102 protein-coding genes (2 of these 102 cut by a window edge) are annotated in these 115,343 nt (G+C 67.3%); 45 read left to right on the top strand and 57 right to left on the bottom strand.

Going from position 1 to position 115,343, the window contains the following annotated elements; all coding sequences use genetic code 11:
- Positions 1–93 carry the final stretch of a DHA2 family efflux MFS transporter permease subunit gene (locus ACGFNJ_RS08915; protein WP_393445092.1) on the top strand. Its footprint begins 1,389 nt before the window's first position, so the window shows 93 of its 1,482 coding nt (coding positions 1,390–1,482); its start codon lies off the left edge, out of view; its stop codon occupies positions 91–93.
- Positions 94–168: 75 nt separating this feature from the next.
- Here the strand turns inward: ACGFNJ_RS08915 and ACGFNJ_RS08910 are convergent, their stop codons facing one another.
- From ACGFNJ_RS08910 to ACGFNJ_RS08880, 7 genes are all read right to left on the bottom strand, one after another.
- A complete protein-coding gene (locus ACGFNJ_RS08910; RefSeq protein WP_393445090.1) occupies positions 169–795 on the bottom strand; it encodes a Uma2 family endonuclease in 627 nt (208 codons plus the stop codon).
- A gap of 84 nt (positions 796–879) precedes the next feature.
- Positions 880–2,622, bottom strand: coding sequence for a molybdopterin-dependent oxidoreductase (locus tag ACGFNJ_RS08905; protein ID WP_393445087.1), 1,743 nt, complete (start codon positions 2,620–2,622; stop codon positions 880–882).
- A 65-nt stretch (positions 2,623–2,687) separates the two neighbouring features.
- Positions 2,688–3,338 (bottom strand): hypothetical protein, encoded by a 651-nt coding sequence (locus tag ACGFNJ_RS08900; protein WP_393445085.1) that lies wholly within the window; start codon positions 3,336–3,338, stop codon positions 2,688–2,690.
- Positions 3,339–3,460: 122 nt separating this feature from the next.
- Positions 3,461–5,254 (bottom strand): AMP-dependent synthetase/ligase, encoded by a 1,794-nt coding sequence (locus ACGFNJ_RS08895; RefSeq protein WP_393445083.1) that lies wholly within the window; start codon positions 5,252–5,254, stop codon positions 3,461–3,463.
- 117 nt (positions 5,255–5,371) lie between these two features.
- Entirely contained in the window at positions 5,372–6,286 is a 915-nt protein-coding gene (locus ACGFNJ_RS08890) for an alpha/beta hydrolase (protein ID WP_393445081.1), read from the bottom strand.
- A gap of 14 nt (positions 6,287–6,300) precedes the next feature.
- On the bottom strand, positions 6,301–7,131 hold the full coding sequence (locus tag ACGFNJ_RS08885) for an SDR family NAD(P)-dependent oxidoreductase (RefSeq protein ID WP_393445079.1): 831 nt from the start codon (positions 7,129–7,131) through the stop codon (positions 6,301–6,303).
- Entirely contained in the window at positions 7,128–8,672 is a 1,545-nt protein-coding gene (locus ACGFNJ_RS08880; protein ID WP_393445077.1) for a flavin-containing monooxygenase, read from the bottom strand. The genes ACGFNJ_RS08885 and ACGFNJ_RS08880 overlap by 4 nt, the downstream gene beginning before the upstream one ends.
- 74 nt (positions 8,673–8,746) lie before the next feature.
- Here ACGFNJ_RS08880 and ACGFNJ_RS08875 point away from each other — a divergent pair, with 74 nt between their 5' ends.
- Complete coding sequence (locus tag ACGFNJ_RS08875; RefSeq protein WP_393445911.1) at positions 8,747–9,391, top strand: TetR/AcrR family transcriptional regulator; 645 nt, start codon at positions 8,747–8,749, stop codon at positions 9,389–9,391.
- Between the two features lie 527 nt (positions 9,392–9,918).
- Here ACGFNJ_RS08875 and ACGFNJ_RS08870 read toward each other — a convergent pair.
- From ACGFNJ_RS08870 to ACGFNJ_RS08820, 11 genes are all read right to left on the bottom strand, one after another.
- Positions 9,919–10,269 carry a pentapeptide repeat-containing protein gene (locus ACGFNJ_RS08870; RefSeq protein WP_393445074.1) on the bottom strand — a complete coding sequence of 117 codons (351 nt, stop codon included), beginning with the start codon at positions 10,267–10,269 and terminating at the stop codon, positions 9,919–9,921.
- Between the two features lie 228 nt (positions 10,270–10,497).
- Complete coding sequence (locus ACGFNJ_RS08865) at positions 10,498–10,809, bottom strand: hypothetical protein (RefSeq protein ID WP_393445072.1); 312 nt, start codon at positions 10,807–10,809, stop codon at positions 10,498–10,500.
- Positions 10,809–12,179 (bottom strand): hypothetical protein, encoded by a 1,371-nt coding sequence (locus ACGFNJ_RS08860; protein WP_393445070.1) that lies wholly within the window; start codon positions 12,177–12,179, stop codon positions 10,809–10,811. Before ACGFNJ_RS08860 ends, ACGFNJ_RS08865 begins: the two co-directional genes overlap by 1 nt.
- A gap of 2 nt (positions 12,180–12,181) precedes the next feature.
- Positions 12,182–12,481, bottom strand: coding sequence for a WXG100 family type VII secretion target (locus ACGFNJ_RS08855; protein ID WP_393445068.1), 300 nt, complete (start codon positions 12,479–12,481; stop codon positions 12,182–12,184).
- On the bottom strand, positions 12,478–12,795 hold the full coding sequence (locus tag ACGFNJ_RS08850; protein ID WP_393445066.1) for a WXG100 family type VII secretion target: 318 nt from the start codon (positions 12,793–12,795) through the stop codon (positions 12,478–12,480). The genes ACGFNJ_RS08855 and ACGFNJ_RS08850 overlap by 4 nt, the downstream gene beginning before the upstream one ends.
- Before the next feature lie 63 nt (positions 12,796–12,858).
- Positions 12,859–16,626, bottom strand: coding sequence for a multifunctional oxoglutarate decarboxylase/oxoglutarate dehydrogenase thiamine pyrophosphate-binding subunit/dihydrolipoyllysine-residue succinyltransferase subunit (locus ACGFNJ_RS08845; protein ID WP_393445063.1), 3,768 nt, complete (start codon positions 16,624–16,626; stop codon positions 12,859–12,861).
- Positions 16,627–16,785: 159 nt separating this feature from the next.
- The gene (locus tag ACGFNJ_RS08840) at positions 16,786–20,550 is read right to left on the bottom strand and encodes an ABC transporter ATP-binding protein (RefSeq protein ID WP_393445061.1); all 3,765 of its coding nucleotides are present in this window, start codon (positions 20,548–20,550) and stop codon (positions 16,786–16,788) included.
- A gap of 56 nt (positions 20,551–20,606) precedes the next feature.
- On the bottom strand, positions 20,607–21,377 hold the full coding sequence (locus tag ACGFNJ_RS08835; protein WP_393445058.1) for an ABC transporter permease: 771 nt from the start codon (positions 21,375–21,377) through the stop codon (positions 20,607–20,609).
- 5 nt (positions 21,378–21,382) lie between these two features.
- On the bottom strand, positions 21,383–22,375 hold the full coding sequence (locus ACGFNJ_RS08830) for an ABC transporter ATP-binding protein (RefSeq protein ID WP_393445055.1): 993 nt from the start codon (positions 22,373–22,375) through the stop codon (positions 21,383–21,385).
- Positions 22,372–23,103, bottom strand: coding sequence for a hypothetical protein (locus tag ACGFNJ_RS08825; RefSeq protein ID WP_393445052.1), 732 nt, complete (start codon positions 23,101–23,103; stop codon positions 22,372–22,374). Before ACGFNJ_RS08825 ends, ACGFNJ_RS08830 begins: the two co-directional genes overlap by 4 nt.
- Before the next feature lie 106 nt (positions 23,104–23,209).
- Positions 23,210–24,232 (bottom strand): glutathione S-transferase family protein, encoded by a 1,023-nt coding sequence (locus ACGFNJ_RS08820; protein ID WP_393445049.1) that lies wholly within the window; start codon positions 24,230–24,232, stop codon positions 23,210–23,212.
- A 38-nt stretch (positions 24,233–24,270) separates the two neighbouring features.
- Here ACGFNJ_RS08820 and ACGFNJ_RS08815 point away from each other — a divergent pair, with 38 nt between their 5' ends.
- Together ACGFNJ_RS08815 and ACGFNJ_RS08810 are read left to right on the top strand one after the other, a co-directional pair.
- Entirely contained in the window at positions 24,271–25,065 is a 795-nt protein-coding gene (locus ACGFNJ_RS08815) for an enoyl-CoA hydratase/isomerase family protein (RefSeq protein WP_393445046.1), read from the top strand.
- 181 nt (positions 25,066–25,246) lie between these two features.
- Positions 25,247–26,515 (top strand): class I adenylate-forming enzyme family protein, encoded by a 1,269-nt coding sequence (locus ACGFNJ_RS08810; protein WP_393445044.1) that lies wholly within the window; start codon positions 25,247–25,249, stop codon positions 26,513–26,515.
- A gap of 19 nt (positions 26,516–26,534) precedes the next feature.
- Here the strand turns inward: ACGFNJ_RS08810 and ACGFNJ_RS08805 are convergent, their stop codons facing one another.
- Positions 26,535–27,281 (bottom strand): tyrosine-protein phosphatase, encoded by a 747-nt coding sequence (locus tag ACGFNJ_RS08805; RefSeq protein ID WP_393445041.1) that lies wholly within the window; start codon positions 27,279–27,281, stop codon positions 26,535–26,537.
- 416 nt (positions 27,282–27,697) lie between these two features.
- Between ACGFNJ_RS08805 and ACGFNJ_RS08800 the strand changes: the two genes are divergently transcribed.
- The 4 genes from ACGFNJ_RS08800 to ACGFNJ_RS08785 all read left to right on the top strand — a co-directional run bounded on the left by ACGFNJ_RS08800 (position 27,698) and on the right by ACGFNJ_RS08785 (position 35,206).
- Positions 27,698–28,177 carry a TetR family transcriptional regulator gene (locus tag ACGFNJ_RS08800; RefSeq protein WP_393445038.1) on the top strand — a complete coding sequence of 160 codons (480 nt, stop codon included), beginning with the start codon at positions 27,698–27,700 and terminating at the stop codon, positions 28,175–28,177.
- A 96-nt stretch (positions 28,178–28,273) separates the two neighbouring features.
- Positions 28,274–29,443 (top strand): amino acid deaminase/aldolase, encoded by a 1,170-nt coding sequence (locus tag ACGFNJ_RS08795; RefSeq protein WP_393445909.1) that lies wholly within the window; start codon positions 28,274–28,276, stop codon positions 29,441–29,443.
- Between the two features lie 467 nt (positions 29,444–29,910).
- On the top strand, positions 29,911–31,701 hold the full coding sequence (locus tag ACGFNJ_RS08790) for a DEAD/DEAH box helicase (protein WP_393445035.1): 1,791 nt from the start codon (positions 29,911–29,913) through the stop codon (positions 31,699–31,701).
- Positions 31,702–31,816: 115 nt separating this feature from the next.
- Entirely contained in the window at positions 31,817–35,206 is a 3,390-nt protein-coding gene (locus ACGFNJ_RS08785; protein WP_393445032.1) for an AAA domain-containing protein, read from the top strand.
- A 9-nt stretch (positions 35,207–35,215) separates the two neighbouring features.
- Here ACGFNJ_RS08785 and ACGFNJ_RS08780 read toward each other — a convergent pair whose 3' ends face one another.
- A complete protein-coding gene (locus ACGFNJ_RS08780; RefSeq protein WP_393445029.1) occupies positions 35,216–36,394 on the bottom strand; it encodes an aminotransferase class V-fold PLP-dependent enzyme in 1,179 nt (392 codons plus the stop codon).
- A gap of 187 nt (positions 36,395–36,581) precedes the next feature.
- On the opposite strand from ACGFNJ_RS08780, the gene ACGFNJ_RS08775 reads away from it, so the two are divergent.
- Together ACGFNJ_RS08775 and ACGFNJ_RS08770 are read left to right on the top strand one after the other, a co-directional pair.
- The gene (locus ACGFNJ_RS08775) at positions 36,582–37,430 is read left to right on the top strand and encodes a carbon-nitrogen hydrolase family protein (RefSeq protein WP_393445027.1); all 849 of its coding nucleotides are present in this window, start codon (positions 36,582–36,584) and stop codon (positions 37,428–37,430) included.
- A 179-nt stretch (positions 37,431–37,609) separates the two neighbouring features.
- Positions 37,610–38,233 (top strand): phosphoribosyltransferase, encoded by a 624-nt coding sequence (locus tag ACGFNJ_RS08770; RefSeq protein WP_393445024.1) that lies wholly within the window; start codon positions 37,610–37,612, stop codon positions 38,231–38,233.
- Positions 38,234–38,247: 14 nt separating this feature from the next.
- Here ACGFNJ_RS08770 and ACGFNJ_RS08765 read toward each other — a convergent pair whose 3' ends face one another.
- Genes ACGFNJ_RS08765 through ACGFNJ_RS08745 form a run of 5 tightly spaced genes read right to left on the bottom strand, consistent with a single transcriptional unit; the run spans position 38,248 to position 42,163 of the window.
- A complete protein-coding gene (locus ACGFNJ_RS08765; protein WP_393445022.1) occupies positions 38,248–38,772 on the bottom strand; it encodes a gamma carbonic anhydrase family protein in 525 nt (174 codons plus the stop codon).
- Positions 38,773–38,819: 47 nt separating this feature from the next.
- Positions 38,820–39,590, bottom strand: coding sequence for an ESX secretion-associated protein EspG (locus ACGFNJ_RS08760; protein WP_393445020.1), 771 nt, complete (start codon positions 39,588–39,590; stop codon positions 38,820–38,822).
- Complete coding sequence (locus ACGFNJ_RS08755) at positions 39,587–40,909, bottom strand: hypothetical protein (RefSeq protein ID WP_393445018.1); 1,323 nt, start codon at positions 40,907–40,909, stop codon at positions 39,587–39,589. Before ACGFNJ_RS08755 ends, ACGFNJ_RS08760 begins: the two co-directional genes overlap by 4 nt.
- Positions 40,902–41,342, bottom strand: a complete 441-nt coding sequence (locus ACGFNJ_RS08750; protein WP_393445016.1) for a hypothetical protein — start codon at positions 41,340–41,342, stop codon at positions 40,902–40,904. The genes ACGFNJ_RS08755 and ACGFNJ_RS08750 overlap by 8 nt, the downstream gene beginning before the upstream one ends.
- A 56-nt stretch (positions 41,343–41,398) precedes the next feature.
- A complete protein-coding gene (locus tag ACGFNJ_RS08745) occupies positions 41,399–42,163 on the bottom strand; it encodes an alpha/beta hydrolase (RefSeq protein WP_393445014.1) in 765 nt (254 codons plus the stop codon).
- Positions 42,164–42,233: 70 nt separating this feature from the next.
- Here ACGFNJ_RS08745 and ACGFNJ_RS08740 point away from each other — a divergent pair, with 70 nt between their 5' ends.
- Positions 42,234–43,157: an SMP-30/gluconolactonase/LRE family protein gene (locus ACGFNJ_RS08740; protein ID WP_393445012.1), complete on the top strand. Its 924-nt coding sequence runs from the start codon at positions 42,234–42,236 to the stop codon at positions 43,155–43,157.
- Positions 43,158–43,180: 23 nt separating this feature from the next.
- Here the strand turns inward: ACGFNJ_RS08740 and ACGFNJ_RS08735 are convergent, their stop codons facing one another.
- Positions 43,181–44,149: a helix-turn-helix transcriptional regulator gene (locus tag ACGFNJ_RS08735; protein ID WP_393445010.1), complete on the bottom strand. Its 969-nt coding sequence runs from the start codon at positions 44,147–44,149 to the stop codon at positions 43,181–43,183.
- Positions 44,150–44,246: 97 nt separating this feature from the next.
- On the opposite strand from ACGFNJ_RS08735, the gene ACGFNJ_RS08730 reads away from it, so the two are divergent.
- Positions 44,247–45,395: an epoxide hydrolase family protein gene (locus ACGFNJ_RS08730; RefSeq protein WP_393445007.1), complete on the top strand. Its 1,149-nt coding sequence runs from the start codon at positions 44,247–44,249 to the stop codon at positions 45,393–45,395.
- A gap of 48 nt (positions 45,396–45,443) precedes the next feature.
- Here ACGFNJ_RS08730 and ACGFNJ_RS08725 read toward each other — a convergent pair whose 3' ends face one another.
- Positions 45,444–46,328 carry a hypothetical protein gene (locus ACGFNJ_RS08725; protein ID WP_393445005.1) on the bottom strand — a complete coding sequence of 295 codons (885 nt, stop codon included), beginning with the start codon at positions 46,326–46,328 and terminating at the stop codon, positions 45,444–45,446.
- A gap of 216 nt (positions 46,329–46,544) precedes the next feature.
- Between ACGFNJ_RS08725 and ACGFNJ_RS08720 the strand changes: the two genes are divergently transcribed.
- Positions 46,545–47,717, top strand: coding sequence for an acyl-CoA dehydrogenase family protein (locus ACGFNJ_RS08720; protein WP_393445003.1), 1,173 nt, complete (start codon positions 46,545–46,547; stop codon positions 47,715–47,717).
- Positions 47,718–47,726: 9 nt separating this feature from the next.
- The gene (locus ACGFNJ_RS08715; protein ID WP_393445000.1) at positions 47,727–48,851 is read left to right on the top strand and encodes an acyl-CoA dehydrogenase family protein; all 1,125 of its coding nucleotides are present in this window, start codon (positions 47,727–47,729) and stop codon (positions 48,849–48,851) included.
- Positions 48,852–48,895: 44 nt separating this feature from the next.
- Here ACGFNJ_RS08715 and ACGFNJ_RS08710 read toward each other — a convergent pair whose 3' ends face one another.
- On the bottom strand, positions 48,896–49,372 hold the full coding sequence (locus ACGFNJ_RS08710) for a hypothetical protein (protein ID WP_393444998.1): 477 nt from the start codon (positions 49,370–49,372) through the stop codon (positions 48,896–48,898).
- Between the two features lie 236 nt (positions 49,373–49,608).
- Here ACGFNJ_RS08710 and ACGFNJ_RS08705 point away from each other — a divergent pair, with 236 nt between their 5' ends.
- Positions 49,609–49,953, top strand: coding sequence for a hypothetical protein (locus ACGFNJ_RS08705; RefSeq protein WP_393444996.1), 345 nt, complete (start codon positions 49,609–49,611; stop codon positions 49,951–49,953).
- Positions 49,954–49,989: 36 nt separating this feature from the next.
- On the top strand, positions 49,990–50,823 hold the full coding sequence (locus tag ACGFNJ_RS08700; protein ID WP_393444994.1) for a GNAT family N-acetyltransferase: 834 nt from the start codon (positions 49,990–49,992) through the stop codon (positions 50,821–50,823).
- Positions 50,824–50,831: 8 nt separating this feature from the next.
- Here ACGFNJ_RS08700 and ACGFNJ_RS08695 read toward each other — a convergent pair whose 3' ends face one another.
- From ACGFNJ_RS08695 to ACGFNJ_RS08670, 6 genes are all read right to left on the bottom strand, one after another.
- A complete protein-coding gene (locus ACGFNJ_RS08695) occupies positions 50,832–52,565 on the bottom strand; it encodes a protein kinase (protein ID WP_393444992.1) in 1,734 nt (577 codons plus the stop codon).
- A gap of 62 nt (positions 52,566–52,627) precedes the next feature.
- Complete coding sequence (locus ACGFNJ_RS08690) at positions 52,628–54,406, bottom strand: protein kinase (protein WP_393444990.1); 1,779 nt, start codon at positions 54,404–54,406, stop codon at positions 52,628–52,630.
- Between the two features lie 207 nt (positions 54,407–54,613).
- Positions 54,614–55,669 carry a serine/threonine-protein kinase gene (locus tag ACGFNJ_RS08685; RefSeq protein WP_393444988.1) on the bottom strand — a complete coding sequence of 352 codons (1,056 nt, stop codon included), beginning with the start codon at positions 55,667–55,669 and terminating at the stop codon, positions 54,614–54,616.
- Positions 55,670–56,164: 495 nt separating this feature from the next.
- Positions 56,165–56,443 (bottom strand): hypothetical protein, encoded by a 279-nt coding sequence (locus ACGFNJ_RS08680; RefSeq protein WP_393444986.1) that lies wholly within the window; start codon positions 56,441–56,443, stop codon positions 56,165–56,167.
- Positions 56,444–56,485: 42 nt separating this feature from the next.
- Positions 56,486–57,289 (bottom strand): PP2C family serine/threonine-protein phosphatase, encoded by an 804-nt coding sequence (locus tag ACGFNJ_RS08675; protein WP_393444984.1) that lies wholly within the window; start codon positions 57,287–57,289, stop codon positions 56,486–56,488.
- Positions 57,286–58,119 carry a sigma-70 family RNA polymerase sigma factor gene (locus tag ACGFNJ_RS08670; RefSeq protein ID WP_393444982.1) on the bottom strand — a complete coding sequence of 278 codons (834 nt, stop codon included), beginning with the start codon at positions 58,117–58,119 and terminating at the stop codon, positions 57,286–57,288. Before ACGFNJ_RS08670 ends, ACGFNJ_RS08675 begins: the two co-directional genes overlap by 4 nt.
- Positions 58,120–58,191: 72 nt before the next feature.
- On the opposite strand from ACGFNJ_RS08670, the gene ACGFNJ_RS08665 reads away from it, so the two are divergent.
- From ACGFNJ_RS08665 to ACGFNJ_RS08645, 5 genes are all read left to right on the top strand, one after another.
- Positions 58,192–58,767: a DNA-directed RNA polymerase subunit beta gene (locus ACGFNJ_RS08665; protein ID WP_393444980.1), complete on the top strand. Its 576-nt coding sequence runs from the start codon at positions 58,192–58,194 to the stop codon at positions 58,765–58,767.
- A gap of 33 nt (positions 58,768–58,800) precedes the next feature.
- Positions 58,801–58,986, top strand: coding sequence for a hypothetical protein (locus tag ACGFNJ_RS08660; protein ID WP_393444978.1), 186 nt, complete (start codon positions 58,801–58,803; stop codon positions 58,984–58,986).
- Between the two features lie 368 nt (positions 58,987–59,354).
- Complete coding sequence (locus ACGFNJ_RS08655; protein WP_393444976.1) at positions 59,355–59,942, top strand: hypothetical protein; 588 nt, start codon at positions 59,355–59,357, stop codon at positions 59,940–59,942.
- 14 nt (positions 59,943–59,956) lie between these two features.
- Positions 59,957–61,219: a hypothetical protein gene (locus ACGFNJ_RS08650; RefSeq protein ID WP_393444974.1), complete on the top strand. Its 1,263-nt coding sequence runs from the start codon at positions 59,957–59,959 to the stop codon at positions 61,217–61,219.
- A 558-nt stretch (positions 61,220–61,777) separates the two neighbouring features.
- Entirely contained in the window at positions 61,778–62,035 is a 258-nt protein-coding gene (locus ACGFNJ_RS08645) for a hypothetical protein (RefSeq protein ID WP_393444972.1), read from the top strand.
- Between the two features lie 248 nt (positions 62,036–62,283).
- Here the strand turns inward: ACGFNJ_RS08645 and ACGFNJ_RS08640 are convergent, their stop codons facing one another.
- Positions 62,284–63,126 carry a hypothetical protein gene (locus tag ACGFNJ_RS08640; RefSeq protein WP_393444970.1) on the bottom strand — a complete coding sequence of 281 codons (843 nt, stop codon included), beginning with the start codon at positions 63,124–63,126 and terminating at the stop codon, positions 62,284–62,286.
- A gap of 432 nt (positions 63,127–63,558) precedes the next feature.
- Positions 63,559–63,765 carry a hypothetical protein gene (locus ACGFNJ_RS08635; RefSeq protein ID WP_393444968.1) on the bottom strand — a complete coding sequence of 69 codons (207 nt, stop codon included), beginning with the start codon at positions 63,763–63,765 and terminating at the stop codon, positions 63,559–63,561.
- 75 nt (positions 63,766–63,840) lie between these two features.
- Here ACGFNJ_RS08635 and ACGFNJ_RS08630 point away from each other — a divergent pair, with 75 nt between their 5' ends.
- Together ACGFNJ_RS08630 and ACGFNJ_RS08625 are read left to right on the top strand one after the other, a co-directional pair.
- The gene (locus ACGFNJ_RS08630; RefSeq protein WP_393444966.1) at positions 63,841–64,665 is read left to right on the top strand and encodes a hypothetical protein; all 825 of its coding nucleotides are present in this window, start codon (positions 63,841–63,843) and stop codon (positions 64,663–64,665) included.
- Between the two features lie 42 nt (positions 64,666–64,707).
- Positions 64,708–65,478 carry a deoxyribonuclease IV gene (locus ACGFNJ_RS08625; protein ID WP_393444964.1) on the top strand — a complete coding sequence of 257 codons (771 nt, stop codon included), beginning with the start codon at positions 64,708–64,710 and terminating at the stop codon, positions 65,476–65,478.
- Positions 65,479–65,547: 69 nt separating this feature from the next.
- Here ACGFNJ_RS08625 and ACGFNJ_RS08620 read toward each other — a convergent pair whose 3' ends face one another.
- Complete coding sequence (locus ACGFNJ_RS08620; protein WP_393444962.1) at positions 65,548–65,889, bottom strand: hypothetical protein; 342 nt, start codon at positions 65,887–65,889, stop codon at positions 65,548–65,550.
- Between the two features lie 520 nt (positions 65,890–66,409).
- On the opposite strand from ACGFNJ_RS08620, the gene ACGFNJ_RS08615 reads away from it, so the two are divergent.
- The 6 genes from ACGFNJ_RS08615 to tuf all read left to right on the top strand — a co-directional run bounded on the left by ACGFNJ_RS08615 (position 66,410) and on the right by tuf (position 72,085).
- Positions 66,410–67,339, top strand: coding sequence for a TauD/TfdA dioxygenase family protein (locus ACGFNJ_RS08615; RefSeq protein WP_393444960.1), 930 nt, complete (start codon positions 66,410–66,412; stop codon positions 67,337–67,339).
- 123 nt (positions 67,340–67,462) lie between these two features.
- Positions 67,463–68,686: a CaiB/BaiF CoA transferase family protein gene (locus ACGFNJ_RS08610; protein WP_393444958.1), complete on the top strand. Its 1,224-nt coding sequence runs from the start codon at positions 67,463–67,465 to the stop codon at positions 68,684–68,686.
- 34 nt (positions 68,687–68,720) lie between these two features.
- On the top strand, positions 68,721–68,888 hold the full coding sequence (locus ACGFNJ_RS08605) for a hypothetical protein (protein WP_393444956.1): 168 nt from the start codon (positions 68,721–68,723) through the stop codon (positions 68,886–68,888).
- Positions 68,885–69,811, top strand: a complete 927-nt coding sequence (locus ACGFNJ_RS08600) for a hydroxymethylglutaryl-CoA lyase (protein ID WP_393444954.1) — start codon at positions 68,885–68,887, stop codon at positions 69,809–69,811. Before ACGFNJ_RS08605 ends, ACGFNJ_RS08600 begins: the two co-directional genes overlap by 4 nt.
- A gap of 476 nt (positions 69,812–70,287) precedes the next feature.
- Entirely contained in the window at positions 70,288–70,491 is a 204-nt protein-coding gene (locus ACGFNJ_RS08595; RefSeq protein WP_393444952.1) for a hypothetical protein, read from the top strand.
- A 415-nt stretch (positions 70,492–70,906) separates the two neighbouring features.
- A complete protein-coding gene (gene tuf, locus ACGFNJ_RS08590; protein WP_393444950.1) occupies positions 70,907–72,085 on the top strand; it encodes an elongation factor Tu in 1,179 nt (392 codons plus the stop codon).
- Positions 72,086–72,130: 45 nt separating this feature from the next.
- Here the strand turns inward: tuf and cqsA are convergent, their stop codons facing one another.
- From cqsA to ACGFNJ_RS08570, 4 genes are all read right to left on the bottom strand, one after another.
- Positions 72,131–73,357, bottom strand: coding sequence for an alpha-hydroxyketone-type quorum-sensing autoinducer synthase (cqsA, locus tag ACGFNJ_RS08585; RefSeq protein WP_393444947.1), 1,227 nt, complete (start codon positions 73,355–73,357; stop codon positions 72,131–72,133).
- 248 nt (positions 73,358–73,605) lie between these two features.
- Positions 73,606–74,859 (bottom strand): formamidase, encoded by a 1,254-nt coding sequence (gene fmdA / locus ACGFNJ_RS08580; RefSeq protein ID WP_393444945.1) that lies wholly within the window; start codon positions 74,857–74,859, stop codon positions 73,606–73,608.
- A 20-nt stretch (positions 74,860–74,879) separates the two neighbouring features.
- Positions 74,880–75,158, bottom strand: coding sequence for an FmdB family zinc ribbon protein (locus tag ACGFNJ_RS08575; RefSeq protein ID WP_393444943.1), 279 nt, complete (start codon positions 75,156–75,158; stop codon positions 74,880–74,882).
- 94 nt (positions 75,159–75,252) lie between these two features.
- A complete protein-coding gene (locus ACGFNJ_RS08570; protein ID WP_393444941.1) occupies positions 75,253–76,359 on the bottom strand; it encodes a substrate-binding domain-containing protein in 1,107 nt (368 codons plus the stop codon).
- Positions 76,360–76,397: 38 nt separating this feature from the next.
- On the opposite strand from ACGFNJ_RS08570, the gene ACGFNJ_RS08565 reads away from it, so the two are divergent.
- The 3 genes from ACGFNJ_RS08565 to ACGFNJ_RS08555 all read left to right on the top strand — a co-directional run bounded on the left by ACGFNJ_RS08565 (position 76,398) and on the right by ACGFNJ_RS08555 (position 80,227).
- A complete protein-coding gene (locus ACGFNJ_RS08565) occupies positions 76,398–76,835 on the top strand; it encodes a MarR family winged helix-turn-helix transcriptional regulator (protein ID WP_393444939.1) in 438 nt (145 codons plus the stop codon).
- An 81-nt stretch (positions 76,836–76,916) separates the two neighbouring features.
- The gene (locus ACGFNJ_RS08560) at positions 76,917–77,693 is read left to right on the top strand and encodes an ABC transporter ATP-binding protein (RefSeq protein WP_069164006.1); all 777 of its coding nucleotides are present in this window, start codon (positions 76,917–76,919) and stop codon (positions 77,691–77,693) included.
- Positions 77,693–80,227, top strand: coding sequence for an ABC transporter permease (locus tag ACGFNJ_RS08555; RefSeq protein WP_393444936.1), 2,535 nt, complete (start codon positions 77,693–77,695; stop codon positions 80,225–80,227). Before ACGFNJ_RS08560 ends, ACGFNJ_RS08555 begins: the two co-directional genes overlap by 1 nt.
- 1,674 nt (positions 80,228–81,901) lie before the next feature.
- Here the strand turns inward: ACGFNJ_RS08555 and ACGFNJ_RS08550 are convergent.
- From ACGFNJ_RS08550 to ACGFNJ_RS08535, 4 genes are all read right to left on the bottom strand, one after another.
- Positions 81,902–83,062: a VWA domain-containing protein gene (locus ACGFNJ_RS08550; RefSeq protein ID WP_393444934.1), complete on the bottom strand. Its 1,161-nt coding sequence runs from the start codon at positions 83,060–83,062 to the stop codon at positions 81,902–81,904.
- Entirely contained in the window at positions 83,059–85,782 is a 2,724-nt protein-coding gene (locus ACGFNJ_RS08545; protein WP_393444932.1) for a DUF5682 family protein, read from the bottom strand. The genes ACGFNJ_RS08550 and ACGFNJ_RS08545 overlap by 4 nt, the downstream gene beginning before the upstream one ends.
- A 105-nt stretch (positions 85,783–85,887) precedes the next feature.
- Positions 85,888–86,988 carry an AAA family ATPase gene (locus tag ACGFNJ_RS08540; protein WP_393444930.1) on the bottom strand — a complete coding sequence of 367 codons (1,101 nt, stop codon included), beginning with the start codon at positions 86,986–86,988 and terminating at the stop codon, positions 85,888–85,890.
- Complete coding sequence (locus ACGFNJ_RS08535) at positions 86,985–89,858, bottom strand: DUF5691 domain-containing protein (protein ID WP_393444928.1); 2,874 nt, start codon at positions 89,856–89,858, stop codon at positions 86,985–86,987. Before ACGFNJ_RS08535 ends, ACGFNJ_RS08540 begins: the two co-directional genes overlap by 4 nt.
- 325 nt (positions 89,859–90,183) lie before the next feature.
- On the opposite strand from ACGFNJ_RS08535, the gene ACGFNJ_RS08530 reads away from it, so the two are divergent.
- From ACGFNJ_RS08530 to ACGFNJ_RS08515, 4 genes are all read left to right on the top strand, one after another.
- A complete protein-coding gene (locus ACGFNJ_RS08530; protein ID WP_393444925.1) occupies positions 90,184–92,697 on the top strand; it encodes an AAA family ATPase in 2,514 nt (837 codons plus the stop codon).
- Positions 92,698–92,710: 13 nt separating this feature from the next.
- Entirely contained in the window at positions 92,711–93,190 is a 480-nt protein-coding gene (locus ACGFNJ_RS08525) for a hypothetical protein (RefSeq protein WP_393444923.1), read from the top strand.
- A gap of 84 nt (positions 93,191–93,274) precedes the next feature.
- Entirely contained in the window at positions 93,275–93,664 is a 390-nt protein-coding gene (locus ACGFNJ_RS08520; RefSeq protein ID WP_069163990.1) for a YchJ family protein, read from the top strand.
- Positions 93,665–93,682: 18 nt separating this feature from the next.
- Positions 93,683–93,976 (top strand): SelT/SelW/SelH family protein, encoded by a 294-nt coding sequence (locus tag ACGFNJ_RS08515; protein ID WP_393444921.1) that lies wholly within the window; start codon positions 93,683–93,685, stop codon positions 93,974–93,976.
- Between the two features lie 9 nt (positions 93,977–93,985).
- Here the strand turns inward: ACGFNJ_RS08515 and ACGFNJ_RS08510 are convergent, their stop codons facing one another.
- Positions 93,986–94,210, bottom strand: a complete 225-nt coding sequence (locus ACGFNJ_RS08510; RefSeq protein WP_393444918.1) for a zinc ribbon domain-containing protein — start codon at positions 94,208–94,210, stop codon at positions 93,986–93,988.
- Positions 94,211–94,284: 74 nt separating this feature from the next.
- On the opposite strand from ACGFNJ_RS08510, the gene ACGFNJ_RS08505 reads away from it, so the two are divergent.
- Positions 94,285–94,461, top strand: a complete 177-nt coding sequence (locus tag ACGFNJ_RS08505; RefSeq protein ID WP_393444915.1) for a hypothetical protein — start codon at positions 94,285–94,287, stop codon at positions 94,459–94,461.
- Positions 94,458–96,050, top strand: a complete 1,593-nt coding sequence (locus ACGFNJ_RS08500; protein WP_393444913.1) for a carboxylesterase/lipase family protein — start codon at positions 94,458–94,460, stop codon at positions 96,048–96,050. Before ACGFNJ_RS08505 ends, ACGFNJ_RS08500 begins: the two co-directional genes overlap by 4 nt.
- A gap of 12 nt (positions 96,051–96,062) precedes the next feature.
- Here the strand turns inward: ACGFNJ_RS08500 and ACGFNJ_RS08495 are convergent, their stop codons facing one another.
- From ACGFNJ_RS08495 to ACGFNJ_RS08485, 3 genes are all read right to left on the bottom strand, one after another.
- Positions 96,063–97,370, bottom strand: coding sequence for a cytochrome P450 (locus ACGFNJ_RS08495; RefSeq protein WP_393445907.1), 1,308 nt, complete (start codon positions 97,368–97,370; stop codon positions 96,063–96,065).
- A 183-nt stretch (positions 97,371–97,553) separates the two neighbouring features.
- Positions 97,554–98,276, bottom strand: a complete 723-nt coding sequence (locus tag ACGFNJ_RS08490; RefSeq protein ID WP_393444911.1) for a TIGR03089 family protein — start codon at positions 98,274–98,276, stop codon at positions 97,554–97,556.
- Positions 98,277–98,294: 18 nt separating this feature from the next.
- On the bottom strand, positions 98,295–99,770 hold the full coding sequence (locus tag ACGFNJ_RS08485; protein ID WP_393444909.1) for an LCP family protein: 1,476 nt from the start codon (positions 99,768–99,770) through the stop codon (positions 98,295–98,297).
- A gap of 281 nt (positions 99,771–100,051) precedes the next feature.
- On the opposite strand from ACGFNJ_RS08485, the gene rfbD reads away from it, so the two are divergent.
- From rfbD to ACGFNJ_RS08470, 3 genes are all read left to right on the top strand, one after another.
- Positions 100,052–100,921 (top strand): dTDP-4-dehydrorhamnose reductase, encoded by an 870-nt coding sequence (gene rfbD, locus ACGFNJ_RS08480; RefSeq protein ID WP_393444907.1) that lies wholly within the window; start codon positions 100,052–100,054, stop codon positions 100,919–100,921.
- Between the two features lie 11 nt (positions 100,922–100,932).
- On the top strand, positions 100,933–101,829 hold the full coding sequence (locus tag ACGFNJ_RS08475; protein WP_393444905.1) for a glycosyltransferase family 2 protein: 897 nt from the start codon (positions 100,933–100,935) through the stop codon (positions 101,827–101,829).
- A 136-nt stretch (positions 101,830–101,965) separates the two neighbouring features.
- On the top strand, positions 101,966–103,045 hold the full coding sequence (locus ACGFNJ_RS08470; protein WP_393444903.1) for a sugar phosphate nucleotidyltransferase: 1,080 nt from the start codon (positions 101,966–101,968) through the stop codon (positions 103,043–103,045).
- Between the two features lie 119 nt (positions 103,046–103,164).
- On the opposite strand, the gene ACGFNJ_RS08465 is transcribed toward ACGFNJ_RS08470, so the two are convergent.
- On the bottom strand, positions 103,165–104,550 hold the full coding sequence (locus ACGFNJ_RS08465; protein ID WP_393444901.1) for a cation:dicarboxylate symporter family transporter: 1,386 nt from the start codon (positions 104,548–104,550) through the stop codon (positions 103,165–103,167).
- A 121-nt stretch (positions 104,551–104,671) separates the two neighbouring features.
- Between ACGFNJ_RS08465 and ACGFNJ_RS08460 the strand changes: the two genes are divergently transcribed.
- Both ACGFNJ_RS08460 and ACGFNJ_RS08455 read left to right on the top strand, forming a co-directional pair.
- The gene (locus ACGFNJ_RS08460) at positions 104,672–106,258 is read left to right on the top strand and encodes an ATP-binding protein (RefSeq protein ID WP_393444899.1); all 1,587 of its coding nucleotides are present in this window, start codon (positions 104,672–104,674) and stop codon (positions 106,256–106,258) included.
- Positions 106,255–106,953, top strand: a complete 699-nt coding sequence (locus tag ACGFNJ_RS08455; RefSeq protein WP_069163985.1) for a response regulator — start codon at positions 106,255–106,257, stop codon at positions 106,951–106,953. Before ACGFNJ_RS08460 ends, ACGFNJ_RS08455 begins: the two co-directional genes overlap by 4 nt.
- Positions 106,954–106,974: 21 nt before the next feature.
- Here ACGFNJ_RS08455 and ACGFNJ_RS08450 read toward each other — a convergent pair whose 3' ends face one another.
- Both ACGFNJ_RS08450 and ACGFNJ_RS08445 read right to left on the bottom strand, forming a co-directional pair.
- Positions 106,975–107,190 (bottom strand): DUF4287 domain-containing protein, encoded by a 216-nt coding sequence (locus tag ACGFNJ_RS08450; RefSeq protein ID WP_393444897.1) that lies wholly within the window; start codon positions 107,188–107,190, stop codon positions 106,975–106,977.
- A gap of 141 nt (positions 107,191–107,331) precedes the next feature.
- Positions 107,332–107,739 (bottom strand): DUF4267 domain-containing protein, encoded by a 408-nt coding sequence (locus ACGFNJ_RS08445; protein ID WP_393444895.1) that lies wholly within the window; start codon positions 107,737–107,739, stop codon positions 107,332–107,334.
- A 121-nt stretch (positions 107,740–107,860) separates the two neighbouring features.
- Between ACGFNJ_RS08445 and ACGFNJ_RS08440 the strand changes: the two genes are divergently transcribed.
- Positions 107,861–108,451 carry a TetR/AcrR family transcriptional regulator gene (locus tag ACGFNJ_RS08440; RefSeq protein ID WP_393444893.1) on the top strand — a complete coding sequence of 197 codons (591 nt, stop codon included), beginning with the start codon at positions 107,861–107,863 and terminating at the stop codon, positions 108,449–108,451.
- A 167-nt stretch (positions 108,452–108,618) separates the two neighbouring features.
- On the top strand, positions 108,619–110,073 hold the full coding sequence (locus ACGFNJ_RS08435; protein WP_393444891.1) for a phytoene desaturase family protein: 1,455 nt from the start codon (positions 108,619–108,621) through the stop codon (positions 110,071–110,073).
- Positions 110,074–110,076: 3 nt separating this feature from the next.
- On the opposite strand, the gene ACGFNJ_RS08430 is transcribed toward ACGFNJ_RS08435, so the two are convergent.
- The 5 genes from ACGFNJ_RS08430 to ACGFNJ_RS08410 all read right to left on the bottom strand — a co-directional run.
- The gene (locus tag ACGFNJ_RS08430) at positions 110,077–110,997 is read right to left on the bottom strand and encodes a cation diffusion facilitator family transporter (protein ID WP_393444889.1); all 921 of its coding nucleotides are present in this window, start codon (positions 110,995–110,997) and stop codon (positions 110,077–110,079) included.
- An 87-nt stretch (positions 110,998–111,084) separates the two neighbouring features.
- Positions 111,085–112,302 carry a mannose-6-phosphate isomerase, class I gene (manA, locus tag ACGFNJ_RS08425; protein WP_393444887.1) on the bottom strand — a complete coding sequence of 406 codons (1,218 nt, stop codon included), beginning with the start codon at positions 112,300–112,302 and terminating at the stop codon, positions 111,085–111,087.
- Positions 112,302–113,504 (bottom strand): tobH protein, encoded by a 1,203-nt coding sequence (locus ACGFNJ_RS08420; RefSeq protein WP_393444885.1) that lies wholly within the window; start codon positions 113,502–113,504, stop codon positions 112,302–112,304. The genes manA and ACGFNJ_RS08420 overlap by 1 nt, the downstream gene beginning before the upstream one ends.
- Positions 113,505–113,733: 229 nt before the next feature.
- Positions 113,734–115,110: a phosphomannomutase/phosphoglucomutase gene (locus tag ACGFNJ_RS08415; protein ID WP_393444883.1), complete on the bottom strand. Its 1,377-nt coding sequence runs from the start codon at positions 115,108–115,110 to the stop codon at positions 113,734–113,736.
- Positions 115,111–115,207: 97 nt separating this feature from the next.
- Positions 115,208–115,343: the end of a DUF3499 domain-containing protein gene (locus ACGFNJ_RS08410; RefSeq protein WP_069163976.1), read on the bottom strand. It continues 245 nt past the right edge of the window; only the last 136 of its 381 coding nucleotides appear in the window; its start codon lies off the right edge, out of view; it ends in the stop codon at positions 115,208–115,210.

Raw genomic sequence — 115,343 nt, 5'->3', positions numbered from 1 at the left:
CTCGTAGCCTCGGCCCTCTTCATCCGCCACGGCCAAGCCCCCAAACCCGGCCCGCAGGACGAACCCGCCAAGGCCGACTCGATAGCCGCCTGAACCCCGACACCACGGTGCCCCGCAAGCGAACCAGCTTGCGGGGCACCAGGTGTCAGCGGGTTTACGAGATACTGGTCAACGAACAAGCTCAGAAAGCAACGTCCAGTCGATCCGTATCCGAATCGGCATGTCGACCACGGTCTCGGTGCTAGTCGGCTCCAGCACCTCATGGAGCCGGTATTGACCCTGTGCATGATCGAGAACATGGATTGCGATGGATGCGACCTGGTTGTCCTCTGTCCAGACAATCCAGTACCAAGGGATACCCGCGAGCGCATATTCGGCGCGTTTCTCAGCGACGTCGATTTTCTCAGACGTTGGCGACACAACCTCGACAGCGAGCTTCACACCCGCGGCGGGTAGGGGGCGAAGATCCTCGGGCGCACGGTCGAAAAGGGCGACATCAGGCCGTCTGATCGTGGCGTTGGGAAATTCCCAGAGCAGGACATCGAAGTCGGTGTCGACGTCCAAGCAGCCGTCTTGGTGGCGGTTCATGTGTGCCTCAGCTGCGGTTTCGATCAGGTCCGCGATCCGGCGTGCCGCCTTTTGGTGCCGACGTGTCGGCGATTCGGCTCGGACAGCTTCCCCGTTCACGACTTCAACGAGGCGGCAGAACGCTTCTGGAAGTTTTTTCCAGATCTCCACTGTGATCGGTTCCGGCTGCAGATTCTCTTCTCTGGCCCAATCGAATACAGCAGACATGCGGCGCTCCTCTGGGCGGGCAATGGATTCAAACCGACCCTATCCCGGTGACCAGCACAGACGTTGTCGGATGTCGGTAGGTCGTCAGGCGACCTGGAAGGTGACGGTGGGGTGGCCGGTGGCGCCGTCGGGGACGACATCGCGGCGTTCGGCGGTTTGGACTTCGCCGGTGGCGTCGGTGCTGCGGGCGCGGATGGTGTGGGGGCCGGGGGTGGCATCCCAGTCGAAGACCCATTGGCGCCAGGTGTCGATGGAGAGTTCGTCGGCGAGGCGGGCGGGTTGCCAGTTGCCGTTGTCGATTTGGACTTCGACGGCGCGGATGCCGCGGTGCTGGGCCCAGGCGACACCGGCGATGGTGGTGCGGCCCTGTTTGATTCGGCCGCGCGGGCGTGGAGTGTCGATGCGGGTGCCGGTCTTGATCGGGCCGAGCGCGGACCAGCCTCGGCGTGTCCAGTAGGCGGTAGCCCGATCGAAGCGGGTGACCTCCAATTCGGTGACCCACTTGGTTGCGGAGACATAACCGTAGAGGCCGGGCACCACCAGCCTGGCCGGATAGCCGTGCGTGACGGGCAGCGGTTCGCCGTTCATACCGACCGCGAGCAGTGCGTCCCTGCCGTCGGTGAGCGCGGCCAGCGGGGTGCCCGCGGTCCAGCCGTCGGTGCTGTGCGACAGCACCATGTCGGCGTCGGGATGCGGGCCTGCCTCGGCGAGCAGCGCATCGAGCCGATAGCCGAGCCAGCGGGCGTTGCCGATCAGGTCGCCGCCGACCGGATTGGATACGCACGCCAACGTCACCAGATGCTCTTCGACCGCACGATGCGCCAAATCCGCCCAGGTGAGCCGGATTTCCCGATCCACCATGCCGTGGATGCGCAGCGACCAGCTGTCCTTGGACACCTGCGGCACGATCAGCGCGGTGTCGATGCGATAGAAATCCGAACTCGACGTCAGGTACGGCGTCAGTCCCGGCACCTGCAGATCGGCCCCCGGCGCGATCGGCGTCTCGGGCGCGACCGGTTGCGGCAATTCCACCGCGGCGCGCTCGCCGGACACGTCCCGCCGCGATACTCCGAGCAGCCGCCCCGCCGTCCCGGTGACGATGGCCAAGCCGCCCGCAATCGCCAACCCCTGCAAGACCCGTCGCCGCTGTGGTGTTGCGGCGGGGTCTGCGGTGACGCCGGATGTCGTCGCTGGCTGCTGCGGTGCTGGTCTGGTGGTCGCCGCTGGATCCGCTGTCCCCTCGGTCAATGCACCCACTCCGTCGGCAGATTTCGTTCCAGCGCTGTCTATTTCACCGGCGGACCGGTCGGCCGCGATACCGCTGAGACCGGTCGACGACTGCGGCGCCGGACTGTCCGCGGACCCTGAGCTTTCGGCATCAGCCTGTTGCGCCTCCTCGATCCGTCGCGTCAACACCCGCAGCGTATAGATCCCCGCGACAACCCCGACGATCGTCGGCAGCGCCCCCGCCACACCGGTGCGCCCCACAGCGACCAGGGTCGCCACCACTCCGAAAACCCCGAGCAGCACCGAACCCGCAGCCCGCGTGGTCCTTTCGATCGCCCCCGCCAGCCCGGCGACCACCAGCGCAACCACCGCCATGCAGACATACAGCACCGTCTTGTCGCTGGTGCCGAACGTGCTGATGGCCCATTCCCGAACACCGTCGGGCGTGTGGTCGACGACGGTCGCGCCGAGGGCGTTGAGGGGAGCGCTGTCGGCGCCGAGGAACGCCGCGAGCAGTTCTGCGACGCCGAGCGTCACGCCTGCCGAGACGATCCCGGCCACCACCCGCAGTGCGGGCGAACGCAATCGCAGTTCGGCCATGAATTCGAGCGTACTGCCTGTTCAGCCCGACAATATGACCATTTGGTGACGTGCGCTCCGCCGCGCTATTCGGCGAATTCGTCGGCGAGGGTGTTCCAGAACAGCAACTCGTAATGCTGGAAGAGCCGCGCGTACCGGTGGGCCGCTTCGAGATCCAGGCGCTCGGCGTCGAGCCCGGCCTGAATGGCGACCAGCGCCTGCTGCCCGATCTCGGGCACGTCCGCGGCGAAGAAGTCGAAGAAGGCACACGCGGCATCGTCGAATCCGTAGTGTTCGCGCATCGCGGCCGCGACGATCCCGCAGTACGTGCCGAATGCCGCGAAATTGGCGTAGATCCCGGCGGCGGTCGCGGCCGATTCGCCGTGCAACGCCAGCCACGCGACGAACGCCGGATACGCCTGGCAGCCCGCCCTCGGCAGGTCAGTGCCTGGGTCCGGCCCGGCGGCCGCGATCAACGCGTCCAGCATCGCGTAGGCCTGCCGTTCACCGGGCGCAAGCGTGCCGAAGAATGTCCGTGCGTCGGGATCGTCTGCGCGCGAGGCCATTTCGTGGAAACTGCGCCAGTCGCTGCGGGTGATCCATCGTTCCTCCGCGGCGAGCGCGGCGAACACCGCCCGCGGCGCCTTACCTGCCGCGATCAGCGGCACCAGCCGGTTGTCGTCGTCGTGTGGCGCGAGTTCCGCCTGAATTTCGTCGAGCAGCTCAGCCGCGTTCATGAGAACCCTCCCTGTCCTCGAAGACCTGAGCTCCATTGAACGCCCCCTGGTCGTTCATGTCCCAGAACACGCGAAAGGCGCTGCCCGCGAGCGAAACTCGCGGACAGCGCCGGTGCGTGAACTCAGGAGTAGATCTTGGCTACGTCGTCGGCGTGCTGCTTCATCGCGACGGCGCGCTTGAGCGACTGCTTCGGGGTGAGCTCGCCGGTCTCCTCGGTCCAATCGACCGGCAGGATGCGGTACTTCTTGATCGCCTCGGCGTGCGAGACCTTCTTGTTGGTCTCGGCGACCGCGGCGTCGATCTCGGCGGTCAGTGCCGGGTTCTCGATCAGCTTCTCGATCGGGGTGTCGGCGGGCACGTTGTGGTTCTTCTGCCAGCCGGGCAGCGCTTCCTGATCGAGAGTGATCAGCGCACCGATGAACGGCTGGCCGTCGCCGACCACCATCACCTGGCTGATCAGCGGGTGTGCCCGCAGCGAATCCTCGAGTACGCCAGGGGAGACGTTCTTGCCGCCCGCGGTGACGATGATTTCCTTCTTGCGGCCGGTGATCGTGACGAACCCGTCCGCGTCGACGGCGCCGAGGTCGCCGGTCTTGAACCAGCCGTCGACGAAGGCGTCCTCGGTGGCTTCGGCGTTGCCCCAGTAGCCGTCGAACACGACCAGCCCGCGCAGCAGCAGCTCGCCGTCTTCGGCGATCTTGACGCTGTGGCCCTCGATCGGCTGGCCGACCGAGCCGACCCGGATGTTGTTCGGGGTGTTCACGGTGATGGCGGCGGTGGTCTCGGTGAGGCCGTAGCCCTCGTAGATCGTGACGCCGACGCCACGGAAGAAGTGGCCGAGGCGGGCGCCGAGCGGGCCGCCGCCGGAGATCGAGGCCTCGCACCGGCCGCCGAGTGCGACCCGCAGCTTGCTGTAGACGAGCTTGTCGAACAGCGCGTGCTTGAGCTTGAGCACCAGGCCGGGGCCGCCGTTGTCGAGCGATTCGCTCCATGCGATCGCGGTGTCGGCGGCCGCGTCGAAGATCTTGCCCTTGCCGCCGTCGTGCGCCTTCTGCTTCGCGCCGTTGAACACCTTCTCGAACACCCGCGGCACCGAGAGGATGAAATGCGGCTTGTAGCTGCCGAATTGGTCGACGAGGGTGGACCAGTCGGAGGTGTGCAAGATGATCGCTTTGGCGTCGAACACGGCCAGCGCGACCGCGCGGGCGAGGATGTGCGCCAGCGGCAGGAACATCAGCGTCTTCTTGCCAGGCTTGAGGAACTCGCTGAACGCGATCCGGTCCGACCGGGATTCGGCGTACAGGTTGGCGTGCGAGAGCATCACGCCCTTGGGCCGCCCGGTGGTGCCCGAGGTGTAGATCAGGGTGGCAGGCGAGTTCGCGTTGACCTGCTTGCGGCGGTCGTGCACGGCCTGGTCGTCCAGGTCGGCGCCGCGGGTGGTCAGTTCGTCGACCGCACCCTTGTCGATCTGCAGGGTTTCCTTCAGATCAGGCAGCTCACCCGCCGCGATCTCGTTGATGACCGTGCGGTGCTTGTCGGCGTCGACGATCAGCAGCTTGGTCGCGGAGTCCTGCAGGATCCACTTGGCCTGCTCGGCCGCGGAGCTGTCGTAGATGGCGACGGTGCAGCCGCCGGCCGCCCAGATCGCGAAGTCGAGCACGGCCCACTCGAAGCGGGTGGGGGCCATGATGGCGACGCGGTCGCCGAGTTCGATGCCGGAGGCGATCAGTCCCTTGGCGACGCCGGTCACGGTCTTGGCGAACTCAGCGGCGGTGACGTCCCGCAAACCGCCGTTGCCGTTCGGCACGTTGAACAGCACCACGTCGGGCGACTCTTCGGCATGCCGGAAGACATTGTCGGAATTGTTCGCGTCTTCCGGGATGGTGTAGGAAGCCGGGACTTCGAACTCGCGCATCACTGCCCTTCCACGTGGGTTTACTCGTCAGTAATCTACGACACCTGTGTCAGGGCCGTGAGGTCGACCACCGGATACGGATCTGTGCGTGACGCCGAGTGCAGATCAGCTCCGTCCTCATCCTAAATCTCGGATGTCGACCGGCTGCAGCGCCTCCCGCAGGAACGCGGCCAGTTCGCTGAGCACCGCCGCGGCCGGGGCGACCAGCGAGGCTTGCAGTTGCGAGACATGCCACAGGCCTACGCTTTCGGTGAACCGGACGTGCACGCCCGCGGCACAGAGCGCGGCGACCAAGTCCCCGCATTGCCCGTGCAGTAGTTCGTCGACGTCGACCTGGACGTAGGTCGGTGGCAGGCCGACCAATACCCCGGTGAGCGGGGCGTAACCAGGATCACTCGAATCGCCGCCGCCGAGATACGCGGCGGCGCAGGCCCGCGACCACGGCCGGTTGATCACCAGGTCGGCGGCGCGTTCGGGGACCTGGTTCGGATCCGACCACGGCGCGATCAGGCCGAGCGCGGCTGGCGTGTGCCCGTGCCGAGCGATCAGCCGCTGTGCGGTGGCCATGGACAGGCCGCCGCCCGCGGAATCGCCGGACAAGGCGATCTGGTCGGGGCGGTAGCCATGGGTGTCGACCAGCTCGAGAAACGCCGCCTCGGCGTCGTCGAGTGCGGCGGGGAACGGGTGCTCCGGCGCTAATCGGTAGTCGAGAACGTAAACGGTCGAACCGGTTTCGCGCGCGAGCCGCGCCGTCAGCGCGCGGTGGGTGGCCGCAGAGCCGACCGCGTAGCCGCCGCCGTGCAGATACAGCACCGCACCGACGGGCTTCGCGGTCGCGGTGATCCGCTCAGCGGGCCTGCCGCCGAGACGGATTCGGTCGATGGTGGTGCCCGATGGCACCAACTGTGCCACCGAGCCGATCTCCATCAGGCGGCGCTGCCACTGCCACGGCAGCCGGGAATTCAGGATGCCCCGGAAGATCGGACGCAGTACCGTCCGTGCGACCGGCAGCGGAAGAGTGATGTCCCGCATGGGTTTTGCTCGAATCAGGGAAGGAACGGGCGGTTCACGACGGCAGCGATGCGCTGGTAGCCGGAGGCGGTGACGCGGACGAACACGTCGAGCAGCTTGGCTTCCCAGCCGATCAGCACCCGTCCGTGTCCCTTTCGTACGCCCTCGGTGATGGTCTGCGCGGCCATCTCCGGCGAGTGCATGGCCAGCTTCGAGTCGAACAGCGCGGCCGCCTTCTTGCCGTCGATGCCTTCGGCGTAGGTCGAGTTGCGCGCGACGGCGGTCTTGATGCCGCCGGGGTGCACACAGGTGACCTTGACCGGGTGCTTGCCGACGAGCATTTCCTGGCGCAGCGCCTCGGTGAATCCGCGGACCGCGAATTTGGCCGAGTTGTACGCGCTTTGGCCGGGCACCGCGATCAGGCCGAACAGGCTGGAGACGTTGACGACGTGGCCTGCACCGGACTCCATCAGGTGCGGCAGGAACGCCTTCGTGCCGTTGACGACGCCCCAGAAGTCGACGTCCATGATGCGTTCGATGTCCTTGAATTCGGACTTGATCACGTCACCGTGGTAGGCGATGCCTGCGTTGTTGTAGATCTGGTGCACCTTGCCGTAATGCGCCTTCACCGCGTCCGCGTAGAGCAGGACGGCTTCGCGCTCGGCGACGTTGATGCGATCGGATTTCACGTCGGCGCCGAGCTTTTCGACGATCCGCACCGTTTCGGCGAGGCCGTCGGTGTCGATGTCGGACAGTGCCAGCTTCGCGCCGCGCTTGGCCAAGTTTTCGGCGAGTGCGCGACCGATACCGGAGCCTGCTCCGGTGATCACACAGACTTTGTCTTTGAAGTAAGCGTCATTGCTCACTGGGGAGCCCCCACTTTCAGCTCGGTTCGGGACGGGTCGGATACAGAAGTCGTCGCATAGGCCGCCACGTCGAATGTTTTGGTCAGCCTACGGAACTCGAAGGTGAAGTCGGGCCACAGTGTCGTGTTGTTGCCGTGCTTGTCCAGATACCAGCTGGCGCAGCCGCCGTTGATCCAGACACTCTTGCTCAGCTTCTGCTGCAGGTCCTTGTTGAAGTCGTCCTGCACATCGCGGCGCACCTCGACGGTGCGCAAGTTCTGCCGGTCGATGGTGGCCAGCGCGTCCGCGATGTAGTTGATCTGCGATTCGATCATGAAGACCATCGAGGTGTGGCCGAGGCCGACGTTCGGGCCGAGCAGGAAGAACATGTTGGGGAAGTTGGCGACCGCCGACCCCTTGTAGCCCTGCTGGCCGATCTCGTCGAACACCTCGCTGAGGGTGCGGCCGTCGCGGCCTGCGATGGTGTTGTAGGTCGGCGAGTCGGTGACGTGGAAGCCGGTCGCCACCACCAGGGCGTCGATCTCGCGTTCGGTGCCGTCCTTGGCGACGATCGAGTTCGCGCGCACCTCGGCGATGCCGTCGGTGATCACGTCCACGTGGTCGCGGCCGAGCGCGGGGTAGTAGTTGTTCGAGATCAGCATCCGCTTGCAGCCGATCCGGAAGTTCGGGGTGACCTTCGCGCGCAGCTCGGGATCGGGCACCTCGTAGCGCAGCTTGGCCCTGGCGATGAGCTCGAAGGCCTGCATCAGCGCCGGGAACTTGGCCAGGCCGACGACCTGGGTCTCCCTGGCCGCGTAAATGGCTGCGCGGGAAAGGCGTTGGACGCCGGGCAGGTATTTGAAGGCCAGCTTTTCCGGTGCGGTGTACGGCCGGTCGAGGCGGGGGAGCAGCCACGGTGCGGTGCGCTGGTAGACGTCGAGACTGGCGACCTTGTCCGCGATCGCGGGGACGATCTGGATGGCGGAGGCGCCGGTGCCGATGATCGCGACGCGCTTACCGGTCAGGTCCGCGTCGTGGTTCCAGCGGGCCGAATGGAAGATCTCGCCCTGGAAGTCGTTGATGCCCTTGATGTCCGGCAGTGCGGGCTCGCACAGTGCGCCGATCGCGGAGACCACGGTGTCGGCGGTGAAGCTGCCCTTGCTCGACTCGATTTCCCAGTGGGCGGCGGTGTCGTTCCAGCGGGCGCTGGTCACGTCGCAGTCGAAGAGGTGCTTGTCGCGCACCTGGTACTTCTCGGCGACGGCCTGGATGTACTGCTGGATCTCGCCTTGGCGGGAGAACGAGCGCGACCAGTTCGGGTTGAGCGCGAAGGAATACGAGTACAGGTGCGACGGGACATCGCAGGCCGCGCCAGGGTAGGTGTTGTCCCGCCAGGTGCCGCCGACATCGCTGCCGCGTTCCAGGACGAGGTAGTCGTCACGACCCTGCTGACTCAGTCGAATGGCCAGGCCCAGGCCGGCGAACCCACTGCCGATGATGATCGTCTTGTGGTGGCGGGTGGGTCGGGCGTCGACAGCTTTGTCTGTAACCTTGCGACTCATATACCCGAGCGTAGATCCTTATTGAGCAGCAGTCAACAGTATTGAATCACGTTCAGTAGGATGTCGGTGTGACCATGAGTCGATCGGGAGAAACCAAGCGTGTCCGGCTCAGCCCGGACGAGCGCCGCTTACAACTGATCACCCTCGGCGCCGAACTGCTGGCCGAGCGAGCGCTGGAGGACATCTCCGTCGAAGAGATCGCCAAGCAGGCAGGCATCTCGCGTGGGCTGCTGTTCCACTACTTCGACTCCAAGCACGACTTCCACGAGGCCATCGCGCGGCACGTCAGCGTCGAGTTCCTGACCGCGATCGCGCCGAACCACAGCCTCGGGCTGTTCGACATGTTGCGCGACTCCGTCGAGCGATACGTCGACTACGTCGAAGAGAACGGCGCCGCCTACCGCGCGATCCTGCGCGGACCATCCAGCGTCTATCCAGGCATGCTCACCTACGTCAACGAATCCCGCAGCGCCATCGCCGAACTCGTCCTCGCCGAGGCGCCCATCGCGGACGACGACCCCGACCGCCCCCGCCTCACCCTCGCCCTGCGCGGCTGGATGGCGTTCGTCGAGGAAACCATCCTCACCTGGATGAGCGAAAAGCCCATCACCCGCACCCAACTCATCGACCTACTAGTCGAATCCCTACCCTCACTCACCCTCAGCCCCGTGCTGATGGCGGCATTGCGTGGGTCGACGCCGGAGGCATTGCCGGGTTAGTCGCCGCTGTACGACTGGCCCGCAACGGTCCGCAAAGCTGTCCGAATCTCCTCGTGCGGCGCAAAGTCTCGCCTCAATTCGTCACTGTCCCTGACCTTCTCGCCAATCTCCGCCAGGAGTACGGCACACTCTGGATCTGCGGTCCAGTAGAACTCTGAATTCCTCCGGCCCAAACTCGCCAATAGGCATGCGCCGCAACGCATACACCGTCCGTGCCAACCCAGCCGCCTCGCAACTCGGCGCCGGGCTGTCGTCGTCAGGAGTTGGTCGGTTGATCATGGGGCACTGGTGGCGGCATCGGCCGAGTAGCCCCCGCCGTCAGTGCCCACTCGGTGTGGAACCCGCCCCCTGATCCCACACGCCGGGATCAGGGGGCGCCTCTGCGGTCGGTAACCGCGGCTGGCTCTGCCCTGACGCCGAGATTCGCACACCCTCTGTGGATCCGCACCGCTTCTGGACGCCCAGAACCAGTGCGAATCCACAGAGCGAGTGCAGATTTGAGTCTTTGACCATGAAACCCGCCGTTGTCAGTTTGCGTGCAGGTCGACATCGGGTGCCCCGTGAACGGCGAACCATTCTGCGAGTTCGGTGCCGTTGAGGAGACGCGGCTCGGTCGAGCCGATGTTGATGGGGCCGAGAATTGTGCCGACGGCACCGGTTACCTCGGTCTCGCTCATCCTGCAGTTCGAGAAATCGGTCCAGCCCAAGCGACATCGGCTGATGTTCGCGCCGCGCAGATCGGTTCCGGTAAAGGTCGCATCGATCAGGTTCGAGTCGCTGAGGTCCGCTCCGCGAAAGTCGGCGTCCTCGAAAACCGCTCCCTGCAACTGCGATTCACGAACGACCGCTTCATTCGCCTTGCAGCCACGGCCCTGCACCTTCCGCAGGTCGGCCCACTGTCACGCGACCGTCCACCGAGCTCGGTCATCGGCCCCAAACCACCTTTCCTTGCCAATCGGGATTGTCAGCTGACGGGCCGCGAGGGCTAGTTCAGTCTGCGGCGCAACTTGGCCAAATGTGCTGCGATCGGAATGTCATCTGGCCCAATAGCATTGAGGTGGGTGCAGTCGGTCCGTTCAATTGTGCGCCTCCGCTATTTATGCGGATTATGTGGAGGTCAAAGCGAGGTATGCGCCTGTCTCGCCTGGCTCGAAAATATTGTCGGCATACAGTTCGGTGTCGGGGACATCTCGTGAGGTGATCTCATTCGTAGGCCACTTCATCCGGACGAGCTTTGCCGAATGCGTTGACACCAGCTCCACCGCGGTTGCCCGAGCCAGGCGTTCAGCGGCGTCTTCCGCGAGTTCGAACGTGGAACCTCGTAGCAGCCACAGTAATTCGTAGACCCCGAGATTGTCTTCTCTCAGGTGGTCTACCGCCTCCTGCATCAACCATTGCGCGGCAGCTGACTCTTCCATTAGTTCTCTCCCAGCGTTGGGTTGCCTTGGAGGGGGATCTTAGTTGTCTTCCCATTCTGCGATACCTCGGCATATGGGCCGTGGGTCAACGGGTCTGGTCGATTTCCTTCTGTGTACCCTGGCATGATTCGGATCTGTCGACCAAAATTGTCCGGATCTCGATAGACGGTGCCATCTCCGCTCTTGCTGGGCGAGCCGACCCACTTGTGGGGGATCCCCGCAGCAACTTCCTCCTGGCTCTTGCCCGCGAGAATCTGTGGGTCGAATTCCTTCGGGTCGCGAACATTGGGTAGTTCGTGGCTGCGATCCTCTTCGGGTTCGCCGTCCTTGCCTGCATTGCCGTTGCTGCCGTTGTCATTATCTATGAGCACCTTCATCGCGATGATTCCGGCGAGGGAGGTGAGGGTGGTGCCGAGGTCGGGGACTTTGTCGAAGGAGGTGATGACTCCTACGGCGCCTGCTGCTGCGGCGGTGAGGCCGACGACTTTGAGAAGGTTGCTTCCTTGGTAGACGGTGCGGATGGTGTTGATCGTGTTGGTGACGATTACGCCGACACCGCCTGCACCTGCCGCTGCGCTGCTGCCGAAGGTGAAGAGGGCGCCCACTATTGCGATGCCGACGGTGATGCCGATTGCCCACTCGGCCTGGGTGATTGAGGATTGGATGTTGTCGCGGACCGAGACCGTGTTGGTGTGGTAGTCGGCGACCGGGCCTGCGAGGTTCTGCGACGCGGCCAGCACCTGGTCGGCTCCGCCGCGGAGGGTTTCGAGCCGGCCGATGAGTGCGGGGAGACCGTTCTTGTCTTGGATGGTGTCGAACAGGCCGATGATGGTGTTGATGCGGGCGGGGGCACCGGTGATGGTGTCGTGTTTGGCGAAGGTGTTCCAGGTCGAGGACGCCTTGGCGAGTTTGTCGACATCACCGTTGGGGAGTTTGCCGAATTGCTCGAGGATCTGCGCGATCAGCAGATCGAAGAGTTCCTGGACGCCACCGTGGCGATCGATCCCGATTCCGTTGTCGCGCACGGAGCTCGGGATCGATACTTTGTATTCGGACATCTCGCGAACGCCGGGATACTGCGGCATCGGATTGCTCTGATTGCTGACGGCCCAGTTGTAGCCGGTCGCGTACAGGATGTAACCGAAGTTGGTGAGCGCGTCGGCCAGGTTCGTGCAGGCCTGCATCGTGTCCCTGGCGGTGGTGTCGTATTTCAGCCCCCATTCCTTGCAGCCGGGAGCGTCTCCCGCCATGCCCGCGCATTCACCTTTGACCGCGTCGTGCACGGGCTTGTCGGCGCGGCGCAGGTCGGCCGCGAGGTCGTGGCATCTCCTGGCGGCGTCGTAATAGACCTCCCAGTCGATGACCAACATGCCTACTCGCCGTTCATCATTCGGTTGTTGAGTTCGATCGCGCGCGTATACCGGCCGTGGGCTTGCTTCGCGGCGTCGCTCATCTCGCGCACGCCTTCGACGAATTCCCTTGCCCCGGTGGCCCATTGACCATGGGCATCCGCATACGCCTGGGCGGCAACGCTTTCCCATCCACTGCCGTGCAGCGTCGCGACCCTGTTGTCGATCTCGTCGAGATGTTCACCGACGAAGCCGGCGAGCGCGGACAACCGGGACACGATCTGGTCGAGGTGCTCGAGGTCGACGGAGAACTGGGAGCTCATGGCAGGTCCAGGCTGGAGGTGTCGAGGGCGTTGGTCGCATCGCGCGTCTCGTAGGTCGCGGCGGTGACACCGAGCTTCTCCGCCATGCCGGTCAACGCGCTCATGATCCGAGCACCGCCGTCGCGCACATCGGTCCAGCCGTTGGCGAACTCGGTGGCCGAGTCGCCGGTCCAGCTGCCGCCGGTCAGCGCGTCGACGTCCTTGGCCGCGCTGTCGAGCGCGGAACGCAAGGCTTCGGCCAACTCGTAGACGTACTTGCCGACCTCGCGCACCTGCTCGGGAACAACCGCAATGTACTGGCCCCCGTCAGTCATGCTGATGAATCTTACGGACCGCCGCCAACGCTGTCGATGAACGCCGAACGCCGGGTCGAGGAACTAGCTGGTCGGTTCGAAGGCTTCGGCGACGATTTCCGCCTGTTCCACCGCGTGCACCTTGCTCGATCCCGAGGACGGGGCCGACATGGCGCGGCGGGAGATGCGGCGGAGCTTGCCGAGGCGCTCGGGCAGCAGCTCGGGGAGGTTGAGGCCGAAGAAGGGCCATGCGCCCTGGTTGGCTGGTTCCTCCTGGACCCACGCGATGTCGGTCGCGTTGGGGTAGCGGTCGAGCGACTCGTTCAGGCGGTAGGTGGGCAGCGGGTAAAGCTGCTCGATCCGCACGATCGCGACGTCCTCGCGCTTCTGCTTCGCCTTCTCGGCGGCCAGCTCGTAGTAGAGCTTGCCGCTGGTCATCAGGATGCGCTTGACCTTGCTGCGGTCGCCGGTGCCCGTTTCGTAGCCGGGCTCGTCGAACACCGAGCGGAACTTGCTCTCGGTGAAGTCCTTCAGATCCGACACCACCGCCTTGTTGCGCAGCATCGACTTCGGGGTGAAGACGATCATCGGGCGGCGGATGCCGTCCAGCGCGTGGCGGCGCAGCAGATGGAAGTAGTTCGCCGGAGTGGACGGCACGGCGACCGTCATCGAGCCCTCGGCGCACAACTGCAGGAACCGCTCGATTCGACCGGAGGTGTGGTCGGGACCCTGACCCTCGTGGCCGTGTGGCAGCAGCAGCACGACGTCGGAGAGCTGGCCCCACTTGGCCTCACCGGAGGAGATGAACTCGTCGATGATGGACTGCGCGCCGTTGACGAAGTCGCCGAACTGCGCCTCCCACAACACGAGTGCGTTCTCATTACCGAGCGAGTAGCCGTATTCGAAGCCGACGGCGGCGTACTCACTCAGCGCCGAATCGTGCACCGCGAACCAACCGGGGTCCGTGCTGCCGATGTTGTGCAGCGGGGTGTACTCCTCGCCCGACTTGCGGTCGATGATCACCGCGTGCCGCTGGGTGAAGGTGCCGCGCCGGGAGTCCTGACCGGTCAGGCGCACCGCGCGGCCCTCGTCGATCAGCGTGCCGAACGCCATCAACTCGGCGAACGCCCAGTCGACCTTGCCCTCGTACGCCATTTCGCGGCGCTTCTCCAGCACCGGCTTGACGCGCGGGTGCACGTTGAAGCCCTCGGGCACGTTGAGGAACGCGTCGCCGATGCGTTGCAGCACAGTCTTGTCCACCGCGGTCTGCACCGTAGTCGGCACCCGCTGGTCGTCCTCGACGGACTCGCTCGGCTCCGGGGTGTACTTCTCCAGCTCGCGGACCTCGTTGAAGACCCGCTCCAGCTGACCCTGGTAGTCGCGCAGTGCGTCCTCGGCCTCTTTCAGCGAGATATCGCCACGGCCGATCAGGCTCTCGGTGTAGGCCTTACGCACCGAACGCTTGGTGTCGATCACGTCGTACATCGCAGGCTGGGTCATCGACGGGTCGTCGCCCTCGTTGTGGCCGCGACGCCGGTAGCAGACCATGTCGATGACGACGTCCTTGCGGAACTTCTGCCGGAAGTCGACCGCGAGGCGAGCCACCCAGTCGCAGGCTTCCGGGTCGTCGCCGTTCACGTGGAAGATCGGCGCACCGATGAACTTCGCGATGTCCGTGGAGTATTCGGTGGAGCGGCTGTTCTCCGGCGCGGTGGTGAAGCCGATCTGGTTGTTCACCACGATGTGGATGGTGCCGCCGACGCGGTAGCCGCGCAGACCTGAGAGGTTCAGCGTCTCGGCGACCACACCCTGACCCGCGAACGCCGCATCACCGTGCAGCATCAGCGGCATCACGGAGTAGCCCTCCGGGCCGTCGCCCTTGTCCAGCAGGTCCTGCTTGGCGCGGACCAGGCCTTCCAGCACCGGGTCGACCGCCTCGAGGTGCGAGGGGTTGGCGGTGAGCGAGACCTCGATCTCGTTGTCGCCGAACATCTGCAGGTAGGTGCCGTGCGCGCCGAGGTGGTACTTGACGTCGCCGGAGCCGTGCGCCCCCGCCGGGTTCATGTTGCCTTCGAACTCGGTGAAGATCTTCGAGTACGGCTTGCCGACGATGTTGGCGAGCACGTTCAGGCGGCCGCGGTGCGGCATGCCGATGATGACCTCGTCGAGCGAGTGCTCGGCGCACTGATCGATGGTCGCGTCCATCATCGGGATGACGGCTTCGGCGCCTTCGAGTGAGAAGCGCTTCTGCCCGACGTATTTGGTCTGCAGGAAGGTCTCGAAGGCCTCCGCCGCGTTGAGCCGGTTCAGGATGTACTTCTGCTGGGCGACGGTCGGCTTGACGTGCTTCTGCTCGACCCGCTCCTGAATCCACTGCAGCTGTTCGGTTTCCAGGATGTGGGTGTACTCCACACCGACGTGCCGACAGTAGGCGTCACGCAGGACCGAGAGGACCTCGCGCAGCTTCATCTGCTCTTGGCCGTGGAAGCCGCCGACGTTGAACGTGCGGTCCAGGTCCCACAGCGTCAGCCCGTGCTGGGTGACGTCGAGGTCGGGGTGGCTGCGGAACTTGTCCTTCACCAGGCGCAGCGGATCGGTGTCCGCCATCAGGTGGCCGCGGTTGCGGTAGGCCGCGATCATCTCGAGCACGCGGGTGCTCTTGTCGACGCCGCGTTCGCGAATGTCCTTGCGCCAGCGCACCGGCTCGTACGGCACGCCGAGTCCGTGGAAGATCTCGTCGTAGAACTCGTCGGAGATCAGCAGCTGGTGGATGGTGCGCAGGAAGTCACCGGACTCCGCACCCTGGATGATGCGGTGGTCGTAGGTGGAGGTCAGCGTCATCAGCTTGCCGACGCCGATATCGGCGATGCGCTCGTCGCTCATGCCCTGGAACTCGGCCGGGTACTCCATCGCGCCTGCGCCGATGATGGCGCCCTGTCCCGGCATGAGGCGGGGCACCGAGTGCACGGTGCCGATGGTGCCGGGGTTGGTGAGCGAGATGGTGACACCGCTGAAGTCGTCGGCGGTGAGCTTGGCGTCGCGGGCACGACGAACGATGTCTTCGTAGGCGGTGTGGAACTGGCCGAAGGTCATCGCCTCGCAGCCCTTGATGGCCGCGACGACCAGCGATCGGCTGCCGTCCTTGCCTGGCAGGTCGATGGCGAGGCCGAGGTTGGTGTGCGCGGGGGTGATCGCGTTCGGCTTCCCGTCGATCTCGGCGAAGTGCCGGTTCATGTTCGGGAAGGCCTTGACGCCCTGCACGATCGCGTAGCCCAGCAGGTGGGTGAACGAGATCTTGCCACCGCGGGTGCGGGCCAGATGGTTGTTGATGACCAGCCGGTTGTCGATCATCAGCTTCGCCGGGATGGCGCGCACGCTGGTCGCGGTCGGGATGGTCAGCGACGCGGCCATGTTCTTGGCGACGGCGGCGGCGGCGCCACGCAGCACCTTCGCCTCGTCGGTCGCGGTGTCGGTCTTCGGGGCGCCGGAGGTCGGGGCCGCGTTGGAGGTCGACGCCGGGGTGGTCTGCGGTGCCCGCGCGGTGACCTTCGCCGGCGCGGCCTGCTTGGTCGGCGCTGGCGCCGGGGCGGGCGCTGCCGCCGCGGGGGCCGAGTTCACCGACGCGGGAGCCGGAGCCGGGGTCGGCGCCTGCGCGGGAGCGGCCGCGGCCGGAGCGGCCTGGCTGTTACCGGAATCACCCGTGGCTTCGGGCGTGTAATCGGCGAGGAACTCGTGCCAACTCTCATCGACCGAAGATGGATCTTGCTTGAACTTCTGATACATCTCATCGACTAGCCACTGGTTCTGTCCGAACTGGGATGTTGAGCTGCTCACAGCAGGTGTTCGCCTCATTTCGTTCTTCGCGCTGCGACGTTTGTGACGTGCCCGGCACTTCCGTAGCGACTGCTTGCAGGTCGCTCGAAATGGTCGGCATCAGCGTGCGCGCCGATGCGCCCTATCTGAGGATAGGCCCAGCAGCAATCCGGCGGAGCCACTGACCACCCGACAACCTCACCTCGTAAAAGACGACTTGTCCGTTACCAAGAATATTCCCTCGGTTTCACGTGCCGCCGACCACAGTCGGGTATACGGTCCGCCGGCGGCGAGGAGCTCGGCGTGAGTGCCGATCTCGGCGACGCGGCCGTGGTCGATGACGGCGATCTGGTCGGCCCGCGCTGCCGTGCCGAGCCGGTGCGCGACCAGGACCGTGGTCCGGCCGTGCGTCAGCGATCGGCTTGCGGCGAGCACCGCCGCCTCGGCGTCCGGGTCGAGGGTGGCGGTGGCCTCGTCGAGCAGTAGCAGGTCGGGGCGGACGAGTTCGGCTCTGGCGAGCGCGATCAGCTGGCGCTGACCGGCGGACAGTCCGCGCCCGCGTTCGCCGACCGGCTGGCCCATGCCGAGCGGCAGCGCGGCGATCATGTCGGTCGCGCCCACCGCGGCGGCGGCTTCGGCGATGTCCGCCTCGGTGGCCGTCGGCTTGCCGAACGCGATGTTGCTCGCGACGTCACCACTGAACAGGTGCGCCTCCTGCGGGACGATGCCGAGGCGGGACCGGTAGTCGGTGAGACGGTAATCACGAAGATCGACGTCGTCGACGCGGATGGTGCCGGTCTCGTCCTGCGGCAGGTCGTAGAGGCGGGCGAGCAACTTCACGATGGTGGACTTGCCTGCGCCGGTGGGGCCGACGAGGGCGAGGGTCGATCCGGCGGGCACCCGCAGCGAGACGCCATCGAGTGCCTGGATCGTGCTGCCCGGGTAGTGGAATCGCACATTGTCGATGGCGATCTCGCCGTGCAGGTTGTGCTCGATCGGGCGCGCGGTCGTCGCGTCGGCGGCGATCGAGGACGGCGTGCGCAGCAACTCGCCGATCCGGCGCAGGCCGACCCTGGCCTGCTGATACCCGTCGAACACTTGGGACAGCTGCAGCACCGGCGCGAACAGCAGCGACAGGTACAGCGTGAAGGCGACCAGCGTGCCCGCCGTCGTGGTGCCCGCCGCCACCTCGCGCGCGCCGACGAAGATCACCGCGGCCAGCGCGACATCCGACCACGCCATGATGAACGGGAAGAACAGCGCGACCGACCACTGGGCGCGCAGCCTGCTGTGCCGGTATCGGTCGGAGTACTCGGCGAAGCGCCGCGCCGCGACCGGCTCGTGCCGATTGGCTTGCACGGCACGCAATCCGGTGACGTTCTCCTGGAAGTCGGCGTTCACCGTCGAGACCTGTTCGCGCGACACGGTATAGGCGCTCGACGAGAACCGGCGGAACACCACGGTGGCGACCGCGAGCGGCGGCAGCGTCGCCAGCACCACCAGCGCCAGCGAGACGTCGATCACCAAGAGCGCGACCGCGATTCCGGCGAAGGTCAGCAGGCCGATCAACGCGGTCGCGAGCCCGGTCTGCAGGAAGGTGCTCAGCGAGTCGAGGTCGGTCGTCATGCGGGTCATGATCCGGCCGGACAGTTCGCGCTCGTAGTAGTCGAGCCCGAGCCGCTGCAGGTGTGCGTAGCTGCGAATGCGCAAGCTGTAGAGCACCCGCTCGCCGGTGCGCGCGGTGATCAGTGTCGCGGCGGCGCCGATCACCCAGCCCGCCGCGACGAGCAGGCAGCCGAACAGCGCGGCCAGCCCGAGCGCGCCCGCGTCGGTGTGCCCGACGCCGATGTCGATGGCGTAGCGCACAATCGGCGGGAACGCGACGCCGACGACCGCGTCGAGCAGCAGCACCGCGATGGTGGCGAGGACAAGCCAGCAGACCGGCCGCAGCAGCCGGGTCAGCCGGAACGCCGGATCGGGCAGGCGCAGGCGTTGCTCGTCCAGCCCTGGCGTTTCGGTGGCGGGCGGCAGTCGCTTGATGGTTTCCCGAAGTTGCGGTGTCTCACTGAGATCCGCCGCGGCCCTGGCGGTGGACGGGCCGCCGCCTTGGTGCGCGGACGTCGGGAGGGCAGCGGCGGCGTGGCTGACGGTCGCGTGTTTGCCGATCGGCGCGGGCAGCCGGATCACCCGATCCGCGTGTGCCAGCGTGGATTCCCGGTGCGCCAGGATCAGCGTGGTGCGCCTGCTGATCGGCGGCGTTCGCGTGGCGCCAGCTGGCTCCGACTCGAACGCCGCGTAGTCGGGCAGGGTGTCGAAGATCGCAGCCTCGGTGATCGCGTCCACCGCCGAGGTGGCGTCGTCGAGCACCAGGATGCGCGGCTGAGCCAGCAGCACCCGCGCCAGTGCGATGCGCTGGCGCTGTCCGCCCGACAACGTCAGCCCGCGTTCGCCGACGACGGTGTCGTAGCCGTCGGGGAGCTCAGCGATGAACTCGTGCGCCGCAGCAGCTTCGGCGGCCGCCTTGATCTCGGCGTCGGTGGCGTCCGGACGGCTGAGCGCGATATTGGCCGCGATGGTGTCGGAGAACAGGAACGGATCGTCGAACACCACACCGATCGCACCGCGCAGATCGGTGGCCCGCAGGTCGGCGATGTCGACGCGGTCCGGCGCGGTGTCGGCGTGCGCCGGAGCGGTTGATCCTGATGCGCCCGTGGCTGATTCGGCGCCGAACAAGCGAATATGGCCGGAATCCGGAGCGTAGAACCGGGGGAGCAGCAGCGAGAGGGTGGTCTTGCCGGAGCCTGCCGGCCCGATGATCGCGACCGTCTCGCCGGGGCGCACGGTCAGATCGAGCTCCCGCAGCACCGGTTGCTCGGGATCGAATCCGAAAGTGAGCGAGTCGATCTCGATGCCGAGCGGACCCGAGGGCAGCTCGACCGGTTCAGGTGGGTCGGTGACTATGGGTGCGGTGTCGATCACCTGATACACCCGGTCGGCCGCGGCACGCGTCAGCTGCGCCATGACCAGCGCACCCGACATGATCCGTGCGGTCGCGGTCATGGTGGCGACGTACGCGGCGAACGCGAGGAACGTCCCGATCCCGATCGAACCGTGCAGCGCGAGCAGTCCACCGATCACGATCACGCCGACCATGCCCGCCTGCGGAATCGCGGCGACCGTCGGCGCGAGGCGCGCATCGATGCCCGCAGCCCGCATCCGTTCGGCGTAGAGCCGGCGACTGTGCTGTTCGAGCACGTCGACCATGCGGGCTTCCTGCCCGAACCCCTTCACCACCCGGACGCCGGTCACCGTCTCCTCGACGTGCTGAGCCACCTCGGCGGCACGCTGCTGTGCCGACCAGGTCGCGGCGTAGAGCCGCGGCCGAATGCGATAGACCACCAAGGCAATTCCGGGCACAACGAGCAACGCCACCGCGGCGAGCGGCGGCGACAACCACACCATCACCACGGCCGCGAGAAAGAACTCCAGCACCGCCATGCCCGACAGCGGCACCAGCGCGAGCAGGCCCTGCACCAGCTGCAGATCGGTGATCGACCGCGAAACCACCTGCCCGGTGCGGATGGTGTCCTGCCCGGCGCCGTCGAGGCGCTGCAGCGAACCGAGCAGGTCGATGCGCAGCGCATGCTGCACGTCGAGGGAGAGCTTGCCCGCGAGCAACCTGCGCCCGAACCCCATGCCGAACCGCGCCACCGCCAGCAGCAACAGCAGGCACGCGACCAGCCCGATCACCGAGGTTTCGCCGATGCCCGCGGCATCGACGGCCCGTTTGATCAGCAGCGGCCCCGCGATTTCGACGACTGCACCGCCGAGCACCGCGATACCGAGCCCGGTCAGCGTGCGGGTGTGCGTCCGGCTTTCGGCCCAGAGCCGACGAATCCAGCCGGGCGCGACCGCGTCGTCCTCGGCTGGCTCGGTTCGCGTGCGCACACCAACCCCACCCATAACCATCGACGATAACGACGCCCACCGACACGAGTTTGTTCCCTGCGGGCCTCGGCTCAGAGGTCGCGGTTGCGCAGGGCCCACCAACCGGCGCCTGCGATGCCGACGGTCCACAGCAGCAGGATCACCAGGGCGGCGGGTGTCGGGGCGAGGAAGTCGCTGTCGGGGTAGGAACCGACGGCGACGGCGCTGAGGGTGGCCGAGCCGGGGAACAGGCTGACGACGGCGGACGCGCCGATGCTGTCCGCCACCAGCCAGCACAGCGGCTCGATGACTACCAGCCAGCCGACCACCAGCCAGATCGCGTTCGACGACGAACGAAGCAGCAGCCCGAGACCCGCGCCGATCAGCGACCAGCAGACCACGGCGAGCAGCCCGCCGCCGAGCACACCGAACAGATTGAGGCCGATCTCGAATTTGCCTCGGCCGAAACCGAATAGGGCCACCAGCGCGCCCACCTCGACCGCCAGCGCGGTCGCCAGGGCGAACCCGGCGGTGACGAGCAGCTTCGCCGCGACGAGCCGGTCCCGGTCGGCGGCGAACAACGCGGTCACCGGCATGGTGTGGTGCCGGTACTCGCCGCCACTGCCGAGCGCGCCGAACAGGACAGCCGCGATGGCCGCCGCGGCAAGCCCCGCGTAGAGCCCGAGCGTCGCGGTGCCGGTGACGGGCTGGCCGTTCGGGTCCGGCTTGCCTGCGGCGATGGCGGTTGCCGTGCTGCCGAGGAGCGCGACCAGCAGCGGCAACCCGGCCAGCGTCCGATTCGGCCGCAGCGTGGTGACCTTGCGTACCTCGGAGTTGAGGGCGGGCACGAGGTCCGCGGGCATGGTGATCATCGTGGGATTCCGTATGGCGTCGGTTGCGGAGTCGCCCCGGCGAGGCCTGCGTAGTGCGCGGCGGGAGCCTGGAGTTTGGTCAACGAGGCGAGCACCCGGTCGGGATGGATCAGGTCGGGGATAACACTGTCGAGTCGCACCTGTGCGGCCGCGGCGGCGGCTCTGATCTCGGCCTCGGTCGCCTCGGCGACCGCAAGGCGTCCGTCCGGTCGGATCACGGCGTCGGTGAAGCCACGCGCGGCCAGGGTGGTCGCCAGCGCGATCGGCGTGGACGCCGCGACGACCAGCCGGTCCGGGTGCCCGCGCCGCAGTCGAGCAGGCGTGCCCTGATACACGACCGAACCCTGGCTCAGCACGATCACACTGTCCGCGCCAGGCAGCACAGCCGCGAGGCTGGTGCTCGTCACCAGCGCGCTACCGCCGCGCTGGGCATGCTTGCGCAGGAAGTCTTGCAGCCAAGCACGTTCCGCGCCGTCGAGACCCTCCATCGGTTCGTCCAGCACCAGCAGCGGTGGATCGCCGAGCAACGCGGTGGCCAAGGCCAGTCTGGTCTGCTGTCCTGCGGAGAGCGCAGCGCCTTTCGTGCCTGCTTCGGTGTCGAGTCCGACGATCGCGAGCACCTCGCCGACGCGGGCGTCGGGCACTCCGGCGGCCGCCGCGTACACCCGCAGCTGGTCGCGGGCGGTGCGACCGGGATGGATGCCGCGCGGCGCGAGCACGCCGCCGACTACGCGCGCGGAGCTGCCGCCAGGATCACCGCCGCCGCGGTGCGTGCCTGGCCCGGCCACCGCCGCGCTGCCCGTTGTCGGTTCGAGGAGCCCGAGCAGGATCCGCGCGATGGTCGTCTTGCCCGACTGCGGCGGCCCGACGAGGGCGGCGGTGCTGCCGGACGCGACCGTGAAGCTCACGTTGTCGACGGCGGAAACCAGGTCGTATCGCTTGCTCAGCGCTCGAACGGAGAACGCGAGCCCGGTGCGCGCCGCGCTCACTGCGGCTTGGCCGGCGGTTGCGGCTTCGACGGGTCGATCGCGGTCAGCGGATCCGCGTCGATGATGAGGTGCCGTGCGGCGGGCCACACCACCGGGGCAGGCCCGAATGCCTTGCGCGCGTTGCTGATCGTGGTCTTGCCCATCGCCCGGTTGCCGACGCCGCCGATCACCGCGCCGATGCCTGCCGGGACCACCTTGCCCGCCATCAGCGCGGCGCGGCGGGTGATGAACCGGATGATGAACCGCTTGAGCAGCGAGTCGTTCATGGACGAGAGCCCGGGGATGCGGTTGGCGAAGACCGTGCCCCAGTTCTTCGCCGAGGTGCCGACCGTCTTCTGCACGATCTCCATGCCGCTCTCGCCGAGCACGACCGCGAGCACCAGCGCGCGGCGCTGCTCTTGATCCTCGGGCGAGATGCCGTGCACCGCCGCCACCGCGAGGGTGAACAGCGCGGAGATCTCCAGGAAGAAGGTGGTCTCGGCGCTGACCGCGGCAATGGCCGCGACCGTGCCGACGCCTGGCACCGCGGCCGTCGCGCCGACGGCGCTGCCGCTGCCGGTCACCGCGAGCAGGTACTGCTTCTCGAGTCGCTCGATGACCTGCGCCGGTGTTTCGTCCGGGTGCGAGCGCCTGATCCGGTCGACGTACTTGGCGACCGCGGGCGCCTGCAGGCGAGACCCCGTATCGAGCAGCTGAACCACCGTCTTCTCGAACGCGCCTTTGAACATCGGCGGCACCCTCCTCTTCGGTCTGCTGAGTTGAACTCTAGGGCACCGTCAACGCAACGGCCGTCAGCTCATCCTGACAACGAAGTACCCAACCTGATCGGTTCCACTAGTCCGGTTGGTGCGTCGCGGGGACGCGTTCGGACAGTGGCGGCGGTGGCGGCGGAGTCCCGTCGCCGAACGGGCGGCCGCCCAACGCTTCCCGGCCGTGCGGGGTCAGCCAGTTCGCCAGATCGGGTCCCTTCGGCACGATGCCGGTCGGATTGATGTCGCTGTGCACCACGTAGTAGTGCGTCTTGATCTGTGCGAAGTCGGTGGTGTCGCCGAATCCCGGTGTTTGGTAGAGGTCGCGCGCGTAGGACCACAGCACCGGCAGCTCGGAGAGTTTCGACCGGTTGCACTTGAAGTGTCCGTGATAGACGGGATCGAAGCGGGCCAGCGTGGTGAACAGCCGGATGTCGGCCTCGGTGATCGTGTCCCCGACCAGATAACGTTGGGTAGCAAGCCGTTCCGAGAGCCAGTCCAACCGGCTGAACAGTCGATCGTAGGCGGCCTCGTAGGCGGCCTGCGTGCCCGCGAAACCACATCGGTAGACGCCGTTGTTGACGTCGCGGAACACCGCGAGGTTCACCTCGTCGATCTCGGCGCGCAACGCTTCGGGGTACAGCTGTGGTGCGCCCTCCCGGTGGAACGCGGTCCACTCGGTGGAGAAGTCGAGGGTCATCTGCGCGTAGTCGTTGGTCACCACCTGCCCGGTCGACACCTCGACCACCGCGGGCACGGTGATGCCGCGCGGATAGTCGGGGAACCGCGCCAGATACGCGTCGCGCAGCCGCGCAATGCCGAGTACCGGATCGACCCCGCCGGGATCGAGGTCGAAGGTCCAGCTGAGCTTGTCGTGCGTCGGCCCGCACAGGCCGAGCGAGAGCACCTCTTCCAGCCCGAGCAGCCTGCGCACGATCAGCGTGCGGTTGGCCCATGGGCATGCCCTGGCCGCGACGAGTCGATAACGGCCGGGTTCGACGGGGTACCCGTCGCGGCCGTCCGCGGTGATCCGCGTGGTGATGTAGTTCGTGTCCCGCTTGAACTCGCCGGGCTCGACGTAGGAGCCACTTTCCACCGACTTGGTCACCCGGACAGTTTGGCAGATCCAGGTCTTAGTCTGGCGGGATGAATGAAACGAAGGCCACCCGCCTGGAGCGTGCGACCACCGACGGCGGCGCGGAAGTAGCGACCCTGACGCTGGCCAATCCGCCGCTGAACCTGTTCGACCAGGGGATGCTGGATGCCCTCATCGCGGACATCGCCGAGCTGTCGGCGAACCCGCCGCGCGCGCTGCTGCTGCGCGCCGAGGGCAAGGTGGTGTCCGGCGGCGTCGACGTGCACGTCTTCGACGGCTTGTCGGTGGAGCAGGGCGCCGAACTGTGGCGCATGTTGTTCGCGCAGATCACGCATCCGATAGAGGCGCTGCCGTGTCCGGTGGTGTTTGCCGCACACGGGCTGACGCTGACCGCTGCCTTCGAGATAGCGCTGGCCTGCGACATCATTCTCGCCGCACCGAAGGCGAAGTTCGGTCTGGTGGAGACGGTGGTGGGGTTGACGCCGTCGATGGGCGGGCCGCAGCGGCTTGCCGAGCGCGCGGGGTCGGGCCGGGCGCGGGAGTTCGTGATGACCGGCGACCTGTATTCCGCCGAGACGATGCTGGAGTGGGGCGTGGTGAACGCCGTGCACGACGATGTCGACACTGCCGCAAGGGAATTGACGCATCGTCTGGCGGAAGGTCCGACGCTGGCGCACGCGGCGACCAAGAAGATCATCGAGGCGTGGCGCTCCGGTGGTGTGGCGCATGCGGATTCGGTGACGCCGGAGGTCTCGGGTGTGCTGTTCGACACCGCCGATCTCAAAGGCGCGGTGCGTAGCTTCCTCGACGTCGGTCCGGGGAAAGCAACGTACACCGGGCGGTGAGTCGAGAGACGGTGACACGCCGGCGGGTGATGTTCCGGCTCGGGGCATTCCGTCGACGGACACCCGAGGCGGCGGACACGGCGGACATGTCCGCCGCCTATCCGCGCCGAATCCGCGCGATACTGTGATGTGAGTCATATAGTCGCAGTGCCTGGCTGACTCGAGGGCGCGCGGAGGACGGATGTCGCAGTTGCTTGTCGAATACCCGTTGAAACGTCCGCATGCCAGTGATCCACCGCTGGCGCGCGGCGCCGACGGGGTGCTGCGCTACGGCAATCTCACGCCCGCGCTCACCGAGCTGCTCGACTTACAGGTGCACGCGTTCTCGACCCGCGAGGCAGTGGTCGAGGTCGGCGGCCCACGGATGACCTATCGGGAGCTGTGGCACAGTGCGTCCCGCATCGCGGGCGGACTGCAGGAACACGGCATCGGCTACGGCGACCGGGTCGCGGTGCACATGCCCGCCGGGGTTCGCTGGGTGCAGGCGTTTCTCGGCGCGTTGCTCAGCGGTGCGGTGCCGGTGCTCGTGCACGACGGCCTGCCGGATGCGATCGCCGAGCAGGTGATCGCCGACAGCAGTGCGGATTTCGTGCTCGGCCGGGACATCGCCCGCGGCGCCGAGTTACCCGACGGCGCCGCCTACATCGATGACGGTGCGGCACTGGGTGATCTGGCGTTGCTCAGCTACACCAGTGGCAGCCCGCTCGGCCCTGCCACGCCCAAGGGCGTCGAGCTGACCAACGAAAACCTGCTCTCGGCAATCCGTTCGGTGGTCGCCGCGCTCGATCTACCGACCGACGGCCTGCGCAATCTGGTATTGCTGCCCCTCGCGCACGCCAGCGGCTGCGTCGACCAGTTACTACCGACCTTCGCGGTCGGCGGCACCGTCGTCCTGGCCAGGGACACCCGCGATCTCGCGGAAGCCATTGTGGCCGAACGGATCGACATGGTGTCGGCGACGCCACGGATCTTTGCCGGGCTGCTGCCCGAGCTGGCGGCCATGCGCGGGGACGGGCTGAGCACCGAGGGCATCGCCAGGATCAGCAAGGCCGGGCATCGCGCCGAACGTGCCGCTGCCGCGCAGGCCGCTCCCGCCGGCCTGGCCGCCGAACTGCGCGCGATGTTTCCCACGGCGCGGCAATGGTCGGTGTGGGGCGCCACCGAGACCAGCGGCATCGGCCTCGCGGTCGACGACGCGGCCGGGTCCGCCGCGGATTCCGATGCGGTGCTCGGATTCCCTTTCGGCGGTACCGAATTGGCGCTGTGGGGACCGAAGGCGAAGGTCGGCTGTGGCGAACTGCTGTGTCGTGGCCCGAATATCGCCCCGCGCTACTGGAACGATCCGACCGCGACGGCGGCGCGCTTCGCCGGAACCTGGTTCCACACCGGCGATCAGGTCACCATCGATGCCGACGGGCTGGTGCGGCGCGATCCGGCTCAGGACGAATGATGTTGTGGCACAGCAAGGGTCACTCCAGCATCCGTTCCCGCAGCGTGGCGCGCAGCTCCGGGGTGATGCCTGCGGTCGTCAGATAGGTGTCGATGTCGCCGTGTAATTCGATCATCGATTCGGTGCCGATCTTCAGATACTCCTCGCGCACGCCGAGCAGGTCGACCGAGAGCTCCTCGCCGGCGAGGAGTTTCGTCGTCATCATGGCGCGCAGGGCCGGGATGGCGCCGTTGCTCGCCATGAAGTCGGCGTGCACGTCGGGCTCGGCGACGCCGACCGCGCGCAGCAGCGAGGCGATGGCCCAGCCCGTGCGGTCCTTGCCTGCCGCGCAGTGCACCAGCACCGCGCCCTCGCCCCGGGTGATCGACTCGGCGATGGCGGTGATCGCGGCGTGCGCTTCGGGCAGTGCGGGGAACATGCGATAGACCTCGAGCATGTGGGCGAAGGCCGTGTCGCCGGTCGCCTGATGCGGCGGGGCCGCCGCCATGCGCGAGTCGAACGGCGTGACGGTCACCCGGACGCCCTCGGGCACCCGGTCGTGGCCGATGTGGTCGATCTCCCGCTCGCCGCGCAGGTCGTGCACGTCGCTGACGTTCAGCTGTCCGAGTGCGGCAAGGCCCGCCTCGTCGAGCCCGGTCAGCTGTGCCGAGCGCAGCAGGACACCGGGCCTGACCTTCGCGCCGTCGACGGTGCGCAGCCCGCCCAGGTCGCGGAAATTGAAGGTGCCGGACAGGAAGTACTGGTCGGCAGAGGGCGAAAGAGTCACTTGTTCAGGCTAATGGCCCGCGGCGGTCGGGCGGGTGACGTTCCCGGAACGAGCGTCAGCCGGTCAGGTGACCGATTTGGGTGGTTCGACTGTGTGATCGGCCACACGATTCGAGGGTCGTCAGTACTCGCCCGTACTGTTGATAACGGCCAACTTCTCGGTCGGGCAGGACTGAGAGTGGTCCCGAGGGAGGGATTTCCGGGCAGGCCGGGGTGGTGCCCCCACCATTCCGTTTGGGTAACAAAACATTCTTTCGGTCTGGAAATACCCACTGAACCTGTTCTTAAACCCCGAAAACCCTCTACCATTGATGAACGTTGGACCGGGCAGCCTGGGGTTTCCAGCGAGATGCCCGCCATGTTCAGCGAGTCGCGCCGACGAGGGTGCGCGAGTTTCTTTCGCCGAGGGAGTCGTCGTTGAGCGTACGTACAAATATTGCAGAGGTGCGGCTACGGCCGACCATCTGCGAGGCCGTCGAGAAGGCGGCCGCCTCGTTGGACCACGGAGGTGTTCGCGCGCTTCGGGTGCTGCTGCACGCCGGGGTCAGTGCCTACTGGCCGCTGGTCAAGGCCGCGCCATCCAAGCAGGTCCAGGCCTATGAGGCGACGGTGCAGACATTGCGGGAGCGTTGGGCAGCGCAGACCGAGTGCATCGGCGACCCGACCGCGACCGCCGCCTACCGTGAGATGGACATCGAGGTCGCGGCCTTCTTGCAGTTGTGCGCGGACCGTTCGGGCGCGCAGTGGTTGGAGCCGGTCGAGGCCATCGCGGCCTATGCCGTGTCGGTGCTGCAGGGCACTGTGTTGCGCTGGCTTGCCGACTGCAATGACGAGACAATGCTCGTGGTCCTCGACGATCTGGTGAGCAGCCTGGCTACCCGGGCCGCCGAAGTCTAGTTATCCGCTGCCGAGGTGCGGTGACCTCGGTAAACGAGTCATCACAATTACTGGACGTTTGACCAGTTAGGTGGTTTGGTGGTTCGTATGACGGACATGTCGCCGATTGCCGGCCTGCACGCGGCCACTGCCGAGCTCGATCCACCGCTGGCCGCTCTTGATCTGACCGCCTTGCGCGCGAACGTCGCCGACCTGGTGCGCCGCGCGGGCGGAGTCCCGGTGCGTGTCGCCAGCAAAGCCGTGCGCTGTCGCGCCATTCTCGAGGAAGTGCTCGGCGGTGAACTCACCGCCGCAGGCGGCCTCGCAGGCATCATGGCCTACTCCCTCTCCGAAGCCATCTGGCTGGTTCGTCGCGGCGCCCGCGACGTCCTGCTCGGGTATCCGACCGTCGACCGCGCCGCGCTCGCCGGGCTTGCCACCGACGAGACACTGCTCCGCTCCATAACCCTGATGGTCGATGATGTCGCCCAGCTGGAGTTGATCCGCGCTGCGGTGGGCACCGACCTGGTGCACCCGCGGGTCTGTCTGGACGTCGACGCCTCCTTGCGTATCGGCCCGCTGCACCTCGGTGCACACCGTTCGCCGGTACACGCCCCCGAACAGGCGGCCACGCTCGCGGCAGCGGCATTGCGCCGCGGTTTCGACGTCGTCGGGCTGATGACCTATGAGGCGCAGATCGCGGGCCTGCCCGACAGCAATGTCGCGGTGCGCCTGATGAAGCGGGTGTCGGCTGCGGAAATCACCAAGCGCCGCAAGCGAGTTGTCGACGCCGTGCGTTCGGTGACCGGCAAGCTGGAGATCGTCAACAGTGGCGGCACCGGCTCGATCGAGGTCAGCATCGTCGACCCGGACGTCACCGAGGTGACCGCAGGTTCCGGGCTGTACGTGCCGACCCTGTTCGACCACTACCGCTCCTTCACCCCGCGTCCCGCCCTGTTCTTCGCCACTTCGGTCCTGCGCCGCCCGACGCCGTCCATCGCGACGGTGTTCTCGGGCGGCTATATCGCCTCCGGCCCGACCGGTCCGTCGCGAGTGCCGAAGCCGGTGTGGCCCACCGGGTTACGTTTGATCGGCGCCGAGGGCGCAGGCGAGGTGCAGACCCCGCTGAGCGGCGCCTCGGAGCTGCGCATCGGCGACCGGGTCTGGTTCCGGCACGCCAAGGCCGGCGAGCTCTTCGAACGTTTCGACAAGGTGCACCTGGTCGAGTCCGACGGCACCAGGGTCACCGTCCTCACCTATCGCGGCGAAGGGCACTGCTTCGGCTGAGCCGCACTCCTGAAATCGGTTCTGCTACTTCGCTGCTTCTTCATGGGGGGCCAAGATTTCCGGTGATGCTGGTCACTCGGCATGGATTGCAATGCGGTAGCTAGCAACTGACGCCCGACGGCGTGTCGAGATCGCGACACGCCGATGAGCCTTCGGGAACGCCCGGTGGCGGGAGTCGGCGAATCGCAGCTCATTCTTGCGACGGCAACTGCCACAAGCCGCCTTCGACCGGGTCGAGCAGTCAGCAGCGGGAGCCCAGCAATGCCTGATCAGACCAAGAACCGTCCGCAGCACGGCAGCCATCGGCTGCCCCGCTGCCGCTACGGAATCTCTACGAATTTCCGCGGGAACCCTACAGAGCCCCGCGGACCTTTGGGGAACCGCTAATCCACTCCAGCCAGGTGTGATCGGTCTGACCAGGATGGCGACGTAACCCGGAGGAAGAGAACCCAGTAAACTCCTGGTCAATGAGTACCAATCAGGTCGACAGCGTTCCTGGCGACAACGACAGGGACACCGACGGCCCGACCTTCGCCGATCTCGGGATCGATGACCGCGTGCTCGCGGCCATCGCCGATGTGGGCTACGAGTCGCCGTCGCCGATCCAGGCCGCGACGATTCCGCCGCTGCTCGAAGGCGCCGATGTGGTGGGTCTCGCGCAGACCGGCACCGGCAAGACCGCGGCGTTCGCGATCCCGATCCTGATGGGTCTCGAAACCTCCGGCAAACTTCCACAGGCCCTGGTGCTCGCGCCGACCCGCGAGCTCGCGATCCAGGTGGCCGAGGCATTCGGCCGCTACGCCACGCACATTCCGGGGCTGCATGTGCTGCCGATCTACGGCGGCCAGGCCTACGGCGTGCAGCTGTCCGGCCTGCGCCGCGGCGCGCACGTCGTGGTCGGCACTCCCGGCCGGGTGATCGATCACCTGGAGAAGGGCACGCTCGACCTGTCGCAGTTGAAGTACCTGGTGCTCGACGAGGCCGACGAGATGCTGAAGATGGGCTTCCAGGAGGACGTCGAGCGCATCCTCAAGGACACCCCGTCGACCAAGCAGGTCGCGCTGTTCTCGGCGACCATGCCCGCGGCGATCCGCAAGATCTCCAAGCAGTACCTGAACAAGCCGGTCGAGATCACCGTCAAGTCGAAGACCTCGACCGCGACCAACATCACCCAGCGCTGGGTGCAGGTCTCGCATCAGCGCAAGCTGGACGCGTTGACCAGGGTGCTCGAGGTCGAGTCGTTCGAGGCGATGATCATCTTCGTCCGCACCAAGCAGGCCACCGAGGAGCTCGCCGAAAAGCTGCGCGCCAGGGGCTTTTCCGCGGCCGCGATCAACGGCGACATCGCGCAGAACCAGCGCGAGCGCACCATCGGACAGCTCAAGTCCGGCGCGCTGGACATCCTGGTCGCCACCGATGTCGCCGCGCGCGGCCTCGACGTCGACCGCATCTCGCACGTGGTCAACTACGACATCCCGCACGACACCGAGTCCTACGTGCACCGCATCGGCCGCACCGGTCGGGCCGGACGTAGCGGCGAGGCACTGCTTTTCGTCGCGCCGCGCGAACGGCACCTGCTCAAGTCGATCGAGCGGGCCACCCGGCATCCGCTGACCGAAATGCAGCTACCGAGCGTCGACGACGTCAACGCGCAGCGGGTCGCCAAGTTCGGCGACGCCATCACCGAGAGTCTGTCCTCGTCGAATCTGGCGCTGTTCCGCAGGCTTGTCGAGGATTACGAACGCGAGCACGACATTCCGCTCGTCGACATCGCGGCGGCGCTGGCTGCGCTGTCCCGCGACGGCGACAACTTCCTGATGCAGCCCGAACCGCCGGAGCCGGTGCGCGAACGCAGGGAGCGTCCGGAGCGCGCGCGTCGCTTCGAGGGCGACGACGATCGGTCCGGCTTCGGCCAGCACCATCGGGGCACCGGCGCCGAACTCGCGACCTATCGGATCAGCGTCGGCAAGCGGCACCGGGTGGTGCCGGGCGCGATCGTCGGCGCCATCGCCAACGAGGGCGGCCTGCGGCGCAGCGACTTCGGGCACATCAGCATCCGGCCCGACCACAGCCTCGTCGAGTTGCCTGCCGATCTGCCGCCGGAGACGCTGGAAGCGTTGCGGCGCACCAGGATCAGCGGCGTGCTCATTCAGCTGACGCCGGACCAGGGTCCGCCGGGAGGGCGCTCGTTCACCCGCGGCCCGCGCCGCGAGGGCGCGCCGGCGAAGCGACCGGAACGGCGTAAGCCACGCTCCTGAACCGGGGAGGGTTCACCGAGGTCAGGCGGGCTAGCTACAGTGTTGCCGTCCGGTGCGTAATGCAGCGCTAACGGCAGCGGGTGTCCCGCAAGACACAGGAGGGCCGCGTTTGTTCGTGTTCGGTGATCGTGTCGTCTGCTCCGCCGTCGACCTCGTGCGCGCGGCGCGTTGTGAATTCGCGCTGCTTCGCGCCCTCGACACCGAACTGGGCACCCTCGCGGCCGACCCGGAAACCACCGCCGAATGGGCTCCCGCGCCGCGGACCTGGTTCGATGACGGGCTGGACCGCCGGATCAGCGACTTCAGGGACCGATTCGGCAGCGCGATGGTGGAGATCCAACGCCCACAGCACAAGTCGGACGGTCCGAAGGCGCGCATCGACGCGCTGACCGCGGCGCACGCCGAGACCATCGCGGCATTGCGGGCCGGTGCGCACGTGATTCACGGTGCGACCTTCTTCGACGGGACCTTCGACTGCTCCTGCGATTTCCTGGTGCGGGCGGGCCATCGCGTCCGCTATACCGCACACGGCACCGCGCACGGCATGGCCGATCGGGTCGGTGTCGCACTGGAACTCGCGGCGTGTGCCGACGCGGTCGACCACAGCGGATCGTTGACCGGCCCGCTGATCCGGCTGCACCTCGGCGAGAACAACACTGCCTACGCGCTCAGCGATCTGGTCCCGGTGTACCGCGGGCGCAGGCGCCGGGTGGAACACATCCTGGACGAGAAGCTCAGCGAGCTGCTACCCGTGCAGTGGGGCGATCCCCGCTATCTCGCGTGCGGCCGCTGTGGGACGTGCACGACCGCCCTTGCGGCCGCGCGGGATCTGCTGCTCGTCGCGGGGATGTCGACCACGACACGGGCTCGGCTGCGGGAAGCCGGTGTGAGCACCATCGATCGGCTGGTCGGCACCGAGAGCACCGTGCGTGGCGTGCCGCCACGCAGCTTCGCCGCGCTTCGCCGCCAAGCCGAAATCCAGCTGCGCAGGGAGGATTCCGGCCAGCCGACGCACAGCCTCGTCGATCCGATAGCACTCGGCGCGCTGCCGCCGCCCTCACCGGGCGACCTTTCGCTCACCGTCGACGGTGGCGTGCGCACCCCTTTGGCCGTCGATGTCGGCGGGCCAGGCACCGTGCACCTGACCTTCCGGTCACCGTTCGGCACCGACGGTGACGCGGACAGCGAGGCGGACGGACAGCGGCGTGCGTTGACGGAGGTGCTCGACTATCTCGTTCAGCGCCGCCGGATGTATCCGGACATGCACGTCTACCACTACACCTCGGCGGTGCGGACCGCGCTGCTTCGGTGTTCGGGCAGCAGCGGCGTCGGCGAGGAGATCGTCGACGAACTGCTGTGCGACGGCGTGCTGGTGGATCTGTATCCGATCGTGCGCAACGCGCTGATCGTCGGGGAGCGCTCGTATCGGTTGAGCAGGCTGGCCCGGCTGCTACCCGGCGCCGCGCATTCGCCTGCCACCGAGCGGGATTGCCTGACCGTGCTGCGGCTGCGCGACTGGCTGCTGGACCGGGCCGCGGAGCAGCGCATCGACCCACAGGCGGTGACGCTGGAGCGCACAGGCTCGTGGTGTCAGGTGCCAGGACCGGACGAACCTGAGCCGATGCCGCCGTCGCGGCCGTCCTCGTTCGAGGCGGCGCTCGCCGAATACGCCGCGGCGCAGGCGGAACCGGGGCATACCGCCGCGGTGCTCGCCGCGGCGCTCGGCTACCACCGGCGCGAGCGGCAGCCGCTCTGGTGGGCGCATGTCGACCGGCTCAGCCACCCGGTCGACGAATGGGCGGACGCGCCAGGGGTATTGGTCGCCGAATGGGGCACCGTCGACACCAAATGGCATCGCAGCCCCGACCGCCCGACCATGCGGCGCTACGTCACGCTGACCGGCCGGATCGGTTCCCGGTGGAGCAGCGGCGGGCCAGGACCGGCGACCGTGCTCACCCCGGGCGCCACCGTCTACACCTTCTACGATCGCCCTGCGGCCGCGGGCATGGTCACCGCCGTCGGGCGCCGCGCGACTGCCGTCGCAACCGTGCTCGGCTGCTCGGTCGACGCCGAATTCGACGACGCGGTCCGGCTGGAAGAACTGCTGCCCGACGGCTGCGAACCCTACGACGAACTCCCCACCGCGATCGCGCCAGGGCTGCCTGCCTGGGACGAAAACGCCGAGATCGCGGTCGAATTCGCCGCGCAGCAGCTGCTGGTCGCGCTGCCGGACATCCCGGCGGGTGCCGTGTTCGACCTGCTCGCCCGCCGCGCGCCCCGGCTGCGCACCGGCACCGACCTGCCCGAGGTGCACGGCGACCACGCCGCCGCGATCACCACGGCGGTGCGCGAACTGGACGACTCCTATCTCGCGGTGCAGGGCCCCTCCGGCACCGGCAAGACCACCACCGCCGCCAGGGTGCTGGAGCGGCTCGTCACCAAGGACAAGTGGCGGATCGGCATTGTCGGGCAATCGCATTCGACCGTCGAGAACCTGCTCGACGCGGTCGTGCGGGTCGGCGTGCTTCCGGAACTGGTGGCGAAGAAGGACGTCGAGGCGGTGGCGCCGGAATGGGCGGTCATCGACGCGGGCCGGTACGCGCGTTTCCTGGACAACGCGATCAGCGGCTGCGTGCTCGGCGGCACCCCAACGGATTTCACCAACGAAGACATGGTCGGCCGGGAGGCGCTCGATCTGCTGGTGATCGCCGACGCGGGGCGGTTCCCGCTGGCCGACGCCGTCGCGGTCGGGGTGAGCGCACGAAATCTGTTGCTGCTCGGCGATCCCGCACCACCGGCCACGCACAGCGCCCATCCGGAGCCGGTCGGCGAATCGGTGCTCGGCTGGCTCGCCGAGGGGCGGCACACTCTGCCCGGTACCCGCGGCTACGTCCTGGACCGCACCTGGCGGATGCATCCCAAGGTGTGCGATCCGGTCTCCCGGCTCTACTACGACGGGCGCCTGCGCTCCAACGAAACCGTGACGCTCGCACGGGAACTGGACGGCGAGGAACCCGGTGTGAGCACCGTCCTCGTCCCTCATCACGGCAACGCCACCGAATCCGCGGCCGAGGCGCGTGAGGTGGTGCGGCGGGTGCGGGCCCTGCTCGCGATGAACTGGACCGTCGGCGCGATGACCCGTCGGCTGCATCCGCACGACATCTTCGTGGTCGCGCCGTACGCGGCGCAGGTCGGCCGGATCCGCACGCTGCTCGCCAGGGCGCGGATCGAGGACGTGCTCGTCGGCACCCCGGATCGGTTCCGCGGCAGGGAGGCGGCCGTCGTGCTGCTGTCGATGACCACCTCCAGCCCCGCCGACGCGCCGTACGGCATGCCGTTCCTGTTGTCCCGCGCGCTGATTCACGCGGCGTTGTGCCGCGCCATGTGGAAGGCGATCATCATCCGTTCGCCGCTGCTCGGCGAATACCTGCCCGCCTGCCCGGACGAATTGCCCGAGCTGGCAGGGTTTCTCGGCCTGTCGACGGCGGGACGCAACGGCCGCTGACCCGCGTGGTCAGCCTCGGGTCAACGCGGCAACCGCGTCGACCAATCGCTCGATGTCCTGCTCGGTGTTGTACCCGTGCGGCGAGATCCGCAGCCCGCCCGCCCGCGCGGACACCGCGATGCCCTCGGCCCGTAACTTCTCGGCCAGCAACGGGATCGGCTCACCGTCGATCTGCACCGACACGATCCCCGACCGTCCGTCGGCGGAGCGGTCCGACAGCACGGTCGCACCGATCGACGCCAGCCGCGTGCACGCGAGTTCACACAACCGATCGACGTGCGACCAGATCGCCGGAACCCCCGCCGCGAGCAGCAGATCGACCGAGGCGCCCAGCGCGGCGATGCCGGTCACGTTCGGCATCCCGCCTTCCAGCCTGCGTGCGGTGTCGTCGAATACCAGGTCGAGGTTGTCCCAGTCCTCGCGGTGCACCACCGAGTTCCATCCAGGCTCCAACGGCCGCAACAACTCCAGCTTGGACCCGCGCACGTACAGCACGCCGCAGCCCTCGGGCCCGAGCAGCCATTTGTGCCCGTCCGCCATCGCGAAATCGACACCCCAGGAATCCAATTCGGCCGGGATCACGCCGAGTGCCTGGATGACGTCGACGCACAGCAACGCCCCTGCCTCGCGGCAGACGCGCCCCAGCTCGGCCAGGTCGACCCGCCAGCCGCGGCCGAACTGCACCCAGCTGGTGACCACCAGTTTCGGCGCGGGCCCCGCGTTGATCCGTTCGACGAACGCCTCGACGGTGAGCTTGCCGCTGTCGCCTTCCGGCTGCACTCGATCTACCACGACACCCCGGTCGGCGAGCGCCAACCACGGATAGATCGTGGACGGAAACTCCAAGTCCGGCACCACAATTCGATCACCGGCCGCCCACTCGAGCCCGTTGGCGATCATCCCGAGTCCGGTGGTCGTGTTCTTGACGAACGCGACGTCGGTGGACGGCACCCCCATCAGACGACCGAACGCCGCCCGAATCCGTTCGATCTCGGCGGCGTGCGCGGCATAGCTGAACTCACCGTCCAGCGACACCTCGGTGGCATGCCGGTGCATCGCCTCCACCGCAGGCCGCGGCAGCGGGCAGATGCCCGCGTGGTTCAGATAGGTCCACCGCTGAGTGACCGGAAAGTGTTCCCGGACAAGAGGAGTCGCGGCGGTCGTGGACGTGGTGCTTGTCGCGGTCATCCCGCACCCTCCAATCAAGTGGACGCTATGTCCACTTGATTGAGCGTACGACACAACCGGTCACTACGTCCACTTATTCCGAATCTTCTCGGTTCCCGCCGTCGTAGTGGTGGCCCGTCGTCGGCCTGATCACGCAATACCGTCGTTGAGTGGCTCGGCTGGCCACCGCCCCAATACGGTGAGACGTATGCAACTGGACAGCTCTGCTCCGAATCAGCCGCAGGCTCCGAACCAGCTGGACGTGGCGGTCGTCCAGTTCGCACCGGGCACCGACCCTTCGGCCAATCTGTCGGCGCTGCGCGAGCACGTGCGGGTGGCTGGCGATCGGGGTGCCGCGGTGGTCGTCGCGCCCGAATACTCGATGTTTGCCGTCGGCAGGCTCGACGAGCGGGTTGTGGCCGTCGCCGAACCGCTGACCGGGCCGTTCGTCACCGGCTTGGGTGCGATCGCCCGCGAATTCGGCGTCCATCTGGTGGCCGGAATGGTCGAGCGGGTCGAGGGCGACGACAGCCGGATCTACAACACTCTCGTGGTGCTCGGACCCGACGGAAACCTCGGCACGGTATATCGAAAGGTGCATCTCTATGACGCCTTCGGACACCGCGAATCGGACGTGGTCGCGGCGGGCCCGATAGAGCCGCCCGCCACCTTCGTCGTCGAAGGCGTGACATTCGGCATGCAGACCTGTTTCGATCTTCGCTTCCCGGAAGGCATCCGCCGGGTGGCCGCCGCGGGCGCGCAGGTACTGGTGTTGCCGGCCCAGTGGATTCCCGGCCCCGCCAAGGTGGATCAGTGGACGACGCTGTTGCGGGCCAGGGCCATCGAGAACACCGTGTACGTGGCGGCGGCCGATCAGGCGGCGCCGCGGGGCGCGGGCGCCTCGATGCTCATCGATCCCACAGGTGCGGTGCTCGCCGAACTCGGAGACGAGCCCGGCGTGCTGACGGCGGGCATCGACCTCGCGAGGTTGGCCGAGATCCGCACCACCAACCCCAGTCTTGCGCTGCGCCGGTTCACGATCACGGAGCGTTCCTAGCGTCGATCGGATCGGCACCGGCCGGGACCGCGATTCGCTCGGGGAGAATCGTGCAGCCGTTCAAGGTGACGGGTGAGGTGCAGAAAGCGATCCCGATCCTGTGACGGGTGCGACAGCGTCGCGCAGCGACTCGATGAGGGGTGGTGGTCGGGTGACAGGTGGGCGTAGCGTTTTGATGGATGATCTACACCGATCGGGCCTCGGCCGGTCGCGCGCTGGGTGGGCATCTGGAAAACCTGCACGCGACCTACCCGCTGCTGCTCGGTCTGCCACGCGGCGGCGTTCCGGTGGCCGCCGCGGCGCGCGAGATCATCGGCGGCGACCTCGACATTCTGCTGGTCCGCAAGCTCGGGGTGCCGTGGCAGCCGGAGCTGGCGATGGGCGCCATCGGCGAGGGCGGGGTCCGGGTGCTCAATCAAAACGTGTTGGCGCACATCGGGATATCCCCGCAGGAGTTCGCCGAGATCGAGGACGTCGAGCGCGTTGAGCTGGAGCGGCGCAGGCTGGTGTGGCGCGGCGACACGAAGCCGATTCCGTTGGACGGGCGCGACGTCGTGATCGTCGATGACGGCATGGCGACGGGCGCGACCGTCGTGGTCGCGTGCCGGGTCGCCCGGCTGTATCAGCCCGAGAGTCTCGTGGTCGCGGTGCCGGTGTCGTCGGCCGAGGCGTTGCGCAGGGTCGCCGCCGAAGCGGATCAGGTGGTCTGTCCGCTGGTGCCGCGCACGCTCGGCGGCGTCGGCACCGTCTACGAGGACTTCCATCAGCTCGAGGACGACGAAGTCACGGCATTGCTCGCGTGAATGTGGTTGCGGAATCAGACTTCCGTGATGCCCTTGCGGTGTCGTTGCGCCAGTTCGGCATAGAAGCCGGGGTTGAGCTGAATCCACATCTGCGCCTGAGTGCCTTCGATGGAGCGCTTGACCTCCGCGGGCGCACCTGCCGCGAGCACGCCGTCGGGGATCTCGGTGCCGGGCTGCACCAGCGAGTGCGCGGCGATCATGGTGCCCGCGCCGATCTTCGCCATATCGAGCACCGTGGTGCCATTGCCGACAATGGCTTCCGCACCGACGGATGCGCCGTGAAACACCACGCTGTGTGCGATGGTCGCGCCGGGGCCGATCTCCATCGGCACGTCCGGCGGCACGTGCAGCACCGCGTTGTCCTGGATGTTGGCGCGCTCGCGGATGGTGATCGGCGCCAGGTCCGCGCGCAGCACCGCGCCGTACCAGATCGACGCGCCCGCCTCGACCCGCACGTCACCGATCAGCGTCGCGGTCGGCGCGATGAACGCGGTCGGATCGACCTGGGGCCGTTTGCCTTCGAATTCGTAGAGTGGCATTGATACACCGTAAACCCCAGCCGCGCACGCTGGTTCGATCCGCGCGTCTACCAGCGATCGGCGTACGCGATGGTGCGCTCGGCCGCGGTCACCATCGGGCGCAGCTGTGCGATGAAGCCGTGCGCGGACACCGGGACGAGATCGACGTTGGCGCCGGTGCGTACCGAGTAGCGGCCGTCGTCGCTCACATCGATCCAGCAGAGCACCCCGAACGGACGCAGCTCGCCGTTGGCCTGCCTGGCCGACACCACGAGCTGGCCGATGCCGTCCCTCGGCTGGCGCAGCAGCCTACGGATGCGCGCGGGCACGGTCGGCCCGGCCACCGGCACGGTCACCAGGTCCCTGCTGTCCTCGACGACCCTGGCCAGCGGCGCGGTCAAGCGCGGGACGGTGCCGGGCGGATACTCGGGGAGCATCGAAACGACCCGCGCGGTCAGGCTTTTCACGCTGCCGACGAACAACCGGATATCACCGCCGCGGTCCGGCGTCGCGCCGGGGCGCTGTGCGGCGACCACCGCGACATTGCCCGCCGCCGCGCCGAGCACCCGCACCGGGCGGACCACCGCGTTCGGCTCCTGGCCTGGTTCGCGTTCGCCGTAGACCTCGATGCGCAGCTCCGGTGCGGCGAGCACGCGCAGCGCCGCCTCCAGGTCCGCGTCGAGCACCTGGTCACACCAGGCGGTCAGCGCGGGTAACTGCGCGTCCCGCTCGACGCTGTCGCGCGCGGACAACCGGACGGCCAGCGGATAGGGCATCCGATCACCATCGGTACGCGCCCACGCGAGTGCGAACTGGTCCGGTGTCAGCGTCCAGTTCACTCCAGCTCGGTCCACTCGCCGAGCACCGGCGGCGTGGTCGGATCGATCGCGCCGATCAACTCACCGCCGTTGTCGGAGGGTTCGAGATAGGTGGGGAGGTCGTCGAAGAGGAAATCGTCGTCCTCCTCGTCGTCGTACTGCGCGGTGCGGGCGACCGCCGCGTTCGCGGCCACGCTGGAACCCGGTCGCGGGGTATCGCCCGCCGCGATGGCCCCGCCCATGAGGCCGCCCATCGCGCCGGCGCCGAGTCCGGTGACCGCGTCGCTGCCGCTGTGCTGTGTCGCGCGGCGTTGCTCGTCGCGCTTGCGTTGTTCGTCGGCGGTGGCCGTACCTGCCGTTCCGGGAATGGTCGGCACGGTGACCTGCGGGGTGGATGCCGCGGTGGTCATCGGTGTCGACGGCGTTGCCGCGGCGGGCGTGCTCGGCACCTGGGTGGCCGCGGGTGTCGTCGACAGCGCGGACTCCGTGCCGGCCGCCATGGTGACGGGGGAGAGTGCGGGCGTCGAGGGCGCACCGACGTCGGGAACGACGGGGCTGCTCGCCGGGGTGACGACCGCGGGTTCCTCGGTTTCGGTGGCGGGCTGCTCGGTGGTGATTCGCTCCTCGGTGGTCGTCGCGGCGGCGGGCTGGCTTCCCGCCGCGCCGGTCCCGAGCGGAACCTGCTGTGCCAGTGGCGTTTCCGTGTCGAGGCCCGGCCCAACGAGCTTCGCGGCAGGCGTGCCGCTCGGCGCGGCCTGCTGGTCACCGGTCTGCTGATCGGGGAACGCGGGCACGTCGGTGCCGGTCGGGATGAACACGTCGGTGTAGATGTCGTTCATCGCGCGCACGACATCCTGGCGGCTGTGCTCGGCCGTCTTCTGATCCGAGGCATTGGTGGTGGCCTGCGTCGGATCCAGCAGCGCCGCACCCAGATCGAGTGCGGTCGCCGGCGGCGCGGACACGGCGGACCGCAGCGCCTCGGCCGCGTCCCCGGCTCGGCCGAGCCGTTGCGAAACGACCGCGAGCACGTCCGCGAGTTCCTGCCCGGTCTCCTCGAACGACCGCACCGCCTCGGCCGCGCGGTGCGCACCGCTGCCGCGCCAGCCGTCCGCGATGGCGGCCCGAATCTCGGTGTGCGCCTGGGAGACCGCGTCGGCCAGCCCGGCCGCCGCGTCGCCCCAGGCCTGCTGTCCGCCCGCGAGCACCGACGGCTTCAGCAGTTGGACCTTGTCGTGGATCGTCTTGTGCGGCATGTTGTCGAAGATCTCGACGGTCGGCGCGTACGCGGGGTCGGTCCGCCGCTGCAGGGACCCATCAGCGTTCCTCGGCAATTTACGCATGCGGCACTCCCGCCACGTCGATCCGATCGACCGCCGACGCCAGCGCCTGGTCGGTCCGCTTGTACGCGGCCGCCGCGGCGCGGAAGGTGATGGCGAGTTCTCTGGCGGCTTCGGCGTACTCCCACAATCGGGTCATCGCGCCGTGCGCCTTGTTCTCGAATCCGGCGCGCAGTGCGTCGCCGGAGGCGAACCCGCCGAACCCCGGCAGCGCCGCCGCGGCGTTGAGCACCTTGATCTGTGCCTCGACCTGATCGGCGAGTTCTTCGTAGCGTCGCGCGCAGCGCTCGTGCACACCGTCGGCGACCAGCACGCCGTCGATCCACACCGCGCCTTCGTCGACGGCCTTGTGCAGCGCGGCGGCGGTGACGCCGGGCGCGGCGACGATCGAGAGATCCGGGCTCCCGACGCCAGTGGCGTTCTCGTTCGATGGCACCTCGCCGTCCCCCTTCCTTGTCTGTGGCACCTTCGGCCTCGCCGACGGTGCTCAGTTCACGGGCGTCGCGCCAACCCCACGACCACGCCCTGCGTCCAGTTCACGATGTCGGCGGCGACCTGTGCGTGTACGGGCTCGTGCAGCAGATCGTGTCCGGCGTCGATGTACTCGTGCAAATCTACCGACTCATGCCGCCGAGTCCATACCCTTATCGCATCAATGGGTGCCCTACGGTCTTCGACACCGTGCACCGCGAGCACCGGAAGGCTCGGCGGCAGTGGTGTTCCCGCCGCGCCGCGGGCGCCGCCGCCGAGTGCCCGTTTCGGCACGCCGGACAGGACGAGGCCTGCCACCGCGTCCGCGGGGAGGGCGGGGCGCAGCGGGAGGGCGCGTTCCACCGTCGAGTCGGCCGTGGCCTCGGCCGGGTCCGGCACCGCGGCGCCGAACATGCCGAGCGTGGTGACGGCACCGAGCGAATGCCCCATCATCAGCAACGGTGGTTGCGGTGTGGTCGCGCGCACGAGCTCGACCATCATCAACGCGTCGGCGACCAACTCCGACAGGGTGCCCGGTTTACCCGGATCGCCCTCGCTGAGTCCGTGTCCCGAAGTATCGAGCGCCCACATCTCGATATCGGCGGCCTTCAGCGTGCGCGCGAATCGGTGATAGTGGCCGCTGTGCTGGCCCAATCCGGGCAGTAACAGGACTGTGGCCAGGGAGTTTTCGATCGGCCACCGCCGATAGTGCATCCTGCCGCGCGCGCCGTCGAAATATGGCATGCCCAGATACTGCCAAAGATCCTGCTGCTCAGTGGACTTCATGATTTCCTCGGCTAACGGGGCTAGAATGCCAGCCGATTGCTGTGTCCGCGCGGAGAGTCAGGGGTGCCTGTTGAGAAGAATCCGCCGTCCAGGTGCCCTGCTCTGGCCCGCGCTGTTGGTCGCGTTGGCTTGCACTGCACCGGCCGCCGTCGCGGACCCGAGCGCCGGTGCGGTCGCCGGGTGCGGGCCCGCGTCATCCGCGACCGCGGTGCCCGCCGCGGTACCGATGTACGACTGGTCGGAGAACGTCGGCTATGACGCCACAGGCAATCTCTGGGTCTCCCGCACCTACGGCGGTGTGGTGCAGCGCTATGACCGCTCCGGTGCGTTGACCGCGACCGTGCCGGTGGAATTCCCCGGCGCGGTGCGCAGTGGGCCGGACGGGTTGCTTTATGTCGTCTACGGGGATACGCCGACCAGCCTGGTCCGGCCCGGCGGGGTCGTGCGTTTCGATCCGGCGGCCGCAGACCCGAAGCCGGAGGTCTTCGTCTCGGGCGTGGCCACCATGCCCAACGGCGCCGCGTTCGACGCGGACGGTTACCTCTATCTCGGTGCGTCGTTGTCCGGCGTGATCCGGGTCCGCCCGGACGGCAGCATCGACGACGCGTGGACCGCGCAGGCGCCGAAGACGAGTGCGAACGGCGTCGTCGTCCGCGACCGGGTGCTCTATGTGACGTCCAACGGTGGTCCGCTCGGCCGGATCCTGCGGATCCCGATCGATGCGCCGGGCAGCAGTTCCCCCGTCGCCGACGTGTCGTCGCCGCTGGCCGGTGTGCCGGATTTCACCGATGATCTCCTCGTCGATGCGGACGGAATTCTGTATGTGACTACGGTTTTCGGTCAGCTCGTGCGCGTCGATCCCGCCACCGGGGCGAGCTGTGCCGTGCTGAGCGGCGAGCCGATGACCTCGGTGGTCGCGGTGCCGGGACGGCCAGGCCAGCTGTTGGCGGGCACTGAACGCGGGGCGGTACTGCGCATCCAGCTCGCGTCGTAGCGTTTCCGGCGCACTCGATCGTGTCAGCGGTGTCCGGCGACGGCGCGCTCGATTCGTGCTGACGCCGAGCGCAATTGGTCGATCAGTGCGGCGGGTTCGTGTACCTCGAAGTCGACGCCGAGGGCGATCAGCCGGTGCGCCAACCATTCCGGTGCGTCGTCACGGAGCGCATCGAGTCGACAGGTGTGCTCGTCGATCGCGCGGAGTTCGTCCGGCCCGCTGCCGAGCCGGCCCGCGACCTTTCTCACGGGTGCGTGAATCGTCACCGACAGCCGGAAAGTCGGCGTACCCCAATCGGTTCGACGCCCGGCGACATAGGCCGCGGCGTTTTCGGCGGGCAGCTCGCGCGGGGTGATCCTGGCTGCGGTCGGCTGCGGGTTTTCGATGCGGTCGACGCGAAACATCCGCCAGTCGCTGCGATCCAGGTCGTAGCCGACGAGGTACCAGCGGTGCCTGGCCGGCGCGAGGCCGATCGGTTCGGCGTGCCTGCGGGTCTGCGTTCCCGCGCCGTCGCGGTAGGCGAAACGTACTCGCTCCCTATTGGTTACGGCCGCGGCGAGGGTGGTGAGCACTTCGGGGTCGGCGGTCGGTCCGGTCTCGCTCGGCAGCGCGAGTGCGGTGCCGAGCACCCGGACCCTGCGGCGCAGCTTGGCGGGCAGGACCTGCTCCAGCTTGGTGAGTGCGCGCACCGACGCGTCCTCGATGCCTGCGACGGCGTAACCCGCCGCGGCCCGCAGGCCTACCGCGATCGCGACCGCCTCGTCGTCCTCGACCAGCAGCGGCGGCAGCGCGGAACCGGCCACCAGGCGGTAGCCGCCCGCCGCGCCCATCGTCGCCTCGACCGGATAGCCGAGTTCGCGCAGCCGGTCGATATCGCGGCGCACGGTGCGATCGGTGACGCCGAGACGGTCGGCCAATTCGCTGCCCGGCCACTCGCGCGGTGTTTGCAGCAGTGAGAGCAGTCGGAGCAGCCGCGCCGAAGTATCGTTCATGATCCTCAGAATTCCAGATAACTAGGACACAGGTAGTCCTACATGGCTCCTACCGTGGTCTTCAGTTCAGCAAAACCGGTTAGCCAAGGAGACCCCGATGACCATCGACCGCACCGAGATTCGCCCGTTCCGCATCGACATTCCGCAGGCCGACCTCGACGATCTGCACGACCGTCTCGCCCGCACCCGTTGGTCGGCGCAGCTGCCCGGCGCGGGCTCGGAGCGCGGCGTTTCGGTCGCTTATCTCACCGAGCTGGCCGAGTACTGGCGGACCGGATTCGACTGGCGTGCACAGGAGGCGGCGTTGAACGAGTTCCCGCAGTTCATCACCGAGATCGACGGCCTCGATGTGCACTTCCTGCACGTGCGCTCACCCGAGCCGGACGCGACCCCGCTGATCCTGGTCCACGGCTGGCCGAACACCTTCATCGAGTTCACCAAGACGATCGGCCTGCTCAGCGACCCGCGCGCGCACGGTCTCGATCCGGCGCAGGCGTTCCACGTCGTTGTCCCCTCGGTGCCCGGTTTCGCGTTTTCGGACGGGCCGACCGAACCGGGGATGACGCCCGGCCGGGTGGCCGAGATGTTCCTCGTCCTCATGGATCGGCTCGGCTACGAGCGGTTCGGCGCCCAGGGCGGCGATCTCGGCGCCTATGTCGCCCCCGAGCTGGCGATCGCGGCGCCGGACCGGGTGATCGGAGTACACCTCGATGGCGGCATCGGGATGCCGACCGAGGCGGATGTGCCGACGATGTCCGCGGACGAGCGTGCCGAATGGGATCTGATGCAGCAGTGGATGACCGGCGTCGACCATCACGCCCTGCTGCGCGTCGCGCCGCAGACCTTCGCGCATGCGTGGACCGATTCCCCGGTCGGCCTGCTCGGTTGGCTGATGCACAAGTTCAACGAGTTCACCTACCTCGCCGAACGGGCCGAGGATGTCATGGACCGCGACGATCTGCTGACCAATGTCAGCCTCTACTGGTTCACCAACACGGCGGGGTCCTCGTCCTGGCCGATGTACAACGGTCTCGGTGCGGACGGGCGGTTCGGGTGGCCGAAGGGACAGAAGCAGGTGCCGACCGGTGTCTATGGCGGCGGGTCCGCGCTGATGCGTCGACTTGCCGAGCGCGACAACACGATCGCGCATTGGCCGGAGGGCAACACCGGCAATCACTTTGTGGCGATGGAGAAGCCGCAGATGCACGTCGCGGATATCCGCGCCTTCTTCGCCAAGCTCCGCTGATCCGGAACGAGGCTGTGCGGCACCGTCCTTCGTGGCGGTGCCGCAGTATCAGCTACTCGGCTTGGTGAACTCGCCGTGCACCGCAGCGCCCGCGGGAGCGGTGGGAGTGGTCGGTGCGGCCGCAGCTGGGGCTGGGGCCTGCGCCGGCTCCGGCTCCGGCGCACGAGCAGGGGCCGGGGCGGGTGCTTGCGCCGGGGCAGGCTGCGTCGAGGTGGCCGGTGCGGATTCCGGCAGCGGACCGGTGATGGTCCCATTGGGTCCCGGCGTGACCAGGCCGGGCGCGTCCGTGTTCAACGGCTTGACTTCGGGTGCTGCGGGCTGGTCCGGCACCATGAAGAGGCCGACGGTCGGCGTCATCACGCAGTGCGCGAAGGGGTAGTCGATGATGCCCCACATCGAGGCGATCACGGTGCCCGGTCCGCTGCGCACCGTCTTCGACAGTGAGGGCAGCCCGTATTCGGTGATGTCGTCGAGTGTGTCGATCCCGCTGGCGCCGTTGTTGACGTTCAGCCAGGCCACGGCGAGGCCGGAGGCCAGGGGCGTGCCGGGGTGCGCGGGGGTGGCACTGAACCGCAGGGTGCCCGGCGCGACATTGAGGTCCTGGCTGTTGCCTTCGGCGTCGGTGCTCGCGGCCGCGATGATCGTGGTGATCGGGCCGAGGCTGCCGCAGCCGAAAGTCGGTGCCGCATAGGCGAAGGGGGTGAAGGCCGTGGTGACCTGGCGCAGCGCGGCGACATCGGCGAGCTTGGTGTACTGCGTGAGCGCGGCGACGCCGGTCTGCGCGACCGGGTCGGGGCCTGCGGTCTCGGTGAGATGGGTGAGCGCGGCGTCGACCGGCGATGGCGCGGGATCGGCGGCGGCAGAACCGCCCACGGTCAGTGCGGCGCCGATGCCGAGAGCTGTCATGGCCGTTGCGGCGCGTGCGATGGTCATGCCGTTCACTCGTACTCCTCGATCCCCGAGCCTCTGGGGTCCCCAACCCACGTGCAGCAACGTACCAGTTCGTCAGAAATACCGCCCGGGTAGCCGAGCCGTTCACCTCGAGGTGACCAGGCTACGCGTGTCCTACCGGTGTGATCCAGTCGACAGTGAGAGATTACCGAAGGGTAGTTTGGACGGCGGACGTACGAGACACAGACGGAGCTGCGTATGAAAATAAGCCTGTCCCCCGACGAGGTCGCCTTCCGCGACGAACTGCGAAAGTTCTATCGGACCGAGATTCCCGCCGACATCCGTGAGCGCTTCAAGTACGGCCACGAGCTGTCTCGCGACGAGATCGTCCGCACCCACAAGATCCTCAACGAGCACGGGCTCGCGGTGCCGAACTGGCCGGTCGAGTGGGGTGGCAAGGACTGGACCCCGATGCAGCGCCATCTCTGGCAGGACGAGATGCAGCTGGCCTCGGTGCCGGAGCCGCTCACCTTCAACGCGCAGATGGTCGGCCCGGTGATCGCGCACTTCGGTTCCGACGAGCTCAAGCAGCGCTTCCTGCCTGCCACGGCCGCGCTGGACATCTGGTGGTGCCAAGGCTTTTCCGAGCCGGACGCCGGCTCCGACCTCGCCTCGCTGCGCACCACCGCGGTGCGCGACGGCGATTCCTACATCGTCAACGGCCAGAAGATCTGGACCACGCTCGCGCAGTACGCGGACTGGATCTTCTGCCTGGTCCGCACCGATCCGAACGCGCCGAAGAAGCAGGCAGGCATCTCGTTCCTGCTGTTCGACGTGAAGTCGCCCGGTGTCACCATCCGCCCGATCAAGCTGATCGACGGCGGCTACGAGGTGAACGAGGTGTTCTTCGAGAACGTCAGGGTGCCCGCCGATCAGCTGGTCGGCCAGGAGAACATGGGCTGGACCTACGCCAAGTTCCTGCTCGGCAACGAGCGCACCGGCATCACCGGCGTCGGCCGCACCAAGGTGAAGATCGGCATCGCGAAGGAGTATGCGGCGCAGACCAAGTCCGGCGCCGGAACGCTGCTCGAGGATCCGTTGTTCGCGGCGCGGGTCGCCGAGCTGGAGAACGAACTGCTCGCGCTCGAGCTCACCCAGCTGCGCGTGGTCTCCAATTCCTCGGACGGCAAGCCGAATCCGGCGTCGTCGGTGCTGAAGCTGCGCGGCTCGGAGCTGCAGCAGGCCACCACCGAACTGCTGCTCGATATCGCGGGCCAGGACGCGCTGCCGGTCGGCGCCGACGAGATCGCCTCGCCCGGTTGGGCGCAGCGCAGCGGACCCAGCTACCTGAACTACCGCAAGACAACCATCTACGGAGGCTCCAGCGAGGTGCAGCGCACCATCATCGCCTCCACGATCCTCGGATTGTGAGGCGCCGCCATGGATTTCGATCTCACCGATGAACAGGAAATGCTGCGCGACACGGTCCGTGACCTGCTCGCGCGCAACTATGACGCCGAAACCAGGCTCAAGGTCACCGATTCCGAACTCGGCTGGAGCCGCGAGGTGTGGCAGCAGCTCGCCGAACTCGGCGTGCTCGGGCTGAGCTTCACCGAGGAGGACGGCGGTGTCGGCGCCGGTCCGGTGGAAACGATGGTCGTGCTGGCGGAGGTCGGTCGCAGGCTGGCGCCGGAGCCGATCCTGGACGCGGTCCTGGTGCCCGGCGGCTTGATCGCGCAGGCAGGCACCGCCGAACAGCGCGCGCGGGTGCTGCCCCAGGTCGCGGCGGGCACCACGCTGCTCGCCTTCGCGCATGCCGAGCCCGGCGTGCGCTGGCCTGCCACCGAGCTGGCCACCACGGCTGTCCCGCAGGGTGATTCGTACCTGCTGAGCGGCACCAAGAATCCGGTGGCCCACGGCGACTGCGCCGACCAGCTGGTGGTCAGCGCCGAGCTGCCGGGCGGCGCGACCGGGCTGTTCCTGGTCGACCCGAATGCCGAGGGCGTGCTGCGCAAGTCCTACCGCACGGTGGACGGGCAGCGCGGGGCCCAGCTCGAATTCGACAAGGCCCATGGCGAGCTGCTCGGTGGCGCCGACGCGGCCGATGCGATTCGCGCGGTACAGGCGCTGGCGCAGGCCAGCCTGTGTGCGGAATCTGTCGGCGCGATGGAAGAGGCATTGCGGTTGACGACCGACTACCTCAAGCAGCGCAAGCAGTTCGGGGTCACCCTGTCGAAGTTCCAGACGCTCACCCAGCGCGCGGCGAACATGTATGTCTCGCTGGAACTGGCGCGCAGCATCAGCCTGTACGCCACCGCGGCACTGGCCGACGGTGTCGACGACCCGGTCGTCGGGTCACGGGCCCGGCTCCAGATCAGCCGCTCGGCGCGGCACATCGGTCAGGAGGCCATCCAGATGCACGGCGGCATCGGTGTCACCGCGGAATACCCGGTCGGCCACTATGTGGCCAGGTTGACCGCGATCGAGCGCACGCTCGGTGGCGGTATGGAGCACCTGCGGGTGCTCAGCGCTCGGGTCGGCGAGTACGAGCTGCCTGAGCTGTGAACCGCTGCGGTGGTGCGTGATTCACGCACCACCGCGGGCTCGGGTCAGTCGTGTTCGCCGGACGGCGGCGCCGGGCGCGTCGTCACGGCCGGTTCCGACGTGCTCGGTTCGGTCGTGGTGCGCGGCGTGGTCGGACGTGCCGTGGTGGCGGGCCGCGTCGGCCTGGTCGTCGTTTCGCTGTCGCTCGGTGCCGGATCCTCATGGGGGGCAGGCGCGGTCGACTCGCCACTCGGCGTCGGTTCCCCCGAGGTGGTGGTGGCGAAGCCGGTGAACGGGGTCGCGTGCGGCGCCTGGTACGGGGCGATTTGCCAGGTCGGCGACGGTGGGATCAGCACCGCCGCGGTCGTGGTCACGCCCTCACGGGCGGCGGCGGGCGCGATGTACGGGTCCGACTGCAGCGGCGGGGGGTCGACGTGGGTGTCGTTCCTGCCGATGCCGCAGGCGCCGATGAGGACGAGTCCGAGAGAGACCGCTCCTGCGGCAATCGCTGGACCGGCGATCTTGGTCCGGGGATGCTCCATCGGTGACACTCTCCTCGTTCGAGTGCGCATCACCTTACTCGAGCACGGCCGACCGAGCCAGGCGAAGCGGTCGCCTGTGATGCGCATAATGGACGTATATAAAACACTCGCAATTCAGATATCGAATTGGTCACTTCGGCGTGTCGCGGGCACGTGTCGCTGTCATGCGGCCCGTCGTAGTCGTAGCGTGTGAGCAAAGTTACGCGTGAGACGCCTGTACCCAGATGAGAGAAGCGTTGTCTGATGAACGCGGCAGTGGTTCTCTGATCGGCGTCATCGAGGAGTTGATGATGGGAGCTTACTCGACAACGTCGCAGCAGGAGTCGTCCGCGGCCGCGGAAAATGCGGTGTCGGCTACTTCGCAGCATCTCGTGTCGAATCGGTCAGCGCGCACGCTGTCCACGATCATTTCGCGGACACTGGCCTGGCTTATTTTCCTCGGCGGCATCGTCGGGGCTGTCCTCGGCATCGCAGGCCTGCACGTCGAAATCACGGTCGCCGGACTGATTCTCGCGTGCACCGCAGGGTTGATCCTGCTCAAGCTGCGCAGGCGCGACGGCGGCGGCAACGAAACCGAGTAGGGCGCGCCGCGCTTTCGACGCCTACCGTGATGATCTATGAGGATCGAGATCACCACGGACGCGACCGAGTACCGCTCGCGCACCGAGCAGTTCCTGCTTCGTGATCCGTTGCGGCACACCGTGATGACCACGAGCATCGCCACTCACGTGGCCGGCCTGCAAGGCGCGGTCGGCACGCCGCACTTCCTCTCCTTACACGCCGACGACGGGTCCGTGGTCGGCGCCGCGATGCGGGTCGATGGCCGGGACACCTATCTAGGCGAACTCCCTGACGGCGGCGCGGTCGCGGTGGCCGATGCGCTGGCCGAGGTGGTCCCGGAAAGCGGTGGGGTAGAAGGCATCATCGCCGACGCCACCGCCTTCGCCGAGCGCTGGAGCGCGCTGCGCGGTGTCGGCTTCCACGAGTCCTACACCACCCGGCTCTACCGGCTCGGCGCGCTGCGCGTTCCCGATGTGCCGGGAAGTCTGCGCCGGGCAACAGAATCCGACGCCGCGCTGTGCGTCGAATGGGCAGCGGCGATGCGCATCGAGACGGGGATCTCGCCGCGCACGCAGGACGAGTCGGTCATCCGCAACCGGGTCGCGGCGGGCTTCCTGTGGTTCTGGGAACGCGATGGTCGTCCGATCAGCATGGCGTCCAATCAGATTCCGGTGCACGGCTGGTCCCGCATCAGCATCGTGTACACCCCGCCGGAAGAGCGTGGGCGCGGCTACGGCAGCGCGGTCACCGCGCACCTCGCGCAGCTGTTGCGTGCGGACGACCTGAACGTCTGTCTCTTCGCCGACATGGCCAACCCCACCACCAGCAAGATCTACCAGGCCATCGGATTCCACCCGACGCACGAATTCGTCCACCACGCCTTCGATTAGGCGCGGGCTCAATTCAGCGGTGCGTCCGTCCACCACTGCATGAACTCGGCGTCGGTGGCGATGAAACCGGCGCTGTACATCAGGATCGACGCCCGCTGCGGGTCCGCCGTGAACGCGGTGACCATCCGCGGGCGCAGCCGATTGCTGTTGCGCAGTGTGTAGTTGGTGTATTCGTGTCCGTGGTTGGTCGCGGTGCTCCGGTCGTTGGCGGGCAGCCCGTCGAGCGCGGACTGCGCCTCGGCGGGGGAGGCGTAGAGGTAGAAGGCGAAGGCGGCCTTGTTCGGGCCGCCGAAGCACCGCCACATGACCACCCAGGTGCCGAAGGTGGGATCGTCGTGTTCGGTGATGGCGTCGCTCGGCTGATAGGCGAAGCAGCCTGCCTTGTTGTAGCCCGTGCCGGACTGGACCAGCTGCTGCGCAGTGGTTTTGGGCAGCATGCCGGGGAACTCGCTGCCGAGTTTCGCGGCGTTCGCGCCGACGACGGCGCGATCGGCGGTGGTCGGTGGCGCCGAGGTAGTGGGCGCTGTGGACGCGGCGACACTGGTCGCCGCGGTGGAGTTCGCTGTGCTGGTGTTCTGCGCACGGGTCGTGCTCGAAGGCTGGGTTGCGCCGGGTGTCGGGGTTTTGGCCACCGAGAACGCGACGATCGTGCCGACGAGACCGACGGCAAGGACGATGCCGACGGCCGCACCGACCGAGGCCCGGCGGCGCGAGCGCCGAACCGGCGCGGGGCGGCGGTAGTCGAGAGGTGTTTCGGGCGAGGCGTATTCGGCGCTCCGCTGGTGCTGCGGCATCGACGACTGCTGTGGCATCGACGGCTGCTGCGGCATCGACGGCGGCCGCGCGAGCGACGGCTGCTGCTGCGCTATCGGCGGCGGCGTGAACTGGGCAGACGCGAACTGCGCAGGCACCGACTGCGGCGGCGCGGTCAGCGCGCGCACCGCGGCGTCGGCGAATTCGACGCAGGAACCGAACCGCTCGTCGGCCCGCTTCGCCATCGCCTTGGCCAGCACCGCGTCCAGCGCCGTCGGCAGGCCAGGCCGCAGCCTGCTGACCGATGGCGGTGGCATCATCATGTGTGCCTGGATCACCGCGACCGGATTGGTCGCTTCGAACGGCACGGTGCCGGTCAGCAGCCGAAACAGCGTGCAGGCCAACGAGTATTGATCCGACCGGTGATCGAGCACCGCGCCCGACAGCTGCTCCGGTGACGCGTAGGCCAGCGTGGCGGTGAACGTGCCGGTCTGGGTGAGTCGTCCGGTGTCGTCCCGGAAGCGGGCGATGCCGAAATCGGTGAGAAACACCCGCTGATCCGGGCCCCCGCTACCCTCCAGCAAGATATTGGCCGGCTTCACATCGCGATGCAGCACGCCGTTGCGGTGCGCGAAGTCGAGCGCCTTGGCGGTCTCGGCGATGATTCGCACGGCACGCGACGGCGGTGACGTCGTCGCGTCCACCGCGGTGGCGTCGGTGCCGTCGATGTACTGCATCGAGATCCAGAGCCGCTCGTCTTCGATGCCACGGTCGAACACCGTCACGATGTTCGGGTGGTCCAGTCGGGCAACCAGGTCGGCCTCCCGCTCGAAGCGGGTGCGAACTTCCTTGTCGCCGAACAGTTCCGGGTTCAGCAGTTTCATCGCGGTCAGCCGAGGCAGCCGCGGATGCCGTGCCAGGTACACCGATCCCATGCCGCCCCTGCCTAGCAGGCGTTCGATGGTGTACCCGGCGAATACTTCTAGCATCGCGTAGCGATCCGATCAGGGGTGGTGGCCGGGTGACGGGTGGGCCCGGTGTCCAGCATCTGCTAGTTCAGCGGCGCCGAGCGCCACCAGCGCAAGGTCGCGTCGAGGGAGCCGGTATCGCTGGTGTACATCACGTACTGGGCGCGGTCGGGGTCGCCGGTGAACAGGGTGACGATCTTGGCCCCACTGGACTCGAATTTGTAGTTGGTGTAGGACTTTCCGCCGTTGGTGTCCATCGATTTGGTGTTGTTCGGCAGCTTGTTCACCACCGCCTGCGCGTCGGCGGCGGACTGGTAGACGTAGATGCGGTAGAACGGATCCTGGCTCTCGCCGCCGCCGTAACAGCGCCACTGCCACGCCCATTTGCCGAAGTCCGGGTCGCCTGCGCTCGGATCGGGCACGTAGCTCGTTCCCGTCTCCCAGCACTTGGCGCCGTTGTAGCCGACCTCCTGGGACTTGCTGGTCGGCACCATGCGCGGGAATTCGGCACTGATCGAGTCCGCGGTCGCGGGCACCGTGGTGCCCGGCGCGGACACGCTGGTCGTCGGGCCGTCGGTCGTCGTGCTCGAGTCGGAGAGCGCGCCGATCAGGCCGAGCGTCACCAGGATCAGGATCACGCCTGCGAAGCAGATGGCGATGATGATGCCGACATTGGACTTCTTCGGCGGCTGTCCGGTGGCGCTCGCGTGCGACCTGGGTGGCGGCGGTGGCGTGAAGTGCGGTCCGGACTGCGGGCCTTGGTACGGCGCGGTCGGCTGATAGCCGCCGGGCTGCGCCACCAGGGTGGCCGGCGGCGGTGTCGAGTACTGCGGTCCCGCAAGGTGATTCGGGCCGCTCGTCGGCTGGCCGTAGGGCGGCGGTGTGCCCATCACGTGGTTCGGCGGCCCGGTGGTCGGTCGCGGTCCCGTGGTCGGTCGCGGTCCCGTGGTCGGTCGCGGTCCGGTCACCGGCGTCGGCGGCGCGGTGAACGGACGCGGCCCGCCGACCACCGGAAGCGCGGGGGCGCTCGGCGTGGTGAGCGCCTGTCTGGCGGCGGCGGCGAACTCCGCGCAGGTGGGGTAGCGCTCGTCAGGACGCTTCGCCATCGCCCTGGCCAGCACGCTGTCCAGCGCGTAGGGCAGGCCGGGACGGTGGCTGCTCAGTGCGGGCGGCGCGCCTTGCAGATGTCCCTGGATCACCGCGGCCGGGTTGGTCGCCGAGAACGGGCCGGTGCCGGTGAACAACCAGAACAGCGAGCATGCCAGCGAATACTGGTCCGACCGATGGTCGAGCGCCGAGCCGGTCAGCTGTTCGGGCGACGCGTACGCCAGCGTGGCGGTGAAGGTGCCGGTCTGGGTGAGGTGGCCGGTGTCGTCGCGGAAGCGGGCGATACCGAAGTCGGTGAGATACACCCGCTCGCCGCGGCCACTGCCCGACCTGGCCAGCAGGATGTTCGCCGGCTTGACGTCGCGATGCAGCACGCCGATGCCGTGCGCGTAATCGAGTGCGTCCGCGGTTTCCTTGATGATCTGCACCGCCCGCTCGGGCGGCAGCGTTTGCGGTTGCACCGAGGCGGCGTCGATCCCGTCGATGTACTGCATCGAGATCCACAGCTGTTCGTCGTCGAGCCCGCGGTCGTAGACCGTGACGATGTTCGGGTGATCGAGCTGGGCGACCAGATCCGCCTCCCGTTCGAACCGCGCCCGCACCTCCTTGTCGAAGAACATCTCCCGGTTCAGCAGTTTGAGCGCGGTCAACCGCGGCAGCCGAGGATGTTTCGCCAGGTAGACCGAACCCATGCCACCGCGACCCAGTTGCCGCTCGATGACATAGCCGGCGAAAACATCACCGCTGGCCAGCATGTCTGCTCCACTTCCCGCCGCGCGCCGGGACCCACCGACGAACAGGCGCACAGCATAAGAACGCGTGATCGGGCACGGGCCGGACCACGGAAAACATCGAAACCATAGCAGTAGTTACCGGCGGTTCGGTCGCCGGTGAAAGCAGGGTAATCGCAGCAACATTCGATAGCGAGACGCTATTGCTCGAGGCTGTGGTGCTTGCTGCCGTCATGGCGCCGAACCAGGGCGGCGGTGCAGGTCGGGCAGCTCGATGGTGCCGGGGCGCAGGCGGTGCCGCGGCGGCAGGAAGCTAGGCGGCGGAACCGATCTCGGTCGCGGCGGCGTGGATGTCGTTGGCGGCGGCGTCGATTCGGTGGCCGCGGCGACGGCGTTGTCGCCCTGCACAGGGGCATCAGGTTGGTGCCCGTTTCGCTGCGGGCCGCCGGTCGCGAGGGCATGCCGGGCGGCCGCAGCGAACTGCGCGCAGTCGTCGAACCGGTCGGCGGGCCGCTTCGCCATCGCTCGCGCCAGGACCGCGTCCAACGCCGATGGCAGACCGGGCCGCACTTGGCTGAGCAGCGGCACCGGCGCATACAGATGACTGTTGACCACCGCGACCGGATGCGCGCCTGGGTAGGGCGCGGCGCCGGTCAGCAGCCAGAACAGCGTGCAGGCCAGCGAGTACTGGTCGGCCCGGTCGTCCAGCGGGTGCCCGGTCAGCTGTTCCGGTGCGCCGAACGCCAGTGTCGCGGTGATCGAACCCGACGAGCTCAGCGTGCTGTCGCTGCCGCGGACGCCCGCGATGCCGAAATCGGTGAGCAGCACCCGTTCCGGCTGCCCGATCGGCGCTTTCGCCAACAAGATGTTGGCGGGCTTGACGTCTCGGTGCAGCACCTGATTCGCGTGCGCGAAGTCGAGCGCGATCGCGGTATCGCTGATGATCTGCACGGCGCGGCCCGGCTCGAGCACGTTCACATCGGCGCAGGAGGCGTCCGCGCCAGGCACGTACTGCATCGAGATCCACAGCTGCCGATCCTCGGCGCCACGATCGAACACCGTGACGATGTTGGGATGGTCCAGCTGCGCCGCGAGGTCGGCCTCCCGCTCGAACCGGCGGCGGATCTCCAGCTCGGTGTAGAGCTCGGGCTTCAGCAGTTTCAGCGCGGTCAGCCGCGGCAGCCGAGGATGGCGGGCCAGGTAGACGGTGCCCATGCCGCCACGGCCGAGCACACGCTTGATGACATAACCTGCGAAGACATCGCCGGGATGCAACACGGTTTTCACCCCCTCATCGGGTACGGCGCGCGGATACTTACCGATGTATCTCGTGGGGCCGACGGGATGCAACAGGTCCCGCGCCGCATCCTTCGAATGCTGTCGGTGGTGGTCGTTAAGCTGGCCCCTATGCGCATTGGAGCACAGATGCCCCAACACCGCAGCTTGACCAGGCCCTTTGGGGCATTTTGTGTTGTCTAGCAGGGTGTTTCGCACTCGGAGAAGTTCCCAGTCGTTCCCGGAAACTCCCGCAGATTCCCCGGTTTTCGCAACCAAAGTGGCACCCAAAGTAACCCTCAGATGCCCGGCAGTTCCCGGCCTCTTGCAGTAGTCCGTGCGCCTTGGTCGACCGGCGTGTCGCCAAGCGGACACGCCGACGACTTTCTGAGCCGAGTTATCGCGCAGCGACGCTTACGAAGTGGCGGACATCACACAGCACGACCGGCCCGATACAACCAACAACCCCCGGAGTTCGCTCCGGGGTTGCTTGCGTTCTAGCACGTCTCAGTATCGCCCGACCAGGAATTCCGAGTGCACCCCGAGTTCGGTCAGGCCGTCCAGGATGAACGCCGCCTCGTCGGCGTCCTGGGCTACCCGGTCGAACTCAACGAACCGGATCGTGTCTCCCGGCCGCACTCGCTCAATCAGCTTGGCCCAGTCTTCACGTGGGTCGTCTTCGCTGTAGGCATCGTGAAATACCTCATCGCAGCCGGAGCGCCGAAGCGAGACGGCTTCGACGGTGAGATCCCAGGGATGAGCGGCGCGGGCGTAGCCGTAGATCATGCGTCCGGGGTAGCGACCGCGGCGAGCTCAGCGCGTTGGGTTCTATTGGCCCGATGAGTCCGGGCGAGCGACGACGATCGACTTGTCGTCGTGCCGCTTGGAACGTGGCTGTAACCGTCCGCAGGGGTCGTCCTCTGCTTCCCATTTCTGGCATCGAGCCAGGAGGCGGGCCAAGCTACTGGCGTTCATCTGAGCAACGTCCGCCCACGAAACATTCAGGGGGCCAAGAGGGGTGGACGCGCCATCTGTTGCGAGCACGACCCAGTCGATTTCGTGAAGCCGATAGTTGGCGACGATCGCATGGTCGGCCGCAGAAGGGTCTGCCTCAGCGATCCAGTAGCCGCCCGGCTGATTGCGGTGACCCCGTTGTCGACGCTGCAACGACCGCAGCAAGCTGTAGTGGTGTTCGTCGTACCCACTCCCAGAGGCGAGCCGCGTCCTGTATTGCTCAGACTCCGGCAGATTCAGCTCCGCCATACGTGTGTCAGCGATCAGGTCATGGGAATTGTGTCGTCCAATCACAACCGGCGAGTCGCCAAGTACGAGCACCTCGGTGTTCCCTCTGTTCAGGCGCAGGATCGATACGGTGCTGGAAGGCGCCTGACCCGGCTGAAGGCGAAGCTGTTCCGCCGTTGCCGCGATGGCGTCGGACAGGACTGTCCGAAGATCCTGGCTGCTGTCGAGTCGGCGGTTGAGTTCTTCGGCGAGTACGTCGACGTATGCACTCGCCGACGGCATGTCTGGATCGAACGCGGTTGCTCCATCCAGCAGGACAACACCATTCGCAGCCACCAGCACCCGATCATCACCCGACCGCGTTGGCAGCTGTGCAGTGGAGATGTTCATGCGCGGTCCGAGTAGGGACCGGCGATCAGCCTGGTATCGATGACAGTGAAATCGGTGGTGAACTCGCATTCGACCACGCCGCTGAGGAAGGTCGAAGGCGGCTCGAACACCTCGGGAAGGTGCCGGTCAAGCCAGTGGGCTACTCCAAGCGATCCCACGCTCGTAATGCCAGCGATGTGCACGACGATTCGACCGCCGTCTTGCCGTCGTGAGAAGTATCCGACATCGGTTCGCGTCGTACTGTCGCGACGATACGGCGAGACGTAGTGCTGGTTGGTCCGCGAGTCTGCGATCGACCACCCATCTTCCTCGGTCCGTCGGAAACTAAGGACCGGGTCGTTGGTGAGCAAGAAGCCCGCGATTGGAGCAGACTTCGGCCCACAGATGACGACCGCATCCCCGGTAGGCAGCTCCGCGCAGTCCCGATCGATCGCAAATCGACTACTGGACAACGCAAGTCGCGCGACAGTAGCCTCGATTGCCTCTTGCGTGGCCTGATCATTGGCGTCGAAGAACGGCCGTTCACGGCCCTCTTCGAACCCGAGCCGTCGAGGGATTCCAACAGCGACGGGACCGACACCAAAGAAGGCGCGTTCGGCACGCGGTGCCTCGCTTCGGATCTGGGTGATCCTCCCTTTCGTGATACCGAACCGCTCGGCGATCTCGACGTAGCTCAGCCCGTGGCGGTGGGCTTCCTCGATGGCAGCCTTGCGGAGCCGCGCCAGCTCTGTCACGCGCTGCTGGTACACGACCATCAACTCCGAGGCTCGCTGACCACGGCGGATAGGGTCCGGGTCGTTCCGGACCTGTTCGAAGTCATCCGCAGTCACGGCTCCGAGTTTAGAGGTGCTTGACGCTGTTTTCCGGCAGGCGTAGCCTCAGGTTTACCCCCCCTAAACTTCATGTTTGACAGCTTCGATACTGAGTTTAGGGGGGCTAAACAACAGCCTGTCAGCTACCGCCGTAAGCAGGGGGCTTCAAACACGATGGAACACATACCGAACGAGGACACGCCGCTAACCCGATGTTCTTACTACCGGGAGATGTGCGGACTCCCCGCCAAGATCGACCCACCCACGTTGGGGCGCATCACCTTTCGCGCGGGCAGCATCGGCGCACTGACCATGCCCGCCCCCTTGGGTGACACGGTGCGAATGCACATGCTGTCTCATGGTTCGACAGTCGGCCCGATAATCGCCAACCTCGGATCGAACCGTTGGACGTATCTGATCCGCCCTGATCTGCCCGACACTGATGTTCGGTTGTCGTTCGAGCTGGAGCGCGCCGACGTGACTGTAGTTCGTACCGGATCGATCGTATTACCTTCTCCCACAGCGGAATCCTGGGCGCAACGACGCTGGATACGGCTGCCCCATAACTCGGTCCGGTCGAGCGGGCTACGGGTGGTGGAGGTTGTCCGGGCGTTTGCGTGGATTGATCGAGACTCGCGAACGATGGTGATGCCTCGTGTTCGGTGACATCGCAGGTAAAGCCGTATCGAGGGGGCGGCTGTGAGTGAGTTCGGGCAACTTCGTCAGCGGGTGCTCTCGCTGGCAGGCAAGGCCGGATACGGGCTAGTGCGTCAAAATCACGCACCCTACGGTTGGGAGTTGTTCACAGCAAGTCGTCACAAGCCGGTGGTGTCGGGCACGCTGGCCGAGCTCGACCAGTGGCTGAGGGAGCAGCAAACGCGATGAGTGCCGACCATGCTCACGTGTCTCCGCATCCGGATGAGCCAGACGTACGCCTCGTAGTGACCGTGAACGGTATTCGGATGGACTTCGCGGCCTGCCGCACTGCCGCAGACAGCTTCGTGGCTGAACGCGAAGGCCGACATTACGTCGACGATGTTTACGTAATCCCTGGTACTGCAATGGGATTGAGCCGCTTGCCGAACGAGCGGCTGTACGAGCCATGACCGAGTATGCGGAAGCGCGAGCCGAATTCCTTAGGGCTAAGGACGCTTACAACGCCATGGGTGAGCCGCAGAGCGGCCCCATCGCGGATCGGCTGAAGGAGGCACGGGAGTGGTTCATACGTGCCCAGCGGCCCGAGGTGGATAGCGATGATGACCAGTCTTTGTCATGAACTGCTTGTATCTTCAGCGGTGCAAGCGGTACCGACTACCGACAGGGGAAGCACTATGGGACAAGCTGACGACCAGCTGAGCATGGATCTTGGTGTTGAGCAGACCGAGTGGGGTAAATGGGTCGACCCTGAACGACAGGCGGCGCAAGTGCGGAAGTTTCTCAAACATGCGGGATTGGATCGACTCCCGCCTGATCTGTGGCCGGAGGACTCCCTCGAACTCCAGCAACTGAACGATATTTGCAGGGAACTGTTCCCGGACCCGGACACACCATACCTGCCGGAAAACCAGGACATGACCGACGCATTCGTTTGCTTCCTCGGTGCCTGTTTCGTGAAATACGTGGGTGGCGAATGGGTAGACCATACCGAATACGGTCCCGACCGATCGTTCTATGCTGGCGAAGTAGTTCCGGCACTGCGATACGTGGATTACGACGGCGACGAAGATGACTCCACCGTATTTGATTACATCGATTCGATGATCGACCACAATATCAAATACGGTGACGGCTTCATCCACATCACTGCCGACCTGCGCCGAAAATACTACAATCTGATGTAAATTGCAGGCTCCCGATGAGTGACGGCTACAGCCAAGATCGCGACCAGGTTCCGAACCACGAGCGTGGCAAAAACTTCGAGAGCGGCACCGGCAGATTTTTTCGTGACCGCGAAAACGGTTACACCCCAGGATCGCGCAAATATGAGTTCCGAGACAAGGACGGTCGCACGGAACGGATTCAGTTCGACAAAATCAGGAATGAGCAAGTTCCCGGTCGCACCGATTCGATCGAAGAGAAGTCCGGTCGAATCGAGGGAAGGAAGGATGAGAAGCAGCTTCGAGGCATTCGGGAACTTCTCGACAGGGGCGAGATAAATCATCACATATTGCGTTCGGTTGAGGGTGAGTCGATCTCGAAAGAGTGCCGAGAACTCATCGACGGATTGAAGCGTGACTTTCCTGACCGGTTCACGCACCTAGAAATCTCACGAGCCGATGCCCGCGCGATCTGGGCAATTGGCAGGGACTTAGAGCAGAGTAGACAGCGCGGAAAGGAACCGCAGGGCGTTCAGCTTGAGTTACCGGGTGTCGCCGCGAAAGCACGCGAACAAAAGGGCGTAGATCTTCAAAAACGTCGAGATAAAATAGCAACGATTGCGAAAGCTCGCGAGAAAGCCGTTAGCCTTGAGAAGGTTGGGAAATTCAAGGACGGTGCTGCGAAAGGCCGGGCGGAGAGCCAAGCGAAAGCGGAGCGGGAAGCTCCGGCGCGCGAAGTATCGGATGCCGACCGCGCGAAGGCCGAACGGGAGGCCGCCAGAAAGGCAGCGCTGGAGTTTCCGCCCCCTGGCGAATTAGGCAAGGGGCGAGCTGATTCCAACCAGGTCGTTGAGCGAGCGCAGGGCCGTGAAGTCCCGGAGACCGCGCAGGACCGGGCGTCGCGTGAGGCAGCCGACCGGATCGCACCGGAATTCCTTGCGGTGCTGAGGGGGCAGAACGTCAGCGACACCACTGAACGTGGCGCGCGTGAGGCAGTCGACGCAGCCGGGCGCGAGGCGGCCGACAAGGCTCGCGAAGCAGCTGCACAGCAGCGAGAAGCGGATGCGGCGCGAGCGGCCGAGGCGGTCCGTGAAGCCCGCGAGGCGGCAGCCCAGGAACGCGCAAAAGCGTTGAGAGAGAGCCAAATGCAAGGTATTTCGCCCGAAGTCCAGCGCCTACTTGCCCTAGGCCAAGCACAGGCACCCGAGGCGGCGGTGCGGACTCCGCCTGGACACGCACCCAGCGTCGAACGAGGTGGCAGGGACGGACGAGACGGCCGCGGCATAGAGCGCACCCGTTGATGTCCGCAGCCGAATCATGCTCTTAGCCTCATCAGTTCGTATTCATTTAAGTAGTACATCTACGGTGAATCTACTTGTGACGCAGTGGGTTGCGCGGCGCAGTGGGCCGTGCGTAGGGTCATTGGCCTAACCAAATAGTGAACCCCGGCGGTGCCGGTAACACCCCGGGGTTCGGACCCAAGATAGGGACCTTGGATCATGCTTCAGTCTAGCCGTTTCAGGCTCGCGTCCATCAACGGACGCCATCCCTCTTCTCTCCCTTGCCGACCGCCCGGTCTTCGAGCGTGACGCTCGTTCTTCGGCGCTGAGCCATCGGCTCGCGCAAGGCCCGTGGCCGTGAACACCGGCTGGCCGCGTACCTGAACTTGAAAGGACACTGAGGCGACAGTCCTGGCACCAGTAGCCGCGGACATGCTTACTAGGGACATATAGTCCAATACCTAAGTCCTTCCTTTGCCGGTGGGATTGACCTTGGTTCACCAGACGAACTCATTCCGTCCTGGTCGTGCTGAGGTTTGTCCAACCCCTCTCTCGACCGCTCCGAGAGAGGAAGCCTCAGTGGACCCCTGGGTGTTGATAGGGATCACCTCAATTGCCAGCGGCCTGATCGCACTCGTCACCGCGTGGATTAATCGACGTTATCGTAGCCGGGATTTGAAGCGCGCCCTTAAGAAGGCGAAGCCCAAGGACAAGCCTGAGATAATACGGGCCTTCGGTGAGATGGAGCGGAACAGCCGCCCCGGCTTCCCGGGCTTCCGTCGTCTGGTGATCAAGCGGAGCCCCAGCGATGACAGAGAATCCCGCAGCGAGGCGTAGGTAACTGGAACCTGTTGTCACTCAACCGGTTTAGAACATTCGTGGAAACGTATCCATTCTGTGACAGGTGGATCGATTGCGATCTTGTTGCACTCGTACGTATTCTCGCGTCTGGGATACAGTGCAACAGACTCCAGTCAGGCAGGGTATCCGTCCCTGTTGCGGTGCCGGCACTTTGATGGCCTGACCGCTGGACTCGCCATTGAATGATCCGGCTGGATCGAATGAATTCGATCCAGCCGGCGGAGTCAGTCCTCAAATGCTAGTAAAATGCGGTAATCCCTAAATCGAACTGACAGCAACACTACGAAAATCGGTAAAGCGATTGCAGCTCCGAACTTCCAGTCGCTACCCAGGGAGTCCCAAAATCCCGGGATTGCGTTAATCTGATCCACTCGATCGAATGAGGCCTGGACTCTATTTTTGATTTCGGGGTCGTCAATCGATTGTATTGTAACGCCCTTGACTTGTTCGGCACTGTGATGCCTGGACTTGGACTCGGACTCTGCTGTGACAACTGCGGCTATGGTCAGCAGTACAAAGGCGGCTCCGGAGATTAGAGTTAGGTAGCCTCTTGTTCTGCTCCATCGGCGTTCCCGGACTCGTTGCTCTTCTGCGCCCCATAGATCAGTATCGGCCAATCTGTTCTTCTCGACGATGACATCGGGCTCGCCGTCTGTAAGCAGTCGGATTGTGTACTTTCTGTTTCGCACTAGAAGTGCCGGTTCTATCAGGACATGGTTCTGATCGTGGGTTGTTTCGAGGCTGACTTGGTCCGTCTGAAGAACGGCCACTATCGGAGTGCTGACTTCAACGGCCAGCGGCCTGTCGAGCTCGAAATCTCCGGCCCTGATATCCTGCCGACCTGTATTGGTCAGATTAATATTAACAATGAATGGATCCGTGACCTCGGCATCGGCGTATGTGACGGATATTTGATCGGGAAGTGTCGGTACCTTCTCGGCAATAAGCTTTGACATCCCAATGTCGACAATAAGGCGTTTGCGGCGCTTGTTGTACCAGAAAACGTAGCAAGCCACCGCGACGCCGATTGCGCCTACCAAGGGGCTCGCTATCGCGAGGATCTGCATTGGGCAGATTCTTCCGCATCACGGGCGAGGTAGGTAGAAAACGGTATATCTGAACGGCCGTCCAATTGTGGGTGATCGTGTCGAAGGTGATACCGGATCGGTGAAAGCTGGTGGCCCGCGTAGAGAGTTCGGCACCCGACTTCTGCCAAGCCGACGCACCGGACGTTCTCGAATATGAATCGCGGACAGGCGATAAGGGAATCGTCGACCTGGGTTTCTCGCAGGCTGCCCACTCAAGAAGATGGACGGAGTTCCGTCGTGCCGGACCTCCGTCATCTCGCAGAAGCGCCGGGAGCCAAAACCCCCGGCGTCGGCCGCCGCTGCGACGTGTGAATGAGACAGCGACGGCATGAAAGATATCACCGCACGACCGGCAGCCCCCGCAGAGCTCAGCTCTTGTGAGGTCGTCCAGGGGTTACCGGCCGGGCGCAGCTAAGCCGGAACAAGCTCCAGTTCGGTGACGTCGAACCCCGCAACGGCCGGTTCGACTGCTTCAACAGCGGACACGTCGGCCTGATCCCGCATCAGCATCGTCAGGTGAGTAACCGCGAGCAACACGAACGGCGGCACAGCCGAGATGCCGACCGCCACCCACGAGCCGGAGAATCCGAAGCTCTCGCCCAACCCGAACGCGTTCAAGCTGGAATCTGAGTGGGGCGACTTGTCCATCGGCGAAGCCGCGAACCCCGCTGACATCAATGACTATCTGGATGAGTGGCCGAAACCGCCTGGAGCACTGCCCTCCTGCACCATCAGGTGTTGTCGGCTACGTTCAAGCTCGCCGTACTCGGCCGAGCGATCGACGCCAAGCTAAATCCGATGCCCTATGTGCCCGCTCCGAGCCCTGTACGGGCCATACCCAGGCCGTTGGACCCTCAGGTGCAGAAGGGCGTTCTGCGGCGCATCGAGACGTGGTTGTGCCACGAACGCGGCGAGAGCCAGTACGCGCGGTTGCTCTATCTGCTGTTGCTCGGTACGGGTCTGCGACCGGGCGAAGGGCTCGCGACCCGGTGGTGTGATCTCACGCGAGAAGTGATCAACGGCGTGGAGAAGACCGTGCTGTACGTCGGCGCGACTGTCGCCTACCGAGGCGGAACTACGGTCTGCAAGGAAGGGCGCAAGGCAGGCAACCCGTACCGGGTAGTTCTCCCGAACTGGCTAGGGGATGAACTGTGGGCCGAGAAGGCCAGAGTAAATCCGGCCTCCGACGAGTTGCCGATTTTTCGGGGGCCGCGTTCGGACAGTTGGGTCAGCACTGCGGTAGCGCGGGTCACTGTTCAGGCTATGCGCGCTGGTAGCGACTACAGCGAGTTCAGATGGTCGGACCTGCGCGATACGGTGGCAACGCACATAGCGACAGAGACCGAAGACGACGCACGAGCAAGCGCCCAGCTGGGGCACGCGAACGGAGCCAAGTCCATGGCACAGCAGCACTACATCCACCAGGGCATCCGCCGCATGGTGGCCGTGGACAACTCCAACGTTTTGGAGCTGCTGAACCCGTTCAAAACTGGAACAAAACTGGAATCTGCCGCCTGACCAGAGGGGCGCAACGCCCTGAACTGCGAGGATGGAACCAAATTGCGCATTGGAGCACACGTCCGGCTCGACAGCGACCCGATCGGCTTCGGTGAGAAGCTCGGCGCCGATGTCATCCAGATGTTCGTCGTCGACCCACAGAGCTGGGACAAGCCGGCGCCGCACCCGCGGGCCGATGAGATCCTGGCAAGCTCGATCGACCTGGTGGTGCACTCGTCCTATCAGATCAATGTGGCGAGCCTGAACAATCGGCTACGGATGCCGTCGCGCAATGCGGTAGCCCAGCAGGCAAAGGCCGCAGCCGATCTCGGCGCGTTCGGCTTGGTCGTGCACGGCGGGCACGTGCGCTCCGACGCCGAGCTGGACACGGGAATCGACAACTGGCGCAAGCTGTTCGAGCGTCAGCAGGACAAGGGCGGCTTCGCCGTGCCGATCCTGATCGAGAACACCGCAGGCGGCAATCACGCCATGGCTCGGCATTTCGACTCGATCGCGCGATTGTGGGATGCCGTAGGCGATTTCGGCGCGGGATTCTGCCTGGACACCTGTCACGCGTGGGCGGGCGGCGAGGAACTGATCGGTGTCGTCGACCGAATCAAGGCGATCACCGGCCGAATCGACCTGGTGCACTTGAACTCCTCCCGCGACGAGTTCAATTCCGGCGCGGACCGGCACGCGAATTTTGCCGACGGGACGATCGATCCGCAGTTGCTCGCGGAGGTCTGCAAGACCGCGGATGCGCCGGTGATTTTGGAGACGCCTGCCGAAGGGGTTGCCGACGATATGGCGTACCTGCGGGAGCATCTCGGCTGAGGTTGGTCAGGGGCTGGGCGGTGTGCGCCGAACGGGTGGTTTGGTGGCGGTGTCGGATGTTCTGTTGATTCAGTGGAAGATCGACGCCACTGCTCGCAAGAACAGCACGGACAACAGAAGCACCGGTATGCCCAGCGAGATCGCGACGCTGAAGCTCGCGATGATGAACGCGGCGACGGCAGGTCGTGATCTGTGCTCAGTGTGGTGGGCGCGGATCGCCGCCCAGGCGAGTGTGAGCGCCAAGGAACCAGGGATGGCGGGGAACAAGTAGTAGATCAGCGCACCATTGAGGTTGGGGTATTCGAACGGGCTGGCGACGAGGTAGGTGGCGACGACCAGCAGCGCCGCAACGCATGCGGACGTCAAGGCCGTATAGGCCCGCCAGTCGGTCTGGTGCGTTGGTCGCGCCACCGAATGGTCGTGAGACGCAGGAGTGTTCACCTGCTGATGACAACAGGCGTCGAACAGTGCTGTACACCCCAGAGTTCCAGGGTCCTTGCCGTTCGAATTGTCTCGTAGGTCCGCACCCATTGCTGAATTTCCCGGTGACGTCCCCCTCGGGAAGTCACGGCTCCACAAGTGGAACATGGTGGAGGCTTCTGCGGCGTGTCGCTGTCCCGCTCGCGGGGCCGTTCCTCAGCGAACGGGACACGACCGAGTCCCCGAGCGCGGCCGGTGCGATGGTGGCGCCCTCGGATGGTGCTGCTACACAGCTGCGTTCATTGGTTGAGGACATCAGCGCCGAAGTGCATCCGCACTCTTCTGTGCATCCGCACTGGTTCCGGGGGCCCAGAACGGGTGCGGATGCACACAGGGGGTGCGGCTGGTGGGGTGGGTGGTTGGGATCAGGGCGACGGAAAGGCTGGTGGGGGTGGCGGATTCGGTGTGTGGTGAGGGTGCAGCACAGAATCTCGACAGCGAAGGTGAGCTCATGACGGTCGCATCGGCACTCGGCACGGTTTCGGTGACCAAACTCGGCGCGCGGATCGGCGCCCAGGTCGGCAATGTCCGGCTCGGCGGCGATCTGGACGGGTCGACGGTCGAGGCGATTCGGCAAGCGCTGGTGGCGCACAAGGTGATCTTCTTCCGCGGCCAGGATCACCTGGACGAGGACGGGCAGTATGCGTTCGCGCAGCTGCTCGGCAGCCCGACCACACCACACCCGACGGTCACCTCGCACGGGGTGAAGAGCCTGGCCATCGATTCCGAGCACGGCAAGGCCAACAGCTGGCACACCGATGTCACGTTCGTCGATCGGGTGCCGAAGGCGTCGATCCTGCGGGCGGTGCACCTGCCGACCTACGGCGGATCGACGACGTGGGCCTCCACCGTCGCCGCCTACGAGTCGCTGCCGGAGCCACTCAAGCGGCTCGCCGAGAGCCTGCGCGCGGTGCACACCAACGTCTACGACTACGCCGACCGCACGGTCGAGCCGCTGCGGCCGAAGACCGAGGCGTATCGGGCCGAGTTCGAGTCGAGCTACTTCGAGACCGAGCATCCGGTGGTCCGGGTGCATCCGGAGTCCGGCGAGCGCGCGCTGCTGCTCGGGCATTTCGTCAAGCATTTCGTCGGACTGTCCTCCACCGAATCCCAGGCGCTGTTCCGGCTGTTCCAGGACCGGGTGACTCGCCTGGAGAACACGGTTCGCTGGAATTGGTCGCCCGGTGACGTCGCGATCTGGGACAACCGCGCGACTCAGCACTACGCCATCGACGACTACGACGACCAACCGCGCAAGCTGACCCGCATCACGCTGGCCGGCGATATCCCGGTCGGCGTCGACGGCGCCGCGAGCATCGTGCACACCGGCAACGCCGAGCACTATTCGATCGTCGAGGAACCGGTCCGGCTTGCCTCATGAACGGCATTTGCGCGGTTTCCCCGCAGCGCCCGCCGCGGTCGCGGCGGCGTGCGGTTGCACCGCGGCACCCGGCGAACGGTATACGTTGATCGGGTGAGCGAAGCGATCCCGGATACTGGTGCGATGAGTATTCGGCCGTTGGACGGTGTCCGCGTCCTGGAGCTGGGCAATTACATTGCCGCGCCGACTGCGGGGCGCATTCTCGGCGACTTCGGCGCCGAGGTGATCAAGGTGGAGCGGCCGCAGGCGGGCGACGAACTGCGCAACTGGCGGCTGTACGGCGGCGACACCTCGATGCTGTACCGGACCGTCAATCGGAACAAGAAGTCGATCACCCTCGACCTACGCACCGAGGCGGGCCGCGGCGTCGTGCTCGACCTGATCCGGCGCTGCGATGTGCTGCTGGAGAATTTTCGCCCGGGAATGCTGGAGAAGTGGGGGCTCGGGCCCGAGGTGCTCAACGAGGTCAACCCCGACCTGGTGATCACCAGAATCTCCGGCTACGGGCAGACCGGTCCGCACGCGTCGCGGCCAGGCTTCGCCGCGGTCGCCGAGGCGGTCGGCGGTCTGCGCGAGTTGATGGGTGACCCGGACCGGCCGCCGGTGCGGACCGGGGTGTCCATCGGCGACTCGATCGCGGGCGTCTATGCCGCCTTCGGCACCGTGATGGCGCTGTTCCAGCGCGAGCGCAAGCCCGCGGGACAGGCGCCGATTCCGTTGCGGGAGCGCATTATCGACGTCGCGCTCAACGAGACGATCCTGTCGGTGATGGAATCGCTGGTGCCGGACTATCTCGCCTACGGCATCAACCGCGAGCGCGTCGGCGGGCTGGTGGAGGGCATCGCGCCGAGCAACGCCTACCCGTGCAGCGACGGCGTCAGCATCATCATCGGCGGCAACGGCGACGCCATCTTCCAGCGCTACATGCAGGTGATCGGCCGCCCCGATCTGGCGGCCGACCCGGACCTGCACGACAACGCGGGCCGCTGGCGTCAGCACGAGCGCCTGGACGCGGCGATCGCCGAGTGGACCGTGCAGCACACCCGCGCCGAGGCATTGAAACTGCTCGAAGCGGCCGGTATCCCGTGCGGTCCGATCTATACTGCCGCCGACATCGTCGACGACGAGCAGTACAAGGCGCGCAACATGATTCAGCCCTTCTCGGTGGACGTCGGTGCGGCGGAACCGAAAACGGTCGGTTTTCCAGGCATCGTCCCGGTGATCGGCGAACAATCCCTGCCTATCCGCAATGTTGGCCCCGACCTCGGCGAGCACACCCGCGAGGTGCTGTCGGGCCTGCTCGGCATGAGCGATGCCGAGATCGATGCCCTTCAGGAGGCTTCATGATGCATCGGCACTCCCGCACGACACCGGAGGCTTCATGAGTTACAGGCGAGAAGACCGGCGACGGCCACCGGGGCGGGGTGCCCGCGATGTGCGCTCGCCGGGGTTCACCAGGCCGACGGTGCATCCGAACCCGGCGGGCGTGCACGAAAAGCCTTGGGGCGGCGTGATGTGCGCGCCGCGGCAGGAGCGAGACGAGCGGTGACCACCGCGATCCTGCGCGATGTGACGCTGCGAGATGGCTTGCAGCTCACCGGAAAAGTGCTGCCGGTCGAGCGCAAGGTGGACATGGTCCGGCGGCTGCTCGCGCTCGGTGTGCCCGCGCTGGAGATCGGTTCGATGGCCAGGCCCGATCTGGTCCCGCCCATGGCGAACACGATGGAGCTCATCGGCGCGCTGAGTCCCGAAGAGCTGCAACGCTGTTGGGTGTGGGTGGCGACGCCGCGCCATGTCGAGAAGGCGGCCGCCGCTGGCGTTCGGCACTTCCAGTACTGCTTTTCGGTGTCGGATGCGCACAACAAGGCCAATATCGGGCGCACCACCGAGGACAGCGTGGCCGCCATGCCGGACGCGGTGCGCCTTGCCGAGGCGGCGGGTGGCTCGATCCAGCTGTGCCTGGCCACCAGCTTCACCTGCCCGTTCGATGGGCCCGTCGATCCGGAGCGGGTGCTCGCGATCGCGAACGATCCGCGCACCGAGGGCGCGGGGGACATCGTGCTCGCCGATACGCTCGGCCAGGCCAATCCGGCGGAGGTCGCCGCGCTGGTCTCGGCCGTTCGCACTCGAACTCCGCAGCGCCGCATCGTCTTTCACGGCCACGACACCTGGGGGATGGGTGTCGCCAACACCCTTGCCGCGATCGAGGCGGGCGCGACGATGGTCGACGGTGCGCTCGGCGGCCTCGGTGGCTGCCCCTTCGCGCCCGGCGCCAGCGGCAATACCGCCAGCGAGGACATCCTGTTCGCCACCCGGCCGGAATGGTTCACCCCAGCTACCCTTGCCGCGCTCGTCGACCTTGCCGAGGATCTGCTCGCCGATCTCGGCGAACCCAATCGTTCTCGCGCTGCGGAAGGTGCACGCTCCAAGGCGGAAGCTTTCAGATGGGTTGTTGCACAGCGGGCACGGTAAACATCCAGACAGCTTTTCGAAGTTCGACGTATGTCGCAATTCGGTCCAATACAGGTCGGCTGTGGAATTTGCAATCTCTGATGATGTGACAATGACGCCGCGATGATGCGGAGATTCCCTCTCCGCCTTTGGTTTTGACTACACTTTGTGTGGCATGAGTCGCTGGCCGGGCGTTGACGCGCCGTTGACGTTCGCAATGTGACCCAAATCTCATGGTAGCCAGCAATTTGCGGCCGTGGCGCTTCGGTGACCTGTCAAGAAACAAACGGTGAACGGCCATGGCCTTCGGTCGATTGCAGGGCAAGGATCTGCCCCGAATGTCCATAGCATCGACCTCTTATCTCCGCGAATTCTCAGTTACTTAGCAGATGGACACATGTCCATGAAGAGGCATTCAGTCATGCGACTCCGTGATATCTCTATCGGGTCGGCATCGAGATAGGTGTCGATCAGTTCCTATGAGATGGGGAAAATCCTTGAAGAAGTTCCGTACCTTCGGTGCCGTGTGTCTTGCTGCTGCCGCCATCACCATGTCCGGCGCTGGCCTCGCGCAGGCTGTTGACACGCCCACGACCCCGACCGCTCCGGCGACCGGTTCGTCGTACGCCGCCGAGGCCCTCGCCAAGATCCTGAGCACCGGCAGCGCGGTTGCCTGCCCGGGTGGTAAGTGCCCGAAGTAGTAGTCGGACGACTACGGGGGCCGCTCGGTGTGATGGGCACCGAGTACCCTCGCCGATTTCTGCACAAAGATCCGACTCCGAGCTCCACGGGGTCGGATTTTTTGTGCCTCGGTGACGTTGCCGCGCGCCGGCCCGGCCGGCGACCCCTGTCGAAAATAGTTCGCGCGCACCGATCGCCCGCCCGTACCATTCCCCGCATGTTCAGCAACGCCATCGCCGCATCGTCCGCAGTCGCGGGCGCGATGGCTGCTGCCCTGGCAGCCTCGGCCGCACCGGCCGCGCTGCTCGACGGCGCCCGAAGCTGACCTTCCCCGGGATGTCCCGGGACCTCGGACGGGGAAGGTCCCCCCGTCGCATGAGGTCCCGCTCGACACCGTCGGGCACGTTCGTGCCCGCAGGGCAGCCAGGAAACATCATGTCCAAGAAGACCTATGTCCGCACCAAGCCGCACCTCAACATCGGCACGATGGGCCACGTCGATCACGGCAAGACCACGCTCACCGCGGCGATCACCAAGGTGCTCGCCGAGCGTGGTGGCGGTAGCTTCGTGCCGTTCGACCGGATCGATCGCGCGCCGGAGGAGGCGCAGCGCGGCATCACCATCAACATCGCGCACGTCGAATACGAGACGGCCACTCGGCATTACGCGCACATCGACATGCCGGGCCACGCCGACTTCGTGAAGAACATGATCACCGGCGCCGCCCAGCTCGACGGCGCCATCCTGGTGGTCTCCGCGCAGGACGGCGTGATGCCGCAGACGGCCGAGCACGTGCTGCTCGCCCGACAGGTCGGCGTCGAGCACATCGTCGTCGCCATGAACAAGGCCGACATCGGTGATCCGGAACTGCTCGACCTGATCGAGCTGGAGGTGCGTGAATTGCTCACCGAGCAGGGCTATCCCGGCGACGACCTGCCGGTCGTCCGGGTGTCGGGTCTGCGTGCGCTCGACGGCGACGCGCAGTGGACCGACGCGCTGCTCGGCCTGCTCGACGCCGTCGACACGCACGTGCCGATCCCGGTCCGCTACACGGACGCGCCGTTTCTGCTTCCGGTAGAGAACGTCCTCACCATTACCGGTCGGGGCACCGTTGTCACCGGTGCGGTGGAGCGCGGACGGGTGCGGCTCGGTGATCGGGTGGCAGTGCTCGGCCTCGGAGACGAGCTGACCACGGTCGTCACCGGTGTCGAAACCTTCGGCCGGACAATGGAAGTCGCGGAGGCGGGCGACAATGTCGCGTTGCTGCTCCGCGGCGTCCAGCGCGGCCAGGTGCGCCGCGGTCAGGTCGTGGCTGAGCCGGGCAGCGTGGCCGTGCACACCGGGTTCACCGCCCGCGTGTACCTGCTCGGCGCCGACGAGGGTGGCAGGCGTACGCCGATCACCACCGGCTATCGGCCGCAGTTCTACCTGCGCACCGGCGATGTGGTCGGCGACGTGACGCTGCCTGGTGACATCTCGATGGCGCTGCCGGGTGACACGGTCGAGCTGACCGTCCGGCTCGGGCGGCCCGCGCCGGTCGAGCCGGGACTCGGCTTCGTGCTCCGCGAAGGCGGCCGCACCGTCGGCGCAGGCACGGTCCTCGCCATCGAGTAGCGCCTGAGTGCGGGACCCGCGAACCTCCGCGGGTCCCGCGCTTGGTCAGGTGTTGCTCGGCACGCCACGGGCCTGCGCGTGCGCGGGAGAGAGGCCCTTGATCGGTGGCGTTGCGCCGAAGCGAGCGCGAATATCGGTGCAGGCCTCGATGAATCGATCGACGTGCTGATCGGTCAGCCCCGCGTGCAGGCAGAAACGGATGAGCGTGTGGTTGTACGAGGTGCACGGTGGGCAGAGCAGCGAGCCGTAAATGCCGCGGGCTTCGAGGAAGTCGCGGATGGCCGAGGCCCGCAGGTCGGGTCCGGCCTGCAGCGCGACGATGTGGCTCGCGGAACCTTCCAGGTCGAATTCGAGGGTGGTCAACGCCCTTCGCACCATGGTCGACAGCTCCCTGAGCCGTTGGCGCCGTGCGTTGTCGACCCGGATCACATCGAGTGTCGCTGCGAGCCCGGCGATTTCGTACGGCAGCAGCATCGAGGAGAACACCGCGGGCTGCGACTCCATCTTGAAGTAGTCAGCGAATTCCACACTGTTGGCGGCGACGAACCCGGCGCGCCCGGCAAAGGCCTTGGACAGACTGGCAATTCGGAACGACACCCGATCGGTGAGGCCGAGTGCCACCACCATGCCCGCCCCGGCGGGGCCGTCGGTGCCGAGCGCATGCGATTCGTCGACGACGAGCACGCTGTCGGTTTCCTCGGCGATATCGCAGAGCTGGGTGAGCGGACACCGGCTGCCGTTGGTGCTGTAGATCGCGTCCACCGCGATGATCCCCGGCCCGTGCTGGCGGATCAGCTCGCGCAGGTGCCCGGGAAAATTGTGCCGGAACGAATGGATCGGCGCCCGCGCCACCCTGGCGCTGTGCCAGAGCGACATGTGCGCGAATTGGTCGATGTAGACCGGAGTTTCCGGGTCCGCGATCGACTGCATCAGGCCGACGGTCGCATGCCACCCGGATTGGCAGAGGATCCCGGCGGGCGCGCGTAGGTGTTCGGCGAGGGCGCGTTCCAGCACGATCTGCGGATGAGCGCCGTGTAGGAAGGCGCCGGACGCGAATCTGCCCATGTTGGCCGAGCGCAGCCCGGTCTTGATCGCGTGGTTGATGCGCGGATCGCCTGCCAGCGCCAGATAGTCACCGCTGTTGAGGATGACGTCACCGTAGCGAGGCGTGCCGCTGTGTAGCAGGTGCCGGCCGCCCCAGTGTCCGGCAACTCTTTCCGAGTGAAATCTCTCGACGCGCTGGTGGATCCGTTCGGCGACCGTCGGGCCCATGGAACTCCTTTCGCTTGCAACAGCTACTTCAGAGCACACGCCCGTCGATTGAAACACCGCCGGATGCTGTCGGGACCATATTCGATAACTTGACGGTTGACCACTATTTCGTCGGCTCGTTGACCTCAGCTTTTTGGATTGTGTCGTTGTGACACGCGGATATTCATCATTTGCGGATAGTTGCCTGTTTGCTCGCCGCCCGGTCGTTTGCGTTCGACGAGCAAACGCGAACGACCGGGCGCCGCCCCTCATCGGGTGGCGTGTGGAGCACCCCGGCCGGAGTCGATCTGGATCGGGCCCGCCGCGGTGGGCAGCACCGGGAAATCGAAGATGGCGGTCGGGACGTAGACCGTGGCACAGGAATTGGGAATGTCGACGACGCCGGAGAAGCGGCCCTCGATGGGCGCGGCGCCGAGCAGCAGGTAGGCCTGTTCGGGGGTATAGCCGAACTTGGTCAGGTAGTCGATCGCGTGCAGACAGGCACGCTCGAAGGACAGCTGGGAATCGAGGTAACGCTGCTCGCCGCCGAGGGTGACGGAGGTGCCGGAAAATGCGAGGTACTCGGAGTAGACCGGTCCGGAGTTGCCCGGCACGAAGATGGCGTTCTCGCTGACGCCGTAGAGCTCCATGCCGTTCTTGATGAGATCGACACGCAGATCGATGAATCCGCCCATCTCGATGGCGCCGCAGAAGGTGATCTCGCCGTCGCCCTGGGAGAAGTGTAGGTCGCCGACCGAGAGCAGCGCGCCGTCGACGAACACCGGATAGAACACTCTGCTGCCGCGGGTGAAGTTCTTGATGTCCTGGTTGCCGCCGTTCTCCCGCGGCGGCGCGGTGCGTGCTGCCTCGCCGGCGACCCGGTCGAACTCGGTGCCCGCGAGGGTGCCGAGCACGGCGTCGCGCGGCTCGGGCGGCAAGGCCAGCGGCGGCACTCGCTGCGGGTCGGTCGCGATCAATGCCCCCTCGCGGGCATTCCATTTCGCCAGCAGCGCGGCCGACGGCGCGGTGCCCATCAGGCCGGGGTGGGTCATGCCGGTGAACTTCACGCCGGGAATGTGGCGGGAGGTGGTGGTCTGTCCGCTGAAATCCCAGATCGCCTTGTAGGCATCGGGGAAGTGCTCGGTGAGAAAACCGCCGCCGTTGTCGGTGGGAAAGATGCCGGTGTACCCCCAGCCCTGGCCTGCCAGCGGACCCGAATCCTCCTGCGGGATCGGGCCGATATCGAGGATGTCGACAATGAGGAGGTCGCCGGGCTGCGCGCCCTCGATCGCGAACGGGCCGGACAGGCAATGCACGGTGCTGAGCGGCGCGTTGAGCACGTCCTCGGCAGAGTCGTCGTTGTGGATCGCACCGTCGAACCACTCGCGCACGTGCACCCGGAACTCGGTGCCCGGCTTGACGGTGACCGCGGCGGGGATATCGGGGTGCCACCGGTTGTGGCCGACGAACTTCTGGTCGGTGAACCGCTTGGTCGAATCCAGCGGGAAGAGTAGCTCTGGCATGCGGCTGTCCTTCGGGGGTCTCAGGGGCGGGGAAGTTTGCGGTGCAAGGGATTTCGGGTGATGGGCACGGTCCGGCGCGGTGGCGGCGCCGCGACGACCGACGGCTCGCTCGCGGTACGTTTCGTCGCATCGATCAGCCGGACGGCGCGCGAGCCGGGTCGGATCAACGCGGCGACGCCGAACTGTCGTTTACTGCTCGACCCGCATTCCGGGCACGGCGCGGCGGCCGGTACGTCGGCCATCGAGAAGGCGAGATCGAAACCGCCGCAGGCGCGGCAGTGGAACCAATAGAGGGGCACGGTGACCTCATTATTTTCATATGAATATGTTTCGTATGAAGACGATACAAAGGCCTCGGTGTCGCCGCAGCGAAACCGCAAGGTGAAGTTCGTGTTACCGGATCGCCGAGCTCAACTCGGCACGCACGCTGAACTCCATGGCATCGGCGTCGGCCAGATAGACGGGTTGGGTGGTGTGCGCGCCGCGCACCCGCACCTCGCCCCGTGGACCGCCGTAGCTGACCCGCGGCGCCTTGCGTTCGATGGCGCGCAAGTCGAGGCTGCGGGCCGAGTCGGCCAGCGAGGCGAACAACAGCAGTCCCTCGTAACAGGATTCGCCGATGTTGTTGAGCGCGGGCGCGGCCGGGCCGAACTCGTGCAGGTACCTTGCCCCGAAGTCCATGCCGGCCGAGGACACCACGCTCTCGAAATAGCCACTGGCGGTGAACAATCCGCGCGTGCTGTCCGGCCCGCCCGCGTACAGCACGTCCTCGCCGATCATCATGCTCAGCCGCAACCTGCCTTCGTCGAGTCCGGCCTCGGCGAAGGCCCGATTGAACGCGGCGCAGTCGGCGCCGACCAGGAACAGCAGCACGCCCTGCGCCGGTGTGGTGCGGATCAGCTCCAGCGCGCGCCGGAAGTCGCGCCCGCCGAGCGGGACGAAGGTCTGGCCGACGATATCGATATCGGTGGTGGCGGTGAATTCCCTGGCAGCCCTTGCGGTTTCCCTCGGCCACACGTAATCGTTGCCGACAATGCACCAGCGCCGGATGCCGTGCTCGGCGCGCAACCAGCGCAGCGCGGGGAAGAGCTGCTGCTCCGGGGTTTCGCCGACCATGTAGACGCCGTCGGAGTCCTCGCCGCCCTCGTAGAACGTCGTGTAGACGTAGGGCACCCGGCCCGCCGTCTGCGGCGTGATCACCTTGCGCGCGTTGGACAAATGCCAGCCGACGACACCGTCGATCCGGCCCGCGCTGATCATCCGGTCGATCGTCGCGGCGAGGACGGGCAGCGGCGCGCCCGCGTCGACGGGGTGCAGCCGAACCGGTCGATCGAGGATCCCGCCCGCCGCGTTGATGTCGCCAATGGCCAAGGTGGCACAGGCTTCACAGGAAGGTCCGAACATGCCCGCGGGTCCGCTCAGCGGCACTACGAGGGCGATGTCGACCGTGGCACGACGAAAACCCGAGCGCGGCAATGGATCACCACCGAATATTTCCATCTGAATATTTACCGAACGGGGTTGGCTATAGTGCTGCTGTGGACGATAGCACCGCACCGGCCGGTCTCGAGGAGTTGGCGCGACTCGTGCGCAGGGCATCGCAGGAACTCGACCGGGCTATCGCGGCCTGCCTCGGCGACATGTCCGTCGCGAACTGGCACGTGCTCGGTGCGGTGGCCGACGGTGTCGGCCGCCCGATGTCGCACCTCGCCGAGGCGAGCTTGCTGACCGGGGCCAGCTTGACCCGGTTGATCGACGCGATGATCTCCGACAACCTGGTGCACCGCAAAGTCGACGACACCGATCGTCGGCGCGTCCTGGTTTTTCCGACCCGGCGTGGCTTGCTGGCGTACCAGGTGATGAATCGCGCGCTCGCCGAGCGTGGACTCGACGCGCTGGCCGCCGATCATGGACGAATGGCCAGGTCACTCGCGGCGATGGTCGACATTTTGCGCACCGAACCCGCTACCACGTAACCGTTCGCCGCGCAGCAAAATCGGTCCGGTCGGTGAAATCCCTGATGGCGCGGTGGCGCGAACGCGGTAAGACTGGTGTGCATGACTTCGCAAGCTTTGGACGCCGACACCGCCGAACAGGCGGTTCCGCTCGACGTCGCGGCCCGCGCAATCGACCTGGTCAAGGTCTACGGGTCGGGGGATACGCAGGTACGGGCGCTGGACGGGGTGTCGGCCGAGTTCGCGAAGGGAGAGTTCACGGCGATCATGGGTCCTTCGGGGTCCGGTAAGTCGACGTTGATGCACTGCCTGGCCGGGCTCGACAGCGCCAGCTCCGGCACCGTGCGGATCGGCGACACCGACCTCGCCGGCCTCTCCGACAAGCAGATGACCCGACTACGCCGGGACCGCATCGGCTTCGTGTTCCAGGCCTTCAACCTGGTCCCGACGCTCACGGCACTGGAAAACATCACGCTGCCGCTCGACATCGCCGGCCGCAAACCGGACCAGGACTGGCTCGACACCGTGCTGAAGCGGCTCGGCCTCACCGACCGGCTCACCCACCGGCCGAGCGAGTTGTCCGGTGGCCAGCAGCAACGCGTGGCGTGCGCGCGAGCGCTGGCAGGCAAGCCGGAGATCATTTTCGGCGACGAGCCGACCGGCAACCTCGACTCGCGCGCCTCCGGGGAGGTGCTGTCGATCCTGCGGGCCGCCGTCGACGAATTCGAGCAGACGGTGGTGATCGTGACGCACGAACCGCACGCCGCCGGGTTCGCCGACCGGGTGGTGTTCCTCGGCGACGGAAAGATCGTCAACGAGATGCGTGATCCGACCGCGGACACCGTGCTGGACCGGATGAAGGCACTGGAGCAGGCGTGATGGCCGGAAGTCCGATGCGCAAGGTTGCCTTGCGCAATCTCGCCGCACACAAAGTACGGCTGGCGCTCACGGTGCTGTCGGTGGTGCTCGGGACCGCGTTCATCGCGGGCTCGTTCGTCTTCACCGATACGCTGCAGCGCACCTTCGACGGCATCTTCGCGGGTCAGGCAAAGGGTGTCGATGTCAGGGTCGGCCCCAAAGAGCGACAGGGCCAAGGGGTTCCGAACAATGTCGTGGACGAGCTGAAGAAGTACCCCGGCGTGCGCACGGTCGCGTCCAGCGCGAACGGCATCGTCATTCTGCTCACACCCGACGGCAAGAAGGCGGTGCAGACCGGGGGCGCGCCGACCTTCGGCCAGTCGTATCTGCCGCCGGGCCAGGCGGTCACCGAGCCCGACAAGTTCGTCGAAGGGGTGCCGCCTTCGAAGTCCGGCGAGATCGCGATCAACACCGGAGGCGCCGAACGGGCCGGGCTGAAGGTCGGTGATCACACCAAGGTGATGATCCCGTCGCAGGGCGTCCCCATCGACGTCACGCTCACCGGCATCTATCAAGTGCCTTCGGACACCGGCGGTTTCATCGGCGTGCTGTTCGATGATGTGCAGGCGCGCAAGCTGTTCACCAACGGGTTGTACGTGGCCTACGCCGACATCGCCGCCGCCCCCGGCACGGCAGCCGACGACCTGCGGGACCGGCTGGCCAAGGACCTACCCGGCTACAAGGTGCAGAACGGCGATCAGGTGCGTGCGGACATCAAGAAGGAGATCTCCAACGCACTCAACTTCATCAACTACTTCCTGCTCGCCTTCGGCGCCATCGCGCTGATCGTCGGCACCTTCATCATCTACAACACCTTCTCCATGATCGTCGCGCAACGACTGCGGGAACTCGCGCTGCTGCGCGCGGTCGGCGCAAGCCGGCAACAGGTGGGGCGGTCGGTGGTCGCTGAGGCGTTCGTCATCGGATTGATCGGCAGCGCAATAGGTTTGGCTGGCGGCGTCGGTCTGGCGTACGGGTTGTCGGCGGTGCTCAACGCCTTCGACCTCGGCCTGCCCACCGGATCGATGGCGGTGCTGCCGCGCACCATCGTGGTCGGCTTGCTTGTCGGCTTGCTCGTCACCGTGGCCAGCGCCTACGCGCCTGCGCGGCGGGCGGCGCGGATCCCACCCGTGCAGGCGATGCGGGAGGAATTCGCTTCCGCCGGTGAGTCGTTGCGGCTGCGGACGCTGATCGGCGTGCTGCTCGCGCTGGTCGGCATCGGGTTCGTCGTGGTCGGTGCGCAATCCACCGGTGGCGACGCGGCGATCACCGTCGGCATCGGCGCGCTCGCCTTGATTCTCGCGGTGCTGCTCGCCGCGCCCGCGTTCTCGCGGCCGGTGGTCACCGGGCTCGGCGCGCTGTTGCGCCCGTTCGGTCCGATCGGCCGGATGGCGCGCAACAATGCCTCGGGCAACCCGCGCCGCACCGCCGCAACGGCTTTCGCGCTCACCCTCGGGCTGATGCTGGTCACCGCGATCGGCATGCTCGGCGCCTCGGCGAAGGCGAGCGTCGGTGTGCTGGTGGACAAGGGCGTGAAGTCCGAATACGTGCTCGCCGGACAGCAATTCGTCGGCGTGCCGTTCTCCGTCGCCGACGATATCCGCAAGTCGGTGCCCGGCGTCGCCGACGTCGTCGGCATCCGAGGTGTCGGCTTCCGCATCGGCACGGACGATCAGATCGGCGGCACCTCGCCGGACGGTCAGCTCGATCGGGCGTTGAACTACGAAATAGTGCGCGGCAGTGGCACTCTCGGCGACCGGGACGTGCTGATTTCCGAGGACGAAGCGAAGAAGCGCGGTTGGTCGGTCGGCCAGCAGATCTCGCCGACCAGTTTCGACGGCAAGAAGGTCCCGCTCACCGTCACCGGCATCTACCGCAAGACGCCGATGCTCGGCGCGTTCGTGGTGTCGCCAGTCGTGTTCAAAGAGGTTGTGCCGGTCAACTTCCAGAGCAACATCGTGGTGCTGGTCACCGCCAAGCCCGGCGCGAATATCGGGGAGATGCGCACCGATCTGGAGAAGGTGGTCGAGCCGTTCGTCGTGGTCCAGGTCATGGACCGCGAGGAATTCAAAGGGGCGCAAGGCAAACAGATCAACACCCTGCTCGCCATCCTGTACGGACTACTCGCGTTGGCGGTGGTGATCGCGATCCTCGGCATCGTCAACACGTTGGCGTTGTCGGTGGTCGAGCGGCGTCGCGAGATCGGCATGCTGCGTGCGGTCGGCATGCAGCGAACCCAGGTCCGGCGAACCATCTACCTGGAGTCCATGCTGATCGCGGTGTTCGGCGCGATCATCGGCGTGGTGCTCGGCCTCGGCCTCGGCGTCGGATTCCTGCGCACCCTACGCGACCTCGGCCTGGACCAGATCGCAGTCCCATGGTCGCAACTGGTCCTGGTCCTGGTGAGCTCCGCCGTGGTCGGTGTACTCGCCGCCCTCTGGCCCGCCGTCCGCGCCGCCCGCACCCCACCCTTGGCAGCCATCGCGGACATGTAATTGGCTGTTGCCCCATCGGTGCCAGGAAGGTGGCGGCCGGTCCGCGTTGGCGGGAGTGAAATGGTTGCTCACCGCCGTTGACGGGAGTCATATGGCGGCAGTACACGCCGAGACGCCCACCATTGGACTCCCGTCAACCTCCCTCGAGATCACTTTGGGGGCTTGGTTGGAGGGCCTACAGCCGTATGCGAGGAACTCGGCGAAGCGTCGAGCCCTGGATCGACGGGAGAAGTGGTTGCTGCCCCGTTGACGGGAGAGATGTGGTTGTTGACCCGTTGAGCGGAGAGAAATGGTTGCTGACCACCGTTGAGCGGAGTCTTATGGCGGCAGTACACGCCGAGACGCCCACCATTGGACTCCCGTCAACTTTCCTCGAGATCACTTCCCCGAAAAGGTCTTTGAACCGGACCACAGCCAAGCAACCCGCCCTGGGACGAGAGAACCGGTGACTGACAGCGGAGGTCAGCCGGGTACGGCACCCGACGCCACCACGCTATCCAGTGCAAACCCCGAAACCGTCCCGCTCGCTAGGAAACCGTTCAACCCGCGGATAAAACCACCACCCCAAACGCAACACGCCCCAGCAAAACCCGCACCAACCCCAAAGTCGCGCCCCTCCAAAGCCGCGCCTGTCTGAGGCTGCGCCTGTCCAAAGCCGCGCCTGTCTGAGGCCGCACCTGTCTGAGGCCGCACCTGTCTGAGGCCGCACCTGTCTGAGGCCGCACCTGTCCGAGGCCGCACCTGTCCGAGGCCGCACCTGTCCAAAGCCGCGCCTGTCTGAGGCTGCGCCCGTCTGAGGCCGCGCCCCACGGGGCGGGTTGGTCTGCGCACGTGCCGCTTTGGGCTCGGCGAAGGCAAAGCTCCTTCGGGTCCACGGTCTCCTGACGAGTACGGCAGTCTAGGGTTTGCACCGGATGGCGTGGTGGCGTCGTCTGCCGTACCCGGCTGACCTCCGCAGTCGCTCAGGCGTCCTCTTGTCCCAGCCGGGTTACTTGGCTGTGCTCTCGTTTCGAGAACTTCGAGATCAAAGACAGAGATTCAAGATCAAAGACTCTCAGCCGCACACTTTCTGTCTTTCCGCACACGATTTTGCATGCCAGATCGTGTGCGGGAAGACAGGAGGTGTGCGGCTGCGGGGGTTTCAAGATCGGAGGCTTCGGATCCGCACTCGTTCTTGGGATCCGCACTGGTTCTGGGCTGTTAGAAGGGGTGCGGATTCACAGTGGGGGTGCGGACTCACGGCTGGGTGCGCGTTTCTGGTTGGCGCTCGCCTGACCCGGTCAGTACACGCTGGTCGTCGTCGGGGCCGGTAACCACTACTGGCTGGACACCAACTTCGCGACTGGGTTGCTGGTGCTGGCCGCGCTGCTGCATTCCAAGCTTGCTCCCGCGTCGGCGGCGGCACGGGATTCGCGGGTCGTATTGCCGCCGAACCCATGGTGACCAGCTGAAAACTTCCCGTGCGGCGAACCGCCGAACGGGCGGACCGCTGTCGACTCTGTCGTACTATCGGCGGAGCTGTCTGTTCGCTCGTTCAGATAGGAGCCCTGTGGAACCCTTCAGCACTCTCGGCACCTTGCTCGGCATTGCCGTGACCTTCCTCAGTCTGGTCCAGGGGATCGTCAGTTTGTCGGCCTGAGATCGCCTCGCCGTAACGGCGATCGGCAGACCGCCTCAGCTGTGGCTGGTGTTGCGGTTGGCCCACGACTGGAGGTCGCCGTGGTCGAGGGCCACGGCGAGTAGGTCGGGGAATTTGTCGGGGGTGCAGGCGAACGCGGGGACGCCGAGCGCGGCCAAGGCGGCGGCGTTGTCGTGGTCGAAGGCGGGAGCGCCCTCGTCGGAGAGCGCGAGCAGGACGACCACCTGGACCCCGGATTCCTTCATGGCGTTGACGCGGCGCAGCATTTCGTCGCGGACGCCGCCCTCATAGAGGTCGGAGATGAGGACGAAGAGGGTGTCGGTGGGGCGGGTGATCAGCGACTGCGAGTAGGCGATGGCACGGTTGATGTCGGTGCCGCCGCCGAGTTGGGTGCCGAACAGCACGTCGACGGGATCATCGAGCTTCTCGGTGAGATCGACGACCTCGGTGTCGAACACGACGAGCGACGTCTTCAGCGAGCGCATGGAGGCGAGCACGGCGCCGAAGATCGAGGCGTAGACGACGCTGGCCGCCATCGAACCGGATTGATCGATGGCGAGCACGACATCGCGTTGCACCGCTTGGGCTTTGCGGCCGTAGCCGACCAGCCGCTCGGGCACGACGGTGCGATGCTCGGGCAGGTAGTTGGCCAGGTTCTTGCGAATAGTGCGGTCCCAGTCGATATCGCGCAGCCGGGGCCGCGAGATGCGGGCGGCCCGATTCAACGCGCCGGAAATGGCGGCGACGGTCTGCGCGGCGATGCGCTGCTCGATCTCGCGCACCACCTTCTCCACCACCAGACGGGCCGTGGCCTTGGTGGTTTCGGGCATCACCCGGTTCAGGCTCAACAGCGTGCCGACCAGATGCACGTCGGGCTCGACCGCCTCGAGCAGCTCGGGCTCGAGCAGCAGTTGGGTGAGGTTCAGCCGCTGCACCGCGTCGCGTTGCATCACCTCGACCACGGTGGACGGGAAGTAGTTGCGGATATCGCCGAGCCAGCGCGCCACCCGAGGCGCGGAACCCTGGAGGCCGCCGGACCGCTTGTCCGAGCCGCGCTCGTCGTCGTTGTACAGCGCGGACAGTGCCCGGTCCATCGCGAGATCGTCGGCGGAGCCGAGCCCGCCGAGCCCTTCCTCGGCGGCCGTGCCGAGGACCAAACGCCAACGCCGAGCCTGGGTTTCGTCGACAGTGTTCATACCGGTACTCCTAGGATTTCCGCGGCGGTGCGCAAGGCGATGCTGCCGCGCTCGAGATCGAACTGGCCGTCGGCGCTCGTGCCCGCGGCAGTCGAGACGGCGCCGCCCTTGCGCACGGCCTGTCCGATGGCGCGTCGCTCGCCGGGCTCGAACGCGCCGAAGGTGCGGCGCAGCAGCGGAAGTGTCTCGACGAACTGGTCTTCGCGCAGGTCACGCAGCCATGCGTCGATGAGGTGCAACAACTCTCGGTCGTGCACGAGCAACAGCCCGCGGCCGCCGAGGAAGCCGTCCACCCATGCGGCCTTGGCCGCGGCGGTGTTGCCGACCGACAGGGCGGCGGAAAGCCTACGGGCGGAATCGATGTCGTCGATGATGCCCGCGTCGCAGAGCAGCCGGACGGCCCGGCCGACGAGTGCGCCGTGCACGTCGTCCCGGTCGGCGAGCTTGCGCAGCGCACCGAGCCATTCCGTGGTGGCCCAGCCGTCGTCGCGGGTGTGGATGGCGGTGTGTGCCGCGTCGAGGAGCGCGCGGAACTCGGTGGCCGCGTCGGTGTCGAGACCGGTGACAGCGCCGGGGAGGCCTGCGCAGACGCGGACGAGCAGGCCGTCGGCGACGTGCGCGAGCGCCTTGGTGTCGGTGCCTCGGACATCGCCGTAGCGCAACGTCCTGATCAGACCGGGTAGCGCGGCGAGCAGGTGGGTGATGTCGTGATCGAGGGCGGCCGCGGATTCCAGCCGGGTGATCAAACCGTCGGTGGCACCGCCGAGATCGGCGAGCAGCGCCACCTCCAGCGCGGCGGTCAGCTCGCCGACGGTGCTGTCCGTACGGCTCGCGGTATCCAGAATCTTCGCCTCGGCGGCGGTGCCGACGGTGGTGCCCCACCGCGACGCCTCGATGATCGAAATGGCGTACTCCGGACGCCATTCGAGCGTCCAGGTCTCGCGGAAGGTGCCGGTGCTGCGCACCTCGCTGGTGGTCAGCGTGCCCCACGGAATGTCGAGCACCCGCAGCCGATGCAGCAGGCGGGAGCGCTCGACCTCGCGCTCTTTGCGCAGGTCGAGATCGATGGTCCGCGACAACGCCTCCTGCTTCATGCGCAGCGAACGGATCCGCGCGCGCAGGTCGGCGTCCAGCGGTACGGTCGGCGTGCCCTCCGGCACGGTGCCGAGCGCCTCGCCGATCACGAGTTCGTTGACCACCAGCCGCAACATCGTCTCGTCACCCGCGCACATCACCGCCCTGGTGGCCTCGGTGACCTCCGACAGCCCGGCCAGCGGGCGGCCGCGCAGCGCGGCGAGCGTCTCGGCGAGCCGGACCGCCTCGATGATGTGCGCGCTCGACACCGGCAGATCGTGGGCGCGCAGCACGCCGGCCACCTTCGTGAGCCAGCGGACGATCGGCCGCTCGGTCTCGGTGAACAGATGGTGATACCAGCCCGGCGAGGTGATGCCCGCCCCGTACCCCGAGGTCGTAGCGAGCCGCGAATGCGTCCACGGCACCCACGTCAGCGTGGCCTTGGTCTTCGGAAGCCCTTTCAACAGCGCGGTATCCGCCGTCGCAGGCCCGAGCTTGCCCGCAAGCGCCGGTGCATGCCACGCGCCGCACACCACCGCGAGCCGCCGCGCGCCGTCCTTGACCGCCTTGCGCATCGTCTGCCGCATGAACGCCTCACGCCGCAACGTGTGCGCGTCGATGCGGACAGGATCGAGCGGAACCGGCTCCGGCTCGATGATGTCGGCCACCGCCTCGGCGACCGAATCGGCCGCTGCCCCTTCCGAGTGGTCGCTGATCGCCGCCGAGTGCGCGTCGACGTCCCCGGCGTTCGGGTCTGCGGATCGGTCTGCCCCCGAGCCGGATTCGGTGGTGTCCGAGCCGCGCCGCGAAGGGGACTGGTCTCGGAGGGACGGTTCTCCGGCAGTCGGGCTCTGTCCAGGCTCGAGGTCTGGTTTCGAGGGAGCACCTGCGTGACCATCGTCAGCAGCTTCACGCAGCGCCGCCATGGCCTCGGTGATGGCATCGAAAGCCGCTGCGTCGGGAGTGGATTCGACAACCGCGTCCCACCAGCGCTCGGCATCGTCGTAGCCGCCTGCCGCGGCCAGCGTGCTGAGCGGATCGAAGCGATCGCCCGGTTCGTCCTCTGCGGCCAGCACCGTGGTGGCGGGCAGATCGCAGAAGCGCACGGGCACTTCGTGTTCCACGGCATACTGCAATGCCTGCCACTCCGGCGAGAACACCGCGTACGGCCAAAACGCTGCGGTCGCCGGGGTATCGGGCACGTAGGCCAGCAACGCAACCGGTGGCGCCATTCCCGCCGCAGCCACATATCCGACCAGCGGATCAGCATCGGCCGGACCTTCGATCAGAATGGTGTCGGGCCGAAAAGCCTCCAACGCCAACCGAAGTGACCGCGCCGACCCAGGACCATGATGCCGGATCCCGAACACGCGCGTCACCGAGCCCTTCGTCGCGCTGCCCGATGCCGCGGTGAAAGTCTCCGCGCTGCCCGCCGCACCGCCAGCCGTGGCGGGGCTGGTTGTGTCTGTGCCGCTGGCCGTGGCCGGGGTGGTTGACTCCGTGCTGCCGGGCGCGGAGCCAGCTTCGTCCGCGCCGGCGTTCTTCGTGCCGCCTGCCGCAGCGCCGGTCGCCTCTGGGGCGCTCGCCGCTGCGGTGTGCGTTGTCGTGCCGTTCTCGGCCGCCGTGATGTTGTCTGCAGTGGTCATCGCGTCACCCCCTTCCTGCCTGACTTGTGTCGTGGTCCATTGCGCGGTCGACGGCACCTTCGGACCTCGGGTGTCGCCGACCGTGTTCGCCTGCGCTGTGCACGACTACCTGCTGACCTCGCGGCAGGCGCGGTAGAAGTCCGACCAGTCGGGGCGTTCGCGGACAACAGCTTCCAGGTATTCGGTCCAGACGACGGCGTCGGCGACCGGGTCCTTGATCACCGAACCGAGGACCGCGCCCGCGATGTCGGCGGCGCGCAGGATGCCGTCGCCGAAGTGGACGGACAGGGCGATGCCGTTGGTGATCACCGAGATCGCTTCGGCGGTGGACAGGGTGCCGGAGGGGGATTTGAGTTTGGTGCGGCCGTCGGCGGTGATGCCGGAGCGGAGTTCGCGGAAGACGCGCACCACGCGCCGGACTTCCTCGGCGGCGGCCGGGATTTCGGGGAGCTCCAGTGCGGCGCCGAGTTGTTCGACGCGGCGGCTGACGATGGCGACCTCTTCGTCTTCGCTGGCGGGCAGCGGCAGCACGACGGTGTTGAAGCGGCGGCGCAGGGCGGAGGACAGCTCGTTCACGCCGCGGTCGCGGTCGTTGGCGGTGGCGATCACGTTGAAGCCCTTGGTCGCCTGCACTTCCATGCCGAGTTCGGGTACCGGCAGCGTCTTTTCGGACAGCACGGTGATCAGCGCGTCCTGCACGTCGGACGGGATGCGGGTGAGCTCCTCGATCCTGGCGATCGCCCCGCCGCGCATCGCGGTCATCACCGGCGAGGGCACCAGCGCGCCTTCGCTCGGCCCCTCGGCGAGCAGCCGTGCATAGTTCCAGCCGTAGCGGATCGCCTCCTCCGCCGTGCCGGACGTGCCCTGGACGAGCAGGGTCGACTGCCCGCAGATGGCGGCCGAAAGATGTTCCGATACCCAGGTTTTGGCGGTGCCCGGCACACCGAGCAGCAGCAGGGCGCGGTCGGTCGCCAGTGTCGCGACCGCGACCTCCATCAGCCTGCGTGGCCCCACGTACTTGGGGCTGATCACGGTGCCGTCGTCGAGGGTGCCGCCGAGCAGGTAGGTGACAACCGCCCAGGGGGACAGCTGCCAGGACGGCGGACGTGGGCGATCGTCGACGGCCGCGAGGGCGCGCAGTTCCTCGGCATAGGCCTGTTCGGCGTGCGGACGCAGCAGGTCGGGCGTCACGTCGGTGGTGGTCATTGCAACTCCTCGAGCATCATCGAGCGGTGGGTGAGGTCATGGGCGAGCTGGTCGAAGGCCCGCTCCCAGGCGGGATCGCCGCAGCGGCGGGCAACCACGGCTGCTGCGTCCGCGGCGACGAGGGGCAGGTGCACCGAGGCGATGGCCAGCAGCGAGCGGTGCGCGTTCGGGGTGTTGCCGTGTGCTTCCGGCCGCCGCGCCGCGGCGCGAGCCCGTTCGAAGAGCAACAGGATCAGGTGCTGTGCCAGCGGTTCCGGCCACGGATGACCCATCGCGGGCAGCAGCGCCTCGATCTCGGAGAGCCAGGAGCCGTCCAGGTCGAGCAGGTGTCTGGTTCGGTCGGCCTGCGGGAGCAGCCCGAACAGCTCGCGTCGGCGCAGCATGGCGAGATCGGTGGGCACGCCCGCGTCGAACAACACCCTGGCCCACGCCGAATCCTGCTGTGCCAGCGCCGCATCCACCCAGCCGTCGAAGATCGGCTGGCGGAAGCGTTCGTCGATCTTCGCCTTGACGGCTTTGTCCGGGGCGCCGAGGACGGTCGACCAGTGGCGCAGCGGTGTCGCGGCGACCAGTTGGCGCAGCCGCCCCGCGGTGGTGTCCGGTGCGCCGCCCCAGCGGTAGGTGAACTCGACGCTGCGGTCGGCGATGCCGTCGCGCTTGGCGGCGGCGTCCATCGTGTCCGGAAGGGCGACAACGAGTTCCGCGTGCATCCTGCGGTGTTCGACGCGAATCCACTCGTCGGCGCGTCGTACGATGCGGTGCGCGAACGCCGAATCCGGCAGCAGGGGCAGCAGGCTCGCCGCGGTGCGCCGGACGTCGGCGCGCCGATCGTCCAGGCCCGCCTCCAGCAGCGGCTCGTCGGCGGGCGAGAGCCCATCGGCGAGGAGCGCGAGCAACTCGGCTTTCAGCGGACCCGACTCCTTCGGCCATGTGGCGGTGAGGGTTTCGCGGGCTGCGGCGGCATCGCCGCGCCGCAGCTCGGCCAGCCAGGCGCGTCGTTCCGGCGGCTGCCCGAACTGCCAGACCTCAGCCGTCGGTGTCGCGGCAGGTTGCTGCCGGATCAGGCTTCGCCAGTCCGGATGCTGGCCTGCCAGCCAGCGGCCTCGGGTGCCCGCGAGGCGCAGCAGCGGCTCGCGGAGTTCCGCGTTGCTCTTCGCGTGGTCGAGCAGCTGTCCGCAGAGCGCGTCGGGCGCGCGGTAGTCGTGCGGCTGTGCGGCGGCGAACCATTCAGGCAGGAACGCGGACCGCTCCTGCAGCATGCGGGAGAGCCTGGCCGCGGCGGGATGCGGCAGCAGCCTGCGGGTGTCGTCGTCGGCGGGCGCAGGCGAGGTCACCGTGGTCGCGCGGACGCCGCCGCGCGCGAAAATGTCTTGGAGTGCGGCGGATTCGAGCAGGCGCAGCGCCGGATCGGCGGTGAGCAGCGCGGCGGCGTTCGCCACGGGCGCCGCGAGGCCGGCCTGGTCGGGTGCCCGGCGCGCGGTGCCGAGCAGCGCGACGGAGGTGAGGTCCGCGATGTTCGAGGCCTGCGCCGCATGGGCATTCGGTGCATTCCGGCCTGCCGCGTCGAGCCTGGCCAGATCGATCACGTCGCCTGCACTGAACACCGAGATCGGGTGCAAGCCTGCGCCGGTCCACTCGGCCGTGATCGTCACCGGATGTCCGCCGGACACCCCGAGCAGTCGCCACGGTTGTTCGGACGGTGCGACAGGCAGCGCGGTCCCGTCGGATCCGACTATGTACCAACCATTTTCGGTGCGCACCGGCACCACGTCGGCGAGCAGCACCGGCCACCCGCGCAGCCACGGATCGGCGCCGAGCGCGGCGGCGTGCTCGGCGAGTGCGGCGGCGACGGTGCCAGGCCGATCCTCGTCTACCGGAAGGGTCGTGAAAGGCGTTGCCGCCCCGTGCCGTTCGCCCCACAGCGCGCGCAGCGGTGCGGCGCCGGGGTAGTAGTGCACATCGGCGTCGGCGAGGAAGCCGAGCGTCGGCACATCCGCCGGAAAGGCGGGCGACCCGAACGAGTGGTCGACCACCAGCGCCCAGCGCCGAGAGTCGCGGCCGTACAACCAGGTTCGTCGGGTATAGAGGCGTTCCTCCTCGCTGATTCGGATGCCGAGCACCTGCCACCGATCCCGGACGGCGGGTTCGGTGCGCACCGCCTCGGCCGGGTTCGGATAGCCGACATGGGTGCGGATACTGGCGCGCAGCTCCGCAGGCACCTCGTCCAGCCGCCGATGCGCGGCGATCAGCAAGTGCAGCCGCGCATACTCGCTCAGCACGGCGTCCGGCCAGTCGGCCCTGGTCGCCACGGTGGTCGGCAGCTGTCGCAGCGCCGAGGCCACACCGGGTGCCTGCGCGTCGACCATCCTGGCCGCGATCGTCTCGAAGGCACGGAACGAGCGGTCGGTCTGCGCGAGCCCGGTGCGGATCTGATCGCCGAGCCAGACATCGAGCTCTTCCAGCCCGGCGGTGACCCGTACCCGCCGCTGTTCGGCGGTCGCCGGATTCGACGTGCGGGTCGCGGTTTCCGCCGCGGGCTTGGTCGCCCGTGCGATCCGGCCGTCGATCCAGGTCGCCGCGTAATCGGCGATCTCCGGCGCCTGCTCGACCCGGCCCATCGCCCATTCCAGCAACAGCGACAGCGCGTGCTTGCACGGAAACTTGCGGCTGGGACACGAGCACTTGTACGCGGGCCCGGCCAGATCGACGATCGTCTGATACGGCTTGGCGCCGCTGCCCTGACACAGTCCCCACAGCGCGGTCTCGTGTTGCCCGGCGCCGCGCCAGCGGCCCGCGAGCTTGCGCGCGGCAGACAGCGAGCTCGCATCCGGCGCGAGCGCCGTGACCTGGTCCTCGCTCCAGCGCGTCATCTTTCCCCCGTTCCTCGGTTGACCGGATTTCTACCCCAGGCCACCGACAAGTGCCGCGCCGCCCCCGGGTGGTTCACACGGAAATTACTGCGCCGCCAGGGGATTCGATCGCAAAAACATCTTGCGTGCATGGGCGTTCTCTGGCATTCTGTCCTGTTCGGCTCGACCGAACCATCCATACTGGGTGATACACCATCGAGCTGCCCGCCGGGGCTGGCGAGGGGTGGACATCGAGGCGCGGCCCCAGCCGTTTCGATGGCCATATCCAGCCCCGTGGGCAGATTCGCACGGTTGCCGGAGGTCTCACCTCCGGTGGGCGAATTCGATGCGATCGGGTAGCGTTTCGCACAGCTTCGACAGTGGCGCCGCGCACGGATCGGAGGACGTGTGGCGGCTCGGTGGTGGAGGGGGTTTCGACCTGATGCGTCCCGACGCCGATCCGGTGCCTCGGCTGACCGAGGTGGTGACGCGTCGGCTCGAGGCCGATCCCTCGGTGACACCCTCGGTGGTCCGCACCGTATTGCGCGCCCTCGGCGGCGGCGAGAACGACGAGCGGACAACGACATTCGACGATTCCGGCATCTTCCTGCGCGCCATTCGGGTGCGTGGATTCCGCGGCATCGGCCCCGAGGCCGAGTTACAACTGCCGCCGGGGCCCGGTCTCACCCTGGTCGTCGGCCGCAACGGCAGCGGTAAATCCAGCTTCGCCGAGGCCGCCGAGCTCGTGTTCACCGGCGGAAATCGCCGCTGGGACGGACGATCCGCGGCCTGGCGCGAGGGCTGGCGCAACCTGCACGACGGCGACACCGCACGCATCGAGGTCGAGTTGCTCACCGCGGGCAGTGAGCCGCAGCTGACCATCGCCAAGGAGTGGGCCGCCGACGCGGACCTGCCCGACGCGCACTGGACCGAACAGCATCCGCCCGCCGCGCCAAGGTCTTTCGATATGGAACGCTGGGCAGGACGGCTGGAGCTGTACCGCCCGTTCCTGTCCTACAGCGAGCTCGGCGCGCTGGTCGACGGCAAGCCGAGCGACCTGTTCGACGCGCTGCACCAACTCCTCGGCCTCGACGAACTGACCTTGGCGCAGGAGCGGATTCGCCTGCGCCGCCTGGAATTGGAACGCGCCGTGCGGGATTCCCGCCAGGAGCGGCTCGAGCTGCTGGAAGCACTCGGCTCGGTGGCCGACGACCGCGCCGTTCGGGTGACCGGGCTGCTGCGACCCGCGCAGCCGGACCTCACCGCGGTCGGGCGCGAGGTGATCGGCACCTTCGACGATCCGGGCGGTCCCGCCGGTCTGCGCGCCATCGTCCGGCTCACGCTGCCCACCGCGGCGGAGGTCGCCGAGGTGGCCACGCGGCTCGCGGCCTGCGGCACGGCGCTGACCCGCGGCGCCACCGCGGACGCCGAGGCGGACCTGCGGGTGCTGGAACTGTTGCGCAGGGCCCGCGATCATCACGTGGCGAGCGGCGCGTGCCCGTGCCCGGTGTGCGGCCGCGGCGATCTGGACGAGGAGTGGGCGCGCGCGGCCGACGCCTCGATCGAGACGCTCGCCGCCAGAGTGGACGCGCTCACCACCGCCCGCACCGAACTCGGTCGAGCCTTGCGCGCTGCCAGGTCGCTGCCGGATCTTGTTCCGCCGGAACTGGATTTTGACCCGCGCAACCCGCCCTCGGTGGACACCGCAGCGGTCCGCAGGGCCTGGGCCGACTGGGCCGCGCTGACCTCCGCGGACTACACCGTCGATCTGCCGGACCGGCTGCGCGGCGCGCACGCCAGGCTCGTCGACGAACTCGACCTGGTGCAGCAGGGCACCCGCAAGGAGCTCGACCGCCTCGACGAGGTGTGGACGCCGCTGGTGCCACGGATCAAGAGCTGGCTGGAGGGTGCGCGCGAGGTAGCCGCGCACGCGGCCGAACTACGCACCGTCAAGAAGGCCGAGGAATGGCTCAAGTCGGCGACCGCAGGCCTGCGCGGGGAACGCATGACGCCGCTGGAGACCACGGCGCGCTGGGTCTGGCACACGCTGCGCCAGCAGAGCAATGTGGAGCTCGGCGCGATTCGCTTGCAGGGCAACGCGGGAACGGCCCGCCGGGTGCTGCTCGACGTCACGGTCGACGAGGTCGACGGCGCCGCGCTCGGCGTGATGAGCCAGGGCGAGCTGCATGCGCTCGGGTTGTCGCTGTTCCTGCCGAGGGCGACGGTCGAGGAGAGCCCGTTCCGCTTCGTGATGATCGACGATCCGGTGCAGGCGATGGACCCGGCGAAGGTGGACGGCCTGGCCAGGGTGCTTGCCGCGGTCGCGTGGACCAGGCAGGTCGTCGTGTTCACCCATGACGAGCGGCTGGCCGAGGCGGTGCGCCGGATGCAGCTCGACGCCACCGTGCTCGAGGTGCAGCGGCGGGATCGCTCGGTGGTCGAGGTGCGCGTGTCCAGCGATCCGGTCCGCCGCTACCTCGACGACGCACGGGCTTTGGTGCGCACGCCGCAGCTGCCGGAGGCCATCGCGGACGAATTGGTCGCCACCTGTTGCCGTTCCGCCGTCGAGGCCGCGAGTTTGGCGCGGGCCAGGCGCACCCTGCTGGCCGAGGGGATGAATCATCGTGACGTGGAACGTCACATCGATGGCGCGCAATCCACCAGGGCGAAGGTCGCGCTCGCGGTGATGGGAGTCGGCGGCAAGGTCGACGATCTCAACAAACATCTCATCGCGCGCGAAGGCAGGTGGGTGGTCGACGCTTTGCGGGACGCCACCGCGGGCGCGCATGTGCCGATCGGGCGCAGCATGCGCGAATTGATCACGGAGACCGAGAAATTCGTCGCATGGCTGGCGCGGTGACCGGGGCGCGCCGATGACCGGGCAGCGCGGGTCGAGGCCACGCCGCCGCGGCCCGGCGCGCGGCGGCCACACCAACGGGCGCCCGCCGCGCAAGCGCAGGCCCGGCGACGATGTCGAGCGCGAGCGCCCTTCGGTGGCGGAGCGGCTCGACACCGTGGATCGCCTGCTGTCCGGGTCGGTGACCGACGCGGGCGGGTTGTGGTCGCGTGCGACCGCGTGGATCCTGCGTATCGCGCTGGAGCAGTCCGTCGACGAGCTGTGGTTGCGCACGGCACCGGCGCTGGCCCGCTGTCCGATGCGGGCGCAGCTGATCGCGCTGCGCACCTTCGCGGGAGTCGAGGCGGCCGCGCAGGTGGCCGCGCTGTGGGCCGCACTGTCGCGGGCCGCCCATCATCACGATTACGAGCTCGCCCCGAGCGTCACTGACCTGCGGCGTTGGCGGGAACAGACGGTGGCGATCGCCGCGGCGCTGGCGTCGGTCGAGCGGCGCTGAACCGACGCCCCGAAACCGCTGCACCACAACCAGATCAGCACCCCGGCGTGCACCGTGACACCAGTGACGCGCGAGAATCGAGGGATGAGTGGGACGCGAGTATGTCCATGTGGCCGTGGCGAGGCCTTAGACGACTGCTGCGGACCGGTGCTGAGCGGGAAACGCGCGGCGGCCACCGCCGAAGCGTTGATGCGATCTCGCTACACCGCTTTCGCGGTCGGCGACACCGACTACTTGCGTCGATCGTGGCATCCGCGCACCAGGCCTGCCGAGCTCGAGCTCGATCCCGGTCAGCGGTGGCTCTTCCTGGAGATTCTGCGCACCGCCGACGGCGGGCTGTTCGACGACAGCGGCCTGGTCGAGTTCGTCGCGCACTACAAAGGGGAGGGCGGACGCGGCTCGCTGCACGAGGTCAGCCGGTTCCTGCGGGCCGACGGCGCCTGGGTCTATCTCGACGGCGAGATCGAGGCCTGACCGGTAGCGTTGGCTGGCATGTCCCGTGTTGCGATCGAGTACTGCACCCAGTGTCGCTGGTTGTTGCGGGCGAGCTGGATGGCGCAGGAGTTGTTGAGCACCTTCGGCACCGAGCTCGACGAGGTCGCGTTGATCCCCGGGGAAGGTGGCGTTTTCCGTATCACCGTCGACGGTGAGCAGGTGTGGGAACGCAAGGCAGACGGCGGTTTTCCCGATATCGCGCTGCTCAAGCAGCGGGTGCGCGACCGAGTCGCCCCCGACCGTGATCTCGGCCACGCCGATCGCCGAGACCTTGCTTCTCCCGCCGAGTGATCGCGGAGCTCAGCCGCAGCAGGATCCGCCGCAGCAGCCGCCGCCTGCCGAGCTGGGCGCCTGACTCACTGCAGGCGCCGCGCCACCACGGCTGACCGTGCCGAATGTGGTCAGCAACTTGACGGTGTCGGCATGGCCGCTGGGGCAGGACGCCGGATTCGACGACTCCGCCATCGGGCGATGCACCTCGAAAGTGTCCCCGCAGCTGCGGCACCGGAAGCTATAACTCGGCATTGAACAAGCGTAGCTGGTGCGTCGGATATCCAGGAGGCCTGCGGTGGACGTACCCTCGAAGAGGAGATCACGAGGTGCTGGCCCTATCGCAGCAAACCTGCAGCATACTGATGGGGCGTTGGCAGGAGGTGCAAACCATGGGCGAACGCGGCGAGCGATCGTTGAACACAGCCGAACGCGGCGAGCGATCGATCACGACAGCCACGGATGTGGTCATGGCGAAACCGATCGTCGGCGAGGTGCGGTCATGAGTATCCAGCTCGACACCGAACCCGCGGTCGGCGGCATCGAGCCCGTCGCGACGACGAACGCCGGTGCGGTGCGCGGCCGCTGGGACGGCCCGGTAGCGGTGTGGCGGAGCATCCCCTACGCCGCGGCGCCGGTCGGCGCCGACCGATTCCGCCCGCCGAGCCCGCCGCGGGAATGGGAAGGCATCCGCGACTGCGCCACGTTCGGCGAGATCGCCCCGCAGACCATGGGCAACATGGTTCCGGTCGATTCCGACCTGCGCATGGGCGAGGACTGTCTCTGGCTGAATGTCTGGTCGCCGCGGCGCGATCTCACCGACCTGGTGCACACCTTCGACAGTGGCGAACCGCGTCCGGTGCTGGTCTGGCTGCACGGCGGCGCCTACTGCCTCGGCACTGCGGCTCAGGGCATCTATGACGGCCGCAAGCTGGCCGAAGCCGGTGACGTCGTCGTGGTCACGGTGAACTACCGGATCGGTGCGCTCGGCTTCCTCGATCTGTCCTCGCTGCCCGGCCCCTTCACGCCGAATCTCGGCTTGTACGACCAGATTGCCGCGCTGGAATGGGTGCGCGAGAACATCGCCGCGTTCGGCGGCGACCCCGGCAACGTCACGCTGTTCGGCGAATCCTCCGGCGCGGGCTGTGTCACCGCGCTGATGACCTCGCCGCGCGCGGCCGGGCTGTTCCACAAGGCCATCGCCGAGAGTCCGCCCGCGACAACCGTCTTCGGCCAGGAGCGGGCGGCCGGTGTCGCTCGGCGCTTCCTCGAACTGCTGGAGTTGCCGCCGGCCAGGGCCGTCGAACTGCTCGACTGGCCGATCGAGAAGATCGTCGAGGTCGCGGCCATCCTGCTCGACGAGGTGCCGTTGAAGGAGCCGGGCAGGCTGGCTGCCGCGCCGGTGGTCGACGGGGACCTGCTGCCCGCCTATCCGATCGACCGGTTCCAGCACGGCCGCTCGCATCGGGTGCCGTTGTTGATCGGCACCAACAAGGACGAGGCGTCGCTGTTCCGGGTCTTCCGCTCGCCGATCATGCCGGTGACCCCGGATGCGGTGAACGCGATGCTCAACGATGTCGCGGCGAGTCATCCTGAGCTCTCGCACGAGCGCATCGCCGAAATCACCTCGGCCTACCCGGATCTCGACAAGACGCGCGGTGCGCTTGCCATGTCCGGCGACGCCGCGTTCCGGATGCCCGCCTACTGGGTGGCCGACGGGCATGCCCAGCATTCACCGACCTGGATGTACCGCTTCGACCATGCGACGCCGATGCTGCGGGCGGCGCGAGTCGGCGCGGGGCATGCCACCGAACTGCCCTATGTGTTCGGCAATTTCGGCTCGTTCAACCATGATCCGACGTTCTGGCTCGGCGGCCGCAAGGTGGCCATGGAGGTGTCGGGCCGAATGATGCGGCGCTGGCTCGCCTTTGCCACCCATGGCGTTCCTGCGGCGATCGACGGCTCGAAACACTGGCCGCCGTACCGGCCGTCGACGCGCACCACGTTGCTGATCGACACGGTCGACCGGGTCGTCGACAACCCCGACCGCGACCTGTACACCGCGTGGGGCGAACAGGCCGTCGGCTTCAGCTGAGGTATCCGGCCCCTACACCGTGGTGGGTTCGGGCGCGGCGGCGCGGTGGCCGAGGCGCACCGGCATCCGCTCGTACCCGTGCAGCGTGAACAGCTCCCTGCGCCGCGGTGTGCCGTCCAGCTGCAGGTCGGGGAAGGCGTCGAACAGTGCCTGCAGCGCGTAGACGCCCTCCATCCTGGCCAGGCTAGCGCCGAGGCAGACGTGGATGCCGCTGCTGAAGGACAAGTGATCCTTGGCATTCGGGCGGGCGACGTCGAAGCGGCCAGGGTCGGCGAACACGGCGGGATCACGATTGGCCCCGGCCAGCGAGAGCACGATGGTGTCACCTCTGCGGAGCTTTTCCCCGCCGATCTCGACGTCGCACAACGCGGTTCGCGCGGTCGTCTGTACCGGCGAGTCGAAGCGCAGCACCTCTTCGACGGCGTTGGGCCACAGCTCCGGGTCGGTGCGCAACCGCTCGAGCTGGTCCGGATGGCTGAGCAGTTGCACGACACCGTTGCCGATGAGGTTGACGGTGGTCTCGAAGCCCGCGCCCATCAGCAGGCTCGCGGTGGCCTTGAGCGCGTAGGTATCCAGCTCGCCCGCGCTGACCAGGCTGCTCAGGATGTCGTCGCCGGGCTTGCGACGCAACCGCGCGATGTGCTCGTCGAGGTAATGGTTCATCACCTCCATGGACTTCAACGCCCGCTTGTGCGTGCGCCAGGAGATGCCGACGTCGAGCAGCGGTGTCATCTGGTCACCCCAGGCCAGGAACAAGTCCTTGTCCTTCTCGGGGAAGCCGAGCATTTCGGAGATGATCGCGATCGGGACCTGGGCGGAGAACGCGGTGACCAGATCGGTGGCGCCGCCGGACGGCAGTGCCGCGAGCAATTCCTCGGTGACGGTCTCGACGCGGTCGCGCAGCCTGGCGATGGCGCGCGGGGTGAACGCGGAGGCGACCGGTTTGCGCATCTGCGTGTGCTCCGGCGGATCGATCACCAGCATCGAGGGCGGCTCGACGGGATTCGGCGGCAGCGGGAAGTATTTGGCCAGCTTCTGCACCGGCCCGGGGACGTCGAAGCTTTCGGGGGTGAGTACGCCGAAACGGTTGTCGCGCAGGATGGCTCGGGCCAGCTCGTGGTCGAAGCTGGCCCAGGAAATCGGCGTGCGGATCAGCCTGCCCCGGCTGCGCAGGCTTTCGATGAGTGGATACGGATCGGTGTACCCGGTGGGGCCACCCATCAATTCGGCGAACAGGTCCCCCCGCTTCGCCTGGGTGCGCAGCACCAAGCGCGGCGCGCCTTGCACGGACAGCCAGCGGAACCAATACTGTGGCTTCATCATTCACCAACCCCGTCGTTGTGCGATACGTCCCACCGTACGGAACCCGGTCAGCTTCTGGAACGTCCTCGAGTCGGACCTGCGCCTATACCGTGGTAGGAGTCGTCGGGAGATCGGCGAGCACACCCGCGGCATCGCTGTCCACGGTACTGCGCACAGGTAACGGCGAACCGCGATACCTGATTATCCGCGCTGGGCAGTGACCTTTTCGGACTCGATGCGCCGCTCGCGCTGCGCCGGATCGGGATTGACCACCTGCACGAGCGAGGCGCCGGCCGACAGCACCGAGACGAAGCCGTCGATCAGCTCGGCCGGGGTGTCCCACGGCGTGCTCGACAGCACCCGGTCGCCCTCCGAAAACCCTTGCCGCATGGCCGATTTCTTCGCCTCGGCGAGCACCTCGGCCACCGGCATGCCGTCCAGCGCGGCACCGGCGCCGCCAGGCAGGAACTGATCACCGTGCACCCGGACCGAAGTCGCGAAGTCGGTGACGCCGACCGGGAGGTCGCGCACCGGAGCGCCCATCGCGTCGAGCGACAGCGCCGCGACCTCGGCGACACCGTCGGCGTCGTCGAGCCGATCGGGCGTCACCATGGCCAGCTCGGCGTCCGCATCGGGGCGAAGCACCACCTCGGTGCCCGCCCACCAGCAGCCGAGCAGCACCGCGGCGGTCTGCCAGTGCGCGGGCAGTAGCACCGCGATCCTGGCGCCGGGACTGAGCCCGAACTCGTCGCGGATCAGGTTGGCGGTCTTGGCCGCCCAGTTCGCCAGCGTCAGCCCGGACAACTCGATCCTGGCGCCGGTGGCATCGTCGTAGTAGGTCACGCGCGGACCAGCGGGATCGCGCGCGAGGATCGGATCGAGCACCTTCTCGGTGAGAGTGAGTGCCTGGTCGAAGTCACGCATCAGCTGGTTCACGCCTGTCTAGTTCACGCATTTCGGTCCATTCTGGCCTGCGTCGATAGGTGGTGCCGGCGGGACGGGCGTTGCGGTGGCGCTCGACGTTCCGGAGAAATCGAACATGCTTGCTGCCGCCGAACCCGGACCAGAATAGTCGCTCGCCAGCACCACGCTCACCGAATCCGGGGACAGTGTCGCATCCGCGAGCACCGGCAGCCCACCGAGCTCCTTGGCCACCGCCTTCGCCTTGGCGTCCCCGGTGTTCGCGGCGAGCACCCGGCTGCCGGTGACGCTCCCGCCGGTGTAGTTGCCGACCACGCCCTCGCGGAAGCCCTTACCGCGCAACGCCTGCGCCACCTGGCCGGCCAGGCCGCCGACCCCGCTGGCGTTGTACACGCTGACGGTCACCGTCGCCGGATCGAACGCGGGTCCGTCCGGCTCCGTGGCCTTGGCATCGCCGACCAGCCCGGCGACATAGGACTTGACCGCCTTCGGGTCGACCCGCACCACCGATTCGCCGCCGCTGGTCATGTAGTTCAGATCGGTGACCGGGATCGTCTCGAAACTCACCTGGCCGCCCGAAAGGTCCTGCAGCTGTTGCAGGAACGCGAGCACGTCCCAGTCGTCGTCGAGCACGACGGTGCGCCCGACCGCATCGCTGAGCTGCTTCATCCGCCCCGGATTGCTGAGCGTCTTCGCGCTGAGCACCTGGCCGACCAGCTGCGCCATGAAGACCTGCTGGCGCACGATCCGATCGAGGTCGCCGCGCGGCAGGTTGTGCCGTTGCCGGACGAAGCTCAATGCCGAAGGGCCGTCGAGGCGTTGGCGTCCTGCCGGGAAGTCGGCGCCAGACATCCATTCGTCGACCGGATTGTTCAGGCACACGTCGACTCCGCCCACCGCGTCGGTGAGCAGCACGAAGCCGAGCAGGCTCACCTCGGCGTAGTGGTCGACGTTGATGCCGGTGAGGTTGGCGACGGACTTGACCAGTGCCTGGCGTCCGGCCTTGGTGGACTGCTTGTCCGCTTCGTCCTCGGAGACGCCCTGTTTGATCAGCTCGAGCCGCTGGGTTTCCTTGGTTGCCCCGTACGCGGAATTGATCTTGCCTTTGCCGAGCTCGGGAATGTCGACATACGAGTCGCGGGGGATGGAGATGGCGGTCGCGGACCTGCCGTCGTTCGGCACCCGGATCAGCACGATGGTGTCGGTGTTGGTGCCGACCTCGTCGCCCGCGTGCAGCAGCGCGCGCTCGCGACCGGTCAGCGGATTGCCGTGCGCGTCGGTGCGGCTGTCGACGCCGACCAGCAGGATGTCGACCGCGCCGTCGCGTCCGCCGCCGAGGCCGAGTCCGCCGATGCGCTCGATGTTGGCGATGAGGTTGTCGACGCTGCTCCAGGCGAACCCGGTGATGACAAGAACGAGGACGGCGAGCACCGCGGCGACGATCCGGACCGGACCGCCTGCGGGCAGCCGCGTTTCAGTGCCGCGCGGCCGAGTCATCGCAGACCTCGGTGCATTCGGCGAACTGCTCGGCCCGGACCGCGACGCCCGTTGCGGCTAACTTGGGTCCTCTCGACAACGCGACATCCTTCCAACAAGCTCCGATGCCTATTTCGACAACGCGGTGGACGCGACCACCCCACCTTTGCACAGCCCCCGCACCCTCGTAGCAAACCCAGGTTCGACACGGGCGCCAGCCGAGGGCAACTGAGGAGAAGGCTAACGAACAGCGGCTCGGACACCCTCAATTCGCAGGTGCGACGGCGTGCCAGACTGGGGCCGTGACCGCCTCGACCCCGTCCGCCACCGCCCGTCCCGCCCGCCTCGTGGTGACCGGGGCAGGCGGGCAGCTCGGGCAGGAACTGCTCCGCCTCGCGCCCGACGCCAGCGCCCTCGGCCGCCGCGATCTCGACATCACCGATCCCGCCGCCGTGCGCGCGGTCATCGAACCCGGCGATGTCGTGGTCAACTGCGCTGCCTACACCGCGGTCGACCGCGCCGAGACCGACACCGCTGCGGCGTTCGCGGGTAACGAAACCGGGCCCGCTGTGCTCGCGGCCGCGTGTGCGCGGGTCGACGCCAGGCTGATCCATCTCTCCACCGACTATGTGTTCCCGGGTACCCACGACCGACCGTACGAGACCACTGATTCGCCCGGCCCCGTGCTCGTGTACGGAAAGTCCAAACTCGCGGGCGAGCACGCCGTGCTGACGCTGGCGCCGCGGGCGCACGTGGTGCGGACCGCGTGGGTATACACCGGGCGCGGTAGCGATTTCGTCGCCACCATGCTGCGGCTGGAACGCGAACGCGACACCGTCGACGTGGTCGACGATCAGCTCGGCGCACCCACCTACGCCGCCGATCTGGCTGCCGCGCTGCTCGAGCTCGTCGGGCGCCCGGATGCCCCGCGCCTGCTGCACGCCACCAACGCCGGGCAGGCCACCTGGTTCGAGCTCGCCCGTGCGGTCTTCGCTGGTGTCGGCGCCGACCCGGAGCGAGTCCAGCCGTGTGACTCGTCCGCTTTTCCGAGACCCGCACGGCGCCCGGCATATTCGGTGTTGTCGCACCGTGCCTGGGACGACGCCGGGTTGACGCCATTGCGCCCATGGCGAGTGGCACTGGGGGACGCGCTGGCGCGGTTGTCCGACTAGGCTCCTAGCCCGTGACCGAATCCGATACCGCCGCCGCGGTGGGCCTGACCGTCGTCACGGTGACCTATTCGCCGGGCGAGCACCTCGAGCACTTCATCAGCACGCTGGCCGACGCGACCACCGAGAAGCCACAGGTGATCCTGGCCGACAACGGGTCGACCGACGGCGTGCCGGAACTGGTCGCCGAGGCCAATTCGCATGTGCGGCTGCTGCGCACCGGCGGCAACATCGGCTACGGCGGCGCGATCAACCGCGCCGTCGCGGAGATCGACCCCGACGTCGAATTCGTGGTGATCGCCAACCCGGACATTCGCTGGGGCACCGACTCCATCGACAAGCTGCTCGCCGCCGCACAGCGCTGGCCGCGGGCAGGCGCCCTCGGCCCGCTGGTGCTCGAACCGGACGGCAGCATCTACCCTTCCGCCCGGCGGGTGCCCGGCCTGCTCGACGGCGCAGGCCACGCGATCCTCGGCACGGTGTGGAAGACGAACCCGTGGACCCGCCGCTACCGGCAGGAAAACGAGGAGATCTCCGAGCGGACCGTCGGCTGGCTGTCCGGCTCCTGCCTGCTGGTGCGGCGCGCGGCCTTCGACGCGATCGACGGCTTCGACTCGCGCTACTTCATGTACATGGAGGACGTCGACTTCGGCGACCGGATGGGCAAGGCGGGCTGGCACAACGTGTTCGTGCCGTCCGCGGAGGTCACGCACGCGAAGGGGCACGCAGCGGGACGGCATCCCGAGACGATGCTGCCCGCGCACCACGCGAGCGCGTACCGCTTCCAGGCCGACCGGCATCCGCACTGGTGGCAGGCGCCGCTGCGGCTGGCGTTGCGGGCCGGACTTGCGGTGCGCTCCCGAATTGCGGTTCGATCTGCGCTGCGCCAGCAGGCACGCGACGCCGCATAAGCACAATTTCGCACAGCGTCGGTGTCAACTGACGCACGAACGCGGTGAGCAGGCACGCGGCTGAGCCACAATGGGCGAGGACTCGTGCCGCTCTGGCGCGGGCAACCGTCGATCCACTGTGAACAGGGGACCTTGAATGGCAGGAAACACAGGCACCGACGCCGTCATCCTGGTGGGCGGGCAGGGCACGCGGCTACGGCCGTTGACCCTGTCGGCGCCCAAGCCGATGCTGCCGACGGCCGGGCTGCCGTTCCTGACACATCTGCTCGCTCGCATCGCCGAGGCCGGGATCACCCATGTCGTGCTTGGCACCTCGTTCAAGGCCGAGGTCTTCGAGGAGCATTTCGGTGACGGCGCCGAGCTCGGGATCGAGCTCGAGTACGTCACCGAAACCGAGCCGCTCGGCACCGGCGGCGCCATCCGCAACGTGCTGCCCAAGCTGCGTGCCGACACCGTCCTCGTGTTCAACGGCGACGTGCTCGGCGGCACCGACCTCGGCGCGGTGCTCGACACCCACGAGTCGACCAACGCCGACGTGACGCTGCACCTGGTCCGGGTCAGCGACCCGCGCGCCTTCGGCTGTGTGCCCACCGACGCGGACGGCCGGGTCACCGCCTTCCTGGAGAAGACCCAGGATCCGCCGACCGATCAGATCAACGCGGGCTGCTACGTCTTCCGCCGCGAATACATCGAGAAGATCCCGTCGGGCCGCCCGGTTTCGGTGGAACGCGAAGTGTTCCCCACGCTGCTCGCCGAGGGCGCCCGCGTGCAGGCGCACGTGGACAGCTCCTACTGGCGGGACATGGGCACCCCGGAGGACTTCGTCCGCGGCTCCGCCGATCTGGTCCGCGGCATCGCGCCCTCGCCTGCCCTGCCTGGCCAGCGCGGCGAATCGCTGGTCCACCCCGGCGCCGGTGTCGCACCGGGCGCACTGCTCATCGGCGGCACCGTCGTCGGCCGCGGCGCCGAGGTCGGCGCAGGCGCCCGCCTCGACGGTGCGGTCATCTTCGACGGCGCGGTCATCGAGGCAGGCGCCACCGTCGAACGCTCGATCATCGGCTTCGGCGCCCGCATCGGCCCGCGCGCGCTGGTGCGCGACGGCGTCATCGGCGACGGCGCGCAGGTCGGTGCCCGCTGCGAACTACTACGCGGTGCGCGGGTGTGGCCCGGCGTCGAGATCCCCGACGGCGGCATCCGTTTCTCGACAGACGTGTAATTCCGCGAAGTCGCCCAACGGATTTCGGGCATTTCCCGGAAGCGCTCCGCTGCCGCAACCGGCCCCACAACGCGCGAAGGGCCCGCAGATCCTGCGGGCCCTTCGTGTTTCACAGGCAACTAGGCTGGAACCAGGTCCTTGGAATCCGGCTTCTGCTGCGGCTGCGCGCCGTGGTCGTTATCGACCATGGTTGTTTCATCGAACGGCAGCTTGCGGTCGAGGACATCCTTGACCTGAGCCTGATCGATGGTCTTGGTCCAGGTGCCGATCAGCACGGTGGCGACGGCGTTACCGGAGAAGTTGGTGAGCGCTCTGGCTTCGGACATGAAGCGGTCGATGCCGACGATCAAGCCGACGCCGTCGAGCAGTTCGGGCCGGTGACTCTGCAGACCACCGGCCAAGGTGGCCAGGCCTGCGCCGGTGACACCGGCGGCGCCCTTGGACGCGACGATCATGAACAGCAGCAAGCCGATCTGCTCGCCGAGACTCAGCGGTTTGTTCATCGCGTCCGCGATGAAAATAGACGCCATGGTCAGGTAGATTGCAGTGCCATCCAGATTGAATGAATACCCGGTCGGCACAACGACACCCACGGTCGTTCGCTCGACGCCCATGTGCTCCATCTTCGCGATCAGACGAGGCAGCGCGGACTCGGAGGACGACGTCGCGACGATCAGCAGGTACTCGCGCGCCAGGTAGCGGACAAGCTTCAGGATGGACACCCGCGACACGAGCCACAGCACGACACCGAGCACGCCGAAAACGAACACCAAGCAGGTCAGGTAGAACGCGATCATCAACGTTGCCAGCTCACCGACGGCCTTGAGGCCGGTCTTTCCGACTACGTTCGCGATCGCGCCGAACGCGCCGATCGGGGCGAGCCACAGAATCATCACCAGCACGCGGAAGACGAGCTTCTGCAGCAGCCCGATCCCGCGCAGGATCGGCTCACCGGTGGTGCCCATCGCCTGCAACGCGAACCCGACGAGCACCGCGATGAACAGCGCCTGCAACACGCTGCCCGAGGTCAGCGAGGAGAACATCGTCGTCGGCACGATGTTGGTGAGGAACTCCCAGGTACCGCCCGCCTTGTGTGCGGTATCCGCGAAGGCCGCGCCCTGCTTGGCGGTGGCGGCGCCGATGTTCAAGCCGTCGCCCGGCTGGATCAGGTTGCCGACGACGAGGCCGATGCCGAGCGCGAAGGTCGACATGACCATGAAGTATCCGATGGCCAACCCGCCGACCTTGCCGACGGTGGCCGCGGTGCGGATCGATCCGATGCCGAGCACGATGGTGCAGAAGATGACCGGCGCGATCATCATCTTGATCAGGTTGACGAAGATGGTGCCGAGCGGAGCGACAGAAACACCGAAGCTTGGCCAGGCGACACCGACGATGATGCCAGCGACGACCGCGACGATGACGGCCAAGTACAGCCAGTGGGTGCGGTCCCGCTTCTTCGGTGGCGCTTCGGGTGGTGCGACTTCGGGTGTTGCTTCGCTCATGTGTGGTGACGTCCTTCAGGTACCGACGTGAGGTCCCCCACGCCTTCCAGGCAGAATGATGGCCGTCCGGGTGACCCCGGTCACGGTTTGGTGCATTACGTTCAGTGGAGGAAAGTACCTAGTGAGACGCGGTCGGCTATCACTGGCCGGTCAGGCCTTCGCACTCCAGCTGATCGTGCTCATCCTCATGGTCGTCGTGGGCGCGGTCCTCGCAGTGCTGGACGCGCGACGCCACAGCGACTTGACCACCACCCGCGAAGTCAGGGATGTCGCCGTGAGTGTGGCTAAGGCGCCCTCCACCCTTCAGGCCGTGTACAGCACCAATCCCACGGCCATCTTGCAGCCGGTGACCGAGCGGACTCGGCTCGAGACCGGTATGGATTTCATCGTGGTGATGGCACCGGATCGGACCCGCTACACGCACACCAACCCGGACAACATCGGCAAGCCGTTCAGCGGAAACATCGACAGGGCGCTGGCCGGGGAGACCTTCACCGAGACCTTCACCGGCACTCTCGGGCCGTCGATCCGGGCGGTGACGCCGGTCTACGACTCGGGGAAGGTGGTTGCGCTGGTGTCTGCCGGGGTGACCCGCGCCAAGATCGGCGACCAGGTCGCCACGCAGTTGCCGGTCATCCTCGGTGTCGCCGCCGCGGGCCTGGTGGTGTCGGGCAGCGGCTCGTTCCTGTTGAGCAGGCGGCTGCGCAGGCAGACGCACGGGCTCGCGCCCGACGAGCTGCGCGCCATGTACGAGCAGCACGATGCCGTGCTGCATTCGATCCACGAGGGGCTGGTGGTCTTCGGCATCGCGGGCGAGCGGGCCGAGGTGGTCAACGACGAGGCACGCAGGCTGCTCGAGCTGCCCGCCGGCGAGGTGCGCCGCGGCGACCTTCCGGTGTCGATGCAGCAGATGAGCTGGGGTGTGGTGCGCGATGAGATGCACGTGACCAACGATCGGATCCTGCTCGTCAACCAGGACATCGTCACCTGGGAGGGCCGCCCCATCGGCACCGTCATGACGATCCGCGACCACACCGAATTGCGCACGGTGATGGGCGAACTCGACTCGGTGCGCAGCTTCGCCGAATCGCTGCACGCGCAGGCGCACGAATCGGCCAACCGGCTGCACACCGTGGTCACCATGGTCGAGCTCGGTCGCTATCGGGAGGCGGTCGAGTTCGCCACCTCGGAACTCGAACTCTCCCAGGCGTTGATCGACCGGCTGCTGGCTGCGGTCGGTTCGCCCGCGCTCGCGGCGCTGCTGCTCGGCAAGGTGAATCAGGCCACCGAGCGCAGCATCGAGCTGACCATCACCGAAGAGACCGCGCTCGACTCGATCGAGCCGCTGACACCGCAGGAGACGGTGACACTGGTCGGCAATCTCATCGACAACGCCATCGACGCCGCCGCGGACAGCACGGCGGGCTGGGTGGAGGTCACGGTGCGCCACCGCGACCTCGCCGCCGACGACGGTGCGGCAGAACCTGATTCGTGCCTGTTCGTGCGCGTCGCGGACAGCGGACCCGGCATGTCCGAGGAGACGTTCGCCCGCGCGTCACAGCGCGGCTATTCGACAAAGGCCGACCATCACGGGCTCGGCCTCGCGCTGGTTCACCGCCTGGTGGCCAGGCATGGGGGAACTATTCGTACCGAACTAGAGCCGGAAAGCGCGGTCACCGTGACGATTCCGCGAAAGGTTGCACAGTGATCCGGGTGTTGATCGTCGAGGACGAGCCACTCATCGCCGAGGCGCACCGCGCCTATGTCGACCGTATAGAAGGTTTCACCCCTGTCGGCGTCGCGCACACCGGTCGTGAGGCGATGCGGGCAGCCGCCGACGCCGCGGCCGAGGGGACGCCGATCGACCTGGTGCTCATGGATATCGGGCTCCCCGATGCCAGTGGACTCGATGTGGCCGCGGCACTGACCGGGCTCGCACCGCGTCCCGATGTCATCGCCATCACCTCGGCGCGCGATCTGGCCATGGTGCGCACGGCCGTCTCGCACGGCGTGGTGCTGTATCTGTTGAAGCCGTTCACCTTTGCCGCGTTCCGCGACAAACTCGACCGCTACCGCGAATTCCGCACCGCGCTGCCTGCCGGCGAAACCGCCGTCTCCCAGCACGACATCGACCGCGCCCTCAGCGCGCTGCGCACCCCTGACCAGCGCACCACCACACCCAAAGGTGTTGCCCCGCAAACCCTCGACGAAATATCCCGCACCGTCCGGGCGGCCCCGGACGGCATCACCGCCGCCGACACCGCCTCCACCATCGGCGTCTCCCGCATCACCGCGTGGCGCTATCTGGAGAAATTAGCCGACGACGGATTGGTCACTCGCCGTTCGGATTACGGCCGAGCGGGCCGACCCAAAACCCGCTACGTCTGGAAAACCAAGGCGTGAGCTGATTTTCGACGCGCCGCATCAGACGGCCCACTTTTCCGGGTTGAGGAAGTACTGGGTGAGGGCGGTGGCGTGGCCGTGGCCCATGGCGTGCTCGGACTTGAGCCATTCGACGAGGGGCTTATGCGCGGCGTGGCCGGAATCGCGCATGGCGGACTGCCATGCGTCGATGGTGCGGCCGTACTTGGCTTCGATGGCGGGGAAGTAGGACGCGGGGCCGTGCGGCTTGGTTGCCATGGTGCTCGTCTCCTGTGCTCGTGGTGTGTTCACCCGTATTGACCGGGCGGTCGCGAGGGATTCATCGCTGTGTGAGGTGGATCACCTGCAAAAGGCTGTGCCCCCGAATTGCTCGGGGGCACAGCGTTATCGGGTGGTGGGTCATGCGGCGACAGGCTTGGCTGCTGTCTGGTGTTCGCGGATCAGCAGTGCGCCGGTGAGGGCGACGAGGGCGGCGGTGAGGCCGTGGATGCCGAAGGCGGCGGCGGTGGAGCCGCTCCAGCTGAGCACGGTCAGCATGTCGCCGATCGGGACGAGGGCGATGACCAGGGTGGCGATGCCGAGCGCGTAGCGCTGTTTGGCGGCAAGCAGCACCAGGATCAGGACGCCGAAGACGGTGTCGCGCACGCCTTTCAGGTTCATGAAGGCGGCGGCATCGCCATCCGGCCACGCGGGGAGTCCGAAGCCTGGCGCGATGACGTCGGGGGTGAACAGGTAGCTGATGCCGATGTAGAGGATGAAGGCCGCGCCGGCGAGGGAGAGGGCGGTGGCGATGCGCGAGATGGTCATGGCGGGACTCCTTGTACGGATGCTGCTCAGTGCGTTGGTGCTCTGCAATCTAGCGGCGCTAGGTTCACGAGCAACGATAATGGAGCTTCGTTAGTTTGTCTAGCGCTGCTAGTATTCAGGCATGAGTGCTCAGACTCGCAAGGAACGCGAACGCGCCGACCGCCAGCAACGGATCATCGACACCGCGCGCGAACTCGCCGAGTCGCAGGGCTGGGAGGCGGTGACGGTGCGCAAGCTGGCCGAGCGCATCGAATACAGCCAGCCGGTGCTCTACAGCCACTTCGCGGGCAAAGCGGCGATCGTCGCGGCGGTCGCCGAACAGGGGTGCGCCGACCTTGCCGTCGCGCTGCACCGAGCGCACGCCGAAGCCGACGGGCCCGCCGCCGCGCTGGCCGCGGTCGCCCAGACCTACCTGGATTTCGCGGCCGCCAATCCCGCCCTCTACGACGCCATCTTCGTGATGAACGTCGACCTCGTCTTCGGGCTGGAGGCGAGCAAGCCGCTGCGCGACGCGTTCGCGGGACTGGAGAACATGTTCCGACCGTTCGTCGACCCGGCCGACCTCGGCGCGCGCACCGAGGTGGCCTGGAGCGCGCTGCACGGCCTTGCGACGCTGGATCGCAACAAGCGACTGCGTCCTGAGCTTCGCGAGCAGCGCCTCGCCATCCTCGTCGCCGAGTGGTTGGCCGCCGTCGGCGCGGATCCGGCGTGACGACGACGCGAATCCCGTTCTGGCTGGACCGAATCGGCGTTCGCCTCGGCCGGGCGGCGGTGACCGCCGACACCTCGGCCGGTGGACCGGCAGGTCAGCAGCTCGTGTGAGCGAACGCGCATGTCACGGGCCGAAGCGCGATGTGCGTGGCCCGGTAGCGTGGAGGCATGCCTGATGTTGTGGTCGTCGGATCCGGACCGAACGGGCTCGCCGCCGCGGTGATTCTCGCGAAGGCCGGGCTCTCGGTGGAGGTGTACGAGGCCGAGAACACGGCGGGCGGCGGGTCGCGGACCGCGGAGCTGACGCTGCCCGGGTTCCGCCACGACGTGTGTGCTGGCGCGCATCCGATGGCGTTCGCCTCCCCGTTCTTTCGCGCCTTCGATCTCGCGGCACACGGCGTCGAGCTGCTCGCGCCGCAGGTCTCCTACGCGCATCCGCTCGACGGCGGCACGGCAGGCGTGGCTTGGCGCGACCTGGAGCGCACCGCCGATGGCCTCGGTCGCGACGGTGACGCATGGCGCGCGCTGTTCGGGCCGCTGGTTCGCGACTGGGAGACCGTCGTCGACCTGGCGATGTCGGATCTGCGTCGGGTGCCCAAGGGTCTGCTGACCGCAACCCGGTTCGGGCTGCGCACCCTGGAGCAGGGAACGCCGTTGTGGAACACCAGGTTCGACGAGGAGCCCGCCGCCGCGCTGTTGACCGGCGTCGCCACCCACGCGATCACCCCGCCCCGTGCGGTGCCCGCCGCGGGCGCAGGCCTGTTGCTCGGCACGCTGGCGCACGCCGGAGGTTGGGTGCTGCCCAAGGGCGGCAGTCAAGCGATTCCCGACGCCCTCATCACCGAGCTGGAGCAGCTCGGCGGCCGGGTGCACGTCGGCAAGCGCGTCGACGCGCTCGGGCAGTTCGACGATGTCCGTGCGGTCGTGCTCGACACCGCCCCCGCCGAACTGATCCGGCTCGCGGGCAATCGGCTGCCGGACCGATATGTCCAGCGGCTCCGGCGTTTCCGCTACGGCGGCGCGGCATGCAAGGTCGATTTCGCGCTCTCGGGCCCGGTGCCGTGGCAGGCCGAGCACCTCGAGCTCGCGGGCACCTTGCACCTGATCGGCACTCGCGACGAGGCCATGACCGCCGAACGTGCCGTTGCCGCAGGCCAACACGCCGAGCGCCCCTACGTGCTCGCCATTCAACCCGGCGTGGTCGACCCGACCCGCGCGCCCGAAGGCAAGCACACCTTCTACACCTATGCGCACGTGCCCAACGGTTCCACCCGCGACATCAGCGCGGACGTCATCGCCCAGGTCGAGCGGTTCGCTCCCGGCTTCCGCGAGCTGATCCTCGCCAAGAACGTCTACACCGCGGCCGAACTGCCTTCGCACAACGCCAATTACATCGGCGGCGACATCTCGGCGGGCGCGATGACCCTGCGCCAGTTCGCCTTCCGTCCCACCCCGCGCTGGAACCCCTACGCCACACCGCTTTCCGGCGTCTACCTGTGTTCCGCCTCCACCCCGCCGGGGCCGGGCGTGCACGGCATGTCCGGCGTGCACGCCGCCGGGCACGTGCTGCGTCAGCGGTTCGGCATCGACGCCGACCCGCTCGAGCTGGTGCGCGCGGGGTAGGCGCTATCCGCGTTCGGCGCGGTAGAGGTCGGGCTCGAGATAGATGACGCGGGCCGCGGGGACCGCGGCACGCACCCGCGCCTCGGCGTCGTCGATCGCGGCGGCCAGCGCCTCGACATCGAGGCCGGGCACCGCGCCGATCTTGGCCGCCACCAAAAGCTCGTCGGGGCCGAGGTATTGGGTCTTGAGGTGGATCAGTCGATCGATGCGGGTGCCGTCGACGAGGTTCTCCCGGATGGCCACGTCCTCCGCAGGCGTCGCGCCCTCGCCGATGAGCAGGCTCTGCATCTCGATGATCAGGATGACGGCGATGACGCCGAGCAGCAGGCCGATGGCGAGGGTGCCGACACCGTCCCAGATCGGGTTCCCGGTGATCATGGTCAGGCCGACGCCGACGAGCGCGAACAGCAGACCGACCAGGGCGCCGGTGTCCTCCAGCAGCACCACCGGCAGCTCCGGGCTGCGCGAGGTGCGGATGAACCGCCACCAGCTCACGTCGCCCTTGATCGGCCGTGACTCCTTGACCGCAGTGGTGAAGCTGTAGGTCTCCAGCGCGATGGCGATGACCAGGATGACGATCGCGACGATCGGCGAAGTCAGGTCCTCGGGATGTTGGATCTTGTGAATGCCCTCGTAAATGGCGTAGATCGAGCCGATCGTGAACAGCACCAGCGCGACGATGAACGAGTAGAAGTAGCGGTTGCGCCCGTACCCGAACGGATGCAGCTGATCGGCCTCCTGTGCCGCGCGTTGCTGACCGAGCAGCAGCAGGCCCTGGTTGGAGGTGTCGGCCACCGAGTGCACCGCCTCGGCGAGCATCGACGCGGATCCGGTGATCGCCGCACCGACGAACTTCGCCACCGCGATTCCCGCGTTCGCCGACAACGCGGCGAGGATCGCCTTCTTGCCACCACCAGCCGACATGCCTTGGACGTCCTCTCTCCGAATTGCCCGATCCCGGCTAATTTAGCCTGTGCGGTCGTTCGGCTGCCCGACGACCGGCGCGATAGCTCAGACGGTGCCGACGCACGCGCAGAACAGTTGGGCGGCGCCGTCGAGCGCGCGGGCGCGGATATCGCTGTCCGCGGCCGAGATCCATGCGGCCGCGCCGCGCTCCAGCGTCAGCTCCGTCTCGCCCTGCCGCAGCCGCACCGACCCGGCCGTGCACAGCACGATGCCAGGGCCCGCTGCGGTGAGCGGCACCTGTGCCGACCCGGCGGTCAGATCGAAACGGCGCAGCGCGAACTCGGGTGCTGGCGTCCGGTACCGCACCGATCCGTCGCCCGCCGGTTCCGGCAGCACCACCGGCAGGTCGATCGGCTCGAAATCCAACACCCGCAACAACTCCGGCACATCGACATGCTTGGGCGTGAGCCCGCCGCGCAGCACATTGTCGGAGTTGGCCATGATCTCGACGCCGAGCCCGCGCAGGTACGCGTGCAGATTGCCCGCGGCGAGGAACAGTCCCTGTCCCGGTTCCAGCGTCAGCCGATTGAGCAGCAGCGCGGCGAGCACGCCCGCGTCACCGGGATACGCCTCGGCGAGTTCGAGCGCGGTACGCGCCTCTGCGGTGAACTCGCGCTTGCCTTTTCCGGACAGGTAGCGCACGCAGCCGTCGAGCACCGCGGGCAGCAGGGTCGCGAGCACCGGCTGCGGCAGCGTGATCCAGGTGGTGAACAGGGTGCGCAGGCCGTCGGAATCCGGTTCTGCGGCAAGCAGGTCGGCGAAGGAGGCGAGCCCGGGGACGTCGAGCGCGCGCAGCAGCTCGACGGTGCGGCGTGGGTCGCGGAAGCCGGCCAGCGCCTCGAACCGGTCCAGCGCGACCACCAGTTCCGGCTTGTGGTTCTCGTCGCGGTAGTTGCGCATCGGCGAGTCGAACGGCACCTTGGTGCGGTTCTCCCGCTCGAAACCGGCACGTGCCTGTGCCGTGCTCGGATGCGCCTGCAGCGACAGCGGCTCCTCGGCGGCGAGGATCTTCAGCAGGAACGGCAGTTTTCCGCCGAATTCCGTTGCCACCGGGCCTAATTCGCGATCCGGGTGGGCGGCGACGAACTCGAGCAGGGAACGGGAGCCGTTGGCGGTCTTGACATGCGCGGGATCGGCGGGGTGCGCGCCGAACCACAGTTCGGCCTCCGGATGCGCAGACGGTACTGGTCGGCCGCACAACTGAGCGAGCGCGGTGCGCGAGCCCCAGGCATACGAACGCAGCGCACCTACGAGTTCGTGCACTAGTAGTTGCCCCCGAACTGCCCTTGGTTGTCGGTGGCGATGCCACGGGTGCCGATCAGCCGCAGGTAGGCGGCGGCCATTTCCAGCCGGACGGCGAGCACCGCCAGCTGTTCGAGTTCGCCGCCGGTTGCAGGCGCTGGTTCCTCCTGGCGCGGCGGCACCGGCACCGAAGGATCGACAAGGCCGGTGTGCAGCAGATCGAGTTCGGCGTTCACCAGGTCGGCATCGACCAGGCTGGATCCGCCGCCGCCGAAGACCGCGATCCGGCGCCGCGCGGCCGCCTGGTCGGCGTCGGCGCTGACGACGAACACCCGGATCCGCTCGACCGGCACCGGCCCGTCGAGCTCCTCGTCGTGGAACAGCGGATCGAAACCGGGCGCGGATTCGCCTGCGGCCTCGACCATTCGGGACCTGGCTGCGACGGCCTCGGCCAGCTCCACCGCGGTGGACACCCGGCCCGCCGACTGCAGCAGCACCTCGGCGACGTGCTCGGCCAGCTGGGTCGCGGCGGGGGAGTCACCGGTGAGCACGATGCCACGCTGGTGCATCCGCGCGGCGAGCGTCTTGGCCGGATTGCGGAACATCTCGTTGGTCGGGCCTGCGCGCAATGCCTCGGCATCGAGCACATCGGCCAGTTCGGTCAGATCGGGCACAAAGGTGCCGCTGCGGGTCGGATCGACCGCCTGCAGCACGGCGATGCCGACGGCGAGGTAGCGCAGCAATCGATTGTGATCGAGCACCTGCACGCGCGGCGCGAGCACGGCGGCCCGGCCGGCCGTGACAGCACGCAGCGGTCCTTCGATCGGCGCGGCGACAACGACCTCGGCGCCGCGGCGCAGCGCCCGGTCGACGGCATCGAGCAGCCGCGGGTCGCCTGCATCGTCACCGGAGACGAGAACGACATCGAGGGGGCCGACCCACGGCGGTAACGCGGCGACGGGCACCACAGGCAGGCCTGCCCGGTCACCGAGGGCGGCGACGAGCAGGCTCGCGGCACGGGTGGCGCGGCCCGCGCCGGAGACGAGCACCACGCTGCGCGGGCGCAGACCGGCCAGGCGCGCGAGCGCGTCCTCGCCGACGGCTGCCGCGGTGGCACGGACCTGAGCGCCGCCAGAGGCGGCCGAGCGCAGGGCGCCGCCGGTATCGGCCGCTTCCAGCGAAGCGGCGTCATCGAGGTCGAGCACCGGAGTTCCAGCGATCATCGGGCGTCCCACCTCCCCTCATCGCGCTGAGTCGTTTCCGCCCTTGCTGCCACCCGGGTCAGCTGCCGCGCCGGGCCCGAGTCGGGCGAATCCAAGGCCTGTGATTCCACTATTCCAGTCAGGAGCGGACGATGCTCAGAATCTCGGCATCGGGTGGAGCCGTCTACTTCCCAGCTCTTCGCCGAATCCGAGGCGTGTGATTCCATCCGCCGTAATTCCACTATTCCAGTCAGGAGCGGACGATGCTCAGAATCTCGGTTACGAGTGCGTCTACTTCCTCCGGCGATCGGGCCTCGACGTTGAGCCTGAGCAACGGTTCGGTATTCGACGCGCGCAGATTGAACCAGGCGTCGTCGGCAAGCTGCACGGTCACGCCGTCCAGCCTATCGACCGCGACCGTCCGGTCCCCGAATGCCTCCACTACCGCCATCGTCCGCTCCTTCGCGTCCGCCACTGTGGAGTTGATCTCGCCGGAGGCCGCATATGTTTCGTAGGCGGCCATGAGCTCGGACACCGGCCGGTCCTTCTCGCCGAGCGCGGCGAGCACGTGCAGCGCGGCGAGCATGCCGGAGTCCGCGCCCCAGAAGTCGCGGAAGTAGTAGTGCGCGGAGTGCTCACCGCCGAATACCGCGCCGGTCGAGGCCATCTGCTGCTTGATGAACGAGTGGCCGACCCTGGTGCGCACCGGCGTGCCGCCGAGTTCGGTGACGAGTTCGGGCACCGCCCGCGAGGTGATCAGGTTGTGGATGATGACCCCGCCGGGCTCCTTGGCCAGTGCCCGCTCTGCGACCAGCGCGGTGATCGCCGACGGGGACACCGGGTCGCCCTTCTCGTCCACCACGAAGCAGCGATCGGCGTCGCCGTCGAAGGCGAGCCCGATGTCGGCGCCCGACTTGACCACCAGGTCCTGCAGGTCGACCAGGTTCTTCGGGTCGAGCGGGTTGGCCTCGTGGTTGGGGAAGGAACCGTCCAGGTCGAAGTACAGCGGGACGACGGTCACCTGCGGCAGCGTGGCGAACACCGCGGGCACGGTGTGCCCGCCCATGCCGTTGCCCGCATCCACCGCGACGGTGAGCGGGCGGACCTCGCCGAGGTCGACCAGCGTGCGCAGGAACGCCGCGTAGTCGGCGAGCAGGTCGGTCGTCGTCTCGGTGCCGCGCTGGCCGTCGTAGCCGGGGACGCCCTCGGTGACCTCGGTCTTGATGGTCGCCAGGCCCGTGTCCTGGCCCACCGGAAGGGCTTTGGCGCGGCACATCTTGATGCCGTTGTACTTGGCCGGATTGTGGCTGGCGGTGAACATGGCGCCGGGGCAGTCCAGGCTGCCCGACGCGAAGTACAGCTGGTCGGTGGACGCGAGCCCGATGTGCACCACGTCGAGCCCCTGCGCGAGCACACCGTCGGCGAAGGCCTGCGCCAGCCCGGGCGAGGATTCGCGCATATCGTGTCCGATGACCGCCCGCCGCGCGCCTTCCGCGCGCATCAGCCTGGCGAACGAAGCGCCGACGTCCCTGACGAATTCGGCGTCGATCTGTTCGCCGACCACGCCGCGAACGTCGTAGGCCTTGATCACCGCGTTGACGAATTCGGCAGAGCGGGCGACAGTCATGACCAACACCCTAGAGGGAGACGGCAGTCGGTGAAGCCGACGGGGGTGGGCAAGTTCAGCCGATGGTCGTCAACAGGGGGCACCCATCGAATCTTGGTCAGGACGGCGGGTCGGGGAGTACCCGGAGGTGGCCGCGGCGACCGGTGCGGGTGGTGCGCGGCGGCGGTGGGGTGTAGTCGCGGTAGCCGCGCTGGTCGGGCTCGGGCGGGCGGCGGCGCAGGCCTGCCTCGCGG

The organism is Nocardia sp. NPDC049149, from assembly GCF_043197455.1.
In the GTDB taxonomy this organism is placed as follows: domain Bacteria; phylum Actinomycetota; class Actinomycetes; order Mycobacteriales; family Mycobacteriaceae; genus Nocardia.
This window is presented reverse-complemented; position numbering and strand designations above follow the sequence as displayed.

Coding starts and splice junctions, on each gene's coding strand:
- ACGFNJ_RS08880 (WP_393445077.1), bottom strand. CDS start 8,672: ATGAGTCGCAAGGTTACAGACAAAGCTGTCGACGCCCGACCCACCCGC.
- ACGFNJ_RS08825 (WP_393445052.1), bottom strand. CDS start 23,103: ATGTTCAAAGGCGCGTTCGAGAAGACGGTGGTTCAGCTGCTCGATACG.
- ACGFNJ_RS08615 (WP_393444960.1), top strand. CDS start 66,410: ATGACGGTCGCATCGGCACTCGGCACGGTTTCGGTGACCAAACTCGGC.
- ACGFNJ_RS08745 (WP_393445014.1), bottom strand. CDS start 42,163: ATGAAGTCCACTGAGCAGCAGGATCTTTGGCAGTATCTGGGCATGCCA.
- ACGFNJ_RS08895 (WP_393445083.1), bottom strand. CDS start 5,254: ATGCGCGAGTTCGAAGTCCCGGCTTCCTACACCATCCCGGAAGACGCG.
- ACGFNJ_RS08790 (WP_393445035.1), top strand. CDS start 29,911: ATGAGTACCAATCAGGTCGACAGCGTTCCTGGCGACAACGACAGGGAC.
- ACGFNJ_RS08710 (WP_393444998.1), bottom strand. CDS start 49,372: ATGGAGCATCCCCGGACCAAGATCGCCGGTCCAGCGATTGCCGCAGGA.
- ACGFNJ_RS08650 (WP_393444974.1), top strand. CDS start 59,957: ATGAGTGACGGCTACAGCCAAGATCGCGACCAGGTTCCGAACCACGAG.
- ACGFNJ_RS08555 (WP_393444936.1), top strand. CDS start 77,693: ATGGCCGGAAGTCCGATGCGCAAGGTTGCCTTGCGCAATCTCGCCGCA.
- ACGFNJ_RS08530 (WP_393444925.1), top strand. CDS start 90,184: ATGCGATCGGGTAGCGTTTCGCACAGCTTCGACAGTGGCGCCGCGCAC.
- ACGFNJ_RS08495 (WP_393445907.1), bottom strand. CDS start 97,370: ATGAAGCCACAGTATTGGTTCCGCTGGCTGTCCGTGCAAGGCGCGCCG.
- ACGFNJ_RS08655 (WP_393444976.1), top strand. CDS start 59,355: ATGATGACCAGTCTTTGTCATGAACTGCTTGTATCTTCAGCGGTGCAA.
- ACGFNJ_RS08450 (WP_393444897.1), bottom strand. CDS start 107,190: ATGGCAACCAAGCCGCACGGCCCCGCGTCCTACTTCCCCGCCATCGAA.
- ACGFNJ_RS08545 (WP_393444932.1), bottom strand. CDS start 85,782: ATGACCACTGCAGACAACATCACGGCGGCCGAGAACGGCACGACAACG.
- ACGFNJ_RS08550 (WP_393444934.1), bottom strand. CDS start 83,062: ATGAACACTGTCGACGAAACCCAGGCTCGGCGTTGGCGTTTGGTCCTC.
- ACGFNJ_RS08490 (WP_393444911.1), bottom strand. CDS start 98,276: ATGCGTGACTTCGACCAGGCACTCACTCTCACCGAGAAGGTGCTCGAT.
- ACGFNJ_RS08810 (WP_393445044.1), top strand. CDS start 25,247: ATGTCGCAGTTGCTTGTCGAATACCCGTTGAAACGTCCGCATGCCAGT.
- ACGFNJ_RS08470 (WP_393444903.1), top strand. CDS start 101,966: ATGGCAGGAAACACAGGCACCGACGCCGTCATCCTGGTGGGCGGGCAG.
- ACGFNJ_RS08890 (WP_393445081.1), bottom strand. CDS start 6,286: ATGCGGGACATCACTCTTCCGCTGCCGGTCGCACGGACGGTACTGCGT.
- ACGFNJ_RS08900 (WP_393445085.1), bottom strand. CDS start 3,338: ATGAACGCGGCTGAGCTGCTCGACGAAATTCAGGCGGAACTCGCGCCA.
- ACGFNJ_RS08725 (WP_393445005.1), bottom strand. CDS start 46,328: ATGACCATCGCACGCGCCGCAACGGCCATGACAGCTCTCGGCATCGGC.
- ACGFNJ_RS08845 (WP_393445063.1), bottom strand. CDS start 16,626: ATGAGGCGAACACCTGCTGTGAGCAGCTCAACATCCCAGTTCGGACAG.
- ACGFNJ_RS08540 (WP_393444930.1), bottom strand. CDS start 86,988: ATGACCACCACCGACGTGACGCCCGACCTGCTGCGTCCGCACGCCGAA.
- cqsA (WP_393444947.1), bottom strand. CDS start 73,357: ATGGGCCCGACGGTCGCCGAACGGATCCACCAGCGCGTCGAGAGATTT.
- ACGFNJ_RS08835 (WP_393445058.1), bottom strand. CDS start 21,377: ATGCCCGCGGACCTCGTGCCCGCCCTCAACTCCGAGGTACGCAAGGTC.
- ACGFNJ_RS08445 (WP_393444895.1), bottom strand. CDS start 107,739: ATGACCATCTCGCGCATCGCCACCGCCCTCTCCCTCGCCGGCGCGGCC.
- ACGFNJ_RS08500 (WP_393444913.1), top strand. CDS start 94,458: ATGAGTATCCAGCTCGACACCGAACCCGCGGTCGGCGGCATCGAGCCC.
- ACGFNJ_RS08415 (WP_393444883.1), bottom strand. CDS start 115,110: ATGACTGTCGCCCGCTCTGCCGAATTCGTCAACGCGGTGATCAAGGCC.
- ACGFNJ_RS08770 (WP_393445024.1), top strand. CDS start 37,610: ATGATCTACACCGATCGGGCCTCGGCCGGTCGCGCGCTGGGTGGGCAT.
- ACGFNJ_RS08755 (WP_393445018.1), bottom strand. CDS start 40,909: ATGCGTAAATTGCCGAGGAACGCTGATGGGTCCCTGCAGCGGCGGACC.
- ACGFNJ_RS08765 (WP_393445022.1), bottom strand. CDS start 38,772: ATGCCACTCTACGAATTCGAAGGCAAACGGCCCCAGGTCGATCCGACC.
- ACGFNJ_RS08850 (WP_393445066.1), bottom strand. CDS start 12,795: ATGACTGACGGGGGCCAGTACATTGCGGTTGTTCCCGAGCAGGTGCGC.
- ACGFNJ_RS08730 (WP_393445007.1), top strand. CDS start 44,247: ATGACCATCGACCGCACCGAGATTCGCCCGTTCCGCATCGACATTCCG.
- ACGFNJ_RS08675 (WP_393444984.1), bottom strand. CDS start 57,289: ATGAACATCTCCACTGCACAGCTGCCAACGCGGTCGGGTGATGATCGG.
- ACGFNJ_RS08440 (WP_393444893.1), top strand. CDS start 107,861: ATGAGTGCTCAGACTCGCAAGGAACGCGAACGCGCCGACCGCCAGCAA.
- ACGFNJ_RS08520 (WP_069163990.1), top strand. CDS start 93,275: ATGAGTGGGACGCGAGTATGTCCATGTGGCCGTGGCGAGGCCTTAGAC.
- ACGFNJ_RS08560 (WP_069164006.1), top strand. CDS start 76,917: ATGACTTCGCAAGCTTTGGACGCCGACACCGCCGAACAGGCGGTTCCG.
- ACGFNJ_RS08485 (WP_393444909.1), bottom strand. CDS start 99,770: ATGACTCGGCCGCGCGGCACTGAAACGCGGCTGCCCGCAGGCGGTCCG.
- ACGFNJ_RS08610 (WP_393444958.1), top strand. CDS start 67,463: ATGAGTATTCGGCCGTTGGACGGTGTCCGCGTCCTGGAGCTGGGCAAT.
- ACGFNJ_RS08605 (WP_393444956.1), top strand. CDS start 68,721: ATGAGTTACAGGCGAGAAGACCGGCGACGGCCACCGGGGCGGGGTGCC.
- ACGFNJ_RS08690 (WP_393444990.1), bottom strand. CDS start 54,406: ATGCTGGCCAGCGGTGATGTTTTCGCCGGCTATGTCATCGAGCGGCAA.
- ACGFNJ_RS08795 (WP_393445909.1), top strand. CDS start 28,274: ATGTCGCCGATTGCCGGCCTGCACGCGGCCACTGCCGAGCTCGATCCA.
- ACGFNJ_RS08865 (WP_393445072.1), bottom strand. CDS start 10,809: ATGGAAGAGTCAGCTGCCGCGCAATGGTTGATGCAGGAGGCGGTAGAC.
- ACGFNJ_RS08720 (WP_393445003.1), top strand. CDS start 46,545: ATGAAAATAAGCCTGTCCCCCGACGAGGTCGCCTTCCGCGACGAACTG.
- ACGFNJ_RS08430 (WP_393444889.1), bottom strand. CDS start 110,997: ATGTCGGCTGGTGGTGGCAAGAAGGCGATCCTCGCCGCGTTGTCGGCG.
- ACGFNJ_RS08815 (WP_393445046.1), top strand. CDS start 24,271: ATGAATGAAACGAAGGCCACCCGCCTGGAGCGTGCGACCACCGACGGC.
- ACGFNJ_RS08715 (WP_393445000.1), top strand. CDS start 47,727: ATGGATTTCGATCTCACCGATGAACAGGAAATGCTGCGCGACACGGTC.
- ACGFNJ_RS08735 (WP_393445010.1), bottom strand. CDS start 44,149: ATGAACGATACTTCGGCGCGGCTGCTCCGACTGCTCTCACTGCTGCAA.
- ACGFNJ_RS08570 (WP_393444941.1), bottom strand. CDS start 76,359: ATGGAAATATTCGGTGGTGATCCATTGCCGCGCTCGGGTTTTCGTCGT.
- ACGFNJ_RS08695 (WP_393444992.1), bottom strand. CDS start 52,565: ATGCTAGAAGTATTCGCCGGGTACACCATCGAACGCCTGCTAGGCAGG.
- ACGFNJ_RS08435 (WP_393444891.1), top strand. CDS start 108,619: ATGCCTGATGTTGTGGTCGTCGGATCCGGACCGAACGGGCTCGCCGCC.
- ACGFNJ_RS08665 (WP_393444980.1), top strand. CDS start 58,192: ATGTTTGACAGCTTCGATACTGAGTTTAGGGGGGCTAAACAACAGCCT.
- ACGFNJ_RS08775 (WP_393445027.1), top strand. CDS start 36,582: ATGCAACTGGACAGCTCTGCTCCGAATCAGCCGCAGGCTCCGAACCAG.
- ACGFNJ_RS08465 (WP_393444901.1), bottom strand. CDS start 104,550: ATGAGCGAAGCAACACCCGAAGTCGCACCACCCGAAGCGCCACCGAAG.
- ACGFNJ_RS08840 (WP_393445061.1), bottom strand. CDS start 20,550: ATGGGTGGGGTTGGTGTGCGCACGCGAACCGAGCCAGCCGAGGACGAC.
- ACGFNJ_RS08510 (WP_393444918.1), bottom strand. CDS start 94,210: ATGCCGAGTTATAGCTTCCGGTGCCGCAGCTGCGGGGACACTTTCGAG.
- ACGFNJ_RS08525 (WP_393444923.1), top strand. CDS start 92,711: ATGACCGGGCAGCGCGGGTCGAGGCCACGCCGCCGCGGCCCGGCGCGC.
- ACGFNJ_RS08875 (WP_393445911.1), top strand. CDS start 8,747: ATGAGTCGATCGGGAGAAACCAAGCGTGTCCGGCTCAGCCCGGACGAG.
- ACGFNJ_RS08910 (WP_393445090.1), bottom strand. CDS start 795: ATGTCTGCTGTATTCGATTGGGCCAGAGAAGAGAATCTGCAGCCGGAA.
- ACGFNJ_RS08420 (WP_393444885.1), bottom strand. CDS start 113,504: ATGATCGCTGGAACTCCGGTGCTCGACCTCGATGACGCCGCTTCGCTG.
- ACGFNJ_RS08855 (WP_393445068.1), bottom strand. CDS start 12,481: ATGAGCTCCCAGTTCTCCGTCGACCTCGAGCACCTCGACCAGATCGTG.
- tuf (WP_393444950.1), top strand. CDS start 70,907: ATGTCCAAGAAGACCTATGTCCGCACCAAGCCGCACCTCAACATCGGC.
- ACGFNJ_RS08905 (WP_393445087.1), bottom strand. CDS start 2,622: ATGGCCGAACTGCGATTGCGTTCGCCCGCACTGCGGGTGGTGGCCGGG.
- ACGFNJ_RS08700 (WP_393444994.1), top strand. CDS start 49,990: ATGAGGATCGAGATCACCACGGACGCGACCGAGTACCGCTCGCGCACC.
- ACGFNJ_RS08860 (WP_393445070.1), bottom strand. CDS start 12,179: ATGTTGGTCATCGACTGGGAGGTCTATTACGACGCCGCCAGGAGATGC.
- ACGFNJ_RS08515 (WP_393444921.1), top strand. CDS start 93,683: ATGTCCCGTGTTGCGATCGAGTACTGCACCCAGTGTCGCTGGTTGTTG.
- ACGFNJ_RS08535 (WP_393444928.1), bottom strand. CDS start 89,858: ATGACGCGCTGGAGCGAGGACCAGGTCACGGCGCTCGCGCCGGATGCG.
- ACGFNJ_RS08680 (WP_393444986.1), bottom strand. CDS start 56,443: ATGATCTACGGCTACGCCCGCGCCGCTCATCCCTGGGATCTCACCGTC.
- ACGFNJ_RS08780 (WP_393445029.1), bottom strand. CDS start 36,394: ATGACCGCGACAAGCACCACGTCCACGACCGCCGCGACTCCTCTTGTC.
- fmdA (WP_393444945.1), bottom strand. CDS start 74,859: ATGCCAGAGCTACTCTTCCCGCTGGATTCGACCAAGCGGTTCACCGAC.
- ACGFNJ_RS08640 (WP_393444970.1), bottom strand. CDS start 63,126: ATGCAGATCCTCGCGATAGCGAGCCCCTTGGTAGGCGCAATCGGCGTC.